Origin of the sequence: Chryseobacterium sp. POL2 (assembly GCF_011058315.1) — a bacterium.
In the GTDB taxonomy this organism is placed as follows: domain Bacteria; phylum Bacteroidota; class Bacteroidia; order Flavobacteriales; family Weeksellaceae; genus Soonwooa.
In genome coordinates, this window is record NZ_CP049298.1 from 2,998,732 (window position 1) to 3,114,074 (window position 115,343).

Genomic DNA, 115,343 nt, shown 5'->3' on the forward strand with positions numbered 1-115,343 from the left:
CTAAACGTGAAACTCGAAAAAAATTTGAAAATTTTGAAAGATTTATTAGTCGTAATTTTTTTGAGGGAAAAACCATTGATATAATTGCTGAGTTTGATAAAGATGAAAGTAGAAATGGGAATAATACGAAAGAAATTATTAGTATTCACATTGAGGGGGAAAAGGATTCTCGTGATTTATTTGATTTAGGAGATGGTATTCAAGCATTAATAATATTAATGTACAAGATATTTATGGCGGAGGATAATTCTTATGTTTTCATTGATGAGCCTGAAATAAACCTACACCCAGGGATGCAAAGAATGTTCTTAGAGCAAATAAATTCTAATCCTGACTTGGTCAAGAAAAACCTTACTTATTTTATTTCTACCCACTCTAATCATTTTCTTGATTTAACACTCGAAAAAAATAATGTCTCGATTTATTCTTTCTATTCAAAAGTCGAAACTGATGGAGAAAAAAAACTAATAATTAAAAATGTAAATACTGGTGATAATGAAATTTTAAAAAATATTGGTGTAAATAATTCATCTGTATTTATGGCTAATTGTAGTATTTGGGTGGAAGGTATTTCAGATAGAATTTATATTAAGGCATTTTTGCAATCTTATTGTAAAAGTCTTGGAAAGAAATTTCCCAAAGAGGATATTGATTTTGCTTTTTTCGAATATGCTGGAACTAATTTAGAGCATTATTTCTTTGATGAAAATATTAATTCTGAAACTCAAAAAGAAATAATTTCTGATATAAAAGCAATGGCATTATCTAATCGGATTTTTTTAATCGCTGATAGTGATAATGCTGAAAATGATATTTCAATGTCAAAAAAGAAAATTAGACTGAAAAATCTAAAGGAAGCTAAATCAAATAATTTTACTCCCCTTGTGATTGAGGATTACAGAGAGATTGAAAACTTACTACCTCTTGATGTTTGGAAAACAATATTAATAAAATTCTGTAATAAAAACCTTGTTTCAGAACATCGGGAAGAAATTGAGAATAAGATTGAAGAAGTATTAAAAAAGTTTGAGCGTAAGAATTACAAGAAAAAATATATAGGAGAATTTTTAAATGATGTTAGGAATGAATTAGGAAAGATTTCTAATAAATTTATTCTCAATGAATCGGAATATAAAAAGCTACCCAATGATAAATTTGGAACTCTTACGAATAAAAGATGGCTTAGTGAAATTGTTGCAGGAAAAGATTTTTCTTGGGATGTATTAAAGAAAAGTAAGGGAATTGAAAAATTAACGATTGAAATTTATAGTTTCATTACAAAAAAATAAAATTCCTTTTCTGAGGAATATATTATTAGGTGGTTTTTTTAACTGCCTTTTTTTATTGTAAATTTTTAATATTGATTATTAATCATTTACGATTTTTGGATAAATTTTAATTTCTTGGAAACTTGATTTCAGGCATTTGATAGTGTTTATTGGGTAAAGTAATTTAAAATTTATTGTAAATGAACAAGACTGAAAAAAGATTGGTTGAATTCGTAATTAAGAATAATCAAAAGTTAAAAAAAAGAGTGAGTGAGTTAGAAAGAATTATTGCTGAAATGAATAATTTTAAAGAAAATCTAACGGTAAAAGAAATATGCGAGCAATATTCTCTTAGCCGAAAGACTTTTGACAGATACCGAGAAGCTGGAATGAAGGTTTTACAACCCAAAATGAATGGGAAAATTATTGTAAATAGAAAAGAATTTGAAAAATATTTAAACCAATAACCAATGATAGATAAAATAAAATTTTATATAGAAAATGTTAGATTAAAGGATGATGTTCTCAAAGATAAATTTAAAAGAAAGCCAAATTCCAGAAATGGAAATGAAGTTTATCTCTTTGACCATTTTAATTCTGTTTTTGTAAAGAAGAATATAGATGAGGTGGATAATAGTCCTGAAGACGAAGAAGAGGCTTATATTGAAAATGTTAAACACCAAAACCTTTACATTCTTTATATAAGAAAAATAGATACTAAAGTTGGAAAATTGATATTTCACCAAAATCTTAGAAGAAATTGGATAAATTATATCAAACTACAATTTTTAAGAGGTTTTGAGGGAGATTTTCTATCTCCAACCTATGATTTAAAGTTTAATGATTTTGTAAAAATTATAGATTTATACGCTAATGAATTAAATATCCCAAAGAATATTTTTTGGAATGCTACGATTACGCAATTAGAATTAGGAGTCAATTTAAAGTTTGATACCAGATTAAAGAAAGATAAAAAGTTGGTAGGTACTATAAGCATGGGGAAAATGCTTTCTTGCTTTGGTAGATTAAAAAATGTTGAGGATAAGCATAGTTATGGTAATCATGGGATTTGTTTTAAAGCAAAGAACTTTGAACTGAGTATTTATGATAAATTAAAAAGAATTATTAAAACAAAAGAAATATTCAAAAAATCTGGAGAAAGAGCGAAGAAAAATAATCAACGGAAATTAAGCCGAGTAACTTTTTTTCTTCGATATGAATTGAGAATATTAAGTATGAGCCATTTTAATCAAAGTGCTTTTAAAAACAGAATTGGGACTCTAAAGCAAATCAAAGATAATTGGAATGAAATATTAACGGTACTTTATGAAACTACTGATGATATTGAATTTTACGATTTCCTATCTCCAGAGATTGAAACTAAATTGATGAAAATTGGATTAGAAAGCAAAGGTCTGGAAAAGTTTAAAGATTTAATGATATATAATGGACTGAAAAAAATAGGATATGAAGATTTTAAAAACTTTATAGTACCATTAGTAAATTCTAAAGTGAGGACTAAATTTGAGTCCGAAATATTACAAGTAAATTCGGAGTTTCGGGATATGTCTAAATATGGAAATTCTTATGAGAGAAAATTCCTAAGAGCATTGGAAACTAAGTTAAACTCTCTTAGAATCTCTTAATATATAAGTAATATATACCTCTAAATCGGAAAGTATTATATGTAAATAAATACAAGTAAACTGTATATATAGTATAATAGATGTATTAGTAAATAAAGATGATTAAGCAAGTAACTAAATAAGTAAATCTTCTTAAAACAAGAAGAGTAAATATATCTTTCAGAAGATTTGCCCGAGAATTAAATTTGAGCTGTGAAATCTGCTTGTATTTTGCTTTTTATTAAATTTATAGATTCTTTATCATCTACCGAAAAAGAATTGATTTTTTGCTTATTAATAACCGTGTATGGAATTTAAACTACCCTATGAAATAAAGAAAAGACTTGTTGAAGAGATTCTGAGCCTAAATAATCCATTTAATCTTTCCGACGATTATGGTTTGCCTGATTTTCTCTTAGGATTATTGCCTTTGAAAGATATGCCTTCAGAGGATAGTCGTTTTAAGAATGCTTATGAAGATGCTATACAGCATACTGTTAATAACGATGATTGGGAGTTCGATTATATTTTTGATAAAAGATTTGGAATCTATAACGATGATAAACTTTTTAAAAATTTTCTTGAAAAAACGATAAATCTTGCTTCTGAAAATAATAAAAACCTTCTTATTTCTTTAATACAAAGGTTTCTTAAAAATTATAATTATCGTATAGTCCAAAGATTTGATGTAAATTCTAATATTATTTATAGTATTGAAGAATATGATGGAAATTTTAATAAAACTGATCTTCCTATAAATGATCTTCCTTTTTTTGTTGTGCCTTGGAGAAAAAATGTAGAAGCTGAATATCCTTATTTCCAATTAAATTCTGATAGCTGGAATGATTTCGGATATAGAACTTATTTCACATTGACTTATTTTGAGTCGGCAGAAAGTAATTACTTGATAGGTGGAATAAGAATAATGAAAGTTGGAGAAAAAACTACGGTTTTGCCAGAGAAATTTTATAGCCTAAATTCTGATTATTGTAGTTTATTCACAGAGGAAAAGAATTATTTCAACTTGAGAGATTTATTTCCTGAAAGATTTAAGTCAATTCTTTCTGGTTTAAATGATAGCGGTTATTTTCCTGTAATTTGTGAAAAATATGAAAACGATGTAGTTTTTAAAACTTCTCTTTGTAGAGATTCTAATGAGTCGGAAAAATTAATTAGAACAATAAGATATAAATTGGATTACGGAGACGTATCCGATTTTTTTAATTTTCGATTTTTATTTAAACCTATTTATTCAGAATATGGTGTAGATTTTAATTTCGATTTTAATATTAAAAAATCTATTCCCAAAAGATTATATTGTATAATTGGTAAAAATGGAGTTGGGAAAACGTTAATGTTAAAGGATTTATTATTAAAAATATCCGAAAAAAATTCTGAAAAAATTCTGCCGAGAGTTCCTCTTTTTGGTAAAACAATAGTTGTTTCTTATAGTTATTTTGATACTTTCAATGATATTAGAAATAGGCTTGATTTTAATTTTTTATTCTGTGGGCTAGTTGATACAGAAACTAATAAACCTTTGTCTAATGATGATATTATAATCAAAATTCTTACTTCTATAAAGAGAATTGAAGAAAAAGAAATTAAAATAAAATATTATTGGATATGTAAAACTTTTCTTGATACTGATATGTTGAGCGAAATCTTCGATTCTAAACTTGAAGAGGTAAAAGAAGTATATAATTATAGAGATATTAACTATTTAGAGATTAGAAAAGAAAATATTGCTGAGACTGTATCGAAAATGAGCTCTGGGCAAAAGTCTCTTTTTTTCATTACTACCGAAATAGTAGCAAATATTCGTTATAATTCTTTGATAATTTTTGATGAACCTGAAACTCATTTACATCCGAATGCTATTACTGAGTTTATGAATGTTATTATGGAATTACTCCAAGAGTTTGATTCTTATGGCATAGTAGCGACTCATTCTCCATTAATTGTTAGAGAAATTTTTTCTGATAGCATTTATGTTTTTGAAAAAGATAAGGTAGTTCCGAGAGTGAGAAAATTAGAGTTTGAAACTTTTGGAGAAAATTTATCTACTATTAATAATGAAATTTTTGGGAATCGGGATGTATCTAAATATTATATAAAAATGATTGAAAGTCTTGTAGATTTAGGAAAATCTTACGAGGAAATTGAAAACGAAATTCAAGGAGAAGTTCCCTTAAATTTGAACGTGAAAATATTAATAAAAAGCTTGGTTAAAAATAGAGATGAAGAACCTAAAGAGTTTTGATGAAGATTGTTTTGAAGTTTATAAAACTGCTGTAAGAAGAAAAAAAGACGAAGCAAAAAAAAATCTTTTAATTGGGTTGGAAAATAGAATTGAATCTCAATTTATTTTATATGCTGAAAAATTTAGTAATAAAAAAATTTATGAAGTAACTACATTAGGTTTTAATAATAATGAAAAGAATGTCTTAATTGATTTGTATCAATATAAATCGGCTGTGATTAGAAATATTAAGAATAAAATATTAGATAGTCAAATTAGAACTATAAATGCTACTTGTCAATATTGTACTTTAAATTCTGTAGAAACTTTAGACCACTTTATTCCGAAAGAAGAATTTCCTGAATTTTCTGTAAACCCTTTAAATTTATTCCCTTGTTGTCCAACATGTAATAGTAAAAAAAGTTATTTGTGTTTTGATGGAGAGGAAAGCTTATTTCTAAATTTGTATCTTGATGAACTTCCAAATAAAAAGTACTTAAAAGCTGAGTTTGATTTTGACGAAAATATCCCTTTGGTAACATTTTCTCTTTATAATCCTGAAAATATAGATGTAATTGATTTTAGAACTATCCAGAATCACTATGAAAGATTAAATCTTTTAGAAAGAATGAGAGTAAAATCCGACGAGATTATAACGGAAATCATTAATAGTCTAAAAACTTATTATAAAGTTAATTCTGACATAGAATCTTTGAAAAGTTTTATCGAAGATGAAGAAATAGAGAATAAAGAAGCTTATGGATATAATTACTGGAAATCCGTATTGAGATTATCTCTAATTCAGTATAATGAATTTTGGGAAAAATACATTATTAATGTCTGAAATTTCCCCTATAATTTCCCCCGAAAAAATCTAACACTTGAAAAAGCCTTTGAATAAAGGAAAAATTTGAAAAAGTTCGAGCCCAGGTGGGACCACAATAAAACTCCTTAATACACTGATATTAAGGAGTTTGTTTTTTATAGGGGAGTGAATAGGATTTAGCTCATATTCACTCTATTATTTAAAATTTTTATATTTTCTTGCTTTACAAGAGATTCTATTGTCGAGTTGATGATGTTGTCAATCTGTGCGCCAACTTTCATAAAACCAAATGCTTTAGATGTCTGGCGAATAAGATCGTCTGTGCTTAAACTCAAATTAGCTTCGATGATTTCTAAGATAACAATCTGGATTTCTTCTTGGGAAATATCTTCAATATTCCTTTTTTCAAATGAATTTTCACGATAAAATTGAATGTTGTCTGGTGTAATTTTGTCGTTCCAATAAAACTCTTGATGTGTTTTATTTTTAGAAATAGTAGGAATACTTTCAGTAATTTCGGTTAGGTAGTTATTCAGTTTGGCACCTGCTCTAGTGGTATTCCAAAGTTTTAATATTTTTCTAAATAAATAATTTTTACTAATAGGAGCCTCTGTTGATACGATTTCTCGTATTTGATTTAGGATTATAGGTCTGTTTTCTAGAAAATAGATGCTTTCAGAATTTGCAGTTGGATTTGCTTCAAAAACGGCGCAGACGTAAGGCATCATTGCTTTATTGAAGCTGGTTTTTTCAACCTTTATTAAAGTATGTTGTGGTGTTCCAGGATCGTCTTCCGAAATAGTTTCTTCGATTTTTTCTTCGTTTGCTTGGTGTTTTAGAAACTCAACTTTCTCGATAATGTCATGGACAATCTTGTGTTTGTTTTTTAACCAATCTAAAGTCCAAATTCTATAAATATTCCAGTTTAATGCAGATAGAACATTGGGTGCAAGTAACTCACGATCATTGGTGGTGTGTATGTTAAAGTAGTTTTCTCCATCCACAAGAATTCCCAAAATATATTCTTTCTCCTTTTCGGGATGTACAATTCCTAAGTCGACTTTATAATCCGAGGTCCCGATATTTTTACGAATTACCAATCCTGTTTTTTCTAAATGTTGGACGATAGAATCTATTAATGAGATTTTCGATTCATTTTCCGAAGTCACTTTTAGTGCATAATTTCCTTTTTCGGCAAAATTTAAAAAATCTTTTAATCCTTTGACGCCTTCGGATTTTGTGCGGTTAAGGTCGATTTGGTCAGGCTTTAATGTGGAAAATACTTTCATTTCGTAACGCGCTCTCGTCACCGCAACATTCAGCCTTCTCCATCCTCCATCGCGATTTAAAGGTCCAAAATTCATAGAGATTTTATTTTCTTCATCTGGACCATAGCCAATAGAGAATAGAATGATGTCGCGTTCGTCACCTTGTACATTTTCAAGATTTTTAATGAATATGGGTTCATTTGTTTTCAATGCAAATTCCTCCAATTTTGGATATTCGATAAATAATTTCTGCAGTAGGTCTTCAATTAAAGTTTGTTGCGTTTGGCTAAATGTAACGACGCCAATCGACTTGGTGTTTTCAGATGCTAGATGCTTTTTGATATAATTGATGATGGCAAGTGCTTCATTCTTATTGGTTCTTGTTTTCCCTTTATCGTAAAAGCCTTCAACAAACTCAAAGGTAACTTTTTGATTCAAATCATCTGGCGATGGGAAAGTTAATAATTTGCTATCATAAAAATTTTTGTTGCTGAAGGATATCAAGCTTTCGTGTTTGCTGCGATAATGTCTTAACAAATAGTTCGACGGTATAGATAACGCCAGACAATCTTCCAAAATACTTTCTAAATCCTCCATTTCGATATTATCTTCGTCAACTTTGGATGACGCAAAGAAACTGGTGGGAGGCATTTGTTTGGGATCGCCTACAATAATGGCTTGTTTTGCGCGTGCCAAAGCACTTATCGCTTCGGATGTCGGCAATTGTGACGCCTCATCGAAAATAACCAAATCGAAATGATCTGTATTGACATCAAAATATTGTGCTACCGAAATAGGACTCATCAACATACAAGGTTTTAGCCTCGGAATTAATGTCGGAATTTGATCAAACAATCTCCTAATTGATAATCCCCTGCCTTTGCTCCGAATCGCTTTTTGCAAAAATCCAATTTCTGAACTTTGCGCAGCTTCTTGATTGATATTGGGAATGTTTGAACTCAGTTTTACAATCAATTTATTTTTAGAAAGATCGATAAATTCTTTGTGCAGATCTTTGTATTGTTGGATTTTTGATTCGTAAATATTGGCATCAAAACTATTCAAAACCTCAGCCTCGTAGGTCGTCTGTATAAAATGATTGAAATGCAATGTTTTATTAAATTCGAACGGAATCTCATGTGGGTTTAGCTTGCCTTCTTCTAGTAAATTGATGCACCATTTTAAATCAATTTCTTGCGCTTTTTCTTTATAAATGTTGTAATTAATCCAGCTTTCTAATTGACTAAGATGAGCGTGTACTTCTGTAAGTTTTTCGAGATTTGGGATTTCAGAAAGATAATTTCCGAGTGTTGTTTTGGCTTCTTTCAATTCATAAACAATGGAAAGGATTTGCTCTATTTCTTGAGAAATATCTTGATTTGCAAAATTGGATTTTAACCATTCTTCAGGATTTTCAACGGCAGATTGACGCAGAAGTTGTTCCAGATTTTCTATATTTTGTAAATCTTTTTTTATAAAATCGGTTTCTAAAATTTCGGTTTTGAAGTAGGTTTTATTAAGACTTTCAAAAACATCATATTGCCTTGCAGAAAGCTTGTTTTTAACATCTTTGTAGTTTTCTAATTGGCTGAAAAGCTGATCTATAATTTGCTCAGAATCAATTTTAAAATGAGCAAAGCCTTGGATAAGGTTTTTTACTTTTCTTTGCTTCAGCCATTTTGGGAAAAACCAAGTGTGTTTTGCTTGATTCCAAAGGATTTGCATCGTGTCAAGATTATTCTCAAAAATGCTTTTGTTGAACTTTTGTGTAATAGAAGTTTCCGTATTTTGTTTTTTAGAAGTAAGGTCTAGCCATTGTTTTAATAACTGATTTTGTTCTGGATCGAAATAAAAGTCAAAAAGTTGCGCTTGGATTTTTTGGCCTTTAATGAAGTTTAAAATCCTTTCGAACTCACCAATTTTCTTGATGTTGATTTGATATTTGTTGAATAAATTTTGTCCCTTTTCGTAATTTGAACGGTAATTTTCAATCGCATCAGAAAGATTATTTTGATGATCAAATCGATGCGCGCTTAGCGTAACAAGATGCAAAGGATGGCTTGTGGGCTGCCCAATTTTTGCCGCAATAGAGCTGAAGGGCAATAGCCAATCATTCCATAAGTTCCATTTTGATGAACTTAGATTTTTAAAATCAATATCGATTTTCGGGACATCTTGAAAAGCGATCGCGTTGTTTTCTAAAAACGAAATAGAATCATACAAAGTCCAGCCAATCTGGTTTTTGTGGTGGAGCTGTGTGATGTATTTATTAATCTCTTTTTTGCGATCGTCTAGGCGTTTCGCTTCTTCTAAAAAGTCTTTATTGAGCTGATATTTTGGGGTTTCTAATGCTTGTTCAAACTGTTTTAAAACATCTGATTTTTTTGATTTATTAGAATGTAATTCTAAACAAAAAGGCGCCAGGCCAATGCTTTCTAAACGTCTATGCACTACATCTAAAGCAGCTTTCTTTGCAGCTACGAATAAAACTTTTTTATGATTTGCTAAAGCATCTGCAATAATGTTAGTGATGGTTTGCGATTTTCCAGTTCCTGGAGGGCCGTGCAGAATAAAAGTTTTGTTTTGATTCGCATTGTTTACCGCGTTCAGTTGAGAGTTGTCTGTAGGAATAGGCAAAGTTAAGGATGCGGAAGATAAGTCCTCCAACTCAAGATGATTGCCTTCGACACTTTCTAGAGTTTCTGTTAGTTTTCCATCAATCAAACTTTTTACGATAGAACTTTTCTGTATTTCTTCTGAGTATTTTGAAAGGTCTTGCCATAAAATTAGCTTATTGAATGAGAAAGTTCCTAACACGATTTGGTCTAAAACATCCCAACCTTCCAAATTAAGCACAGCATTTCGGATAATTGCCAAAACTCTCGGAACATCTACGCCGAATTCGTCCATTGGGAGGTTTTCCAGAGCGTTCAGATTTAGATTGTATTCCTGCTTCAGATATTCGATTAAAGTTATATTAATCATGGTTTCTTCTTCTCGACTTCGCAAGGTGTATTTTGTATTAACCGATTTTCTAGATAATTCGACAGGGATTAATAATATTGGAGCAAAACGTGGTGTCGTCTTATTTTTGGGATCAAACCATTTTAAAAGTCCCAAACCAAGATATAATGTGCTTTTTCCGTTTTCTTCCTCGGCGAGCTTTGATGTTCTGTACAGATTGGTTAGGATAGAATCTAAATCGTCATTATGATAGGTTGTAAGCAGTCGGTTGTATTTGAATTCGTCATCAGCAAGCTTGAACAAATCTGAAGATGTATGCAGTGGCGGAATATAATTGTTGTATTTTCGGGTTATGGCTTGGTTATTATTAGGATGTATCGTATAAGATTTTCCTTCTGCTAAAGTGTCTTCTAAAAGGTTGATTTTAAGATCAATAATCTGAAGCATGCTTTTGGTAAATCTCAAATTAAGAAGATTGTTTCTTAAGGATAAATCCAATAGTTTTCTTTCCCATATTTTTTGTTTACTTAGATTACTAAAATCCGTCAATTCGAGATTGTCATAAGTCTCGCCAATATCATAGTTATCATCAAGCTCCGTATCAGGATTTTCTTCTTTGGTTTGTATTTCTTTTTTGAATTCTGAATCCTGTTTCAGCATTGGTAAAGGTAAAACTCCGTTTGATCTTGTGTTTTTGATATCTATAGATAATAAGAAATCAGACTCGCTCATTAGCTGTTTCTCGGCTGATGCCATGGCTTTACTGAATGAAATGCTGCTGCCTTTGCAAAGCGTTGTGGTTTCTATAATGGCAATTTCTTTGATGCCTGAAGCTATCCTTTTCGAAATGGCGGCTTGGTCAAAATTAATTATCGCATCAAATCGTAAATCTTCCAACCAAACGCCGACAAAAGCATGTCCTTTTGTGAAAATTATAATTGGATTAAGGTCTATTGCTTCCAAACAAGACGCAAACAAAAGGGTGATGTCAATACAATTCCCGAATTTAGTTTCCATAATTTGCTCCACCAGACGGATTCTTTGACCTTGGTTTTCAAAACTTGGAGGCAAAGCACTATAGATGAGTTCTTGATTTTGGATGGCTTTGTACAATGCGGAAGTCATCTGCAGAACACGCTCTTTACTTTGGTTTTGATAACCTTCAAATGCTGGCGGATATCCATTTTGTTCCAAGATATTGATAGCGTCTGATTTTATTTGATAAATAGTGGGATGATTGGGTGTTACGTAAGATCCCAATAGTTGTGGCAAAATCTGTAGCCCTCCAAAATAGTCCATTGGCAAAACATCCATATTGAATTGCGTGGAAATAATTTCGGTATCGTTTGCTAATAATACAATTTTTATAGTGTCTATATCTTTTTCTATAAGACTTTTGAGAAATTGAAACTGGTAGTTAAATTCAAAGTTTGATAGGCTAAAAGTATTTTCAGAAATTCGATCAATAAAAATCCTGTACTTTTCGAAAATGCCTAAGCTTGATGTTATTTCAATTTTTATATTTTCAAGATTAGAGGGGGTGTTTTGAAATATAATCTCAAAAATAAAATTATACTTGTTTAAACAAAAGGTGTAGTTAAAATAGGGCGCATTCTTAATGTGTATTTCTGGATTTAAGTTTTCAGACATGTTTTTCGGATATTAGGTTATAATTTTTTTCTTAAAATTCTCGGGTCGTTCTAATGTGTTTTTGTTAAATGAGCATCAATTTTATTTAAAATGAATTGATTGTCTAAGATTTGTTTTTCTTTAAAGATAAATTTATTAAAAATTCTTAACAATTGTTTTGTTTTTCGCATATTAATACATAGAATAATTATAGAGTTTATTAATAAAAAATTAACAAACGATTATTTGTGTCTATAATAATTATAATTTATTTTTGCCGTCCATAAGTGAAACAACAGTTTTTGTAAGATGAGTAAAACACTAAAATTTTTCTTTTCTTTATGTTTACTAATAGCATTCAGTGTTTTTGGAAACGAAAAAGTTTCTGTCACGCCTGATGTTGTCAGTTATACTGTTGATACAATTCTCCCCGAATTTTGCGAACGTCACGATGCCGAGCAAGATATTCTTAGCATGGGAAGAACGATTCCCAAAGTGCTAAAAAAAATAGTGTACCTCGATAATTTTTATTTTTATTTCGTTGAGGTTGCTATTACCAAAAACCATTCGTTCTCGAGCCATACTTTTCCTAGATTACGTTGTGGCGTTAAATCTTTTCTACATTTATTACAGTTGTACTAGGTTTATTTTTAAATCAATACCCTTATTATTTTAAAAATATTTTAACCTAATTAAAATTTCCATGCAAATTAAATATTGGATTGTAGGGCTTGTTGCGCTATGTTCCGTCGTGTCTTGTAATAAAGAAAACACCACCAAAAAAGACGATGTTAAAACTGTGCCCGTCTTGCTTGTTAAAGAAAAAGATACTTTGGTGAGCAATCAGTTCGTCACAGATATCCAAGCGAAAAAAAATATCGAAATCCACTCGCGTATGTCGGGACTTATGCAACAAATCTACGCGCACGAAGGTCAGTTTGTTAAGCAAGGACAATTGTTGTTTAAGATTAATGATTCCGAGCTTCAGATCGATTTATTAAAAGCAGATGCAAGCTTGAAGCAAGCTCAAGCCGATGTCAGAATTGCCGAAGTGGAGGTAAGCCAATTACAGTCGTTATTCAATAAAAATTTCGTTGCTAAAAATGAGTTGGATATGATGAAAGCCAAACTTACTGCAGCGCAAGCCAAACGTGCTTATGCAGATGCCGAACGCAAATCTGTTTTGCAAAAGCTGAGTTTTACCAATATCCGCGCACCTTTTGATGGTGTTATCGATGTAATTCCTTTTAAAGAAGGAAGCTTGGTAGAGAATGGGTCTTTGCTAACGACTTTATCATACCTGGATCAGATTTATGCTTATTTTTCGATTCCCGAAAACCTTTATTTTGAATTTCAAAAAACAGATAAACTTAACAACGCCAACAAAATTGAACTGGTTCTTCCAAATGGCGCTAAATATGATTTTAATGGTGTTCTTAAAACTGCCGAAGGCGAGATCGACCAAGCTACAGGATCTATCCGTTACAAAGTGGATTTCCCCAACCCAGATCATTTGATAAAACACGGGACTTCGGGTAAACTTGTACTGTCTGATTTCCAACCAAACGCCATTATTATTCCCCAAAAAGCAACATTTTCTATTCAGGATAAAGTCTATGTTTTTGTAGTGGATCAACAGAATAAAGTCAAGATGAAAAACATCACCATTGGCAATACATTCCGGGATTCTTACATGATTGATGGTGGCCTGAAGTCTGGCGACAGAATTGTTCTGGAAGGGACACAGTCTTTGCGTGATGGTCAGACAATCCGTATTAAATCTTAATAAACATTCTAAAAAAATAAGATTATGGTAGAAATGTTTATTAGACGAAAGGTTCTTTCGTTGGTAATTTCGATAGTTATTGTGTTGATGGGACTTTTGGCATTACTACAATTACCGATTACACAATTTCCGGATATTGTTCCGCCTTCCGTTACGGTAACGGCAAAATATACAGGGGCTAATGCCGAAGTATCTGCCAATGCGGTGGCTTTACCTTTGGAACGTGCGATCAACGGTGTGCCGGGCATGACGTATATGTCCACAGTAACTTCTAATGATGGTTTAACATTAATTCAGGTTTTCTTTGAAGTTGGTGTCGATCCCGATGTAGCGGCAGTTAACGTACAAAACCGTGTGACGACCATTTTGGACGAACTTCCCGAAGAAGTTATTCGTGCCGGCGTTACCACAGAAAAAGAAGTTAACAGTATGTTGATGTATCTTAACATCACTTCTACAGACGATAGTCAGGACGAGCAATTTATTTACAACTTTACGGATATTAATGTTTTACAGGAATTAAAACGTATTGATGGCGTTGGGCGTGCCGAAATTATGGGGCAGAAAGAATACTCGATGAGAATTTGGCTAGATCCTCAAAAGATGACGGCGTACAAAGTTTCTGCAGAAGATGTTGTTAAAGCTTTGCAAAAACAAAACATCTCTGCGGCGCCAGGTAAAGTTGGTGAAACTTCTGGTAAAACCACGAGTCAATTGCAATATGTTATCAAATACACAGGGAAATTTTTTGAGCCTGAACAGTATCAACAAATTCCGATTCGCTCGGATGCTAACGGTACGATTTTAAAACTAAAAGATATTGCTGAAGTAGAATTTGGCGCGATGAACTACGGAATGGTTTCCAAAACAGATGGTCGACCTTCGGCTTCTATTATGATGAAACAACGTCCAGGTTCTAATGCTTCCGAAGTTATTAAAAATGTGAAAGACAAAATGGCGGAACTCAAAGAGACCTCTTTTCCGCCAGGTATGGAGTTTAATATGGCTTATGATGTGTCGAGATTTTTGGATGCGTCGATTAGTGCGGTTTTAATTACATTAATAGAAGCCTTTATCCTTGTAGGAATTGTGGTTTTCATTTTCTTACAAGATTGGCGTTCCACTTTAATTCCTGTGCTTGCCGTACCTGTTGCCCTTATCGGGACTTTCGCTTTTATGCAAATGTTAGATTTCTCGATTAATCTTTTGACTTTATTTGCTTTAGTATTAGCCATCGGAATTGTCGTTGATAATGCGATTGTTGTGGTAGAGGCGGTTCACGTAAAAATGGAGGAAGGCATGGCGCCACTTCATGCGACAATAGAAGCGACAAAGGAAATTGCTGGAGCAGTTATTGCGATAACCATTGTAATGTCCGCGGTGTTTATTCCAGTTGCCTTTTTGGATGGTCCCGTGGGAGTATTTTATCGACAATTCTCTTTGACCTTAGCGATTAGTATTGTGATTTCAGGCGTTAATGCGTTAACACTAACGCCAGCCTTGTGTGCCATTATTCTTAAACCGCATAAGCATGATAAAAAGAAAAATGCAGTTGACAGATTCTTTACCAAATTCAATATAGCTTTTGAAAAATTAACCAATGGCTACACCAATCTTTTATCCAAATTTGCGACAAGAACAACAGTTACGTTCGGAATGCTGTTTTTATTTATTGGATTAATGGTCATTACCGCACGTTTTTTACCATCTGGATTTATTCCAATGGAAGATCAAGGGATGGCTTATGTCAATGTTACGACACCACAAGGTGCCACTGTTGAGCGTACCGAAAAAGTTTTGGACGAAATTACAACGATTGCTAAAAAAATTGATGGTGTCGAAAACGTGACGACTTTGGCTGGTTATAGTATTGTTACTGAAATTGCTGGCTCTAGCTACGGTATGGCAATGATTAACCTTAAGGATTGGAAAGAACGAAACATTTCTGTTGACGAGCTTATCGCTGAATTATCAGCAAAAACGAAAGATATCTCAGACGCGCAAATTGAAGTTTTCGCGCCGCCAACAGTTCCTGGATTTGGTAACACGAGTGGTTTCGAACTTCGTCTTTTGGATAAGTCGGGTGGAAGTATCAGCAATACTGATAAAATCACCAAAGACTTTGTTAAAAAACTGAATGAAGCGCCTGAGCTACAGAATAACTTTACAAGTTTTGATGCTACTTTTCCGCAGTATTTAATTACAATGGATTATGATATGGCCGCGAAAAAAGGTGTTTCGGTTGATAATGCTATGTCAACTTTGCAGACTTTATTGGGCTCTTATTACGCGACCAATTTTATTCGATTTAGTCAAATGTATAAAGTGATGGTACAGGCGAGTCCAGATCAAAGAGATACGCCAGAAAGTATTTTGCAACTTTTCGTTAAAAATGATGCTGGCGAAATGGTGCCATTTTCAACATTTATTAACATCGAAAAAGTATATGGTCCAGAGGTTTTGACGCGATATAATATGTATATGTCTGCTATGATTAATGGAGAACCAGCACCTGGTTATAGTTCTGGCGATGCCATCGCTGCAGTGGAGAGAATTGCGAAAGAAAGCTTGCCGAGAGGTTTTGATATCGAATGGTCGGGGATGACTAGAGAAGAAATTTTATCAGGAAATCAAACCTTTTATATTTTCATCATTTGTTTAATATTCGTGTACTTGCTTTTAGCGGCACAATACGAAAGCTTCTTATTGCCTTTGCCAGTTCTGTTAAGTTTGCCAACAGGGATTTTTGGCTCTTATATCGCTTTGATGTTGGTTGGTTTAGAAAATAATATTTATGCTCAAGTAGCACTTGTCATGCTTATCGGTCTCCTTGCGAAAAATGCCATTTTGATTGTTGAGTTTGCGATACAGCGTAACAAAGAAGGTTATGACATTATTCCAGCAGCTATCGAAGGAGCGCGTCAACGTCTCCGTCCAATTTTGATGACCTCATTTGCGTTTATTGCGGGACTTATTCCGTTGGTGATAGCTTCTGGGGCAGGCGCCATTGGTAACCGCTCGATTGGTACGGCCGCAGCGGGAGGCATGTTGATTGGGACCATTTTCGGATTGGTAATTATTCCTGGTCTTTACATCTTCTTTGCAACACTTGAACAAAAGAAAGAACGAAAAAAGAAACAACATGTACAATAAACAATTAAAATATATAACATTAGGAATTGCAACTTTTTTTTTGGTGTCTTGTGCTACACCGCAAGTTACAGAGCTGAAAAAGGCCAAAGAGATACCTGCGCAGATTAGTGAAAATTCGATTCCACTTAATGTTAATGAACAAGTTGGGCTGCGATCTTATTTTAAAGATCCCGAATTGTTAAATCTTTTTGATGAGGTAGCGAAAGCTAATCCGGATTTCCAAATGGCGCAACAGCGTGTGGAAATTGCTAATAGTTTTTTACAAAGATCCAAGATGTCCTTGTTGCCTTCTTTGGAAATTGGCGCAATAGTAAGTGGCGATCATTACGGAAAATATACGATGGAAGGAGTCGGAAATTACGACACCAACTTGTCGCCAAATGTTGCTGATAATCAAAAAATCAATCGTGATATAACACCCAATTATTGGTTGGGTGCGCGCTCTTCGTGGGAAATCGATGCTTGGGGAAAACTTAAAAATCAAAAACTAGCGGCACAAAAAAGATATTTAGCGTCATCCGAAGGACTCAAACTAATTCAGGTAGAGTTGTTTACGGATATTGCCAATCTTTATTATCAATTGGTTTCTTTGGATGTCAAATTGAAAATTTATCAGGAAAATTATAGACTTCAACAGCGTGCTTACGAAATAGTTTCTGCACAACGCGAAGTCGGAAAAGCTACAGAATTGGCAGTGCAACAATTCCGAGCGCAAAATAACAATTGGCTTGCAGAGATTGAACATATAAAAGCCGAAATAGTTGCAGTAGAACAGGCGATTACTACATTGACAGGACGTTATGGTGGCGAAGTGAAACGCGGTGTAAAACTGCTTTCAACCAATATGGAACTTCTTAATCGTGCTATTGATGTTAATACGGTTATCCATTCCAGACCCGATGTTATCGCTACCTATTATGTTTTGGAAGCGTCACAAGCGGATGCCAAAGCAGCACGAGCGGCTTTTTATCCAAAACTGGATTTGAGTGCGGGCCTAGGATTTAATTCTTTTTCGGCGGAAACTTTTTTTAAACCAAGTTCTCTTGCTGGGCAATTGTTGGGTGGTTTTATGGTGCCTATTTTCAATAAAGGTCAATTAAAACACGATTTTAATGTGGCAAATAAAGAACAGGAAATCGCTTTTATCAGCTATCAAAAAAGTGTGACAACAGCTTATAATGAGCTGCAAGCTATTTTGAAACAAACGGAAATTTTCCAAAAAGTTTTGAAATTAAAAGCCGATGAGGTTAAGCATCTTGATAATGCGATAGAAGTGTCGAATGACTTGTATCTTACAGGTTATGCTAATTATATGGAATTAATTAGTTCTCAAAAAAGTAAACTCAATGCGGAATTGGACTTGTTGGAGTTTCATTTCCAGAATACCAAGAATAATGTTCTTCTTTTCAAAGCCTTAGGCGGAAAGTTAGAATATTAATATGTGATTTGGGGAGCCTAGTCGAGAGACTAGGCTTTTTTATTTTTAGACATTTAATTTTTTTAGCATACATCAATATTTTAATGCAATAACTCGCGTATTTTTGAAGTGTTAAATAATTTTTAAACCGAATTTAAGTCGTTATTTAATCATTAAAATTTTAGAACTTTAAAACATTAAAATCGAAGTTTTATTTTTCAATGAATTTATAAATACTTCCTGATGGAGTTGTATTTTTGTTTAATTCAAATCAAAATAGATTATGTCAAATATTGGAATTATTGTCCCAGAAAGAGCTGCAGATATTGGAAACTTCATGGTTGGTAGGCTTCTGCCTTTTATCGAAAAACGATCTGTTGGACCTTTTGTTTTCATCGATCACATGGGGCCAGCCGAGCTGAAAGATTATCAAAATCTTGATGTTCCACCACATCCACATATCGGATTGTCCACGCTAACTTACCTTTTCGAAGGTTCTATTTTTCATCGTGACAGCATCGGTTCGGCAGTGGAAATACAGCCTGGCGCAGTCAATTGGATGACGGCTGGCAAAGGCGTTGTACATTCGGAAAGAACTCCAGAATATCTCCGCCATACCGATAAAAAACTTCATGGATTGCAAATTTGGGTTGCCTTGCCAAAAGATTTGGAACAGTCAGAGCCTAGTTTTCACCACATCGAAGCAAAGGACATCCCAACTTGGGAAGAAGATGGTCTAAAAATAAAACTGATTGCTGGCAAAGCTTTTCATAAAGAATCTCCAGTGCCTGTCCACAGTCCTTTGTATTTTATTGAAATCATTAATGATTCTAACGAAACTAAAGAGTTAAAAATTGGAGAACATCTTTATGGTGAAAGTGCACTTTATATTTTGGAGGGACAAATTAAGAATGACGGAAATGTTTACGATCCAAAGCAAATTTTGATAGCAAAAGATATGAAACTCTGTGCATTTGAGATGGCACCACATACGACGGTTTATATTTTTGGAGGCGAGGCTTTTCCTGAAGAACGTTATATACATTGGAATTTTGTGAGCTCTAGCAAAGATATTATTGAACAGGCTAAACATGACTGGAAAGATCAAAAGTTCCCGAAAGTTCCTGGAGAAACGAAGTTTGTGCCGTTGCCAGCATCGTCTTTGAAATAGATGTATCATCGCAAATATAAAAAGCTGCCTTTTTTGAGCAGCTTTTTATTTTAAAATTTAACTTCAGAGTTTAATCCATCACTTGAGTGGTGGTGCCTAATTTCTGGGCTAGAACGAATTTCTGATTTTGCGATAATTTCGATTTCTTTTTTTAAAACATCAAACGATTTGGCCTCTTCGATGTTTATATTTTGAAAGAAATATGATTTTATGGCATTGTATTGTTTTAAAATTTCTTCTCCTTTAGATTTTTGCGTATCATTATCAGCTGCAAAGCTTGCCCAAAAGTTGTCCCTTCCTTCATTACTTTTGTAAATAATGTAATCCGAATCTCCAAATCCAGATTGTTCTAATGTATTTTTAAGATTTTGAAAATCATTCTGTTGGGACATAAGTCCTACGATAATATTTCCCATAGCAGTTGTTTTTGATAATTAAAATTAGTATTTTTTTTAATACAAATTCAAAATCTTTTTATAATTTGTGTAAGAATACATTTATGATGAAAAATTACGCATTATTACTAGCTTTTGTCATTGTTGCGTGTAACTCTTGTACGACGCAAAAGACTAAAAATATTAACGCCAATATCATTACCCTTCGCGATAGTTATTGTAAGGCGCCAACCAATTATGACTACGAGAAGGTTAATCTTCATGTTAATGCAGATTCGTTACTTAATGAAAAACAATACCTTAGGTCTATTTTTAACCAACAAAGTATTTTGATTCTTAATGCCTTAAACTCACTTGAGGATGTTGAAAATATTTTAGAATTGAAAAAAGATACAAGCATCGAGTCACAACTTAAAATCATGAAAATTAAGGATAAAATAGATGGCAGAATTACTTTAGCGCTAAGTGAAGTAGATGCTGTCGCTGCCGAATTTGACTGCGAAGGCGAACGTGTTTCGCAAATGGCAAACTATGTGAGTAGCCTTAATAGCAAGAAAAATAATAAGATGATTGTGTATTCCATCGCTGTGGGAGCACTGGGTTCTATCGCTGGCGGATTTATAAAAAGTGATGGCTGGGACAAAGCCGTGGATATTGGTGGAGGTCTTATTGGTGCGGGTTTTGGTCTTGCTTTACTCAATCCGAAAGGTAAGAAAGTCGAGTTTATCCATGCTCGAAACATCCTTCGTGATATTTGGCAGGAGAAACTAAAGTCGCGGAATTTTCCGCCATTTATTTGGTATATGTATACAGAGAAAAAATTTTCGAATATTAATGAACATTCAATTATACAGAATATGAAGCAACGCTGGATTACGTACCAATTCGATGGAGATGTTGATGCGGCCAACAATTCTCCGATCTTTAACGACGGCGGAAAGTACGACAGCGAGGCGCTTAACAATCGTGCGGCGATGCTTAACCAGATGCAATCGGCAACAAGAACTATTAACCAAAATATCAATTATCTTCTTATCGACCTTAACAAGTTGACGCGATAGTTTTTTTGTTTTTTAATTTTATATAAATAAAACTATTTCTCAAAAACCAAGTAATCATAAGTTTTTAGCGTAAATCTGCTATCATCCATTAAGGCTTGTGGTGATTGTGTAAAGACATTTTTGTACTGACCTTCAACGTCTTTTGAGTGGATGTTAAAGTCAACATCATTATCAGACATATTTAAAAATACTACAACTTCTCTATCGCCATTTTTTCGAAGATAAGCCATGACTTTGTCGTCTGCAGAAGTTTCTATCCAATGGGTGGTAGCGTTAGAATCTCCACCGCGTAGTGCAGGGTTTTCGGATTTTAAATTTAATAAAGTTTTATAAAAATCCTTCAACGCGTTTTGCTCAGTCCAAGGGATTGTATCTTTTTCGAAAAATGCAAGACGTTTGGTTTTCAAGGGAAGTTCTTGCCCATTATATAATAAAGGAACGCCATTCCAAGTGACAGAAAAAACAGCTAGCGCAGGAGCGAGATTGCCATATTTTTCATATTCGGTGCCGTTCCAAGTATTTTCATCGTGATTGGTCGTGAACCAAGCTCTCATCGATTGATCTCCGATGTTAGAATAATGTTGAAGAAGATTTTTAAGATCCTGAAGGGATGCCTTTTTTTGATAAAAATCTTTGGTTAGATGCATCCATTTCCAGGAATAGCTGGCGTCAAAAACTTTTCCGTATTCTGGCGTGCCCAGTTCGTCAAACTCGCCCAACCAAAATAATGGTTTTAATTTTTCAACCTCTGGACGTGCTTGTTGCCAAAAGTCAACTTCTACCCAACTAGCAAGGTCGCAACGGAAGCCGTCGATATTTGTTTCTCTAACCCAATATTTCATCGCGTCGATCATCGCTTGACGCATGTTTGGATTTTTAAAATCGAGTTCGATGATATCGTCCATGCCTTCGGCAATATGGAATTTTCCATCGCGATCTTTTAGGTAAAATTCTGGATTGGTCTTGGTCCAATTGTGGTCCCAACCTGTATGATTGGCAACCCAATCTATGATAACATTTAATCCTAAAGAATGCGCTTTGTTTACAATGTCTTTGAAATCCTGTAAGTTCCCGAATTCTGGATTGATGCTGGTGTAATCTTGTGCCGCATAAGGACTTCCAAGACTTCCTTTTTTGTTTTGTTGCGCAATCGGCGTAATGGGCATCAACCAAATTGTTGTAATGCCCATAGCTTTGAGACGCGGAAGATCTTTTTCCACCGCTTTTAAAGTTCCTTCTTTAGAATATTGCCGTATATTGATTTCGTAGATATTGGTAATATGTTTCCAGTCTGGTGGTTGCGCCATGGGTTTTCTAGTTTGGGTTGTACACGAGATAGCAAGGAGGCTAATGGTGTTAGTAATAAAATCTTCTAATATCAAAAATAAACAAAATTAAAAAAGCCTGATGTCGTATCAGGCTTTTTTAACAGTATCGTTTTACTAATTTTTAATCTTCATCATCATCGAAGACATCATCATTGTAGCCTTCTTCTTCCTCTTCGTCGTCAAAATCGTCATCATCAAAATCAACAGATTTGAAATCATCTTCGAATCCAAAATCATCATCCATAAGTGGCATTGTCGATTTTTTTGAACTGCCTCCAGAAGCCGCATTTTTGCTCGGCGCTTTCAATGGGACATTTCCGAAACGATAAGCGGTAATAGGATAATTAACAGCTGGTTTTTCGTCAATAACATCGACCAATTCGCAGAAAAACTCCCAAAGATCTAAGAATCCGTACTGGAATCTCATCTTGTCACCTTTTTGCGAAAAGCCTTCGTTAACATATACGTCAGACATAATTTCTCCATCGCCGTCATCGCTCATATCTTCTAGCGGTACAGCACGCCCTTCTGACCAATCTTCATCAGAAAAATAAAAACTAGAAAGTTCATCTCCAGGAAGACTAAAGGCACTTTTGATGCCCAAATGCAAATTCCATAAAGTTTGTTTGTCTTTGATTTCGATGTCTCTAAAGATGCTTTCTTTGGCGTCTAGAATAACTCTAATTTTGTAAACCATTTTCTTCTTCTCTAAAACTACTTTTACATTAATTTTGCTGCAAATATAAAACAATTGAGAAAGGATAAAAACCCAAAAAAAGAATTTTTTGAAAAAATATTTTATTACCTTTTAGCCCCAATTCAGTGTTTTTATTTGTACTTTTTTGTTGCGATAAAACTAATATTTTTTTCTAAATTACAAAGCAATTTTTTCTAATCTGAACTTAAATTTTGTACCACTTAGATAAGCGCTTTCTACAGTAATGTTTTGGTGATGCGCTTCCAGAATGTGTTTCACAATGGCAAGTCCTAGTCCGGATCCGCCGTCTTTGCGATTTCTACTAGATTCTACGCGATAAAAACGTTCAAAAATTCTGGCAAGATTTTCAGGTCTTATTCCCATTCCGTTGTCTTCAACGATAATAACGACATGCATGGCTTCTTCCTTGGTGGTTACGTTGATGTGGGCGCCTTCGCGGTTGGCATATTTTATAGCATTGGAAATAAGGTTGGTAAAGACTTGCGATATTTTGTTTTTGTCGGCGTGGACCATTAGTTTCTTCTGCGTCGTTTGCAATTCCAACTTCATTTGGTGACGGTCGGCTTCCAAATCGAGAAGGTCAAAAACTTCTTCTATTAATGCATTGATGTCAAAAGAGGTTAAATTTAATTCAATTTGTCCCGCTTCAAAGCGGTTAATCATATCCAAATCCTGGACAATGTTGAGCAACCTTTCGACTGAGTTTTCGATGCGTTGGAGGTATTTGTCGCGCACGTTAAGGTCCTCCACACCGCCGTCCAACAAGGTCGCTACATAACCTTGTATGGAGAATAAGGGTGTTTTCAGTTCATGAGAAACATTGCCGACATATTCTTTTCGGAAATGTTCCATTTCCTTCATCATATCCATTTCTACATCGTTTTTGGAACTCATCAAAGAGACACGTTCTCCTAGCTCTCGTAAGCTCAAATCGGGTTCGTGATCCAAAACAATATTGTCAGGAAGTATTTTTTTTATCCGTCTAATTTGTTTTTTACTATTATAATTAAATAAAAATTCAAGGATATAATAATTGAGTACCAATATTAAAGTCAGCGTGAAAATAATGAAGATGTTAAAATCTCGTGTTTTGAAATATTGGTCGTGGGTTTTGGTTTGGAAAATAATAACAACAATGCCAATAACCGCTACCAAAACGAAGGAAGCTAAGGCGGATACCCAATTTATTTTCAAGTTTTTTTTCGGCGTAGAATACATAAGATAAATTTATAAAAAAAAGATTTTCGTTTGAAAATCTTAAACAACCAATTTGTATCCTATACCTTTTAGGGTTTGTATGCTGTTGATACCTAGCTTTTCGCGAAGTCGTCGGATGTGAACATCGATGGTGCGCTCGCCGACAATAACATCGTTACCCCAGACTTTTTCCAAAATTTCTTCTCTTTTGAAAACTTTGTCCGTATTTGATGCCAATAAAAATAAAAGATCGAACTCTTTTTTTGGGAGTAAAAACTCTTCCTGACCTTTGCTAACTTTAAAATTATCTTTATCAATAATGAGATCGCCTAATGCAATATAATTGGTGTTTTCATTAGCTTTTGCGCCTAGTTGTAGAAGGGCAGCGACTTTCGATACCAAAACTTTAGGTTTTATAACTTTAACGATATAATCGTTAGCACCAGCTTGGTAACCAGCGAGTTGCGAAAACTCTTCGCTTCTAGCAGATAAGAAAACAATTAAAGTCTTTTGTAATTCTTTTATTTGGCGCATTTCCTGACAGGTTTCGATACCGTCTTTCTCAGGCATCATCACATCGAGAAGAATAAGATCCGGAACAATTTCTTTAGCTTTGCTAATGCCTTCTTGCCCATTGGATGCGGTGTGGACTAGGTAACCTTCTTTTTCTAAGTTATAGGATAACATTTCTAGAATGTCCTGTTCATCGTCAACCAAAAGGATTTTTTTACGATTCATTTTTAGATTTTATGTTTCTCAAAATTAATAAAAATTGAATGGAATTTTAAGTAGTTTACATAAAATTAATATCAATGCAGGTTTGTTACGTCAAGTGTTAAATTCTTATTAACTCAAACTTAAATAATATTTTTAAATTTAAAATAATACAAATTTTAGTTACAAACAAAGTCTTGTTGTTAATATTACTTAAATATTTTGAAAGCTCTGCATTTTTAAGATTGGAATAATAGGACAAAGGCCTTTGCAAAACCCAATTTTACCAAAAGACAAATTGTAGAATTTAACTCTAAAGTCGTAAATTTGTCGACTCATTATACAATTTTATGGAAGAAGAAAAAAAATCACTTAACTTTTTAGAACAAATTATTGAAGATGATTTGGCTAATGGTTTGGGAAAGGACAAATTGCGATTCCGTTTTCCACCAGAGCCTAACGGTTATCTTCATATTGGTCATACGAAAGCTATTTGTATCAATTTTGGTCTTGGAGAGCGTTACGGCGCACCAGTTAATTTGAGGTTTGATGATACCAATCCAGAAAAAGAAGAACAAGAATTCGTAGATTCTATCAGAGAAGATGTGAAATGGCTTGGCTTCAACTGGGCGGAAGAGCGTTATGCGTCCGACTACTTCCAGCAATTGTATGATTGGGCTGTTACTTTGATTAAAGAAGGAAAAGCTTATGTTGATGAGCAATCCTCAGAAGATATTACGGCACAAAGAAAAAATCCTTTCGAAGATGGTATCGATTCGCCTTTCAGAAATCGTCCAATTGAAGAAAGTTTGGATCTTTTTGAGCGTATGAAAAACGGGGAGTTCGAGGAAGGTACCATGAGTCTTCGTGCAAAAATCGACATGAAATCACCTAATATGAACATGCGTGATCCTGTTATGTACCGTATTCTGAAACGCCCACATCACCGCACTGGCGATACTTGGAAAATCTATCCAATGTACGATTGGGCGCATGGTGAGAGCGACTATTTAGAACAAGTTTCGCATTCTTTATGTTCATTAGAATTCGAAAATCACCGACCGCTTTACGAATGGTATTTGGAGCAAGTTTATGACCCAGGAAAAGTAGCGCCAAAACAACGCGAATTCGCTCGTATGAATGTGTCTTACATGATTACTTCAAAACGTAAATTACAACGATTGGTTGCTGAAGGGGTTACCACAGGTTGGGACGATCCAAGAATGCCAACCATCTCGGGACTTCGTAGAAAAGGTTATACCGCGAAAGCGATTCGTAACTTTATCGATAGAGTAGGTGTTGCAAAACGTGAAAATCTAATCGAGATCCAATTGCTAGAATTTTTCGTAAGAGAAGATCTTAACAAAGTAGCAACTCGTGTGATGGCTGTTGTCGATCCCGTTAAACTAATCATCGAAAATTATCCTGAAGATAAAGAAGAATTCCTAGAAACCGAAAATAATCCAGAAGATGAAAATGCAGGTTCTAGACAAATTCCGTTTTCTAGAGAGTTGTATATCGAAAGAGAAGACTTTATGGAAGAAGCGCCAAAGAAATTCTTTAGATTAAGCCTAGGTAACGAAGTTCGTCTGAAAGCGGCTTACATCATCAAAGCAACACGCGTTGAAAAAGATGCTGACGGAAATATCACAACCATATTTGCAACTTATGACGAAGACAGTCGTTCTGGAAGCGGTACAGAAGCTAGCCAAAGAAAAGTGAAAGGTACACTGCACTGGGTTTCTGCAAAGCATGCGTTGCCGATTGATGTTAATATCTACGACAAGTTGTTCACTACAGAGCAGCCAGACGCCGAAAAAGACGTGGATTTCTTAGATTTTGTAAATCCAGAATCTTTGGTTGTTAAAAAAGGATTTGCTGAGCCAAGCCTTAAAAACGCAAGTTTGGAAGATCATTTTCAGTTTCAAAGAATTGGATATTTTATTAAAGACAAATTATCGACAGATGACAATTTGATATTCAACAGAACGGTTACACTTAAAGATAGTTTCAAACCACAATAACAAGAAAAGGTTCTCAATATGGAGAACCTTTTTTATTTTTTTTAAAATCGAATTTAATGTTTAAAACTATTTCTTAGCACCAACTTTTTGCCAAGTACTCATAATATAAATTACGATAATACCGATAATAGAAGCAGCAATAGAAAACATAAACTTAGAATTTTCGTCCTCCAACATGCCCACATTCCAATTGATTCCATAGATGTTAATCCCGATAAACACTACGAATAAGACTAAGAATATTTTATAAAAAATCTGCATAATATTTTATTTTAAAATTGTACGTAATTCTGAACTAATTGTGCAAAGTTAGCAGTAAATAATTTAATAGAGATTGCTAAAAGGATAATTCCGAAAACTTTTTGTAAAATCTGTAAAGAACCTTCACCCATTTTTTTCTCAATCCATGGGGCAATTCTCAAGACGATATACACCAAAATTGTATTAAGAATAATTCCTAAAATAATATTGATTTCATGGAATTCTGCTTTTAAAGATAGCGTTGTTGTCAAGGTACCAGCGCCGGCAACCAGAGGAAAAGCAATTGGCACAATCGATGCGGCATTGGCTTGTGAGGATTTTTGGATTTCGATACCCAAAATCATTTCTATTGCGATGATAAAGATGACAAATGCCCCAGCAATCGCAAATGAGTTGAGGTCAACACCAATAAATTTCAAAATCTCTTTTCCAATAAAAAGGAAAGCTATCATTAGCAAGCCAGCAACGATGGCAGCCTTTTCAGATTCAATACGGCCAAACTTTTGACGAAGCGATACGATAATTGGTACAGAACCGATAATATCGATTACAGCAAACAAAACCATGAAACAAGTGAATGTTTCTTTCCAAGAGATATGTTCGAAAAATTCCACAGATATATTATTTAATTTTTCGTAAAAATATGAATTATTTTTAATTAATCCTCAATCGAGGAATAAACGATTTTAATTTGTTTTAAAATGGATTCTAAAATTATCTCGTTCACCATTGGCGAATATTTCTCGATATTAATTTTTTCCAGCAAAGATTTGTAATCCAGAGCTAACTTAGGATTCGTTTTCTCAAGATATTCTTTATAATCAATATGATGAAGTCGAGAGGATTTGGCATTAACCTCGTTGTCTAGATTTATGAATTCTTTAAAAAATTCCGAATACTTTTTTTGAATTAATAGATTTTCGATATAGTTGAAGTGGCTGCTAAGATTTAATGAAGATTTTTGTCTTAGTAAAGCTTCAGTTTCTTCTATGGTTGTTATTTTTGGCTGTGCTTTAAGTTGCTCTTCTTTGATGATGTTTGCTAGTTTTCTTTTTTGATAACGGCTTCTCACGAAATAAAACACCATACACATCGCACCAATTAGCGCCATATTTGCAAAAATAATCGACCAATTCATGCCTTTTGTTTTTTCTAGTTTCAAGGTTTCGGTTTGCAAAACAGGCGTGTTAACTTTATCCAAAACAGTGTTGGTATATTCGTTAACCTTTTGCATGGTTGATTTAGAATTTTCTATTTCGCCAGGTGTCATAGCACGAACAACAATTGATTTTTCACCAAGATCTTTGTATAATTTTTTTTCAGGATTGAAGAAGGCCATTTTTTCAGTTTTGATGGCTATATTGCCAGCCTTTTTCGGAATAACAACATAGTGTGCTTCAATATCGCCCACAATACCTTGTTTTTCGACTTTTAGATTTTTAACCAATTTTGGAGGGAAAACATCGTAATCTTCGGTAGCGATAATTTTCGGCATATGTTTAGCCGAAAGGTTTCCTCGGCCGATAAGTTTGACAACGATATCAATGGGTTTATTGATTTCTATAGGTTGTGGAAGACTTTCCACATTTGTCATATCCACACTGAAGTTTCCTACAAAATCGTTGAAATCCTCTGGAGCTCCCAGCGGAAGATGCATCACCGAAAGTTTAGTGCGATTGGATGTTAGCTTTGTTGTGCCATGATCAATAATCTCAGCTGTGAAGGATGGAATCTCTAACATGCCTTCTTCTTTTGGAAAAATAATAAACAGGCCAATAACTTGCGATAATAGTCCAGATTTAGCATCTTGCTCTATATCCGACCTATGCATACTAATAGGTTGCACAATGATATTTCCGTTTTTTGGAGGGCGGATGTTTTTTACTTTTCTAAAATTATCCACATCTTTGCTGATGACCGATAAGGTTGCGACAACAGCTTGGTTTTTGTAAACTTCGCGGTCATCTAGTTTGACGTTAAGATAAGTTTGGTTGTTATGACTGGCTAAACTTTTTGTGTTGTCTGGAATTCTTTTGGATACATCACGAACAGTAATGTCAAAAGGTTCGGATTTGTACATTTTGCCGCTCACTTTAACAAGTGCAGAACCTATTTTGATGGTGCCGGCTTGTTTTGGTTGTAGTAAAAACTGATACACCATTTGGTTGACTCTTACTTTTCGGATAGGATCAATAATGGTGTTTTGTTCTGAACCGTAATCTAAAACTTCAAATTTTTGAAAGTCGGGAAGTTTAACTGGAGATTCCTGGATCATATCTTCACCGCTGATTTCCAGAGCGATGGTTAGGCTGATGATATCATTGTTGGTGGCTTCTTTTACATTGGTTTCGGACGTAATGTACACTTGACCATAAATGCTCATGGCCGAAAAAAATATTAAAATGTACGAAAGCCAAATGTTCTTCATTACCAATCTTTCTCGTTGGACTGTGGAATAGAGTTTGCGTTTTTGTTGAGGATACGTCGTGCAGTTTCTTTTTCTTTGTCCTGTACTTTATTTAAAATGGCGTTTTCTATATCTTTTGGAATTTTATTTCCATTTTCTTTTGGTTGTTGTTGCGATTTTCTATCATTTGCACCTTCACCTTTTTGTTGTTGATCATTGGATGCGCCATTGGGCTGGTTAGCTTTTTGGTCTCCTTTGTTATCTTGTCCGCCTTCGTTATTTTTATTTTGTTGCTCGCCTTGTTCGCCTTGTTGTTTGTTTTCTTTTTCCTTATTTTTCAACTTAGCGATTTCATAGTTTTTTCTGATGCTTTCGTTGTAAGGGTCGTTCTTCAATGCTTTTTTGTACATATCCGCAGCTTGGTCGGTTTTTTCTGTTTGCATCAAACTGTTGCCGAGATTGTATTGTGCGGCAGCTTTGTCGTTTTTATTTTTAGCAAGATTTTCAGCTTTTTGAAATTCAGTTTTTGCCTCTTCATACATTTTCTTTTTGTACAAGCTGTTACCAAGATTGTAATGCGCTGTGAAATCTTTATCGTTAGATTGTGCAGCTTCCAAGAATTTGGAAGAAGATGCCTCGTAATTTTTTTTGTCGAATTCTTTGTTACCTTCGTATACCAAAGTCTTGTAACTTCCCTGAGCTGACAAAATATGGCTTACACCTAAAAATAACAATAGACTGAAAATCAACTTAAAATTCATATCTGCAAAATTATTTCTTTAATTGTTAAAATACCATTCCTAAAAAGTTAAAATGGGTTAAATATCCCTAAAAATAAGTCTTTTCGGAAAAATTTCAGCATCGTTATTTAGAGTGATTCTACTTAATTAAAGACTTTGCTTTTAAAGATTTAAATCGCGTTTGGGATTAAAGAAATAAATAAGTAAAAATAAAGCTATAGAAATTCCTAAAAAATATTGATAGTAATGTTCTGCAAATTGCGCACTGATGTATGAAGTATTGCTGTTGGTTGACTTTTTCAAAACATCAGAAAGTTCATTTATCGCTTGATCCAAATTATTACCATCGATAAAAGTTCCACTTGTGCTGGACGCCATATTTTTTAAGGCTTTGGTTTCCAGTTTCGTCATCACCGTTTCGCCTGTCATATCGGTTTTGTAGCCCATAAGCTGTCCGTAATAATAATCCGGAATCGGCGCGCCTTGCTCCGTACCAATGCCGATAGAAGATATACTAATGCCTTCTTTTTGGGCTAATTTTATTGCAGCAGATTCATTGTCTTCATTGTTTTCGCCATCGCTAATTATGATAACTTTTCGGGCGCCTTTTGGAATGGATTTAAATTTTCGAACAGCCATTTCCATAGCTTTCAAAAAGTCAGTTCCCTGTGTTTGTACAACGCTGGTTTCTATGCCAGAAAGATAAGATTGTGCGGCATTATAATCTGTTGTTAAAGGCATGATCGAGTTGGCTTCGCCCGCGAAAACAATGATGCCTACACGGTCGTTGTTCGTCTTTTGAAAGCTGTTGATGATGATGTCTTTAGCTTGTTCTAGACGACTTGGTTGGATGTCTTGTGCGTTCATCGAGTTGGAAACGTCCAAAAGATAAATGATATTGTTGGTTTTTTGCTGGGTTTTTATTTCTTGTTTTCCGCCCAATACATCAATAATGGAAAAAATTAAAAATAAAACTGCTAAGAAAAATAAACTTGGAAAAATTTTAGAAAAACGACTTGTGTTTGCAAACAATTGTGGCTGGAATTGCAAATCTGCAAATAGAGCGCGTTTTTTTTTCTTCCATTTAATAAAGCTAAACAGACATAATCCAATTGCAGGTAGTAAAAGGAATAGAAAAATGTACCAATTATTTTCGATGTAAAAATCCATGTTGTTAGCTCAATATTTTGTATAAAAACCATCTCAAAAAGATGTCAAAAAGTAAAATGCCCAAAGCAACCCAAAGGAAAATTCGGAAATATTCTTGGTATTGGTATAGTTTTGAAGTTTTAATATCTGATTTTTCTAAGCCATTTATTTCATTATAAATATCTTCTAGACTGCCGTTACTTGTCGCTCGGAAATATTTTCCTCCAGTTGTGGATGCAATATCTTTCAAAAGATTTTCATCCAAATCGGTTTCTTTTTCTGTGAAAACAATATCGCCAAAAATATCTGTTGCTGTTGGGAACAGTGCATAACCACGACTTCCAATGCCGATGGTATAAACTTTTATACCGTTGTTTTTGGCCAGTTCTGCGGCAACTGCTGGAGGCATGGCATTTGTCACATTGTTTTCCCCATCGGTCATCAAAATAATGATTTTGCTTTTCGCTCTCGAATCTTTTAGATGGCTGACAGCAACAACTAGACCTTCGCCGATTGCTGTTCCTGGCTGCAATTCGGTGGGACTAAGTTCAGTAATTTCGTCTTTGATAACCTCGTGGTCAGTCGTCATTGGGACTTTGGTGTAAGCTTCACCTGAGTATGCCACCAATCCAATCCTGTCATTGGGGCGTTGATTGACAAAGTTTTTTGCAATTTTTTTAAGCGCTTCCAGACGGTCCGGATCGAGATCTTTTGCTAACATACTGAGCGAAACGTCAACTGTTAGCATGATGTCCAGGCCTTTTGTTTCGTCGCGATCATCGGATATTGTAAAAGTTCTGGGACGCGCAATCGCAATGATTAAAGCAGATAATATTAAATATTTTGACAATCTCAGAAAGGTCATAACAATTCCCAGGCTGCCAGCTGGACGCATGGCTTCCGTTGTAGGTACTTTGATGCCTTTCGGTTTTTTGCGCCCTAAATCTAAAATAATTAATGGGACAAAAACCAAAAATAAAAGCAAGAGCCACGGGCTATAAAATTCAAAATTGAAATTCATTATTCTGGAGTCAATCTAGCAATTAATTCATACTTCTTAACTGTTCGGCTTCGACATCTTTCGGAGAGCGGATCACCATGTTTTTAATACCGCTAAAATCATTTTCCATCATCTCGCTATTGGGAATTGTTTTTGCAAATTTTACCAGATCGCCACGCTGGAAGATTTCTTCAACGGTTTTTTCATTTTCTTCCGAAATAATATTACTCGTTTTCATGTAATCAATAAGGTCATCCGTTAATAATACATTGGCCGGAATTTTATATTGCTTGGTCAAAAAATCTCTTGTAATGTCTATTAACTCTACATAATAAAGACGGTAATTTCCACTTTGGATGTAGTTTTTTTTACGAAGGCGCTCAAGATCTTTCAATGTTTGGTTGGTCAAAATTTTAGGATTGTCTTTTGATTTTCGACCATATTTAACAAAATAAACAATTAAGAATATAATTCCTAAAGCTATTAAAGCTGCTAAAATATAAAATTTATACAGCTCCCAATAATCTTTTACATCAAGATTAACTTGTTTATTTTTCATGATATCGTTGATAACATCATCTTTTTTTGCTGTGTTGATGACTTCAACTTCGTACGGAATGGTCTTTTGAAATTGGTCTCCGATTTTAATTTCTAAAGCTGGAATTTTAAATTCTCCTTCTTCAAAAACCTGAAACTTTATTAATCGATAGTATCGATTGGCTTCTTTGGAAATGCTGTCGCTAACGATTTCAAAATGGAAAGGCAACAATTCGTTTTTGGGTGCAGCCACAACATTTTTGCCTTGTAGATTGTCGATTTTTAGTTTGTATTCGCCCACTTCGCCTAGTGCCAAAGTTGTATTGCTAAGGTTGGAGGAAAGCGTTTGTCCAAAAAGAATTTGGCTTAAAAAAATTAAAATTACGGTGTATAAAAACTTGAAATATATCAAGGCTAAAAACGGATTTGGTTAAACTATTTTTTCTGAAAATATTGATACAAATACTTGCTGTAATCTTCGTTGGTCGTCATGCTAATCAGGCTAGCAGAGTTGTTTTCAAAAGACTCTTGCAAATGTCTAAATTTTTTTTTCTGATGTTCTGCAAACTCATAACGCCAGCGCGAATTCGACGTGTTGACCCAGACTTCTTTTCCGGTTTCGGCATCTTGAAGTAAGGCGTAGCCGACATTCGGGATATCTTGATCTTTTTGGTCATAAATTCTCAATCCCAAAAGTTGGTGTTTTCGCGAAGTAACACCAAGAATTTTGGGTTCAAATTCATCTTGAAAATCTGAAAATAAAAATAAAAATGACTTTCTTTTAAAAACACCCATCATGTAATTAAGCGCAGCGTCAAGATCGGATTTTCCTGGAATATAGTCTGCTGTTAAAATATTGCTGATGATTGATAAAACATGTTTGCGACCTTTTTTAGGTGGAACTACTTTATAGACTTTATCCGCGAACAAAATAAGCCCCACTTTGTCATTATTACCAACGGCAGAAAAAGCTAAGGATGCAGCGACTTCCGCGACAAATTCCCTTTTTAATCCATGTTGCGTGCCATAATCCATGGATGCGGAAATGTCCACCATGAGAATCATCGTCAACTCGCGTTCTTCTTCCATGACTTTTACAAAAGGCTCACGAAAACGTGCCGTTTTGTTCCAGTCAATTCTACGAATGTCGTCCCCAAATTGGTATGGACGCACCTCGGAAAATGTCATGCCTTGACCTTTGAAGCTGCTGTGATATTGTCCCATAAGGCTCGCTTCCGTCTTCTTGCGTGTTCGGATTTCGATTTGTTTTACTTTTTTGACAATATCTTTTATTTGCATTTTATTTTGTCGGTTGATGGTTGACAGTCTTTAAAGTAGAGCGTTTACCCTAAACTAAAAACCATCAACTGTCAACCATTTTTTTTAAGGTGCTTGTATTTTAGCTAGAATTCTGTCAACGATTTCGTCTTGGGAAACTTCCTCAGCCTCGGCTTCGAAACTTAAACCAATACGATGTCTTAAAACGTCCTTTGCGATGGATTTAACATCTTCTGGAATGACGAAAGCGCGTCCTTTTATAAAGGCATTAGCGCGCGATGCAATTGCTAAATTGATACTTGCTCTAGGCGATGCACCGAAACTGATAAGGCTTTTCAAATCTTCTAAGCCGTATTTTTCTGGATAACGCGTTGCAAAAACCATATCTAAAATGTATTTTTCAATTTTTTCGTCAAGATAGATTTGATTAATCAATTTCTTCGCCTCGACAATATGCTCAAGCGAAATTACGGGTCGTATCGTCGGGATATCTTGTGTAGAAACCATACGCATAACTTTTCTTTCGTCCTCAAATTCTGGATAATCGATTTTGCATTTTAGCATAAAACGGTCTGTTTGTGCTTCTGGCAAAAGGTAAGTTCCTTCTTGATCAATTGGGTTTTGTGTGGCAAGGACTAAAAAAGGTTTGGGTAGTGCCATGGTCTCATCGCCGATGGTGACTTGTCTTTCCTGCATGACTTCCAAAAGTGCAGATTGTACTTTTGCTGGTGCACGGTTGATCTCATCCGCCAAAACGAAATTTGCAAATACAGGTCCTTTTTTTATTGAGAAATCATTTTCTTTAACATTATAAATCATTGTGCCTACAACATCGGCTGGTAAAAGATCTGGTGTGAACTGTATTCTCGAGAATTGTCCATGTACTGCCTCTGCCAATGTCTTAATAGCCAATGTTTTGGCGAGTCCCGGCACACCTTCCAGTAGGACGTGGCCATTGCCGAGCAGACCGATTAATAAGCGGTCTACCATGTACTCTTGTCCGATGATGGCGCGGTTGATTTCTTGTTTTAGTAGGTTGAAAAAGTAATTTTGTTCTTTTACTTTTTCCATTAAATTTTTAATATCTTCAGATTGGTTCAGTTCTGACATAATTCGTTTAAATTATTCGGTAAAGGTCACACAAATCCGTGCATTAGTCAACATAAGAAATGCCAATTATGAGTTAAATATTTGTTAAAAATAAGAATAAACTCAAACTGAAAAAAACGTGTAAAGTTTTATGTTATAAAAGAATATTGTAATCTGTTGATGCTAAATGTTAAAGTCCTTGTTTAAAAGCTTTAGGTTTAGGAGATTCCTATTTGTCATATTCGTATAATTGGAGTAATTTTGGATTTTAAAAAATTGACTTAAAATGAATTATCATTTTTCGGCACATCGACAAGTTCGAAAAAACTTGTTACAGATTTTGCAAAACACGCCAAAGGAAGATCTTTTGTTGATTCCAGATGGTTTTAATAACAATATATATTGGAATATTGCGCATTGTGTAGCGACCCAACAACTCTTACATTATTACTTGAGTGGCAATGCTTTCCGTATCGATAAATATTGGGTAGAACAATATAAAAAAGGCACTTTTGCTAAAATGGATGTTGATAATACCGAAATGGAAGATTTGTCTTTTCTTTTAATTGAAACATCAAAAGTTTTGATGAAAGATTATGATAACGAATTTTTCACCGACTATACACCTTATTCTACCAGTTTTGGTATTGATCTTAAAAATATTCAAGACGCCATTATTTTTAACAATATGCACGAAACTTTGCATTACGGATATATTTTGGCACAAAAAAGAGCCATACTTGGAGAAAGGCTAAGCTAGAGTTATGAAAAACTTCCTTTATGTCATCGTTATTGGATTTTTATGGATTGCAAGTCAGTCTGGGACAAGATCGATGCATGTAAAGAAAGATCCAGAACGTTTTAAGCATTATCAAGCTTTAAGCAAAAAAATTGAAAGTTTGGAAGTTATCTACCTAACATGGCCTGATAAAAACTTACCCAATTTTGTAAAGCTTAACGATTATAAAAAATATGCTTCTACCAACGAGTTGATTGAGTATTGCTTCTATATCGATTCTAAGAAAGAGCAAGGACCAGAGTTTTCTGATAAAATGCGAGATCAATTTATTAAGAAAATCCCTGTTAAATTAAAAGGGAAATTTTTCGTTACAAAACAATTTGATGATAACTTCCCAACAAAAGATTTTGAAGAATTACGCCGAATGAAAGAGCTCGGTTTTAAACTAGAAAATGACGATTACAAAGTTTTTGTCATTGATTAATATTATATTTTACTAAATGAAAGACGATTTTATATTTGGGCTGAGGCCAGTAATAGAAGCCATTGAGGCAGGCAAAACAATAGATAAAGTATTTGTACAAAATGCCTTGCAAGGTCCTATTTATGCAGAATTGAAAGGGCTTTTGTCAAAGCATAAAATTCGTCCTAACTATGTTCCTATTGAAAAACTAAATCGCTTCACAAGAAAAAATCACCAAGGTGTGGTAGCTTTCATTTCGGATGTGCCATTTCATAGTATTGAAGATGTTTTACCTCAGATTTTTGAAGAAGGTCGCGTGCCGTTCATTCTTATTTTGGACCGTTTAACAGATGTCAGAAACTTCGGAGCTATATGCCGCACTGCGGAATGTGTTGGCGTAGACGCTGTCGTTATTCCAGAAAAAGGAGCTGCACCAATTAATTCGGATGCGATAAAGACATCAGCTGGTGCCATTTACAATATTAAAATTTGTAAAGAAAAAAACTTAGCGCATACTGTTGATTATCTGCAACAAAGTGGCGTATCGGTATTTGCTTCAACAGAAAAGGCGCAGAAATTGATATACGAGGTTGACTTTACAGAGCCTTGTGCGATTGTTATGGGGAACGAAGAAACAGGAATTTCCAAAGAAGTTTTACATCATAGCGATGAAAAAATAAAACTTCCTATCGAAGGAAAAACCCAATCTCTCAATGTTTCTGTAGCTTGCGGTGCAGTGCTCTATGAAGCAATGAGACAAAAAATAACAAAAAACATTTAACATGAGTTAGAGCTTAACTCAAAAATTATTATTGATGAAAAAAATCATAGGTATAGCTTTATTTGCAGTTGCTTTAGTAGCTTGTAAAAAAGAAAATACAAAAACAGTTACCAAAGTTAATCCAGAAACAGGAAAGACCGAAACCTTAACTGTGGAAGTGCCAGAAGAAGAGAAAATAAAAGCTGCAATTGTAGATAGCGCAGGGATTTTTAAACAGAAATTTTATTTAGAAAAAGGCGTAACTTATCCATTGATAGCTTACCAAAGAGATATTCAGAATGTGTCAACACCTGATGGTAAATCTGTTTCTGGAACTTCTGAATCAACAGACGAAATGTCCGTAACGGTTAACGATTTTAAAGATAACGTTTATGACTTATCAGTTAATTTGATTGCAAAACGGAACAGTACAAGTGCCAATGGCAAAACGGTAGTATCTGACACAAAAGCAGCTGCCCCAAAAGAAGAGCAACTGAAAGGTATGTACACCATCAATAAAGCCATTACAGGTAACAAACTGACGATGAAAATGAATGTTGATGGAAAGATATTGTCCGTAACAGGTTTTGATCCAATCTATACTAAAATCGGTTCAGCTTTGGGAACTTTGGTTAAGGATGCTAAACAACGTGGTGAGATTGTTTCTAATTTTAAAAGAGGTTTTAATGAAGCAACAATCAAAGAACAGTTTGAGAAAAACCTTAAAATTTTTCCAGCAAAAGGTGTGAAAATAGGTGAGAAATGGACCGTGACAGAAGATGTTATCCCAGGTGCTGATCTTAAGCTAACTTCGAATTATGTTTTAACAAAAGTTGAAAACGGTAAAGCAGAGATTAGTGTTAATGGTAGTATCCCAACAAAGTCTGATAAGCAGTCGAAAGATGGTATCACCCATAGCATGTCATTAGGCGGTTCGCAAAATGGGAAAATCATTTTGGACAGCAATACTGGTTGGATCTTGCATGAAAATATTAGCATTAAAACCAACCAGAAGGAAACAATATCCGATGGAACAAAAAGTCAGAGTATGACACAGAATTCTACATCGTCGATTATTATGAATCCTTCTTACAAATAAGTTTTTGGCCAGGCTTGTGCTTGGTCTTTTTTTAGTAAAGTGTAATTATTTTTTTAAATTATGAAGTTTGTTATAGAATTGGTTCTGGGTACCATTATCATTTTCTTTGTTTGGAATATTTTGAAACGTTTATTTTTTAATTCGTTTTATAAAAATTTTCCACAACTCAATCCTCGCAATTATCAAAAGCAACAAGAGCAGCAATCTGCAAAAAGTGATAAAAAGCTTAAAGAAAAAGTCAAATGGGATGCAGAAACCGTTGATTTTGAAGAAGTAAAAGAAGAAAAGAAATAAAAAACGACCAATCTCAAATTAATATATGAAGAATAAGAATTTGATTTTTGCGGCGATTAGTCTCGTTATATTTGTGCTAATTGCTGTCTTGTACGCCAACCCTATAATATCAGGCAAAGAAATGATTCAGCCTGATATTGTGCATTATAAAGGTGGTGCCAAAGAACTTTTGGACTACAGAGCCGAGCATGGCAAAGAAACCTACTGGAGCGATGCGATGTTTGGCGGCATGCCAACATACCAAACTGGTGTGCAGTTTCGAGGTGATATCATCAAAAAACTGGATGATGTTTTCATGTTTTTGCCCAAGCCTGCCAATTATATTTTCTTATTGTTTGCAGGATTTTTCTTTCTAGGAATTGTAGCAACACGCAATTGGAAATATGCTTTACTCGGCGCAACTTTCTTCGGATTATCTACTTATTTTTACATTATCATAGCAGCTGGGCACAATGGCAAAGTCCATACGATAGCTTATTTTGCACCATTGTTGGCAGGGATTTTATTAGTCTATGTCAGAAAAAAATACATTCTTGGCTTTATAGTAACAACCATTTTTATGGCGTTGCAGGTTAGTTCAAACCATCCACAGATGACTTATTATCTGTTTTTAGCTTTAGGATTTTTATTCTTGTCAGAATTGGTTCGTGCTTACAAAAAGAAAATCACTTGGAAGCATTTCGGGATCTCATCGGGTATTTTGGCTTTAGCTTTTGCGCTAGGAGTTGGGATGAATGCACAACGTATTATGGCAAATGCCGAATATGTGAAAGAAACGGTAAGAGGAAAGCAAATCCTCGATTCGGATAGACATACTTCTGGCAAATCTGGGATGGATCGCGCGAGTATCACGGCGTGGAGTTACGGAAAATTAGAAACGCTCAACCTCTTCATCCCAAGATTAATGGGCGGTGCTAGTCAGGAGCCAGGCTCAGACAAGATGATGGCTTACATCCAAGAATGGGCACAGTCCAACATTACTAGCCAAACGCAGTATGACCAGTTTATGAAAGGTTTTGTAAGTCCATCTTATTGGGGAGAACAGCCAGGAACATCTGGGCCAGCTTACCAAGGCGCCGTAGTGTGCTTTTTAGCTTTGTTAGGATTCTTTTTCGCTTGGAAGAAATATCGCTATTGGATTTTGGGAGCCACCATCTTAACGATTCTTTTGGCGTGGGGAAGCAATTTTGCATTCTTAACGGATTTGTTTATTGATTTTGTACCAATGTATAATAAGTTCCGTGCGCCATCTTCTATTTTGGTGGTTGTGGAATTATTATTCCCTTTCATAGCAATTATTGGATTGTATCGTTTTTTCACAGACGAAAAACAGGAGAACGATTACAAACAAAAAGTCTTATTATATACCACGGGGAGTGTTGTTGGGATTACATTACTGCTGATGTTGGCAGGGAAAGCTATTTTAGGCTTCCATACCGATAACGAAAAGATCTATTTGCAACCAGATTTGTTAAACTATCTAGTCGATGAACGTTTCAAAATGTTCCAGACGGATGCCTTCAAAGCCATTATTTTTGTATTGATAACGGCAGGAGCAATGTTTTTAAGTTTCAAGAAAAAATTATCAGTAAATATTGCGTTAGTAATTATTGGTTTGGTTAGCTTCTTCGACCTTTGGACGGTTAACAAACGTTACCTTAATGATGACAATTTTGTAGATAAAACATTTGCTCAAAATCCTTATCAAACCGAAAATTCGGAATACCTAATGGATAAAGCAGGCGATAACCAATACATCCAAGGCCTTTTGCAACAAGATAAAGTGAACAAAGTTTTGGAAACCATTGCTGAGAAAGACCAATCGCACTACCGAATTTTCAATTCTACTTTAGGAACATTTAGCGAAACCAATACATCTTATTTCAAATCTTCTGTAGGTGGTTATCATGCGGTGAAACTAAGACGCTATGATGACTTAATTAATGCTTATTTTTACCAAACAGATAGCATCAGAACGCCTCGTATTCTCAATATGCTGAATGCAAAATACTTTGTCGGCGGGGATATGCAGCAACCCATTAGCTATCCAAATCCAGAGGCCAACGGCAACGCATGGTTTGTATCTCAAGTGAAAGTTGCTAACTCGCCTAACGAAGAACTAAAATCTATCGGCGAATTGGATACCAAAAAGATTGCAATTGTAGGCAAAGAAGATCAAGATTATCTTAATGGAAAAACATTGCAAGCGGATTCTACAGCTTTTATTCAGTTGAAAAGTTACCAAGCCAATGCTATAGAATTTGAAGCCGAAACCCAAACACCACAGTTGGCAGTCTTTTCAGAAATCTATTATCCGCACGGTTGGAAAGTGTCTATCGACGGTACAGAAGTGCCTTACATCAAAGCCAACTATCTTTTGCGCGCGGTGCATGTACCAGCTGGGAAACACAACATCAGTATGAAGTTCGAGCCCGAAGTTATCGAGACTGGTAAAATATATTCTTACGCCAGTGTTGGCATATTTGCTATCCTCAGTTTGTTGTCGTTAGCGTGGTATTACAAAAACAAAAAATCGAAAGCCGTCGATGCTTAATCGATTCTGAAATATAATTAAAGCTGTTTCCTCGGAGGCAGCTTTTTTATTTGGGCGCCATTTCCGGCTGTCACTAGTCGCTGCGCCGCGCCTAGGCTATTGCCTGCGCCTGCGGCGCGAGCTCCAACAGGCCGTTCCATCCGGGGCGCACCAGCTTTGCACTTAGAAAACCAGTCAACAATTTTATACCTCAAAAAAATACCAAGCTTGCTTTTTTTAAAGCCTACGTATGGGCAAGTTTGCTTTTGGATAAAGTAGATGACAGAATTCATTTAATGCAAGCTTTTAAGATGGTTAATTTTAGCAGCATCAGATTTAGCAAATCCTTAGTTTAGAAAAGTATTTTAAACGAGAATATGTTTTGATTTAAGAACAAAAAAAAGGTTTAGCCAAATGACTAAACCTTTCTTATTTTATGTTCAAGCTATAATTATCTCGCGATATTAACAGCTCTGGTTTCTCTGATAACAGTTACTCTTACTTGTCCTGGATACGTCAGTTCATTTTGGATTTTTTCTGAGATATCGTAAGACAATTGGTGTGCAACTTCGTCATTCACTTTTGCACTTTCTACCATAACACGTAGTTCTCTACCAGCTTGGATAGCATACGCACTAGATACACCATCAAAACTTAAAGCTGCTGCTTCTAGATCTTTCAATCTTTGGATGTATGATTCCAACACTTGACGTCTAGCCCCTGGACGCGCTCCAGAAATAGCATCGGCAACTTGGATAATTGGTGATAATAGCGAGGTCATTTCAATCTCATCGTGGTGTGCCCCGATAGCGTTGATAACTTCTGCATTCTCGCCATACTTCTCCGCCCATTGCATACCTAAAAGTGCATGTGGAAGTTCTGACTCTTGCTCTGGCACTTTTCCGATATCGTGCAATAAACCAGCTCTTTTCGCAAGTTTAACATTAAGACCAAGCTCTGCCGCCATAGTTGCTGCGATGTTGGCGACCTCACGAGAGTGTTGTAACAAATTTTGTCCATAAGAAGAACGGAACTTCATACGTCCAACGATTTTTACCAATTCTGGGTGAAGACCGTGGATACCTAGATCGATGATGGTTCTTTTACCAACTTCGATAATTTCTTCTTCGATTTGTTTTTGCGTTTTTTGTACCACTTCTTCGATACGGGCAGGATGGATTCTACCATCGGTAACCAGCCTGTGTAGTGATAATCTTGCAACTTCTCTCCTTACTGGGTCGAAGCAAGATAATAGAATGGCTTCTGGAGTGTCGTCTACAATAATCTCTACACCTGTAGCGGCTTCTAAAGCGCGGATGTTACGACCTTCGCGACCGATGATTCTACCTTTTATCTCATCCGATTCAATATTAAATACAGACACTGAATTTTCAATGGCTTGCTCTGTCCCGATTCTTTGAATGGTTTGGATGACAATTTTTTTGGCTTCTGTTTTGGCATTAAGCTGTGCTTCTTCCATAATGTTTTGGACGTAGGCTTGTGCTCTTGTTTTTGCCTCAGCGCGCATAGATTCTACCAACTCTTCTTTTGCTTCTTCTGCGGAATAGTTAGATATTTTTTCTAACATTTCTACTTTTTGAGCAGTGGCAGCATCTAGTTCTTGTTGTTTTCTGTCAACTAATTCTTGTTTTTTTGCGTAGTCGTTAAGTTGCTTTTCCAAGTCTTTCTCTTGGCGTGCCACTTTGCTAAGTTCTTCGTTTAGTTTGTGCTCTTTATCCTTGGTTCTTTTCTCGGTCTCTTGCATTTTTTTCTCACGAGATTGAATGTTAGAGTCGTGTTCAGCTTTTAGTTCCAAGAACTTTTCTTTGGCTTGAAGTTGTTTTTCTTTTTTAATAGTTTCAGCTTGTGTGGTAGCCTTTTCTATGATAGTTTCGGCACTTTTTTTGGCGTCTTCAAGGATGAATTTTCCTTTAGAATTTAGTGAGCTTTTAGAATACATAATTCCAATAACTGCACCGATCACCAAAGCAACTATACCGATAATAAGCGTGATTGCGGTCATAATATATATAGAGTTTATTTAAAAATTTTAAAACAAAAAAACCTACAACAATCCAAGTATTAAGAGTAAACTCCTAATCAACACGATTTGAACTGTTTTTCATTGTCTGTAATCTGCGACGAGGCAGCGCGCCATCTAATGAACTTTCGTTCGGCAATTGTTTAGCGTTGAGTTTACCTGCTGTGTTAGAATTATTGTAGGCAGCTTGTATATTTGGAAGTTTTCTAGTCTTCCAATTCTTCTAATAACTTATTAATTTTTGTTAATCGGTCATTAGTATTTGTTAAATTCTTTTCATTATTGGTTAAGTGAACTTCGGCATTTGTCCCCAACTTTAGCGCACACATTGCAAGGGCGTCTTGCTTGTCGCGTATGTCGAAGTTAGCCTCGAATTCCTTAATCATCGTTTCAATTTGTTTCCCAACCTTACGTAGGGTTTCTTCTTCGGCAGCGGGTACATTAAGAGGATACACTCTTCCAGCAATATTTATCGTAATTCTTCTGATATCCATGCTTATAATCCGCTATTTCTTAATTCGGCGATACAGAAATCGACCTCTTTTATCAATTTGTTGAGGTGGGTTTTCATCAATTTGTTATGTTCTGCATTGCCGCTTATGGCTGAATAAAGTTTTAAATCTTTTTGTTGTTCTGCTAAAACTCGATTTTTTTTCTTCTCTTCATCAAATTCATTCTGCAAGTGCTCATAATCTTTAGAAAGCTCTGCATATTTGTCCATAAGACTTATATGGGTCTTGTGCAATTTAAGAATCTTTTTTTCTAATTGCACGAAATTATTTTCTAATTCTGATAGCATCGAGTTTGATAAATTCTAACTATTACAAAAATATAAAAAAAGCTTAATAAAAAGAAAGAATTTTAGTATTTATTTAATGTTTTAAATAAAGTCGTTCAAATGGTTGTAAACGAATTGTTTAGGATTTGAATTAGGGGTGTAAAATAACAACTTCCGTCAATTGACGGAAGTTTTGTATTAAAATGGATATCCAAAAGCAAAGTTAAGCGTTGGTCGCAAAAGCTTGTTTTTATGGATTACCCAACGATCGCCTTCTGGCTGGTTAGGATCATAAACTTTGTAAGCCAAATCCAAACGGAATTTGATATATGCCACATTTAATCTAAGACCAAATCCGCTACCAACACCCATTTGTTTAATAAATTTACTGAACTTGAATTGATCGCCGTAACCATTGTCTTTTAGCCCCCAAATGTTACCTGCATCGGTAAAAATAGCAGCTTCAAACATATTATCAATAGGAAGTCGGTATTCGATACTCGTCGTTAATTTTACATTGTCCATCGCGTAAGATCTAACACGCTCATCAAGCTGAGAATCGGCAGGGCCCAATCCTCCAAATGCTACCCAAGCGCGAATATCGTTCGATCCTCCATTAAAATACGAGCGGATAAAAGGCATGTTGCTGGAGTTGCCGTAAGGAATTCCAATTCCAACGAATTGACGAATAGCCAAAGTATGTGGTCGAGCTTTTTCTTGGAAAAATGTAAAATATTTTCTAAAATCAAAATCAAACTTCACAAATTGAGAATAAGGAATTTTGAAAATCGTTTTTGTATTGTCTTGGATAATGCCGTCTTCTTTTGAGTTTTTTGAAACCAATCCTAAGAAATTCCCAGCAATCTCAAATTTGCCACTGAAATAGAAAGGGTTTTTATATTCTTTTTGCCCGATTTCGTTATACGTAAAATTATAAATCAAAGACGAAATAACAACGTCCTGCGTCTGGCGGTCTTTGTTGGTTAAGGATTGTCTAAAAGAGTTGAACGTGCCTGTCTGTTGTTGATCCAATCCAGCTTGGAAAGCGTTATCGCGTACAATAATTCGAGAAACATTATCCATTGTAAGCTGCCCATTGCTGAACTGTGCTTGCACTTCGGGATGTTGTAAAAAATACAAATCAAATATTTGTTTACGAATCTCGTCATCAGCCAAGAATAATTGATAATAATTGTCTTTATTCTGTGTAAAACTGAATTGTGTATTAAACAATGTCAACTTGTGCGACACAATATCATTGACATTGGCCAAATAACTAAGGCCGGTGTTGAAACTAATACGTCCCAAACCAATATTGTTTTGCACGGCTGCACCTAAAAATAAACTTGACGTTGGAGAATAACGTTTTGGAATGACCTTCCAATAACGTTTGAAAGGAACCCAAAGTCTTGGAATTTGTAAAGCGGCTTGCGCTGACAATTCGTAAGCGTTAAAAAATGCATTTTCCTTTTCGGGGTCTTTTGTTGTTCCTACAATTCCCGAAAAACTAAGGTTTAGGTTTTCTGCACCTTTAAAAATGTTTCGGGAAGTGAGTTCCAACGATGGTGAAAATCCAAAGTTTAGAATTTCTGAATAATGTAAGTCCATCCCGACTTTGAAGTCATATTTAGGCAGTGGTTTTAGAATATATTTAACATCGATAAGACTATCAACTTCATTAGCTTGACCTTCATTACGAAGTTGATCTACAGCTTGCAAAACTGTGAAGTTGTTCATAGCCATAAGGTTACGTTTTGTAACATCAAAGTTGCGCTGTTCGTAGGCGTCACCGGGTTTGTAAATAATTGGTAACCAGAGCGATTGTAATTTGTATTGCGCAGTGTCTTTTCTGTAAATATGAATGCCTCTGAGACTGTCTTTTTTTATAGTTTTTTCTTCATATTCTTTAATATTATCTACAACGGCAATGTCAATATTTCCGATTTTTGGTTTGATAAAAGGACCGTCCAAAGAATCTCGATGAATATCCATGGTTACAGGAACTTGTTTTCGACTGTTTAGGGTGTCGGCGGTAAAGTATATTTGTTCACCAGATCCATTGAATTTGTAATAACCATTGTCACGCATCAATTGTGTAATACGTCTAACTTCGTCTTCCAGAACAGTTTGGTCAAGGATATTGTCTTTTTTTATTAAACTTTTTTTGATGTCGCGCTCATAGATTTGTCTTACGCCAGCATCAGAAATACTGTAATAATAATCTTTGATAAAAGTGGGGTCACGATGAAGGATGTTGTATTTGACTTGTGCTTTTTTAGCTGCAGAATCTCTTTTGGCTTCATAGGTTACTTCGGAATCCCAATAGCCTTTATAGACTAAGAAATTATTAATTTTTTCTATGCTGGTTTTGGTTTTCGCATCGCTGTAGATAACAGGCTTTTCTCCCACGGTGTGCCAAAAACGATTCCAAAAGAGATTGCGTCCTTTGTATTCTGGATGCCCATATTTAACAAAAAGAGAATCACGAAGGTTTTGGTTTCTCATTTCGTTAGGGTAGGTCATGTATTCTGTTAAGATACTATCGTATTTTGGGTTTGCATTATTGTATGCGAGAAGTCCAAATGGGAGTAAGAAGAATGTTTTTTTATTCGGTTTCTGGGCAGCGTAACTTGGGATTTTATCACTCAGGATTTTACCATCCAGATAACTGAACTCGTTCTTTGTCAAAAGATATTCGCCATCCGGAACTTTCTTTGTTGTACTACATGCATACAGTAATAACAACATCAGACTTGCTGATAAATAAAATATATAATACTTTTGGGAATATTTTCGAAAATGCTTACCTCTCATAAAATAAAAATAATACAATCTCTTGACAAAAAGAAATTTAGACAAAAATACAATTTGTTTTTGGTTGAGAGTAACAAGATTATTAAAGAACTTGCGAATTCTCGTGTTAAAGTTTTAGAAATTTACTCTACAAATCCTGAAGAACTGAAAAATGTTTTTGAAAATCTAAGTATTTTTGAAATTAATGAAAATGAACTTCGGAAGATTAGTTTTCTTCAAAATCCAAAAGATTCGGTGGCGCTTTGTCAGTTAGAACCCTGCCAAATTGATGATTCTAAAAGCATCCAGATTGTATTAGATGGTATTCAGGATCCAGGAAATTTGGGAACTATTATTCGGTTAGCAGATTGGTTTGGTATCGAGCAAATTGTTTGTAGTCAAGATACAGTGGACTTTTTTAATCCGAAAGTGTTGATGTCAACAATGGGTTCTTTTGTTAGGGTTAATGTTTGTTACACCGATTTGGAAAGTTATCTTAAAACCTATAATTATCCAATTATTGGGACAGATATGGACGGCGAAAATATTTATAAAAAAGACTTTCCTTCGAAGTTTAGTCTGGTAATGGGTAACGAAGGAAACGGTATGCGCCCGAAGGTTGAAAGACTTTTAACCGATATTGTGAGTATCCCGAGATTCGGAAAGCAACAATCGACGGAAAGCCTCAATGTATCGATGGCGACGGGAATTATTTTAGGCGAAATATTTTCGAATCGTTCTTAATTGTTGATTCAAATTTTAAATTAAATTAGTTTTTCCAAACTCGAAGCAGTTTTGCTACGTTGGTAATCTTCTAGTTTTTCTCGGACAAATTTTAAAGCAATTGGTGCGACATAGACCAATGCAAGACCAATTATTTTTTTGTTCCAATTAGAATTATTAAGATTTTTTCGGGCGTAGTTACCTACCAAAGTTACTGCGCCCAGACGAACGGCAGTTTCTAGAAGTCCAGAATCTACAGTGTTGTTGGCAAGTCCCACAAGATTTTTTGGAGAGGTTGTCTCGCGAATACCTTGCGACACTTCGCGCAAAATATTTTTGGTGTTAAGGCTTAATGTTTGATGTCCTTCTTCGTCTTGGGTTTCTTTAAGATATTTGTCTGTTATGCCGTTGGTTAATACACTCAAACTTTCTTTTTTGTTTTTAAAAGTGAGTAGATTTTCCATGTTTTGAATATCATCTCTTAGAAGTTGTTTTTTTCTTCTTAATTCATCCAGATTATTGTATTGATGTGACATAATTAACGATTTAAAAAGTTAAGAACATTGTTAGCTACAGATTTTATAATTTTTTTTCGCATACTTATTACGATAATCATAATCAATAGATAAAATCCTGCAACCAGTAAAAAACCATAAGAGTAATTATCTAGTGCTTGACCTATTAAAAATGCAATTCCAAAATTAAATAAGATGATGAAAAATGCAAAGACAATAACCATAGCTGCGATAAAAGCAATAATCCCCGAAGATAAAGACGATTTTTCTATTAATTCTAAACGAGCGAGGTCGATTCTTTTGTTGATGTATTCTTTTAAAAGGTCTATCATAGCTGATATTTTAGTAAAGTTACAAAAAATTACAAAAAAAAGGAACTTAGTGGACTAAGTTCCTTGGTAATTCAGTCTAGATTGGGATTATTTCAATCCGTCTAGTTCTGTTTCTACGTCTTTAACAACATCTGTAGCTTTAGAAACCATTTGATCCTTATATTTATCATAACCTTCTTTAACAGAAGTAGCTACATTGTTAGCTGTGTCTTTCACTTGAGAGGATATGGTGTTGTATTTATCCTTCACTTGATCAGAAACTTGGTGATATTGTTCTTTAACTTTTTCTGATGTTTTGTGATATTGTTCGTTAGCTTGATCTTTAATATCTCCAGCTTTTTTCTTAATTTTTTTTCTGGTTTCTTTTCCTTCTTCAGGAGCATATAGCAATCCTAAAACTACGCCAACTGCTGCACCGGCTAATAAGCCTGCTAAAATTCCTGCTGAATTATTTTTTTTAGACATAATGTGTGATTTTTGATTAATGTTTAACTTGATTTATTATGGTTTTGATATTTGCAACAAATGTACCAAAGAAATTTAAGAATTTATAAACTTTGTTAAATTAGGTTTATTTAATATAGGAAATAATTAATTCGATGGTTTGTTCTTTTGTTAAGTCAGAATTGTCTATAAGAATAGCATCTTCCGCTTGTTTCAAAGGAGCTACATCTCTTTCGGAATCAATTTTATCACGATCGATGAGATTTTTTTTGACTTCTTCTATAGAGATATTTTCTCCAAAGCCTAATAATTCCAGGTGTCTCCTTTTGGCACGTTCATCTGGCGAAGCTGTCAAAAAGAATTTGTAATCGGCGTTGGGTAAGACAATAGTTCCGATATCTCGACCATCCATAATAACCCCACCTGTTTTTGCGATATTGCGTTGGGTGTCCAACAAAAAAGCGCGTACTTCTGGAAGTTTTGCCACTTGACTGACATTTTCCGAAACAATAGGTTGACGGATTTCTTTATCAATATTATTGCCGTTCAAAATTAATTGAAGCTCATCGTCTTTTTTTTCAAAAACCAAATTTATTCTTGGAAGGCTAAGGATAAGCTGTTGTAGGTCCAAATTGTCATTGTTGTCCAAACAATGCATCAATCCATAATATGTAATTCCACGATAAAGTGCGCCTGTATCCATGTGGATAAGACCAAGTCGTTTGGCAATGACTTTAGAAATAGAACTTTTTCCCGTCGAAGAATAGCCATCTATGGCAATTACCCAATTTTTTGTCATTTCAGAAATTCTGATGACAAATTTAAAAATTTAAAAACCGAAACTACTATTGCAGAATAAAGAATTTTTAAATAATCTTTTTTAACGACGGTTGCCACTCATCTCAATAAGGTCGAGGCTTAGTCCGAACATGTTGACATTGGAAGCGTTATGATAGCGTGCATGAGAATAATCGAATTTGAAATAAGAAATCTTTATCCCAAATCCTGCAGAAATCCCCGAAAAGTTACGCTGGTCAAGAATAGCCATTTCGTTGCCGCGTTTTACATTGTAACCAAATCTAAGATTGAAAGCTTGTTGCGGAAATAGCTCGACACCAAATGATACGTGGTCCAGAACTTTTCTTCCAAAGTTAATAGGTTGACCATTGATATTTGTGTCTTGAGAAATATTGAATTTTTGTAAATCGTGTAACGTTAAGGTAATGGCTGCTGGAAATTGTTCCAAAATTTTGGTGTAGCCCAAGTCAATTCGGAAGGGTAGATTTTCGCGAACACCATTGAAGGGTTTGAACTGATAACCAAAATTACGAGCGACTAATGACAACGTTTCGTTTGTTCTTTCGTTATGGAAAGTCACACCGATATTTGCAGAAATTGCGCTGGAAGAATAAGTGTCAATTTTGGAAGTTACAAAATTAACATTGGCACCTATTGTCCAATCTTCTTCGAACTGATAAGCATAACCTGCTCCGATAGAGGCATCCATGGCAGAAAATTCTCCAAGAATATTGGCACTTTCGTCAGTACGAGGCATTTTTCCATAATCCATATATCGTGCATTAATGGAAATTAAATGTCCAAATTCCAAATCTTTGACATAATTAATTGTTCCTATCTTGGAATCCGCAAGGTAAGATGCATAGTTGACAGAAAGCATATTGTCCATTTCCAAATTCATGAGTGATGGATTAATGGCTGACATGGAAACATCGTAATCTCTTATAGAAATCGCATCGCCACCCAAAGCAGATTGCCGCGCAGAAATCGGAATGTTAAGGAAAGGATAAACATTGGTCCCGTCTTGTGAAAAAACCAAAGCGCTACAAACCGCGAAAAATAAAATAGAAATTTTCTTCAAAGTCACTTCTCTTATTTGCAAAAATAGACGTTTTTAAAATTTAACAAAATATTTCGGTGTTAAACTTATTTCTTCATAACGTAATTCTTCTGCTTTCCTTATATTTGCAGCAGCTAAATTTTTTACTAAAATGAAATATAAGAGAATCCTCTTGAAATTAAGCGGTGAAGCTTTAATGGGAAATCTACAATACGGAATCGATAATGATAGATTGAAGGAATATGCACACGAAATTAAAAAAGTTGTTGATAAAGGTTGTGAAGTTGCCATCGTTATTGGAGGAGGAAATATCTTTAGAGGTTTAGCAGGTGCTGCAAAAGGTATGGATCGCGTACAAGGTGATTATATGGGAATGTTAGCAACGGTGATCAACGGGATGGCATTGCAAGGCGCTTTGGAAGATGTTGGGGTTATGACAAGATTACAATCTGCAATTGAGATGGACAAAGTAGCAGAACCATTTATCAAAAGAAGAGCAGTTCGCCATTTGGAAAAAGGAAGAGTGGTTATTTTTGGCGCAGGCACAGGTAATCCGTATTTCACAACAGATACTGCAGCCACACTTCGCGCTATTGAAATTGATGCCGATGTTATTCTTAAAGGAACTCGCGTTGATGGTATCTATGACAGCGACCCAGAGAAAAATGTAGATGCTGTTAAATTTAATAGCTTGTCATTTGAAGATGTTTTTGAGAAAAACTTAAAAGTAATGGATATGACAGCTTTCACGTTGAGCCACGAAAACAAATTGCCGATTATCGTTTTTGATATGAATAAAGAAGGTAATCTAGAACGCCTTATCGACGGAGAATCTATCGGAACGTTGGTGAATGTGTAATTTCTTAATGATAACGGATTGACAAACATCATCTGTTATCTGTATCAATTATTGAAAATGTGTTAATTATCAAATTTTAAATATACAATGGAAGAATTAGAACTCATCGTAGCATCGGTAAAGCAAGAGATGGATGCTGCAATCAAGCATTTGGATCATGCTTTTCAGAAAATTAGAGCAGGTAGAGCTTCAACATCTATGGTGCAAGACGTTATGGTAGAGTATTATGGCTCTATGACGCCTATCAATCAGGTTGCTAATGTTTCAGTTCCAGATGCCATGACTATTTCTATTCAACCTTGGGATAGATCAGCAATCAACGCTATCGAAAAGGCAATTATCAATTCTAATTTAGGCTTTGCACCATCTAATAATGGGGATGTTATCATTCTTAATGTTCCACCATTAACAGAAGAACGCCGTAAGGAATTGGCTAAACAAGCAAAGGGAGAAACAGAACAAAGTAAAGTGGTTGTTAGAAACGCCCGTCAAGAAGGCATGAAAGATCTTAAAAAATTGGATGGCGTGTCAGAAGACCTTGTGAAAGCTGTGGAAAAAGATATTCAAGATCTTACGGATCAGTATGTTAAGAAGGCGGATGATGCTCTTAAAATAAAAGAAGCAGAGATTTTAAAAGTATAATAAAAAAAGATTTAGAAATTTTCTAAATCTTTTTTTTTATAACAAATGTCATGTTTTTTTAGGATTTTTTCAAGAAGAATATAAAGTTTTACATATATCATATATTCTTAATTTTATTTATGAATTTAAGATAAATTCATAAATTCTAATTTCATAGTCGTACTACGAAATTTTTATTGTTTTTTAAATATAAATATTATATTTGCTAGAATTTAATTTCCTTTTAGTAATGAGAGATAAATTCCTTACCTGGGGACTTGTTTTAGTCCTTTTCACGACTGTTGTCGCTGTGCTTATTAAAGCCCATTATTGGATTCCAATAACCTTAGCAGTTTTGTATGCAATAGGAATACATAATGTAATGCAAACCAAACATGCTATTTTAAGAAATTTTCCTGTATTAGGAGGTTTTCGTTATTTATTGGAAAGTATATCTCCCGAAATTCAGCAATACTTTATTGAGAGAGAGACGGATGGTAAGCCTTTTCCAAGACATCAACGTTCGGCTGCGTATCGTCGTGCAAAAAACATTAGCGATACTGTGGCCTTCGGGACTCAGTTAGAAATTAATAATAGAAAATACGAAGGAATCAAGCATTCAATATATGCTAAAACGCCTTCGCATGAATTACCCAGAACTACAATTGGAGGTCCAGATTGTTTACAACCTTACAGCTCATCTTTATTTAATATTTCCGCCATGTCTTTTGGAGCCTTGTCAGATAGAGCACATATCTCATTAAACAGAGGAGCTAAGAAAGGTCAATTTTATCACAATACGGGTGAAGGTGGTATTTCTCCTTATCATATGGAAGGTGGCGATCTATGTTGGCAAATTGGTACAGGTTATTTTGGATGCCGTGATGATGAAGGCAATTTTAATCCAGAATTGTTTAAAAAATATGCGACACTACCAAATGTGAAGATGATTGAGATTAAATTATCTCAAGGGGCAAAACCAGGACATGGTGGCGTACTTCCAGGTGTTAAGAATACACCTGAAATTGCAGCAATTCGTCATGTAAAGCCAGGGATTACAGTATTGTCGCCTCCAGGGCATAGTTCTTTCTCTACTGCAGCAGGTCTGTTACAGTTTGTAAAACAGCTTAGAGATTTATCTGGAGGAAAGCCAGTTGGTTTCAAACTTTGTGTAGGGGATACTAAAGAATTTGAAGAAATCTGTGCACAGATGAATGTTTTGAAAATTTATCCAGATTTTATCACAGTTGATGGAGCAGAGGGGGGAACAGGTGCAGCACCGCCAGAATTTTCGGACGGTGTAGGTATGCCTTTAGAACCTGCGTTGATCTTTATTAATTCAACACTTAAAAATTTTAATGTTCGTGACAAAGTAAAAATTATTGCTTCAGGAAAAGTCTTAACAGCACTGGATATTCTAAGAGCTGTTGCTATGGGAGCGGATGTGTGTAATAATGCCAGAGGATTTATGTTTGCATTAGGATGTATCCAAGCATTGCAATGTAATTCTAACACATGTCCAACTGGGGTTGCGACACAAAATAAAATGCTAATCAAAGGATTGGATGTTACAGATAAAGCGGAACGTGTTTATCATTTCCATAAAAACACCTTACATACTTGTAATGAATTAATTGCGGCGGCAGGTAGAAGCTCTTATGAGCAGGTTGACGCATCAATGTTTATGCGAGGTGACGAGTTTGAACATTTAGCAGATACTTATTTTCCAGATATTTTAGGAAATGTAAGAAAAAGTTAATTATTTAATAATCATATAGATTTGAAGACCTGAATTTTTTTAAATTCAGGTTTTTTTTGTTTATTTTTGTACATCTAAAAAAAGTAAAAAGAAAGAATGAATTCCTACAAAAATCCTCTTGAAGAACGCTATTCAAGTGAAGAAATGCTCTATAATTTTTCTCCAAATAATAAATTCAGAACGTGGAGACAGCTTTGGATTGCTCTAGCGGAGATTGAAAAAGATTTAGGTCTTGAAATTACCGATGAGCAAATCAACCAACTAAAAGAGCACGCAGAAAACATCGATTTTGATTTGGCTGCAGCTTACGAGAAAAAATTCCGTCATGATGTGATGGCCCACGTTCATACTTACGGTGATGTGGCTCCTCTTGCAAAAGGAATTATCCATTTAGGAGCAACCTCTGCTTTTGTGGGCGATAATACAGATCTTATTCAGATTCGTGATGGTTTGTTGATTATCAGAAAACAATTGGTGAATGTTATCAAAAAATTATCTGATTTTGCCATCAAATACAAAGATATGCCAACACTTGGTTTCACGCATTTTCAGCCAGCTCAGTTAACAACAGTTGGGAAAAGAGCAACTTTGTGGCTTCAATCTTTAATTTTGGATTTTGAAGAATTAGAATTTTTCTTAGAAACCTTGAGATTCCGTGGTGTGAAAGGAACTACAGGTACTGCAGCGAGTTTCTTGGAGCTTTTCAATGGCGATTATTCCAAAGTAAAACATTTAGATAAAGAATTGTCGAGAAGATTTGGTTTCGAAAAAGTTTTCGGCGTTTCTGGACAAACTTATGATAGAAAAATTGATGCAAAAGTAACGGCTTTATTGTCGAATATCGCTCAGTCTGCACATAAATTTACCAACGATTTGCGTTTGCTTCAAAACTTAAAAGAAATTGAAGAACCATTCGAGAAAAACCAAATTGGTTCATCAGCAATGGCGTACAAAAGAAATCCGATGCGTTCAGAAAGAATCGGAGCTTTGGCGAAATACGTAATGTCATTGTCTTCAAGTTCTGCAATGGTGGCTTCAACACAATGGTTTGAAAGAACTTTGGACGATTCTGCCAACAAACGTTTAACAATTCCTCAATCTTTCCTAGCGATTGACGCTATTTTATTGATTTGGAATAACATTATGGATGGTTTAGTGGTGTACGAAAACCGCATCCACAAGCATATTATGGAGGAACTTCCTTTCATGGCGACAGAATATATCATCATGGAAGAAGTAAAAGCTGGTGGCGACCGTCAGGAAATTCACGAAATTATCCGCGTTCACTCTATGGAAGCTTCCAAAAAAGTAAAAATGGAAGGTAAAGAAAATGATTTGATCGAAAGATTAATGAACGACACTTCCCTGAAAATGGACAAATCCAAGATTGCTGAAGTTATGGATCCGAAAAACTTTATTGGTTTTGCACCGATACAAACCGAGGAATTCATCCAAAACGAAGCGAAACCGATTACCGATAAGTATTCGCAGCTAATTGGACTAGAAGCAGATTTAAAAGTATAAATGTGATGCAGTCTTGTCGGCTGCATTTTTGTTTTAATTTGAAATTTTATTATTTGAAATTTGAAATTGATTTTTCACATTTTTGAAATCTCAAATCTCAAATTTCAAATCTCAAATCTTTATAATGAATAAAAGAATTTTTGTAGAAAAGAAAGGCTTGTTTGATGTGGAAAGTCCCAAGATTTTTTCGGAAATCCTGAATGTAACTTCCCAAGTTGAAGAAGTAAAAGTGTATAATATTTACGATATCTTCGGATTGGAAGATGCCGATTTTCAAAAGGTTGCCAATTCTACTTTTGTGGATCCCGTAACCGATATTTTGCATGAGGAAAATCCAGCGAAAAATACTTTTTTTGCCACTGAATTTCTTCCTGGTCAGTACGACCAAAGAGCAGATTCTGCGGAGCAATGTATCGCACTTTTAACGCAAAACGGAAACGCAACCGTTAGAAGTGGAAAACTTATTGAAATTAAGGGAGTTTCTGATGCTGATTTGGTGAAAATCAAGGATTTATTGATTAATAAAGTAGAATCTAAAGAAAAAGATCTTTCCAAATTGGAAATTCCATCCGAGAATAATCCTCAACCAGTTGTAGTTTACGAAGGTTTTAAAGATTTTTCAAAAGACGAACTGAAAGCTTTCTACGAAAATCATGGTTTTGCCTTTGGTTTAGACGATTTGGAGTTTATTCAATCTCATTTTAAATCTGAAAACAGAAATCCAACCGAAACGGAACTTAAAGTTTTAGATACCTATTGGAGCGACCATTGTCGTCACACGACTTTCGAAACAGAATTGACGGAAATTGAATTCAAAGGTCAGTTTAAACAAACTTTGGAAACTATTTTCAATGATTATTTAGAAAAAAGAAAATTTTTAGGTCGTGAAGCAAAGCCAATTTCCATGATGGATTTGGGAACGATTGCGGCTAAATATTTCAGAAAAACAGGAAACCTAGAAAACCTAGTCGTTTCTGATGAAATCAACGCTTGTACGATAGAAATCGAAGTGGAATATGATGGTAAAAAAGAACCTTGGTATTTGCTTTTCAAGAATGAGACTCACAATCACCCAACAGAAATTGAGCCTTTTGGTGGAGCTTCAACCTGTCTTGGTGGTGCCATTCGCGATCCTTTGTCGGGAAGAGCGTTTGTGTATCAAGCGATGCGATTAACGGGAGCGGGAAATGTTTTAGAGCCTATTTCTGATACTATTTCTGGGAAACTTCCTCAAAGAACCATTACGAAACAAGCAGCCAACGGTTATTCTTCTTATGGAAATCAAATCGGTTTGGCGACCACTTTGGTGAACGAAATTTACCATGAAGGCTACAAAGCAAAACGTATGGAAGTTGGTTTTGTGGTGGGAGCGGTTCCAAAAACTTGGGTTAGACGTGAGAAGCCAGAAAATGGAGACATCGTGATTCTTTTGGGTGGAGCAACGGGTCGTGATGGTGTTGGTGGGGCAACAGGAAGTTCTAAAGAGCAAGATGAAACCTCTATTCATACACTTTCTACGGAAGTTCAGAAAGGAAATGCTGTTGAGGAAAGAAAAATTCAGCGTTTATTCAGAAATCCTGAAGTAACAACTTTAATTAAAAAATCCAACGATTTTGGTGCGGGTGGCGTTTCTGTTGCGATTGGTGAAATTGCTGATTCTTTGGAAATTAACCTTGATGTTTTGCCTTTGAAATATGAAGGTTTGAACGGAACTGAATTGGCTATTTCTGAATCTCAGGAAAGAATGGCGGTGGTTATTGAAGCTAAAGATGAAGCGAAATTCATTGAGTTCTGCGAGAAAGAAAACATCAAAGCTGTTGTGGTTGCAAAAGTGACTGATTCTGGAAGAATGCAAATGTTCTGGAAAGGTGACAAAATTGTGGATTTAAGCCGTGATTTCTTGGACACCAATGGTTGTGCGAAAATCCAAACGGTAGAAATTTCTCATTTAGAAGAAGTTAGAAACGAAAAAATAGAATTTACAGAAGAAAATTTTGTAAAAATTTTAAAAGATAAAAACAACGCCTCCCAAAAAGGTTTGCTGGAAATGTTCGATGCTTCTGTGGGTGGAACAACCGTTGCAATGCCTCTTGGCGGAAAATATCAATTGACAGAAATGGAAGGAAGTGTACAAACGCTTCCAATTCTTCACGCCGAAAATATCGAAACGGTTTCTTTGGCGAGTTGGGGATTCGATGCGGATATATCTTCTCAAAACTCCATGATTGGCGCTGCAAATGCCGTGGTGGAAAGTGTTTCCAAAATTGTGGCGATGGGTGGCGATTACAAGAAAATCCGTTTGAGCTTCCAAGAATATTTCGAAAAACTGGGAAATCAGCCTGAAAAATGGGGTAAACCAATGGCTTCGTTGTTAGGAGCTTATAATGCTCAAATGAATCTTGGTTTGGCAGCAATTGGTGGAAAAGACTCTATGAGTGGGACTTTCCAAAATATTAATGTCCCTCCAACCTTAATTTCTTTTGCTTGTGCAAATGGGGTGAAACGTCACATTATTTCTCCAGAATTCAAACTTTCGGGAAATCATTTGTATCATTTTTACAATCAAGCTAACGAAGATGGACTTCCGAATTATGATGTATTGAAAGACGTTTACGAATTTATCCATGATGGAATTGTAAAAGGAAACATCATTTCTGCAAAAACCATCAAAGAAGGTGGAGTAGCGGTTGCTTTGGCAAAAATGTCTTTTGGAAACGGTCTTGGTGCGAATGTAAATCTTGACGAAATTCAAATTTTAGAGAAAAATATCGGAGGATTAATCATTGAATCGGTTAACGAATTATCTCATCCATCACTTACAAAAATCGGAAATGTAACTGATAACGGAAATTTAACCATCAACAATCTCGAATCTAGAATCTCGACTCTCGAATCTGTATTTACAGGAACTTTTGAAGGACTTTTCCCAACTTCCGAAAAGGAAAAAATTGTAGTGAATATTGATGAAAGCTTGAATTCAATACATCCAAGAAACATCATCATCAAAAAACATGGCATTGCAAAACCGAAAGTTTTTGCTCCCGTTTTTCCAGGAACGAACTGCGAATACGAAACGCAAAATGCTTTCAGAAAAGAAGGTGCCGAAGTTTCGAGCTTGCCATTAATCAATCTTGATTTCAATAAATTGAATGAAAGTATCGATGCTTGGGTGAAAGAAATTGAACAATCTCAAATTTTAGTGTTCTCAGGAGGCTTCTCAGCAGGTGACGAGCCGGATGGTTCCGCAAAATTCATCGTCAACGTTCTTAAAAACGAAAAAATGAAAGACGCTGTTCATGCGTTGTTGCAACGTGACGGAATGATTTTAGGGATCTGCAACGGTTTCCAAGCTTTGGTAAAATCTGGATTATTGCCTTATGGTGAAATCCGTGATTTGGATGCCAATTCTCCAACATTAGCGCACAACGCCATCGGAAGACATATTTCGCAAATGGTGAATGTGAGAGTAACGAATGAAGATTCGCCTTGGTTAAAAGGAATGAAAGATTTGACCTATACAATTCCAATTTCGCATGGTGAAGGTCGTTTTATGGCTTCGGAAGAGGTGTTGACAGAACTTTATAAAAACGGACAAATCGCAACTCAGTATGTAGATTTCGACGGAAATATCGCGCACGGAATGCCGTTTAATCCTAATAACTCATTATTTGGAATTGAGGGTGTGACGAGTTTAGATGGTAAAATTTTTGGTAGAATGGGACATCCAGAGCGTTTTGCTGAAGGTTTGATGAAAAATATTCCATCTGCGAATTATCACAACATTTTCAAAAATGGTGTGGCGTATTTTAAATAAATTGTCTTAATAGAAGAAACTAATAAATATAGGAATTGTAGGCCGTCTACAATTCCTATATTTGCATTTGCAATCACTCTAAACTATGCGTGGGATAAAATTTGGTGTTTTAATTTTAATAATTCTTTTTGGGATTTATGCCGTTTCTATGACTTTTGTTGATGAAAGAAAAGAGTACAGCATTCATTCTAACATTACTTATCCGATAGATAAAGTTTTCCCACAATTTAATAATCTACAAAATTTTTCGCATTGGAATGATTTTTTCACCCAAGATAAAAATCTGGGATTTAGCTTTTTCACACCTTATTCAGGCAAAGATTCTTCGATGAAATTTTATAATAAAAAGCATCAAGATCAATTTGGGGAGATGTTTATTCGCTATGAAAATCCTATGAAGAGCCTTCGTTATCAATTGTTTTTGGAAGATGAATCTTACCCGTATTTGATAGATGTAAAATTTATTGGAAAAGGAGAATCTACCGAGATTAATTGGAAAATACAAACACCGAAACAGCCATTGCTTAGACGTTCGCTTAATTTGCTTTCCGAAACCTTATTTGTTGAAAATATTGAGAAAAGTATTAAGAATTTGACAGCAATTTTAGGTAACAAAGTAGATAAAGAAAATTTGATTGCTTCTATTAAATACGATAGTATAATGGTGGAAAATCAAGAAAGCGCTTTGCTGTTGGGCGTTAACGTGAGTACATCGAATAAAAAAGATGCCTTATTAAAGAATATTGTTATTAATCATAATAAAGTTGTAAATTATGTAAAACAAGATTTGGGTAAAAAAGATGATGAATTTGGAAGCCCAATTTTAATTACCAATCCTAATAATTTTAAAGATAAAGAAGTGTCCTATTTTTATGGTGTGGCACTTCCCAAGAGAATAAGCACTTCGGATAACAATTATACTTTCCGAACGCTCAACGGCGGCCAAACTTACTTTATGTATTACAAAGGTAGTTATGCAGGTCGTATAAAAAGTATACAACAATTAATACAAAAAGTTAAAAAAGATACCCTGCGACATGGAGATTTGCAAGAACAATTTTTGGAAGAGCCAGACGCTACTTCTGATGTCAAATTAAAACTGCAACTTCCTGTCTATCGATAAGTCGGACTTCGAAAAAATGATATTTAACATATTGTTAAAATGCATATTCGTTTGCCCGATTATAGATAAAAATTTAGTAAATTTGTTGGCAATATTTGATAATTTTTATAAACAGATAATCTGTAATAATGGATAAATTTTCGTTTCTAAATGCCGCACATGCTCAGTTGATTGATGACATGTACGAGCAGTACCTGAAATACCCAGATTCTTTAGAACCTTCATGGAAAGCTTTTTTCCAAGGTTTTGACTTTGCGAGAGAATATTATGGTGATGATGACAGCAATGACATGTCACCAGTTGTACAATATGCACAACAAAGTGTTAACAATGGCCAAGCTTCTGAAGATATTAGCAAAGAATTCAAAGTTCTTAATTTGATTGAAGCTTACAGAACGCGTGGACACCTTTTTACAAAAACCAATCCTGTAAGAGAAAGAAGACATTTTGCGCCGACTTTAGCGATTGAAAATTTTGATTTGACAGTAGCAGATCTTAATAAAAAATTCAACTCTGCCACAACAACAGGAATGCCTGGACCAGCGACTCTAGCAGATATTATTAAACATCTTGATGAGATCTATTGCGACTCTATTGGAGTTGAATATATGCACATTAACAATATCGAGGAGAAGCAATTCATAAGAGAATGGGTTAGTGTTAACGAAAATCATCCAAAATTGTCTGCGGATGAAAAAACAGAAATTCTTTTCAAACTTAACCAAGCGGTAGCATTTGAAAATTATTTGCATACAAAATTCGTTGGACAAAAACGTTTCTCACTAGAAGGTGGAGAATCTTTGATTCCTGCGCTTGACCAATTGATCACCAAGTCATCACAATTGGGTGTTGATGAGGTCGTTCTTGGGATGGCTCACCGTGGACGTCTTAACGTCTTAACGAATATTTTCCAAAAATCATACAAACAGATTTTCTCAGAATTTGAAGGGAAAGAATTTGAAGAAGATGTATTTTCGGGAGATGTTAAATACCATTTAGGTTCTTCTAAAACGATTACAACAGCTAATGGAGAAGAGGTCGTTATCAATTTGACACCAAACCCATCTCACTTAGAAACTGTTGCTGCTTTGGTTGAAGGTATTTGTCGTGCAAAAGTTGACCACAAGTATAAAGATTACAAAAAAGTTTTACCAATTGTTATCCATGGTGACGGTGCAATTGCTGGCCAAGGTATCGTGTACGAAATTGCACAGATGATGACCTTGGACGGTTACAAAACTGGCGGAACAGTACATATTGTCGTTAACAACCAAGTGTCGTTTACAACCAACTATTTAGATGCAAGATCATCTATCTATTCTACAGATATTGCAAAAGTAACACAATCTCCAGTGATGCATGTTAATGCTGATGATGTTGAAGCAGTTGTACATGCTATTAGATTTGCTGCAGATTTCAGAGCTAGATTTGGGAAAGATGTTTATATCGATCTTTTAGGCTATAGAAAATATGGACACAACGAAGGTGACGAACCAAGATTTACACAACCTAATCTTTATAAAACCATTTCTAAACATCAAAATCCACGCGAAATTTATAAAGCAAAATTAATTCAGGAAGGTATTGTTTCTGATGAGGTTTTGAAAAGCATGGAGCAAGATTTTAAAAAGTTATTGGATGAAAACTTTGATGCTTCCAAAGGTATCGAGCGTAATACCATGACACCTTTTATGGAAAATGATTGGGTAGATTTTCCAATGGCGCCGAAAGGTTCAATTCTTAAGTCTGTAGATACGACTTATGACCTAGCTAAACTTAAAGAATTAGCCATTAAAATCTCTACTTTGCCTGGGGATAAAAAATTCCTGAACAAAATCACAAGATTGTTCGAAAACCGTATCAAAATGGTTGAAAACAATTCTTTGGATTGGTCAATGGGAGAATTATTAGCATACGCAACATTGTTGACAGAGCAATTCGGTATTAGAATTTCTGGGGAAGATGTTGAGAGAGGGACTTTCTCTCACCGTCATGCGGTTATTAAAACGGAAGATACAGAAGAAGAATATGTTCCATTAAAACATGTTTCTGATTCTCAGTTTGATATTTATAATTCACACTTGTCAGAATATGCCGTTTTAGGATTTGATTATGGTTATGCAATGGCATCGCCAAAAACGTTGACGATCTGGGAAGCACAGTTCGGAGATTTCATGAATGGTGCACAAATCATCATCGATCAATATCTTGTAGCAGCTGAAGAAAAATGGAAAATCCAGGACGGTCTTGTGATGTTATTGCCTCACGGATCAGAAGGGCAAGGTGCCGAGCACTCCTCAGCAAGAATGGAGAGATTCTTGACGCTTTGTGCAAATGATAATATTATCGTTGCGGATATTACTTCGCCAGCCAACTATTTCCACTTATTGAGAAGACAAATGAAATTTGGATTCAGAAAACCTTTGGTTGTTTTCACACCAAAATCTTTATTAAGACATCCAAAAGTGGTATCAAGCTTAGAAGATATGGCACAAGGAGAATTCCAACCAATATTGGATGATCCAACAGCTGATCCTAACAAAGTAGAACGTCTTGTTCTTTGTACTGGTAAGTTGTATTTCGATTTATTAGCTAAAAAAGAGGAAAGTGGTGACGAGAAAGTTGCTTTGGTGAGATTAGAACAATTGTATCCACTTAATATGGATAAAATCAATGCAATATTCGAAAAATATAACAAAAGAACTGATCTTGTTTGGGCACAAGAAGAACCAGAAAATATGGGAGCATGGAGCTATATTCTAAGAAACTTTAGAGATACAGGTATCCAAGTAATTTCTCCAGTAGCTTCAGGTACACCAGCGCCAGGTAGCCACAAAATGTTTGAAAGAAATCAAACAGCCATCATCAATAGAATTTTTAATTGTGATGATGCGCCAACCAATAGACCAGTTACAGCATAATTAAAAACTAACGATATTATATTAGAGTTTATAAACTCTGTTTAAAACAAAAAAATTACTCCTATGTCAATATTAGAAATGAAAGTCCCTTCACCGGGAGAATCTATCACAGAAGTTGAAATTGCAACTTGGTTAGTTAAAGATGGCGATTATGTTGAAAAAGATCAACCTATCGCAGAAGTAGATTCGGACAAAGCAACACTTGAGCTTCCTGCAGAAGAAAGCGGAATAATTACTCTAAAAGCTGAAGAAGGTGATGTGGTACAAGTAGGACAAGTGGTTTGTCTTATCGACATGAGTGGGGCAAAACCCGAAGGTGCAGCGACACCAGTTGAAGCTCCAAAAGTTGAAGCTCCAAAAGTTGAAACGAAAAAAGAAGCACCAGCGGCTGCAACTTATGCAAGCAATACACCTTCTCCTGCAGCTAAAAAAATTCTTGACGAAAAGGGAATGGAGCCAGCGCAAGTACAAGGAACTGGTCGTGACGGAAGAATCACAAAAGATGACGCTGTAAAAGCTGTTCCAGCAATGGGTGCTACACCATCAGGTTCTGGAAGTCGCGCACAATCTACAACAAAACTTTCTGTACTTAGAAGAAAAATTGCAGCAAGATTGGTTTCAGTTAAAAACGAAACCGCAATGTTGACAACTTTCAACGAAGTGGATATGTCAGAAATCTTCAGAATCAGAAAACAATATAAAGAAGAATTCGCAGCTAAACATGGTGTAGGACTAGGCTTTATGTCGTTCTTTACCAAAGCGGTTACAAGAGCTTTAGAATTATATCCAGATGTTAATGCATCTATCGACGGTGATTTTAAAATTAACTATGATTTCTGTGATATTTCTATCGCGGTTTCAGGACCAAAAGGTCTTATGGTACCCGTTCTTAGAAATGCGGAAAATATGACGTTACGTAATGTTGAAGCTAACATCAAAGATCTTGCAACTAAAGTAAGAGATGGTAAAATTACAGTTGACGAAATGACGGGTGGTACATTTACAATTACCAATGGTGGTACTTTTGGTTCTATGATGTCTACACCAATTATCAATCCACCACAATCTGCAATTTTGGGAATGCACAACATTATCCAGAGACCAGTTGCAGTGGATGGGCAAGTGGTGATTCGCCCAATGATGTATGTTGCGATGTCTTATGACCACCGTATTATCGATGGTAAAGAATCTGTAGGTTTCTTGGTAGCTGTTAAAGAAGCAATCGATAATCCAGTAGAATTCTTGATGGGTGGCGACGAAAGAAAAGCCCTAGAACTTTAAGATTAAAATTCTCGATATATTATAAAATCCCGCTAATTTCGGCGGGATTTTTGTATTAGCTAAAATATAAACTTTAGCCATGGTCTCTAAAACTACTTCTCAGATACAAGTAACAGTTCATACAGAATATGACGCAAAAAACAGTTTTCCACTCGATTTTCGTCATACCTTTCGTTATTACATTATCATCGAAAATAAAGGTCAAGAAAAGGTGAAGTTGCTCCGTCGCAGATGGCAAATTTTTGATGTCGGTTTTGGACAGTCATTTGTCGAAGGAGAAGGAGTTATAGGACTACAACCTATCATAGAACCTGGACAAGTTTTCAAGTATTTTTCGAATGTTGTTCTGCAATCCGGAATAGGAAATATGACAGGTCAGTATCTTTTTGTAAATATTAATAGCAACGAAACTTTTGAAGTTGAAATTCCGAAATTTAGTTTGTTTTCTGAAATTTTAAATAACTAAAGTTGCTTAATGTTTTTATTGAAATAATCATTGATCTCGTCATTTCGTGTGAGCATCAAACGTTCAAATCCCAATAATGAAATTTTAGCACAAACTTCGGCATCATCTCCTGCTCTGTGATGCTTGAAACTAATCTGATGTTGATCGGCCAAATTCCTCAAACCATAAGTTTTAAGGTTTTTCCAAGATTTTTTAGCCAAAGAAATACTACACAAATAATTGATTTTCGGTTTGAAAAATCCATAATAATCCAAACAACTGCGAAGGACTCCTGCATCAAAAGACGCATTGTGCGCGATCATAAGATTACCATACATTAATTCCTCAGCTTCATGCCAAATGTCTTCAAAACTAGGGGCGTCAGCAACATCTTCTGGCGATATGCCATGTACTTCGATATTTCTCGGATGGAAATAAGGGAAACTAGGCGGTTTTATCAGCCAAGTTTTGGTAGTCACAATTTCTCCGTTTTCAACGATGCAAATGCCCATTTCACAAGCTGAGTTTCGCTCGTGAGTAGCAGTTTCAAAATCTATTGCAACAAAATCCATTTTCTTGAGATATCATTTTTTATAAACAAAAATTTATTTTAAGAAATGTTTAAAAATAAGCCATTTCGTTTGATAATAGTCTTTTATTTGATGCTTTTGACGACGTTTTAGTGTTCCTACAAATTCTGCATAAAATCCAACATGTGATCGTACAATGGCCCAAGTGTGAGAAAATCCATCTTTGAACATCATGTAGATTCCCGCAATACCATCTAAGCTAAGTCTGAAAAATATGAGATAAAGCTTATTAGAAGGTAAATTTTTTAGCATCATGCTGAGGTTATTTCGAAAGTTGAGGTAAGTTTTTTGTGGATTTTGCTTGTTCAAAGTTCCACCTCCAACATGATAAATTGTGGATTGTCCGCAATAATATATCTTACGATTATTATTTTTTAAACGCCAGCAAAGATCAATTTCTTCCTGATGGGCGAAGAAACGTTCATCAAATCCTTTCTCATTCCAGAAATCTTTAGCTCGGATAAATAAAGCACAACCCGAAGCCCAAAATATTTCCGTAATATCATTGTATTGTCCTTTGTCTTCCTCAATTGTTTCAAATTCGCGACCACGACAATACGGATAGCCAAGATTGTCGATTAAACCACCGCCGGCACCAGCAAATTCAAATTTTTTTTTATTATTAAAATCTAAAATTTTTGGTTGGATGGCTGCTATTTCACTATTTTCTGAAAACAAAGTCATGATGGGCTTTGTCCAATTTGGTGTCACTTCAACATCCGAGTTTAAAAGGCAGTAGATGTCCGCACAAATTTCTTTTAAACCTTCGTTATAGCCTTGTGCAAAGCCGAGATTGGTTTTATTAAAAACTTGTTTTATTTGTGGGTAATTTTTGTTTAACCAAATTACAGAATCATCGCTCGATGCGTTATCAATAACATATACTTCGGCATTACCAGAATATTGAATGATATTTGGTAGGAATTTTTCTAGCCAAGATTTTCCGTTCCAGTTAAGGATGACAATTGCTAATCTCATGGTGTTGCTTCGTATTGTTTGATAGAGCCTTGATATTTCCAACGTCTGTGTGACCAAAGCCAATTGGACGGGCGTTTTTCAATAGTATTTTCTAGAAGTTTATGAAATTTTCGAACCACTTCATATTGTTCAAATTTTTCAGCTTCAGGACATATTCTGTAATAATTAACTTGATAAAATCCACGTTTTACCTTTTTCATATCACAATAGATAAAGGCTAAATCTAATTTTTGTGAAAGTCTGTCGTAACCAATAAAAGCGGGTGTTGCTTGGTTTAAAAATTTAAGGCCATAGGTAATATGTGAAAAATGTGGCGTCTGGTCGGCCACAAACATATATATAGAATTTCCGTCATTAGGAGCTCGCAAGATTTGTTTGATAACTTCGTTAGCTTCAAGCGATTTGTTATTAAAACGGTTTCTAACAAATTTAATTTTTTCTTCCCAGAACTTGCTGTTCATTTTTCGATAAACGGGATGACAGTTTTCTTGTTCCACCAAAGTTGCCAATGCGTTGAACCATTCCCAGTTAAACACATGGCCAGAAAGCAAAATAATATTTTTTCCTTCTTCTTTTATTTCATGAAAAAGATCGCGGTTAAGATGTTGTACACGAACTTTAAGCTCGGTTTCGGAAATTGTAAATGCCTTTAGCATTTCAACAATATAATCACAAAAATTGATGAAAAATTGCTTTTGAATTTCTACCAATTCCTCATGTGACTTATCTGGAAAAGAATTTTTAAGATTGTCGTACACAACTTGTTTTCTATAACCTACAACATAATAGTTAAGAAAAGACATGATGTCCGAAAAGATATACAATACCTTAAGTGGAAGGTGAGAAAGTAGTAATAAGAGACTAAATAATATTTGGTTCAAAATTTGTAAAAAGATTATCTGCAAAGTTAAGGAAAAGCTACTAATATATTCTTTAGTTTTGTAGTGGTAAAGTTATTTAAATATTATAATTATGCGAAAAGTAAAAAGCTTAATCTTAGGGCTTGGTGTGTTGGTGCTAGGAAATACGGTTCTCAAAGCACAATCTGCTGAAAAAACAGTCCAAACACAGGCGCAGTTGGAGGCAATTGCCAAAAAGAAAATTGCAGATGAGGAAAAAGCAAAATTAAAAAAGCCTTATGATGCCAAAGCGGATGCAGAGAAAGATATTGAAGCTTTGGTTGCACAAGCGAAAAAAGAAAACAAAAATATCATTTTACAAGCAGGAGGCAATTGGTGTATTTGGTGTTTACGTTTTAACGATTTTGTGGAGAAAACACCAGAATTGCAATCTATTGTAGATGAGAATTATTTGTATTACCATCTCAATTATTCTCCCGATAACAAAAACGAAAAAGTATTTTCAAAATACGGAAATCCAGGCGACAAATTTGGTTATCCGGTTTTCATAGTTTTGGATCAAACAGGAAAGATGATTCATGTGCAAGATAGCGCCGTGCTGGAACAAGACAAAGGCTATGGTGTAGAAAAAGTTAAAGAATTTTTTAACCAATGGAAACCAAAAGCTTAAATAAAGAGTCAAGATTTTTTCTTGACTTTTTATTTTCAAAAACTTAGATTAATTTCTTAATCCAATTCAATTTTTCATCAGAATAAGGCGGATATTTGATATTGGCTTCGCCCCAAGTTGCGCGTTTCAAAATCGATTTTTGATGAGTAAATGCTTCAAAACCGAACTTACCATGATAATTTCCGATACCAGAGTTACCAACGCCTCCAAAAGCCAAATTATCATTAGCTAAATGCATAACAACATCGTTGATACAACCGCCTCCAAATGAAATTTGATTAATAAATTTTTTAATTTCTGAGTCCTTGTTTGTGAAAAGATAGGCTGACAACGGCTTTTCGTGATTTTGAATTTGATGTAAAGCTTCATCAAAATTCTCATATACCAAAATCGGAAGAATAGGGCCGAAAATCTCATCTTCCATTATCTTGTCATTCCAATTGACAGGGAAAAGTAGGGTAGGCGCTATAAAAAGTTTTTCTTCATTGTATTTTCCTCCCAGAATTGTTTTTGTTTCATCAATTAATTCTGTTAAACGGTTGAAATTTTTCTTGTTGATAATCTTTGTATAATGAAGACTTTCAGCTTGGTAATTGTTAAATTTAATTTGATTTTTCAAAAGCTCTACAAAGTCAGCAGCTACTTTTTTATCCACCAAAACATAATCTGGAGCCACACAAGTCTGTCCACCGTTTAAAAATTTTCCCCATGTGACGCGTTTGGCAGCGATTTTTAGATTCGCATGCTCTGTTACAATCGCAGGGCTTTTTCCACCCAATTCCAAGGTTACAGGCGTTAAATGTTTTGCAGCAGCTTCGTACACAATTTTTCCAACCCGTGGACTTCCTGTAAAAAATATCTTATCAAATCTCAGTTTTAGAAGTTCTGTTGTTTCGTCGATACCGCCTGTTTCGATATGTAAAAATGAAGAGTCAAAGTTCTTATTAAACAATTCTGCCATGATGTTCATGGAATGTTCTGCCACTTCGCTTGGTTTCAAAATGCAAGTGTTTCCAGCAGCAATGGCGGAAATCATTGGGCAAATGGAAAGTTGAAAAGGATAGTTCCAAGCGCCAATTACTAAACTGCAACCCAAAGCTTCTTGATAGATTTTGGAGCTTCCCGGAAGATTGGCCAAATTGGTACGCACCGATTTTGGCTTCATCAACTTTTTTAAATTTCTAAAATAAAAGTCAATTTCGTTGTAAATAATTGCCAGTTCAGTTGTGTAGGTGTCAAATTTTGATTTTCCGAAATCTTTTGCAATAGCTTCGTAGAACAAATTTTCATTATTAGAAATGACTTGTTTTAATTTTCGTAATTGAGAAAGCCTGAAATCCAAAGACTTTGTTTTCTGATGATTAAAAAACTGGCGTTGAGATTCTAAAATTTGTTGAATAGACATATTGACAAAATTATATTTAACTAATATAAAAATAATCAATTATGAATTCTTTCTTATTAGTTTTAATTATATTTATTAAATAAAGATTTATTGGTTTATGGATTTTAAAGGAAAGACGGTTTTGATAACTGGCGGCGCATCGGGAATTGGAAAAATAATGGGACGAAAAGTTCTCGAAAGAGGCGCTCGTCATCTTATCATTTGGGATATTAATGAAGCTGGAATGAACGATGTTAAAGCTGAATTTTCAAATTTTAAAGCTAATGTTTTCGGTTACAAAGTTGACATTTCAAAACTCGGAGACATTCAGGAAAACGCCCAAAAAGTAAAATCCGAAATTGGCGACGTCGATGTGTTAATCAATAATGCAGGGATTGTTGTTGGGAAATATTTTCATGAACATTCGCATACGGATATTTCTCGCACTATGGCGATAAATACTGATGCCATTATGCACATTACTCTAGAATTTTTGCCAGAAATGATACAGCGTAATTCTGGAGCTGTTTGTAATATTTGCTCGTCTGCAGGATTGATTTCTAATCCGAAAATGTCAATTTATGCTGCGTCAAAATGGGCGGCGGTGGGCTGGAGCGATAGTCTTCGTCTCGAAATGGAGCAACTCCAAAAAAGTATTTCGGTTACCACGATTATGCCTTTTTTTATTAATACAGGAATGTTCGATGGTGTAAAGTCGAAACTTTTGCCAATTTTGGAACCCGAACCTACTTCAGAAAGAATTATTAAAGCGATAGAAAAGAATACAAAATTGCTTGCAATGCCGCTTCCGTATTGGTTTATACGATTGAGCCAAGGGGTTTTGCCTTTAACAGTTTTTGATTGGGTGATGAGAAATATTTTCGGGATTTATGACACGATGAAAGATTTTAAAGGACGTTGAATTTTATGTTCAAATTTATGTCCCGTCCTGAAATAGCGATACAAAAAAAATAATCGTTATTATGGAAGAAAGAAGCAATTATGTAAAACGTACTCAGCGCGATTACAGTATGTCTTTTAAGTTGAACGTTGTAAAAGAAATCGAGTCTGGAGAACTCTCTACCACTGTTGCTTGCCGAAAATATGGCATCCAAGCCCGAAGCACAGTTGTGAGTTGGCTCAGAAAATTTGGTACCTTTGACTGGGAGAACCAATCCCCATCGAATATGCCAAAGTCACCAGAACAAAAGATCATGGAGCTTGAAGCCCAAGTAAAGCTTTTGCAAAAGCAGAAGACCTTTCTTGAGAAACAGGCTTATGTGGCTGATAAAAAAGCCATTATTTTCGATATGATGATTAACCTTGCCGAAGAGGAATATCAAATTGATATACGAAAAAACTCACCACCCGAACTATCGACTCTTTCCGAAAGGAACAAAAAGAAACCATAAGTTTCTCCTGTGAATTGTTCGGGGTTGACCGACAGGTTTATTATCGTCATTTGAAACGAAAAGCAAAGCGGCAACAAAATGCACAGCAGGTTGTGGATTGGGTAGCAGAGCTGCGAATGATTCATCCAAAAATGGGTGGAAAGAAGTTGTATTTTCTTTTGAAAGAGAAACTTGAAAATTTAAGAATTGGCAGAGACAAATTCTTTGACTTCTTAAGGGCTAACCATTTGTTAATCATTCCCAAAAGAAGTTATCACAAAACTACCAATTCGTATCATCGTTTTAAAAAACATAAAAATTTGATTAAAGATTATCAATACAAAAAGCCTAATAATGTTTGGGTGTCGGATATCACCTACTTGGGGAACAGAGAAAACCCAGCCTATTTAAGCTTGATAACCGATGCTTATTCTAAGAAAATCGTAGGCTTTGATGTGTCGGATTCTTTGGCTACAGCATCTTGTTTAAATGCTCTAAAAATGGCATTGAAAAAAGAAAACCCGAAGAGTCTTATTCATCACTCAGACAAAGGTTTACAATATTGTTCCGATGATTATCAAAAGCTATTGAAAAAGCATAAAATCCGTTGTAGTATGACACAAGAATCAGATCCTTATGAGAATGCCATAGCCGAAAGAATCAATGGAATTTTAAAACAGGAATATGATATTGATAAATTTAATGTAGATTTGAATACAAGAAAGATTTTGGTCAAACAAACCGTAAAGGTCTATAATGAGTTAAGACCGCATTTGTCAAACTATTATTTAACACCGATGCAAATGCACCAACAACAAGAATTAATACCAAAATCTTACAAAAAGAAAAACAGTACAAATACGAATATATGTACTGTTTAAAATAAAATTTTATTGGTCTAATCCTGTATCATTTTTTCAGGACGTTACAAAATCTAAGCATTAAGCTTCTTCTGATTTAGTTTCTTCAACTTTAGCAGGAGCTGCTTTTGGCGCTTCAACTACTGGCGCGTCAGATACAACATCGAATGCGAAATTGTACTCAACATTTCTGTGAAGTCTGATAAGCGCTTCAAATTTACCTGTTCTCTTGATAGTATTACCAGGAATTTTGATGTATTTTTTATCTACGATAACACCTGTTTTAGCCAATTCTTCAGAAAGGTTAATATTATTGATAGAACCGAAAAGTTTGTCACCAGAACCTACTTTAGCAGCGATAGTAACAGTAGTTTTCTTTAATTTTTCAACGATAGTATTAGCAGCAGCGATTAATTTAGCTTCTTCCTCTTTTCTAGCTTCTAAAGTAGCTTCTAAAGCAGCTTTGTTTTTTGGAGTTGCTAAAAGTGCTAAACCTTGAGGTAACAAGAAGTTTCTTGCATAACCTGGTTTTACGTTTACTGTATCGAACTCAAGTCCTAAGTTTTCTATGTCTTTTTTAAGGATAATTTCCATTTTGTTGATGTCCTTTTGTTGAGAAGTTAGATTTTAGAAATTAGAAGTTAGAAAACCAACAACCAAAAACTATAAACCAACAACCAATGTTAATATTATTTTAATAAATCTGCTACGTAAGGCATTAAAGCTAAATGTCTAGCTCTTTTGATAGCTGCAGATACTTTTCTTTGGTATTTAAGAGAAGTTCCTGTGTAACGTCTTGGCAAAATTTTACCTTGCTCGTTCACGAATTGTAATAAGAAATCAGCATCTTTATAATCTACATGCTTAATTCCGAATTTTTTGAATCTACAATATTTCTTTTCAGATTTTGTATTGATATCAAGTGGTGTTAAGAATTTTACTTCAGATTCTCCACCAGCTGAGGCTTGTTTTGCCATATCATCTATTGCCATGTCTTTTTAATTTTAAGGGTTAATAAATTAAGCTTTAGCTGCTTTTACTTTTGCTCTTCTAGTTACAGCATATTCTACAGCGTGCTTATCCAATTTTGTAGTTAAGTAACGGATAATTCTTTCGTCACGTTTGAAAGCTAATTCTAAGTCAGCTACAACGTCTCCTTCACCTTTGAACTCAATCAAAGTATAGAATCCATTCTTTTTCAATTGGATTGGGTAAGCTAATTTCTTAAGACCCCATTTTTCTTTAGCAACGATTTCGCAACCTTTTTCTTTTAAAAGGTCTTCAAATTTTTTCACTGCTTCCTCCACCTGTGCATCAGATAGAACGGGAGTTAAAATGAAAACAGTTTCGTAATTGTTCATAATGATTAATTAATTGGTTAATTATTTCGAGTTGCAAAGATATAACTTTTTTTTAATGAACGAATATGTAAATAAAAAAATCCCGCAAATAATTGCGGGATTCATATTAATATAAGTTTTCAAATGTTATTTTTTGATTACTTTAATAGTGTCTGCTCCATTTTCTGTTTCAACTACTACTACGTAAGTTCCTGGTGTCATTCTTGACATATTAACTTCGTTAGCTGTAGCTTTTGCAGCTTGGTTAGCAACTATTTTACCATTCATGTCATATACTTTGATAGACTTAGCATTAGAAACGCTGTTTACTTTTAATACATCAACTACTGGGTTAGGATAGACTTGTACTTTAGCTTTGTTAATATCATTAACTGCCATTGTACCTACTGCTACTGTATAGTCTTCATATTCTCCAAAGATTACTTCTGGATCTTCGAATAAACAAGGGTTGTCTGTTGCAGTGTTATCACTACCAGCTGCAGTAACTACTAATCTCATTCTGTAATTACCAGCTACTGTGTTTGCTGGGATGGTTACTGTTCCAGATGTAGTAACTCCTGTTCCACCATCTCCAATTTCGCCTAGATATTCTGAGCTCTCGAATACGCCATTGTTGTTATAGTCAATCCATCCAGCTACTCTTTCGTACCAACCGTCGCCTACTGTTACAGAGATTGGGTAAGTTTGACCTGCAATAACTGAAGCAGGAGCCACAGAAGAAGAGTAATCAGAATATCCATTTGTTCCACAAGCTGAATCGTTGTTGATTCCAGCAAAAGTTACATTAGTAATTAAGTCTCCATCATTACATTCAAGACTAACTTCACAATAAGTTACAGGAGGTGTTGTTCCAGCAATTTTAAGCGTGTAGTCCTCTGCCTGACCAAAACTTGTTCCTGTTACACATGGGTCAACGTAAGGGTTAGCTCCGTAAGTTTTCTTAATTCTCAAACGGGTGTTACCTGTTACAGCGTCTGCTGGTACTGGGATGTCGATACTTACGCTTTTGCCGTCTGCACCTGTTGAGTTATCTAATACTCCTTGTACAACATACGTTTCTGTTGTTGGATCAAAAGTGTTGTCGTTATTCCAGTCAGCATAAACTACAAATCTTGCTTTATAATTCCCGTTGGTATTACCTTCAAGAGTCATTGTATAGGTTTCACCTTTTGTAACATTAGCAATTTTGTCTAAGAATGCTTCGTGTGCTGGTGATGTTGTCGCTGCAGGTGAAGAATTTGTAAGATCAGCAAAAGTTACTTTAGTGATTGGTTCAGAATAAGTAAATGCTAATGGACCGCAATAAGGTGCAACTGGACTTGGTGCAGTTGTTAACGAGTATGCAGGACAATCTGTTGCGCTGCCATCAGCATTGATGGCTACTACTTTCCAATAATATGTTGTGCTGAATTGCGTACCTGTGATGTTAACTGTAAGATTTGCTGTTGAGCCTAGTTTTGTCATTGTAGACTCTGTAGCTCCCCAATAGATATCATAAGATGTAGGTGTGCCTCCTGTTGTAGGAGCTGTCCAAGAAATAGGAGTTGTAGGAGCTGCTACACCAGTTGCACCATTAGCAGGTGTAACATTTGTAACGCAACCTGGAGGATTAGCATCAGCGGTTTTGAAACTGAATTCTGAACATCCTGTTGCAGAACCAATATTGTTTTTAGAAACGACTTTCCAATAATAAGTTGTTAAAGGCGCTAATGCTGATGTTGGAATGCTTGTTGATGTGACGTTTCCTAATAATGTTGTTGGGTTAGGGGTTGTACCGAAATAAACGTCATAGCTACTTGCTACACCACCCGTTGATGCTGCTGTCCATGATAATGTTGCAGGTGGGTTAACTGGTACAGCTTGGTTACCATTAGCTGGTGCTGTAAGCGTAGGGCAGTTTGGAGCTTCTGTTTGTGCCGCCATGCTAACTACTTTGAAATCATCTACAGCAAAACCAAATTGATCTTGAGATGTACATTGGATAGCAATGTGGATTGTTTGTCCAGCGTATTGACTAAGGTCGTAAGTGTATTGATGCCACTGAGAGTCGGAAGGCGAAGAAACTACGGCACCAAGTGCTGTAAAATCGGCTACTTGCGTCCCTGTTGTGGAAACATATACACGGAACTTTTCGTCACCATATTCGGAGTCACATGATTTTCCCCAGAAGCTAACTTCTGCACCAGATCCTGCTGGAATGGCTACTGAAGGCGAAATCATCCAGTCGTTATTCCATGGAGTAGCGGTTGCGGCAAAGCTTACCATCATTTTGTTCCCCGTTCTACCAGTCCAATCAGAGCTATCTGATGCTGTCATGGGAGGTGTTGTGGTGGTTGAGTTGAAAACCTGGAAAGATTTTGCCACTCCACTGTTTGCGAACTGAATTCCTGAGAAGCCATAAGTGGTTTTCCCATCAACGTCTCTTAAGGTCCAGTTGCCTACATTTGCAATTGCAAAATCCGTGTAATTTTCGAAGCTGTCTTCGAATAGCACCGTTTGGGCGGAAGTGGTGACTCCTAGTGCTACAAAACACGATAGTAAAACTTTTTTCATAATAATTTAATTTTTTTGGTTTTGTGATTTTCAAATATATTAAAAAAAAATTAAAATACAAATTGAGTCATAAAAAAATGAAAAAAATTAATGATTGTTTATTTTATCGGTCTTTTTTGTTATTTGTATGTAATTAAACACTGTATTTTATGATTAATGTTTATTTTTAATTAAATATGTTATTTTTATGGATTGTAATGTTTTATTAACTTGTATTTGGTTTTGATTGGTATTTGTTTTTGAAAGTCTTAATTTAAAATTTTCTTAAACTACCAATATTAATGCAGCTTTTAATAAATTGATTATGTCTGATGTCTTATACATCGGTTGATAACGTCATCGTTTTTAAAATTTAGATTTTTATTTTTTGTATTAGCAAATAGCCACAAGGACTTTCTTACATAGGTATTAAGAAAGAGTTTTATTAAACGGTATCGATATTTATGTAATATCTAAGTCTTACTAGTTTTGGCTTTTTGTACGTAGATCCTTTAAGAAACTAATTTTTAGTTCTTCATACAACGAATGACGACTTACCAAAATAGAAGCGATTGATGACATCATGCCAGCTAACATGAGATAAAATATTAAAGAATGTCGGTCTGTCATTTCCAGAACAATAATGGCCGCTGTAAACGGAGCGCGTGTAATACCTGTTAAAAAAGCAACCATTCCTGCAAGGATTACCACATTGGTTTCGTGTGGGCTAAGATGGATAATTCCAGAAATTACGGATCCTAAGCTGGCTCCAGCAGATAGTGCAGGAGCGAATATCCCGCCTGCGCCACCAGAAGTAAAGGCTAAAGCGGGGCCAATCATTCTGAGAAAAGGAACGTACCAATCTTCATGTTTGTTATGGGTGAAAAGTACGCGTTCCATAATTTCTTTTCCCGAACCTAAAACTTCCCGATTTATAAAATAAGCGATACAAGCAATAATTAATGCTGTAACAACAAGAAAAATAATATTAGATCTGTCGGTTTTTAATCGTTTTTTCCAAGTATTTATTTTAAGCATGATGACCGAAAGTTGACTTGCAAATATTCCTGATATACAAGCAACTAAAATAACGGGGAATATAACGCTTAACGAAATGTCGTTTGTTTTTGGATAGCCTAAATAAAGATAAGACCCCGCCAAGGTCTGCGCAGTAAGTCCAGCGATAATAACAGCGGTAAACAAAGCGGTTTTGAAATAATTAATGTGGGTTTTGGTGAGTTCTTCAACTGCGAAAACAATGCCCCCTAAAGGCGTGTTGAAGGCAGCGGCTAGACCTGCGGCGGCGCCCGTCATAATCATATTTTTTTTGGAGATTTTAGGATACCATGCGGGTAGGTATTCATTGACTTTTCTGAAAATGGAACCCGCGATTTGGATTGTAGGACCTTCGCGGCCGATAGCGCCACCACCGATAACCAATACCACCGAAGAAATAATTTTTAAGATTAAAATTTTAATACTTAAAAGGTGTTTTATTTTGTTGTGCTCTTTGGGATTTGCCATTTCGATAGCTGCCATAACTTGCGGAATTCCAGAGCCTTTGGAGTAAGGCGCAAATTCTTTAACCAACCACCAAGATAATACAAATCCAACAGGTGCTAAGATGAAAATCATCCAGTCATTCCAGTTGACTATGTAGGTCATGAGCTCTTCTCCCCAAGAGAAAATTTTGGCATACATCACCGCAAAAAAACCTGTAATCACAGAGCCTATCCAAAAAGGAATAGCTTGTAGAAGATTGTATTTTAGCTGCTCATTTCGGATGTTGTCGAAAGAGCGTTTTAATACAAGTCGTATGCGGTTGAAGATTTTTTTCATATCTAAAATCTTAGCAAAGCAGGTTCGTGAACGCGAAAGATTTTTGCACCTTTTTGATAAAGCTTTTGATGAAGTTCCGCCATTTCGTTATTCACTTCCAAAGGTGTTTTTCCTAAAGGTTTGTAGATGAAAGATTTTCTTGAAATCCCAATCAAAATAGGATAATCGCCAAAACCAATATATTCCAACTCATCAATAATCTGCAATTGATTTTCTTGTGTTTTTGAAAATCCAAAACCAGGATCCAGAATAATATCTTTAATTCCGAGATTTTTTAATTCTGAAATTTTAGAAAAGAAAAAACGATTTAATTCTAAAATAATATCATCATAATGTGGTTTTTCGTGCATCTTTTCATAACTTGAGTTAATGTGCATGAGGATGTAGGGTAATTCAGTTTTTGCAACCTGAGTTAACATATTGTCATCAAACTGTCCCGCCGAAATATCATTGACGATGTCGATGCCTTCATTGTAGCCATATTCGATAACTTTTCCGTAGAATGTGTCTAACGAAATCAGGATGTCAGGAAATTCTTTTTTAATACTCGAAATTATATTTCCCAAACGTTTGATTTCTTCCTCGGCTGTAAGAAATGTAGAATTAGGTCGCGTAGATTGTGCGCCAATATCAATAATTTCTGCGCCGTCTTTTATAAGCTGTTCGGCGTGTTGTAAAGCGAGATTGTCGTTATTAAATTTTCCACCGTCCGAAAAAGAATCTGGCGTCAAATTAAGAATACCCATAATTTTGGGCTTGGTCAAATCAACAAGACGACCATTGCAATTGATACTGAATGTTTTAGGTTGAGGGAAGGTAGGTGCTGAAAACTTCATGTCACAAATTTATAAAACGAGTTTTGTAATGCCAACCAATTCGTGAACTTCCTTTTAAAATTAAGGATAATTGTCATCTTTAGCGATTGACGAAAATTTGTATCTTTGGAAAATAACTCAATTTTATGGCAAATACATCGATGCAGTTTGAGGAAGTTATCAAAAACTGCCGAGATCTTTTTGAAAAAAAACTTACAGATTACGGATCGGCTTGGCGCGTTTTGAGACCAAGTTCTATCACGGATCAAATCTTTATAAAAGTTAATCGTATTCGGACTTTACAGATGACAGATGTTAAAATGGTTGACGAGGACGAAAAAGATGAGTTGGTTGCCATTGTTAATTATTCCATAATTGCATTGATACAATTGGAGAAAGGTTTTTCTGATGAGTTAAATGCTAATCCTATCGAGATTATGGAACTTTACGATAAATATGCGAATGAAGCTAAAGAACTTATGGAACGCAAAAATCACGATTATGGTGAAGCCTGGCGCGACATGAGAATCAGCTCTATCACCGATTTAATTTATCAAAAAGTATTAAGAACAAAACAAATAGAAGATAATCAAGGAAAAACGTTGGTGTCAGAAGGTTTGGATGCTAATTATTTTGATATGCTAAATTATGCCGTTTTCTGTTTGATAAAATATTCATCTTAAAAAAAACTAAACTATGTTGAAAAGACTATTACGCTACATAATTGCGCTTATTTTTATTGCATCAGGTTTTGTAAAAGCCGTGGATCTTAAAGGCTTTTCCTTTAAGTTGGAAGAATATTTTTCACCTTCGGTTTTCAACTTAGCTTTTTTTGAGCAATACGCTTTGCATTTGGCAACTTTGGTTGTCGTTTTAGAATTGGCATTAGGATTTATGCTACTTATGAAAATCCGCTTGAAAGCCACACTTTATGCCTTGATTGCCCTGTGTGTTTTCTTTGGTTTTTTAACTTTTTATTCAGCTTATTATAATGTCGTTACCGATTGTGGATGTTTTGGCGATGCGATGAAAATGACGCCTTGGCAGTCCTTTTGGAAAGATATTGCGCTGCTTGTTGGCTTAATTATTTTAGTTTTTTTATATAAAAATTATCAAGAAAAAAATGATATTGGTTGTGTAAAAATGCCAATTTTAGGAATTTTTATTTTAATAATGATTTATGTGATGTATCGCGGCATTGCGCATGAACCATTAATTGATTTTCGAGCTTACAAAATTGGTACGGATCTCAATGCAGAACGTCAAAAGATAGACAGCGATCCATCGATTTATAAAACCTTTTATTCAATTAAAAACTCTAAAACAGGAGAAGTTAAAAAAGTAGATCAAGACGAATATATCAACAAAAAATATTGGCAAGATACAAGCTGGCAAATCGAAGAAGGAAAAACAACCTCCGAAATTGTTAAGCAAGGTTATGATTCTGAAATTAAAAAATTAAGACTCGAAACCCCAAATGGCGAAGACATCACAGCGCAAATTTTGGCTGAGCCAAAAGCGATTTTGGTATTTGTTTACAAACCAAAAGAAGCATCGACGCAGTTGGTAGCGGAAGTGCAAAATCTTGTCATGCACGATCGCTTTGCAAAAGTATATGGCGTATCCACGCAACAAGATTTCTTTAATAAAATCCCAAATCTTATGATGGATGAGGTGGCTATAAAAACCATTGCCAGAAGCAATCCTTTTGTTTTAGTTTTAAAAAAAGGAAAAATCGTTGAAAAGCTTGGCGCCAAAGATTATCTAGAAGAATATCAAAAATAAAATATGCATAAATCAAATAAATCCATAGCGGGTTATCACATGCTGATGTTATTATCGGCGGTAGATTATAAATTCAGTCCCGAAGAAGAGAAAGTCATTTTAGAATATTTGTCAGAAGAGTTTCCGTTCCGTTTAAATTTGGATAACGAGTTAGACGTTATTGCAAGCTTGCAACCGAGTGATTGGAAAGATCATTTCGAGTTTCACGCAAGATGTTTTTACGATGACTCTACACCTGCAGAACGTGAGGAATTCCGTGCTTTTGCTAAGAAATTAATCAAAGCCGATCAAGACGTTTCTAGAGTAGAACATCAATATTATACCATGATGAAAACCATCTGGAAAATGGATCAATAATAAATTTAATTAAAAGATAAAATGAGAAAAAACATTGTTGCAGGTAACTGGAAAATGAACAAAAATTTTGCAGATGCAGAAGCTTTAATGCTTCAACTTTTAGAATACAAAAAAAGCAATTCGACTAACTGTGACGTGTACATCGCACCGCCTGCTTTGTATTTGACTACCGCGAAACAAGTTTTCAAAAATGCTGAAATTGGTGTCTTTGCACAAGATGTGTCAGAATACCAAAGTGGCGCTTATACAGGAGAAATTTCTGTAGATATGATTGATTCTATCGGTATCGATGGTAGTTTGGTGTCACACTCGGAGCGTCGCCAATACCATGGCGAAACAGACAGCCACGCTAACAGAAAAGTAAAAGCGCTTTTGGATGCGGGTTTAACACCGATTTATTGCAATGGTGAAACGCTAGAACAACGCAAAGCAGGACAACATTTCGAAGTGGTGAAAAATCAAATCGAAGTCGCACTTTTCACCTTGTCAGCTGACGAAATCAAAAAAGTGGTTATCGCTTACGAGCCTGTTTGGGCGATTGGGACTGGTGAAACCGCAACACCAGAACAAGCGCAGGAAATCCACGCACACATCAGAAGCCTTATCGCTTCCAAATATGGACAAGACGTCGCGGACGAAATTTCAATTTTATATGGCGGGTCGGTTAAGCCAGATAACGCGAAAGAAATTTTCTCGCAGCCAGATATCGACGGCGGACTTATCGGCGGAGCAGCGCTTAAAATAGAAGATTTTTCAAAAATTATCGAAGGTTTTAATCCTTAAAATAAATAAACTTTGGGCGTGTCCCTTTGTTTTTCCAAGCTTAGCCTTCTCAGTTTTGAAAAAACTGAGAAGGCTTTTTCCATTTCAAAACAAGCGGGTCGGTCTTCGCGCAGTCGCTGTTTTTTTTGTTCGGGGCTTCGGCTCCGCTCAGCCACCTCCACAAAAAAAAACGAGCTCCGACAATGCGCTTCGCCCTCACGCAAGATTTGTCTTCTACTTACAAATTAGAAGCTAAAATTAGCAATTAAATTTTTTTTATTCTTTTATGAATTTTTGTTTGTATATATTTTTATTAGTATTTAATATGATATTATAAACGCCTTTGGTAAGTTGGGATACATTGAATTTGCTAGCTTCGGGATTTTTATAAGAAAGTAGCAATTTGCCTGATATATCATAGATACTTAGATTTTCAATCTTTTCGTTCGATAAATTGTTAATGTTTATTTCTGATTTTACAGGATTCGGATATATTGAAATTGTTTTTGATTGATTGTTTTCTACAGATAATTTTTCACCATAATTAAATTTATGTACAACGGTTTTACCTTGATAAGTTACTTCTAACTTCCATTCGCCGTTCGTATTAAACAAATTTGAAGGAAATGACCACCAGAAGTAAGACGCGGTATAGAAGATGTTGATATTCCCGAGTCTATTAGCTGCGATTGAGTTGTCTGGGCGTATAAGATTTAATGTGAAATTGGTGCCAGGTAACTGATCAGCAAGATAAACTATTCCATAAACCATTTCACCATTTCCAAAATTATTCTTAATAAAAGGTTCTTCAATATCAGGACATGCTGTGTTGAAGTTTGGAATATTACTATGTGTTAATACGGCATTAATTTTAGGGTCTTGATAGGGTTTTTGATTTTCCCACCAAGAATTGTTTCCGGAAGCAAAATTATTGCAACTGCCTTGGTAAGTTTCTATTAGTTGATTGTTCACATTGTAAACTTCAAAATGTAAATGTGGTCCCGTGGAGTTACCAGAGCTACCAACAATACCAAGATACTCTCCTGCAGTAACAGTGGATCCTATAGGTTTGTTAGTAAGCGAATTTTTTTTCATATGTCCATACCAAGCAACACTTCCGTCAGAATGTTGAATATAGACAGCATTCCAGTCGCCACCAGAAAGACTACAATTACGATCATAATTGCCATCGCTTTTATAAATAATCGTGCCTTCAGCTGCTGCAACTATTTCAGCTTGATTATGTTCTTGTTGGTATTGTGGAAATGGCCATAAAAAAATATCAATCCCTTGGTGATTATAGCCATCCGCAGTGTCATAAGTTCTGCTACCACAATTCCAGTCTAAAAGCTGGTTTGGATATAATGGATTATGATCGACATGCGCACTAATGCTCCATGCATTTTCGTATGGCGCACTTGAAGATTTTTGAACAGGCCAAATAAATTTTGGAGGTAATTTTGAAAGTGGTAGTAGATTTAATTTCCCTTCAGCTTTCAGCTTTTTTTGACTGGTCTTGATGTCTCCCCAAATTTGACTATACTGGTTTTCAGTTAAACAAGCTTTTTTTTCTGAATTGAAAATATATTCGCCATGACCGCTTTTAATGGTTTGGGCATGGGAGTAGATTAGTTGAAAAGTAATGAAGCTAATCATTAATTGTTTTTTCATGGATGTTTTTTTGTTTAAAAGTTTTAAAATATATTTATAATAGCTGTTATAGATTGTAAATATGTGATTTTTATTGCTGACATGTTTATCCTACTTAGAAACCAATTGATTTAATTGAAAAGCCAGTTCTTTCGTTAAATTTTTTCGGGAGAACTTTTCTATATTCGATTGGCTTTCGTTAGTTTGACTAGACTGCCATTGCGCGTATCGGTTGAGAACAAAATCTTTTATTTCTTCAACACTTTGATAATCGAAATGTTGCCCAGATTGTGTTTCATTAAGTATGTGTTCTACATCGGCAGCTTTAGGCCCAATCGATAAAATAGAATTTCCTGTGGCCAGATATTCGAACAATTTTCCAGGAATTATACCGCGTGATTTTTCATCCGGGAAATTGGTGATTAGCAGAAGATCAGAATTTTGCATTTCCTCAAATGACTTTTGATGAGGCAAATAACCCAAATTCTGAATATTCTTATTTAATTTGCTTTTTTCAAAATCAACAGCGATTTTATCGTCTAATCGGCCAACGAATTTTAATTCAAAATCATTTTTAAAATCAGGATTTGTTGCGACCAAATTTTCTAAAGCTTTCCATACATTTTCGGGGTTTCGAAGCTGTTCCAAAACGCCAATATAACTTAGCGTGAATTTTTTAGTTTTCGATTTCAAATCATTGCTCAACATATTATCAAAACCATTGGTAATACAAACCGCGTTGGCTCCTGATTTTTTAAAATTTTCGGCATCGGTATAGCTTGTCGCAAGCGTCAAATCTGCCGTTTGGAAAACCGATTGTTCTAATTTCCGATGTTTTTCATCCGAAGATTTTGTAAGCTTCAGATGTTTATAATAGGAAATTTCCGTCCAAGGATCACGGAAATCTGCAATCCATTTGAGCTTTGGGATTTCTTTTTTCAGACCAAGTCCAATAAGGTGCAACGAGTGGGGTGGACCAGTTGTTACAATACAGTCAATATGATGTTCTTCAAGGTATTTTTTCAAAAACGAAATGGAAGGTTTTACCCAAAATTTTCTCGCATCTGGAATGAAAAAATTTCCTCGTACAAAAATCGAAAGTTTCGACATCAAAGATTGATTTTTGCCCACATCGAACTGCCCAGCTTTAAATTTTTTATTGCCTTTGCTGAATTTTTCTGCCAATTGGTAAGGCTCCCAAATTTTGGTTCGTACAATTTCTATATTCTCAGGAATGTCTTTTAATAAAGTTTCGTCAACAATCGGGTAACTAGGGTTTTCCGGCGTGTAGATAATGGGTTGCCATCCAAAGTGAGGAAGGTATTTCGAGAATTTTAGCCAACGCTGTACGCCTGGGCCGCCCGCAGGAGGCCAATAATAAGTGATAATTAATACTTTTTTTGAGATTTTCATTCCAAGATTGAGGCTTCGTAATATCAATTTGGTAAATTTACCTGTTTTTTGATATTGTCCCTAATTTAAACTTAAATATTAAAAATTTTTGGACTTTAAAATTATAAATAAGTTATTAAATGCAGATGAATTATTTTTCCGATGAAAATTTTACAAAAAATAATTTTTTAGAAATTGTAAAAGCCGATTATGAGCAATGTGACTTCGTGGGTTGCGATTTTTCAGATTTTAATTTTTCGGGCTTCAAATTTTCACAATGTCGTTTTGTCGATTGTAATTTGAGTCTTGCTAAATTGGGTGATACGGCTTTGCGCGAGGTTGAATTTCAGAATTGTAAAATGTTGGGTTTGCGATTTGAAGATTGCAATCAGTTTGGGTTTTCCATTGATGTGAAAATGTCACTGTTGACACATGCTTCTTTTTACCAAATGGATTTGAGAAAATGCCGTTTTGAGGAAACTGATTTTGAAGGCGTCGATTTTACGGAAGCTAATTTGGTTAAATTAAAATTTAATGACTGTAATTTCAAGGCTGCTATTTTTTTAAATTCAAATTTAGAGTCTGTAGATTTTGGGGAAGCCTTTAATTTTGTAATTAATCCAGAAGAAAATAATGTTAAAAAAGCGAAGTTTTCGCGAGAGAATGTTTTGGGATTATTGCAACATTTGGATATTGTAATAAAATAAAAGCCGACAGACTTGCCGGCTCTTTTTAATATTAATGTTTAATTTTTGATGAGTTTGGTTACTTTAATGTTTTTACCGTCGTTTATTTTTATCATATAAATACCATTTTTTAGATCGGATATTTTATATTCTTTTTCTAGTCCAAAAGATTTTACTAATCTTCCAGCTGTGTCATATAATTCTACTTTTGTATTTTTTGTTAAAGATTCCTCTGGCAGATTAAGTTTGAAATACTCTGTCGAAGGATTTGGATATATGCTGATGCGGCTGTCATACTGACGGATTTCTGAAGTACCTAGATCTGTTACAGTATAAGTGATAACAAATGGGAAATCTATATTTGCTCCGCTACCTCCATCAGCTAATTGTGCCCAAGATCCAGCATTACTTTGCATCGCATTCCAAGACGATTGGTCCAATACACCAGGAATTGTCACGGCTGGGAAAAATATACTGCCATCATTAGTTGCGTGTACTTGGTATTCTAGCCAATATGTGCCTGGTTGCAGCTCTCCAGAAAGATTAGCTCGTGTTTTCCAGATTTTCCGTGTAGTGCCAGAATTGTTATTGCCTATTCTGTACATTTTTGCGTCTTGGCTTGCAGAGGCGTTATATACATTAGTTGTCATATTGCCTATAACCACTGTTCCAGTATCTGGAGCATTGTTTAAAATTTGCATTCTCATATTATCAATAGGAGGCGTGCTAGCATTATAACCAGTTTGATAAAGAAAAACGTCAACAGAACTTATGGTCCATTTTTCTCCTGCTGGAACTGTGAAATCGTCTGCAAGTTTAAAATCGGCACCTGTGCTGCTGTAAATTCCACCAGTTCCTAGTGTGGTGTTTGTAAGACCACCAACACTTTGTAGCTCGCTCCATGTGTAACCTGTTGGCGCAGTCGAGCCACCGTTAGATGTAGTGTTTCCTGTGCTAATGTCTCCATTAGAGAAGCTTTGTGCGCCCAATGATAAGCTTAATAAAGCAATTGTAGAGAGTAAAGTTTTTTTCATGTGATTTTGATTTTAGAATTGTATATCAAATGTAAATATTTGTTACATATGTTGTATTTATTATTTAAAATAATTATTAAATGCGTTATTGTTATAGATAATTATTATAATATTGTTATTTTTAAATTTGTTTTAAATAATGAATAAAATGAAATTTAAATTAATTATAGCAGTTACACTTCTTTGTTTTGAAGGAGCTTCTGGACAGTTTACCGATATTAACATTATAAAAGAAGTTAAAGTCAAACAGAAAGGTGTTGTTGTTTCGGCGCATCCTTTGGCAAGCGAAATGGGCGCCAAAATTCTGAAGCAAGGCGGTAATGCTTTTGATGCGGTTATTGCAACCCAATTGGCTTTGGCTGTGGTTTATCCTCAAGCTGGAAATATTGGCGGTGGTGGTTTTTTGGTGGCAACAACCAAAGATGGAAAAAAAATCGCCCTAGACTTTCGGGAAACCGCGCCTGCAAAAGCATCTTTCGATATGTATTGGGACAAAAATGGAAATGCTGATACAGATCTTTCTCAAAATGGGAGATTAGCGGTTGGGGTGCCAGGAAGTATCTCCGGAATGTTTGCAAGCATGCCTTATGCCAAATTGAGTTTTGATAAATTAATTCAACCAGCTATTGATTTGGCTGAGCAGGGTTTTGCAATTACAGAGCAAGAAGCCGACTTGCTTAATATGTATAAAGAAGAGTTTTTAAAACATAATAAAAATCAAACCGTTTTTGTTAAAAATGAATCTTGGAAAGCTGGCGATATTCTTATTCAAAAAGAATTAGCTGAAACGTTGAAACGTATTCAGAACAATGGTGAGAAGGAGTTTTATGAAGGCCAAACAGCCCAAATGATTGTTAACGAAATGAAACTGGGAAACGGAATTGTTTCTTTGACTGATCTTAAAAATTATAAAACCAAAGAACGAAAACCTCTTGTTTTTGATTATAAAGGTCACAAGGTTGTCGCCATGCCTTTGCCTTCCAGTGGCGGAATTTTACTAGCGCAAATGCTGAAAATGTACAGCTATGCCAATATCAAAAATCCACAGCAAAACGCCATAGAAGCAGTGCAGCCTATGATAGAAGCAGAGCGTCGCGCTTATGCCGACCGCGCAGAATACATGGGCGATCCAGATTTTATTAATGACCAAACGGCCATGCTAATTAGTGATGCTTATCTCAAAAATCGTTGGAAATCCTATCATCCTAATAAAGCGACGCCAAGCAAAAATGTTGGCGAAATTATGGAACAACAACAAGAAAGTACCGAGACAACACATATCTCTATTTTGGATAAAGAAGGCAATGCTGTTTCGGTAACGACAACGCTAAATGGACTTTATGGAAGTAGAACTGTTGTTTCTGGAGCTGGTTTTTTCTTGAATAACGAAATGGATGATTTTTCTATAAAACCGGGCGTTCCCAATATGTATGGCGCAGTAGGAGGAGAAGCTAATGCTATTAAAGCAGGTAAAAGAATGTTGTCATCTATGGCGCCAACTATTTTGCTTAAAAATAATAAAGTCAAAATGGTGGTAGGTACACCCGGTGGAACGACTATTCCGACTTCTGTATTCCAGGCGATTGTTGCAGTTGTGGATTTTGGACTAAATGCCAACTTTGCAGTCAATGCTCCAAAACTCCATCACCAATGGTTGCCAGAGACGGTTGCTGTTGAAAAGAATTTTCCTGAAACCACTGTGAAATCTCTTGAGAAAATGGGTTACAAAATAGAACGTCGCAGCCAGATTGGTAGAACAGAGATGATTTTGGTAGATGATAATAATAACATCCACGCTGTTGCAGATGGTCGTGGCGACGATTCTGTCGGGCTAGAATAATTTTTTTAAAGTTTTAAAAAATTGGTTCGTAGGAAAATTCGGGTTGTTTTTTATTAAGCATAAATTTATTTTCAAAGCATTATCCGTATTTTTGTATTTTAAAATCAAAATATGACATCGTACTTAGAATTTACTTTCAAAATAAAACCTGCTCAACCTTGGAGTGAGATATTAATGGCAGAACTTATCGGCATTGGCTTCGATAGTTTTACGGAAGAGCACGACGGGATTTTGGCTTATATCCAAGAAGATTTATATAACGAAGAAGAATTAAAAACTTTAAACCTTCTTAATTCTCCTGACGTTGAAATTTCTTATGAATATAAGACAATGCCAAATATCAACTGGAACGAAGAGTGGGAAAAGAATTTTACGCCCATCAATATTGATGATAAAGTTTTGATTCGCGCGGAGTTTCATGAAAGTCAAAATTTGCCTTACGAAATTATCATTCAGCCCAAAATGTCTTTTGGTACGGGACATCATGCGACAACGCATTTGATGATTCAGCAGATGTATGATATGGACTTCGAGGATAAAAAAGTGCTTGATATGGGTTGCGGAACATCGGTATTAGCGATTTTTGCAAAACAAAGAGGCGCTGGCGATACTTTGGCTATCGATATTGATGAATGGTCGGTAGAAAATTCACACGAAAATGCAGAGCGCAATAATGTTGAGCTAAGAATAGAGTTGGGGACAGCTGATAATCTTGGAAAAGAGAAATTCGATATTATTTTAGCGAATATCAACCGTAATATTTTGATTTCGGATATTCCAACTTATGTAGCAGATCTTAACGAGGGTGGCGAATTGTTGTTATCAGGGCTTTGTTTCTTTGATGTTGACGATATTTTGGAGGTTTGTAAAGAGCAAAATTTAACTTTGGAAAAACAAATACAACGAGAAGAATGGGTAAGTCTTCTTTTGAAAAAATAAAATAGCAACTTTCCCAAATTTGCGTGAGGGCGAAGCGCATTGTTGGAGCTCGTCTATAAGGCACGGCGGCGAGCGAAGCCGATGCCGTGCCTTATTGACAGCGACTGCGCGTAGACCGACCTCTAAAATCCAAAAATCGCGGACGACTTTGTCGTCCGCGATTTTTGGATTTTAGAGGGCACGCCCCAATTTATTTCGTTCTAATCCATTTCCAAAGTTCCTTTGCGGTGGCTTTGTTTCCGTACATTAAGATTCCGATTCTATAGATTTTGGCAGCTACAAAAACCATGAAAAGTGTTGAAGCAATTAGTAATGAAATTGATAAAACAATCTGCCAAACAGGAACACCAAAAGGAATTCTTGCTACCATGGCGACCGGTGAAGTGAAGGGAATAATCGATAGCCAAAATCCAAGTGGGCCATCTGGATTATTGAAAATCGTGAAACTTCCGTACATGCCTAACATGAGTGGCATAATGGCAAATAGCGTGAATTGTTGTGTTTCGGTTTCGTTGTCAACAGCTGAGCCAATTGCCGCGTACATGGAACTGTAAAAGATATATCCAAATAAGAAAAACAATATAAATACGACGATGATAAGCCCAAAATTCATATCCAGCAAGGTGTGTGAAACTTGCGCGATAATCTGCTGAACATCCATGTTGTTCATCGTGTCTTCGGCTTGAGCTGGTAAATTGCCTTGCATTGCCGAAAATCCTGTGTTAAGGAACAATGCTGAGGTTACGAACATTGCAATCCAAATGATAAACTGCGTTAAAGCAACCAATGTAACGCCAATGATTTTTCCCATCATCAATTCAAAAGGTTTTACCGATGAGATGATAATCTCGACAACGCGGTTGTTTTTTTCTTCCAAAACACTGCGCATCACCCGAACGCCATAAATAATAATGAACATAAATGTTGCATAGACCAAAACCATGCTTAGCCCTGTTTTGATGCCGAAAGCTAAGTCGTTGTCGGGTTTGTTATTTTCGGCGATGTTTTGCGTGGTAATTTTGAAACCAGCGTTGAGGTTTACGATTTGATTTTCTGAAAGGCCCAGTTGTTTAATTTTTTCTTTTTTCAGAATATCACTTAGATCATTGTTAATGGCGTTTTTGGCGTCCATTCCGATTTTTTTGTTGGTTAACAATTTAGTGGTACTTTCCAGCGAATTGTAATTGTTGTCTTTAACTTCTGGGATGATTAAAAGACCGTCGATGCCTTCCATCTCTTTCAAAGCGTTTGTTAAAGCTGTTTCCGTGGAAGTCGGAACAAAGGTATAGGTGATGTCTTTAGAAGATTTTAGTTGTTTGTTAAAAATGCCACTTTTGTCAATAACGTTGAAGTGGTATTCGGATTCGTTGGCTTTAAACATAAAAGCAATCAAAGCACCAAATCCAATCATTAAAAGTGGTGCTAAAATTGTTAAAATAATAAAAGATTTTTTCTTAACCTGCGTAAGAAATTCTCTTTTGGTGATGAGTATAATGTTTTTCATTGTATCAGATTTGATGAGGGAATTAGTTGGACTTCACGGCATTGATAAAGACTTCGTTCATGCTTGGGATTTTTTCATTAAAACTGCGAATGTTCCCAATGCTCATCAATTCTTGAAGCAGATTATTTCTATTGTCCAATTGTTTTAAATCAAAAGATAACAACGAATTTTCTTCTTTAAAATTTTCTAAATTATGCTGAATGCGGAAGTTTTCAAATTGTTCGCTGTTAACATCAGAAAGTGTCACAGCGAAAATGTTTTCTTTAAACTGCTCGCGCACATCAAAGACTTTCCCGTCCAATACTTTTTTAGAATTGTTGATTAATGCAACATAGTCGCACATTTCTTCCACACTTTCCATACGGTGCGTTGATAGGATTATGGTGGTGCCGTTTTCTTTAAGTTTCAGGATTTGGTCTTTTATCAAATTGGCATTTACGGGATCAAAACCAGAAAAAGGCTCATCCAGAATTAACAATTTGGGACGGTGCAAAACCGTTACTACAAACTGTATTTTTTGCGCCATACCTTTCGATAATTCGCTTAATTTCTTTTTCCACCATTGGTCGATTTCTAATTGTTGAAACCAATATTTCGCTTGCTCCAATGCATCTTGGCGCGACATGCCTTTTAGTTCTCCAAAATACAAAAGTTGATCACCAACCGTCATATTTTTATAAAGCCCGCGCTCTTCTGGCATGTAGCCAATCGCTTTAATATGTTCGGGGTTTAACAATTGATCGTTGATCCAGACCTGGCCTTCGTCGGGCTGTGTGATCTGATTGATGATACGGATAAAAGAAGTTTTTCCTGCACCATTGGGACCCAGAAGTCCGTAGATACTCGCAGTTGGCACGTTGATGCTGAAATCTTGAAGTGCGATTTTTTTTCCTGCGTTGTAAGTTTTTCGGATATGTTCTGCTTTTAGCATATTTATTTTTTTTAGGAGCTTTATCACGCTGTCCGCTCTATCTTTGGTTTGTCGCTCGGACGACTCCGCTACGCTCCGTCGCCTCACTCCAATCCCAAAGGATGCCGCTTCCATCGTGGCTAGAGATTGTTTATAACTAGAAATTTTCCTTTTTTTTTGATTGAAAAATTTCCAAGTTTATAGTATTAGTATAAAACTTTGTGAATTGTTACAGCTTGTGACGAATTAATTGAAACTCACATTTGAAAAATAACACTTTCCCCAATTAACAATTAACGACTTTTACAATTAACCTAGCGTACAGTGCTTAAAAAACTTTAGTCTCGTAAAAAGCTTTCGTTTCCTCGATTAATACTTCCACTTCTTGTAAAGTAACTGCTTGTAAAAACTGGGTTTTAAACTCTTTAAAATGTGGAATACCACGGAAATAATTGCTATAATGTTGACGCATTTCCATAAGGCCAGGACGTTCACCCTTCCATTCTACAGACCATTCGGCATGGTTTTTAACGGCTTCCAGACGTTGTGTAATTGTCGGCTCAGGCAATATTTCTCCCGTTTCGAAATAATGTTTTATTTCATTGAAAATCCAAGGATAACCAATCGCGCCACGACCTATCATAATGCCATCACAATCGAATTTGTTTCGGTATTCTAAGGCTTTTTTTGGAGAGTCAATATCACCGTTTCCAAAGATAGGAATTTCGATATTGGGATTGTTTTTGATTCTAGAAATGTGATGCCAATCCGCTTCGCCTTTGTACATCTGCGCGCGTGTTCTAGCATGGATGGTCAAGGCTTTTATACCTGTTTCTTGTAATCGTTCTGCAACCTCGTCGATGTTAATACTTTCTGTATCCCAACCCAATCTCGTCTTTACAGTCACTGGAAGATGCGTGGAGTTTACAACCGCTTTCGTCAGCCGAACCATCAGACCGATGTCTTTAAGGACGCCAGCGCCAGCGCCTTTACAAACAACTTTCTTCACAGGACAGCCAAAATTGATGTCTACCAAATCCGGTTCTACGGTTTCCACAATTCGCGCTGACATTGCCATAGCTTCTCCGTCGCCCCCAAAAATTTGGATACCAACAGGTCTTTCGTAATCGAAAATGTCTAGTTTTTTTCGGCTTTTTATAGCATCTCGAATGAGACCTTCTGAAGAAATAAATTCAGAATACATAAGATCTGCACCATGCATTTTGCATAATCTTCTGAAAGGAGGGTCCGAAACATCTTCCATTGGCGCTAGTAAAAGCGGAAAATCAGGAAGTTCTATATTGCCAATTTTTACCATGTTGCAAAAATACGCATTTTTAGAATTTGTTGTAAATGACTTTAGACTATAGTTATTGACGCTTTTACAAAATTTGAGAACATTCCAATATACCCCAAAATGGGTATATGATTTAACAAATACTTTTAAGACTTTTGCATCTCTAAAAACATAAATCCAAATATCATTTATTAACTTAAAGTTGGAATAAAAACTAATAACCTAATTTTATCTACAGTTAATCGAATGTCCAGAGGCTGCCTTACGCAGTCTCTTTTTTATATTGATTAATTCAGACTTTAAGGGTTTTTTGTTTGGTTTAGTTTTTCTAAATTTGTTAAAAAGTATTCTATGAAAGTATTACCATCAAATTTCCAAAAAGTCGTGCTGATTTCTTTAAGCATATTCGCTATTTCTTGCGGCAAAAAAGAAGAAAAAGCAGAAACCACAACTTTGATTGAAGAACCACAGGCACCAGTTGAAAAATTAACACCTTTAGAAGAAGGAAAATCTTTGGTGGAAGGTGCGGATTGTCTTGCTTGCCACAAAATCAATGAAAAATTAATTGGGCCTTCTTATGAAGAAGTCGCGGCAAAGTATGAAAATACACCAGAAAATATTGAATTGTTGGCTGATAGAATTATTAAAGGAAGTTCAGGCGTTTGGGGAAATATTCCAATGGCAGCGCACAGTGGACTGAGTCAAGAAAATGCAAAATTGATGGCAGCTTATGTTCTTAGTTTAAAGAAATAAGCATCAATGTCCGAAGAAAAATCCAGTCTACATCCTCGTAATCTACATCGTAATTCTTATGATTTCGATGTCTTAATTCGTGAAATTCCAGAACTGAAACACTTTGTTTTTAGAAATAAATATGACAACCTAAGTATTAATTTTAGTTTACCCAAAGCGGTTAAATTGCTTAATAAAGCGTTGTTGAAACATTATTACAGGATAGAAAATTGGAATATTCCAGAGGCTAATCTTTGTCCTCCAATTCCTGGGCGTGCCGACTATGTCCATTATATTGCCGATCTTTTAGCTGAAAGTTTTGGTGACATTCCCAAAGGAAATTCGGTTGTAGGATTAGACATTGGTGTAGGTGCTAATCTTGTCTATCCTTTGCTCGCAAATCGCTCTTATGGATGGCAGATGTTGGGTTCGGATATTAGTGAAAAATCTTTGAAAAATGCTGAACAGATTTTAGAGTTTAATCCAGATTTAAAAAATTTTATTAAACTAAAACATCAACCCAATTCAGATTTTATTTTTAAAAATATTATTGAACCCAATGACAAAATTGTCTTTACGATGTGCAATCCACCTTTCCACGATTCGCAGGAAGCGGCTGTAAAAGGCAATATCAGAAAAAATAAAAATCTCCGACATGCCAAAATTAAAACTGCTCACTTTAACTTTGGAGGACAAGATTCCGAGCTTTGGTGCGAAGGTGGCGAAATCGAATTTGTTTCAAAAATGATTCATGAAAGTCAAGAATTTTCGAAGCAAGTGTTGTGGTTTACATGTTTGGTTTCCAAAAAAGATAATTTGTCTCAACTTTTAAAATTAATTTCGGAGAAAAAAGCTTTAGAAGTTAAAATTATTGATATGGCACAAGGTCAAAAAATAAGTCGAATTCTGGCTTGGAGTTTTGTACCGTTAGCTGAACATAAAAATTATCAGGTTTAATTTAACTAAATTCTGAAATAATTGGTTGACCATCTGTTTAAAAATCACTAATTTTGCACGTTATTTTTAATAAACAATCATGCAATTATCTGAACAGGAAATTATCCGTCGCCAGAAGTTAGAAGAACTTGGCAAAATGGGGATTAATGCATTCCCAGCAAACGAATACACAATTACTGATACTACAGAATCTATAAAACAGGATTTTGCAGAAGGTAAACAGGTGAAGATTGCAGGTCGATTAATGTCCAGAAGAATCCAAGGGAAAGCTTCTTTTGCAGAATTGCAGGATTCTACAGGCCGTATTCAGGTGTATTTTAACCGCGACGAAATTTGTCCTGGTGATGATAAAGATTTGTACAACGAAGTTTACAAAAAACTTTTAGACATCGGTGATATTATCGGTATCGAAGGCTATTTGTTTAAAACTCAAGTGGGCGAAATGACAGTGAATGTGAAGAATTTTACACTGTTAGCAAAATCACTTCGTCCGCTTCCGTTACCAAAAGTTGATGCTGATGGAAATGTGCACGATGGTTTTACAGATCCAGAAATGCGTTACAGACAACGTTATGCCGATTTGGTTGTGAATCCTCATGTGAAGGAAATTTTTGTAAAAAGAACAAAATTGTTCAACGCGATGCGAACTTTCTTCAATGACGCTGGATATTTCGAGGTAGAAACGCCAATCTTACAATCAATTCCTGGTGGAGCGGCAGCAAGACCGTTTATCACGCATCATAACGCTTTGGATATTCCCTTATATATGAGAATTGCCAATGAATTGTATCTGAAAAGATTAATTGTTGGTGGTTTTGACGGCGTTTATGAATTTTCTAAAAACTTCAGAAATGAAGGAATGGACAGAACACATAATCCCGAGTTTACCGTAATGGAGATTTATGTAGCTTACAAAGACTACAACTGGATGATGGATTTCACCGAGAAATTATTGGAATTCTGTGCAATTCAGGTAAATGGAACATCAAATGCAAAATTTGGAGACCAGGAAATAAGTTTCAAAGCTCCTTTTGCAAGAGTTTCAATGACGGAAGCGATTCAGAAATTCACAGGATTTGATATAACCGGAAAAACGGAAGAAGAATTGTTCAATTTCGCAAAATCTATTGGTATTGAAGTGAATGAAACCATGGGTAAAGGAAAATTAATTGATGAAATTTTCGGTGAAAAATGCGAAGGAAACTTCATTCAGCCGACTTTCATTACAGATTATCCTGTAGAAATGTCGCCGCTTACAAAAAAACACAGAAGCCAAGAAGGTCTTACAGAGCGTTTCGAATTAATGATTTGTGGAAAAGAAATCGCCAACGCCTATTCGGAATTGAACGATCCAATCGACCAAAGAGAGCGTTTTGAAGAGCAAATGAAATTATCTGAAAAAGGTGATGATGAAGCGATGTTCATCGATCAAGACTTCCTAAGAGCTTTGGAATATGGTATGCCGCCAACTTCAGGTTTAGGAATCGGAATGGATCGATTAATTATGTTTTTAACCAACAATCCTTCTATTCAAGAAGTTCTTTTCTTCCCTCAAATGAAACCAGAAAAAGCTGTTCCAACTGTAGAATTGGGAGATGATGAAAAATTAATCATGGAAATCTTAAAGTCCGGTGAAACAATGCCTTTGAATGAGGTGAAAGAGCAAACCAAATTCTCTGGAAAAAAATGGGACAAAGCTTCTAAAACTTTAACCAAAAATAATCTGGTAAAAGTGGAAAAAATAGATGAGGTTTTATTAATGAAACTGGCTTAAAATTCCATTCAAAATATAATGTAAAAACGAACTTCGGTTCGTTTTTTTTTGTATAACACGAAACAATGTTTCTCAAAATTACGATTATAAATACATCAACTTTTATTTTACTTCAAAAATCTAAAATAGCTTAGCGAAAAAAAGTATGAAAACTCGTGTTTAAAAATTTTCGGTTTCTTCAAAAAATCTTAACTTTCCGTTTTAATTTGATCGTATGACAGACTATAGAATAGAAAGTGATTTATTAGGAGAATTACAAGTCCCAGCCAAGGCTTATTATGGTGTGCAAACCCAAAGAGCTATTGAGAATTTTAAAATTTCTGGACAGACTTTATCACAATTTCCTGAGTTTATCAAAGCTTTAGGTTATGTGAAAAAAGGCGCAGCTAGAACCAATTATGAGCTAGGATTGTTAGAGGAAGAATTGTATCAACACATCGTAAAAGCTTGTGACGAAATTATAGCTGGAAAATTCGATGATCAATTTCCAATCGATATGATACAAGGTGGCGCAGGAACTTCTGTTAATATGAACATTAATGAAGTTATTGCCAATCGTGTTTTGGAGATGATGGGGAAAGAGCGTGGCGATTATCAGTTCTGTTCGCCGAACGATCATATTAACTTGTCACAATCTACGAATGATGCCTATCCAACTGCGATTAAAATTGCATTGTATAACATGAATGCTGTTTTGGTAAAAAAATTAATCAAAACCATTGAAGCATTCAGAGCAAAAGGTCACGAGTTCCACGATGTTATCAAAATGGGAAGAACCCAATTGCAGGATGCCGTGCCAATGACTTTAGGACAAGAGTTCGAAGCTTATGCCGCAAATCTTGAAGAAGATATTTCTAAACTAAATAACAATGCACTTCTTTTTGTTGAAATTAATATGGGCGCAACTGCGATTGGCACAGGACTTAATGCGCCACCAATGTATGCGAAACGTTGTGCGCTTAACCTAGCGGAGCTTACAGGAATGCCAATTGTAACGGCGCCTAACTTGGTGGAAGCAACACCCGATACAGGTTCTTACGTGATTTATTCTTCTGCCATGAAACGTTTGGCGGTTAAATTGTCCAAGATTTGTAATGATTTACGTTTATTAGCCTCAGGCCCAAGAGCTGGCTTTTTTGAGATAAATTTACCACCTATGCAACCAGGTTCGTCTATTATGCCAGGAAAGGTAAATCCCGTAATTCCAGAAGTGGTTAACCAAGTTTGTTATAAAGTCATCGGAAACGATTTGACAGTGACTTTCGCAGCAGAAGCAGGACAGTTACAGCTTAACGTGATGGAGCCTGTACTTTGCCACGCCATTATGGAAAGCAACAATTTTATGAGCAATGCTTTAGATACACTTCGCGAAAAATGTATCATTGGTATTACAGCTAATAAAGAAGTTTGTCTTAATATGGTAAAAAATAGCATCGGAATTGTAACAGCGCTTAACCCTTATATTGGTTACAAAAACTCAACTAAAATAGCTAAAGAAGCTTTAGAAACTGGAAAAAGCGTTTACGATTTGGTATTAGAACATCAGATTTTAACACAAGAAAAATTAGACGCCATTCTTGATCCTGCCGCTATGCTAAAACCTCATAATCTGATATAATGTCGAAACTGAAAAAGCTATTAAAAGCTTCTCAAAATATTATTAAAGAACCAAGTTTACTCAATCATGTTTTAAACGAAAACCTTGTGCGAGAACAAGATCATGGTCAAAAATATCCAAACCTAAAAACACTTCCACAATTGTCCTTTCATGAATTGTTGGGGCAAAATTTAGATTTGGAGGTTGATTTATTTGTCTTAGATGGTGGTTCTTTACCAACGGATATCGCCTTGCTAAAAGCTTTATCACAAAATAAAAAATCTTATTTCGAGATCGGAACTTGGCGTGGCGAAAGCGTTTGGAATGTTGCAAAACATATCGATGATTGCTATACTCTTAATTTATCAAAACAGGAAATGCTGGATTTCAGATGGAATCCTAGATATGCAGAATTGCACGGAATTTTGTCCAAGAAAAATCCTAGCATCAAACATCTTGAATCCAATACCAAAACTTTTGATTTTAAAGCTTTAAATAAAAAATTTGATCTGGTTTTTATCGATGGCGATCATTCTTATGAAATGGTAAAACACGATACAGAAAAGGTTTTTCAGAATTTGTTGCATGACGAATCTGTGGTGGTTTGGCACGACTATGCTTTCAATCCAGAGAAAGTTCGTTACGAAGTTTTCAAGGCTATTTTGGATGCTGTTCCTTCCGAGCTTCACAAGCATCTCTACCATGTCGAAAATACGATGTGCGCTATTTTTGTGAAAGGCGATTTCAAAACCAAAGTTTTCGAAAGTCCAAAAACGCCAGATAACTTGTTTCAGATTTCAATTAAGCAAAACTCATTTTAAATCAATAGAATTTGAAATTCTTAATCATTATTCCCGCGCACAACGAAGAAGCTTGTGTTTTACAATGTTTGGAGTCTTTGGCTCAGCAAAGTTTTCAAGATTTTCGTTGTGTTGTGGTTAATGATGGCTCTACCGATACTACCCAAAAAATAGTTGAAAACTTCGTTGAAGTCCATTCTAATTTTACGTTAAAAAATCTTGAAAAATCAACGCATCAACCTGGCGCAAAAGTCGTCAGAACTTTTGAAAAAGGCTTATCAGACGAAGTTCTTTATGATATAGATGTGATTTGTAAATACGACGCCGATATTATTTTTCCACCCGATTATCTTCTCCGAATTAACCAAGGTTTTGAAGCAAATCCTAAACTCGGGATGTTAAGTGGATTGGTCTATATTCAGGATGAAAAAGGAGATTGGATATTCGAGAATTTGTCATCCAAAGATCATGTGCGTGGTCCGATAAAAGCTTATCGCAAGCAATGTTTCCGTGATATGGACGGACTTCGTGCCGTTTTGGGATGGGACAATATCGATGTGATGTTGGCGCAAAAAGAAGGTTGGGAAGTTGCGACGATTAAAGATCTTTGGGTCAAACATTTGCGCCCCACAGCTTATAAATATAAAAAACAAAAAGCCGAAAAGTTGGGAGAATATTTTTATAATATTGGTCTGGATATTCCTTTGGCAATGATTTCTTCGGCAAAATCCGCGATGAAATCCAAAAGTTTCTCAGAGTTTTTTATTACGATGCGCGCTTATTTTAGACAAAATTCTGAACATATTTTGACGCGTGACGAAATGCAATATATTCAAAAATTACGTTGGCAAATGATGTTTAAGAAGTATTTAAAATCCTAAAATCATGCGAAAAATAGCTTACGTCGAGTTGGATACCCACGCAGAAATTGCACATAATTTTTATAAACTTTTTAAAGATTCCAAGCTTTTTGAAGTTGATTTTTTTTTGTCAGAAAAAGTTTACAAGATTATCGATATCAAATCAGAGAATGTCAAAATTTCAGAATCCAGTATTATCCATAATCAACTTGCCAAAGCGAGTTATGATCTGGTCATTGTTGGAACGGCGCATCGCTATTTCAATACTTTTTTGGCAATAGCTTCTAAATTTCCCATGGCGATTATTTGTCACAATCTTAATTTTTCTAAAGCGAATAAAACGCAGTTGTTACAATCTGTCTTTAAAAAAGATTGGAAGTTTCGCATAAAACTTTTGTTGAAGGAAAGCTTGTTGTCATCACCCTATTTATACAAAAAAAATAAACTTTTGGTACTTGATGAACATTTTAAAAATGAAAAATTTGAATTTCTAAATCTCTTTTATAATCAGTTTAAAACGGAAAAAAATAACACTGATCAATTGTGCATTGTAGTTCCTGGCGCGGCTTCGCAGGAAAGGAGAGATTATCAACATATTTTTTCAAACCTAAAAAATCTTAATGAACATTCGGCTGCAATTAATTTGGTTCTGCTCGGAAAAGCGAATAAAACTATCAAAAATGAAATTGAAGTTTTAAAACATAATATTCCGAGTCACATTAATATTGTGTATTTCCAGGAAAAAGTTTCGCAAAGCGATTTCGATTTCTGGATGCAAAAAGCCGATGTTTTGTGGTGTCCAATTCAAAAAGAAACCGAATTTTTGGGCATTCAAGAATTCTATGGAATTAGCAAAATGACTGGAAATATCGGTGATGCGATTAAGTATGGAAAATTTGCGGTTTTTCCGAAATCCTATGTTTCGAATTTAGAATTTATTGTTAACGAAGAAGACAATGTTTGGATACAATTTCAAAAACTTAAACAACAAGATTCAGAGGCATTTTCTGTGTTTTCAAAAGAACATATTTTAGAAAAAGCAGAACAAACATTATTAAATTTAATACCATGAAAAATCTATATATTTTTTTACTTTTATTATTTTATGTTTCGATAAATGCACAAGTTTTTAAGAAAATTTCCAATTCGAAAATCGATGCAGAACGTTTAGAATTGGCTAAAGAATTTAGTGCTTTATTTTTTGCAAAATGTGAGAAACAGGATTATACTGAGTTTAAAGATTATAAAATGTCAGTAACGCTTGCAAAAAAATTGACAGAAGATAATATTAAAAAAACGTGTGAAAGTACAAGTAGAAGTTCTGGCAAAATTACAATATCTGATTTGAAAACGGTGTACGATTTTAAATATACAAGAATCTACGATCCGATAGATTATTTTGTTTTTAATATTTTGACAGAGAATCCGAATTCTAATTACAAATATGCAATTGTGTCTATTTATCATGATCAGAACATCATTGACGGTGTATATCTTAGCGATAGATTGCCAAGCGAAAAGAAAAAGAAATAGCTTTCGCCAAGACTTAGGAAAGCCATAAAAAAATCCCTAATTTTGTTGTCCGAAATTTGGATACGACATGGATTATTTGAAAGGATTGAATGAGTCACAATACGAGGCAGTTACAACATTACAAGGGCCACTCATGGTTTTAGCGGGCGCAGGTTCTGGTAAAACAAGAGTTCTTACGATGCGTATCGCCCATTTGATAACTAATAATGTCGATCCGTTCAATATTTTAGCATTAACATTTACCAACAAAGCGGCACGCGAAATGAAAGAGCGTATCGCAAAAGTCGTTGGTGAAAGCGATGCAAAATCTCTTTGGATGGGAACTTTTCACTCGGTGTTTGCACGTTTGTTGAGAAGCGAAGCACATTATTTGGGTTTTCCTTCCAACTTTACAATTTACGACACGCAAGACAGCCTTAATGTTCTGAAAAAAGTTCTTAAAGAAATGAACATCGATTCTGATGTTTATAAACCAAAGAAAGTGCAAGGACGTATTTCTCAGTACAAAAATAATTTGATAACAGTTAATGCTTATTTTAATAATCCAGAACTAATCGAAGCTGACGAACGAGCGAACATGAAAGCTATGGGCGAAATCTACCGAAAATATGTAGACACTTGTTTCCGTTCTGGCGCCATGGATTTTGATGATTTGCTATTGAGAACTAACGAATTGTTGACGCGTTTTCCAGAAGTTTTAGCAAAATATCAAGATCGTTTTCGATACATTTTGGTGGATGAGTACCAAGATACCAACCATTCTCAATATTTGATTGTTAAAGCTTTGGCTTCAAAATTTGAAAATATTTGCGTTGTTGGTGACGATGCCCAATCGATTTACTCTTTTCGTGGCGCCAATATTTATAATATCCTTAATTTTAAAAAAGATTATCCGGACGCACACACTGTATCTTTGGAGCAGAATTACCGTTCGACACAAAATATTGTAAACGCGGCTAATGTTGTTATTTCTAAAAACTTACAACAGTTCAAAAAAAATGTATTCAGCGAAAATGAAGAAGGCGAAAAAATAAAAATCTACCGAAGTCTTTCGGATGCGGACGAAGCCAACTTTGTGGCAGCCAATATCTGGGAAATTAGAAATCGTGAGCAAAGAAAATTTGAGGATTTCGCAATTCTATATCGTACCAATTCCCAAACTAGAGCCTTTGAAGATGCGCTGAGAAAGAAAAATATCCCATACCGTGTGTATGGCGGTTTGTCGTTTTATCAAAGGAAAGAGGTTAAAGATTTTATTGCATATCTACGCCTTTTGGTTAACGAAAATGATGCAGAAGCACTTCTTAGAATTATAAATTTTCCAGCGAGAGGCATAGGTGATACGACACAAAATAAATTAATTGTTTTTGCGGATCAAAATAATATTTCATTAGCAGAAGTTCTTAATAATATTGGATTTTATTCCCCAAGATTAGGTTTAAATAATGGAGTTCTTAATAAATTAGGAGAGTTTTGGGCGATGATAAAAGCTTTCCAAGTGATGTTGAAACAAGATAACGTTTATAATGTCGCGATGGAGGTTTCCAAACGAAGCGGTCTTATCAAACTTCTTAAAGACGACCAAACGCCAGAAGGTATTTCTCGTGTGGAAAACGTTCAGGAATTACTAAACTCCATGCAAGGATTTTTAGAAGAACAACAACAATTGGAAGATGGAGATCCAAGCTTATCAAATTTCTTAGAAAATATCGCGCTTTCTTCGGATACACAACAGAATAATGACGACGAAGATATGGTGTCGCTGATGACGATTCACCTTTCCAAAGGTTTGGAATTTCCAGTCGTGCATTTGGTAGGTTTAGAAGAAAATCTTTTCCCGAGCTTTATGAGCAGTTCTTCTCGCGAAGAATTGGAAGAGGAGCGGCGTTTGTTTTACGTGGCTTTAACGAGAGCGGAGAAACAAGCTTTCTTTACCTACGCTGTGTCGCGTTTCCAATGGGGAAAAATTACAGATGCCGAGCCGTCGCGTTTTCTTAGCGAAATCGATTCAGAATATTTAGAATTTATTAATCCAGCTTTGGAACGTCGCACGATCAATCATTCTGGGCTCAATTCTTCCATATTCGATGATGCGCCGCCAGTAGATGGACCTTTCTTCAAAAAGAAAGAAGCAAAAAAAACAATAAGTACGGCACCACAAGAAAAATTGGTTCCTAAAAATCTTAAACCTGTGGCCAGTGCCAAAATTATAAATCCTTCGGGACAATCTTCGCAAGATATAGAAGTTGGAGACCGCGTACGACATGACCGTTTTGGAATTGGAGAAGTTATGTTTTTGGACGGGACAGATCCGCAAAATATCAAAGCCAAAGTCCATTTTGCTAACGAAGGAGAGAAAAATTTAATATTAAAATTCGCAAAACTAACGAAGATTTAATTCTTATATTGCAATATGATTAAAGCTAAAAATATTCATAAATCTTATGGAAATCTAGAAGTGCTTCGTGGTGTTGATATCCATATCAAACCAGGCGAAGTAGTCTCCATTGTTGGAGAATCTGGCGCTGGAAAATCTACACTTCTTCAGATCTTAGGAACATTGGACACGCCAACAACACCTACTAAATTTGGAACATTGTTGGAGCTAAATGGCAATTCGTTTTTGAATATAAAAGATAGAGAATTATCAAAATTTCGAAATCAAAATATAGGATTTGTATTTCAGTTTCACCAATTGCTTCCAGAATTTACAGCTTTAGAAAATGTGTTAATTCCTGCAAGAATAGCTAATGCAAATTTGAAAGAAGCTACGGAAAAAGCTTTTTCAATTTTTGAAGATCTCAATATCGAAGGACGTATGCACCACAAGCCAAGTCAACTGTCTGGTGGAGAAGCGCAGCGTGTTGCCGTGGCGCGAGCATTGATTAATTCGCCGAAAATCATCTATGCAGATGAGCCAACGGGGAATTTGGATTCCAAAAATGCAGACGACTTACACCAGTTATTTTTTGATTTGAGAGATAAGTACAAACAAACTTTTGTCATTGTAACGCACAATACAATTTTGGCAGAAAGTACCGATAGAAAATTGGTGATGAAGGATGGGTTGATTGTTTAACTAAAACTAAAATCGTGAGTATAAAATTCTTGGCTGAAGATGACCGTCCACGCGAAAAATTTTTACTGAAAGGTAGAAATGCATTGTCGGATTCGGAGTTGCTTGCTATTATTATGGGAAGTGGCAACCGTGAGGAATCAGCAGTAGAATTGGCACGACGAATTTTAGAATCTGTTAGTAACAATTGGCATCAGCTAAGTCTTTTGAGCATTCAGGATTTAATGAAGTTCAAAGGGATAGGCGAAGCCAAAGCCATTTCTATTGCGACGGCTTTGGAAATCGGAAATCGAAAAGCTTTGCAAGAAGTTCCCGAGAAAATTCAGATTGGTTCTAGCAAAGATGCTTACAAAGTTTTAAAAGTTTTTTTGTCCGAACTTCGTCATGAGGAATTTTGGGTCTTATTTCTTAATCAGAGTAATAAAATTGTTCATAAAACCTGTTTGTCACAAGGCGGAATTGCCCAAGCCGTCGTGGATGTTAGGATTCTGTTTCGCATGGCATTGGACCATTTTGCCACAGGAATTATCGTGGCACACAACCATCCATCGGGAAGTTTAAAACCAAGTGCTGAGGATATTCGCATTACCAAAGACATCAAAGAAGCAGGTAAATTGCTTAAAATAGAATTATTAGATCATTTGATAGTTTCGCAACAAAGCTATTTTAGTTTTGCGGACGAAAATATGTTGTAAACATGATTAGAAAAGTAAAATATCAAGATATTGATTTTGATAAATATATAAATTGTTTGGATAATTCGGCTCAATGTAAAAGCTATGCATATCCGCATTATCTCGATATTGTTGCTGGCAAAGGTAATTGGGAACTTCTTGTAAAAGACGATTACGAAGCCGTTTTGCCAGTGCCATTACAGAAAAAATTCGGGCTTAAATATGTCATTCTGCCAAAGCTCTGTCAGCAATTAGGCGTTTTTTCTAAAGTAGATGATGACAAACTGAATCAACATTTTTTTGAAGTTCTGAATGCCAAATACGCTGTTTGGTATTATGCTTTTAATGATGCTAACCAAATTAATTTAGATTTAAAAAATCGAAATAATTTTCTTATTCCTGTTGGAAATTATGAGGAAATTCGACAAAAATATTCTCCAAAAAGAAAACGTAAACTGCGATTAGACCAAGAAGTTTTAGATAATTCTGAACGGATTTTGGTGAATAATTTTTCGGAGGTTAAAAGTTTTATCCGTAACAATAGTGCTGGAGTAGAAGGTCAAGATTTGGAAGATTTTATCAATGTTTTTGAAGCATTTTTTAACCAAAACTACCTTAAAGTTTTTGGCTTCAAATACCATCATAAATGGATTAACATGATTGCAATGTATGAAGATGATGTCAACGCAATTTTGTTAGGAACCTTTAATGACAAAGCTTTTGTAAAACTCAGTGGAGCTTGCGTCTTGATAGATGATGCGATTAAAAATTATGTTGGAAGCCGTGTTTTTGATTTTGAAGGTAGCGACCTTCCGAATGTTGAAGAGTTTTTCCGCGGATATCGCCCAGAATTGCGACCTTACAAAAGTTTTGAAAACCCCAAGTCCAAAGTTATTTTAAAAGCGACAACAAAAATATTTTCCTAAAGAAGTGTTAAGCTTTTGTAACAACAATTACTTTTATTAAATATTTTAGTAAAAAGAAGCATAATTATTATTAATTTTGCAACCTCATTTAAAATAGAAATGTTCGACTCAGATTATTTACCTTATGCCTTTGCAATCCTTATTGCTGTACCGTTTTTGTTTTTTGCAAGACAGTTTGTATATGGTTTTTTAAATCTTAAAAAGAAGGAGTTACTGCTACTTTCGGGGAAATCGAACAACACTATCAAGCTACAAGCTAACGAAAGAATGACTTTGTTTTTGGAACGCCTCAAGCCTTCTAACTTTGTCATGAAATTCGATAAAGACTTGGCAGTTCATGAATTTTTATTTTTGGTGCAAAAGACGATTAATGAGGAATTTGAGTACAACTCGTCCCAACAATTGTATATTACCAAAACCTCTTGGAACAACATTGTAACTTCAAAAAATAATGTTATTCAGCTTTTGCATACAACTTATGAAAAGCTAAGTGAAAATTCTTCTTTGGAGGATTTCAAAACCGTATTGCTGATGAACTATGTAAATGCTGAGGATTATATCAGCGATAGTATCGAAGGCTTACGAAACGATGTTAATAAATTAGTTTAAAGATAAATAGTTTTATAAAATTATGATTCCAAATTTTAAATCGCATCCATGGCACGGGATTTCTGCAGGACCGGATGCGCCAAATGTAGTAACGGTTTTTGTAGAAATCGTACCTTCTGATACAATCAAATACGAAGTAGATAAAGTAACAGGTTTTCTTAAAGTTGACCGTCCTCAAAAATTTTCCAACATTATTCCAGCGGTTTATGGTTTTGTACCAAGAACTTATTGCGACGAAGAAGTTAAAAAATTGGCAATCGAAAGAGGTTCTACCGATGTAGCAGAAGGCGACCACGATCCATTGGATATTTTGGTTCTTAGCTCGCACAATATTCACTCAGGTGGTCTTTTGATGGATGCTATCCCAATCGGAGGATTCAAAATGATTGACAAAGGTGAGGCGGACGACAAAATTATTTCGGTATTGGTTGATGATCAAGTCTATGGACATATTCGTGATATTTCTGAACTTCCAAAAGCTGAAGTTTCAAGACTACAACACTATTTTTTAACTTACAAAAACTTACCTTTCGAACCTGCAAATTGTAGAATCGATGAGATCTACGGAGCGGATCACGCGAAAGAAGTTATTGTAGCTTCTCAAAAAGATTATGCTAAAAACTACGGCGGGTAATAGCTAAGTAGATTTTAAAGATGATATAAAACAGGCGATTTCGTCTGTTTTTTTTGTTTTAATGAAATTGTTATTTTTATTTTATTATTTAATATTTTTTATATATTTATCAAACCAATCACAATTTTAATATTAAAACAATAAACTATGGATTTATTTTATTTGGTTCCTCTATTTGGAGTAGTCGCCTTATTGTATACTTTTATCCAAAGCAATTGGGTTAGTCGGCAACCTACAGGAAATGACAGAATGAAAGAAATTAGCGGCTATATCGCTGATGGCGCAATGGCATTTCTTTTTGCTGAATACAAAGTCTTAACTTATTTTGTTATCATCGTCGCATTATTACTTGGTTTCATGGGCTTTTCTAATGCCAGTTCGCATTGGTCAATCGGTTTGTCATTTGTTATCGGAGCCGTGTTGAGTGCTTTGGCAGGATTTATCGGAATGAAAATCGCTACCAAAGCCAATGTCAGAACAGCCGAAGCGGCAAAGACAAGTTTGTCAAAAGCTCTGAAGGTTTCGTTTACAGGAGGCTCTGTTATGGGAATGGGGGTAGCAGGTTTGGCAGTTTTAGGTTTGGGATCTTTGTATCTTATTATTAAACAACTTATTGCGCCTAATGCTTCCGTTGATTCTCAAGAGATGGAACGCGCGATTGAAGTGCTAACAGGTTTTTCTCTCGGTGCCGAATCTATAGCTTTGTTCGCGCGTGTTGGTGGAGGTATCTATACAAAAGCGGCGGATGTTGGAGCTGATCTTGTTGGAAAAGTGGAAGCAGGTATTCCCGAAGATGATCCGCGTAATCCAGCAACTATTGCGGATAATGTGGGTGATAATGTTGGTGACGTTGCTGGTATGGGTGCTGACCTTTTTGGTTCTTATGTTGCAACCGTTTTGGCGACAATGGTTTTGGGAAGAGAAACAATATCTGTTGATCAGTTCGGTGGTTTTGCACCAATTCTTTTACCAATGCTTATTGCTGGGCTAGGGATTATTTTTTCAATTATAGGCACTTTCTTTGTTAAAGTTAGTGATACTGTTGCACTAAGTACAGCAAAAGTGCAAAATGCGCTCAACTTAGGAAACTGGGGAAGTATTGTTATTACGGCGATTGCTTGTTATTTTTTAGTTCAATATATTTTACCAGAAAAAATGCTTCTTCGCGGATTTGAATTTACACGAAATGGCGTTTATGGTGCAATTATCGTTGGCTTAGTAGTCGGTACTTTGATGAGTATCATAACCGAATATTATACAGCGATGGGCAAGCGTCCTGTTAAAAGTATTGTAAGACAATCGAGTACTGGGCATGCAACCAATATTATTGGTGGTATCTCTGTTGGTATGGAATCTACGATGCTTCCAATTATTGTATTGGCAGGAGGAATTTATGGTTCTTATTTGTGTGCTGGTCTTTACGGTGTTGCGATTGCTGCAGCTGGGATGATGGCAACAACGGCGATGCAACTTGCGATTGATGCCTTTGGTCCCATTGCAGATAACGCAGGCGGAATTGCAGAAATGAGCGAACTTCCTAGTGAAGTTCGTGAGAAAACAGATATTTTGGATGCTGTTGGTAATACGACTGCAGCAACGGGCAAGGGATTTGCAATTGCTTCAGCAGCTTTAACGGCTTTGGCTTTGTTTGCTGCTTTTGTTGGTATTGCAGGAATCGATGGGATTGATATTTATCGAGCAGATGTTTTAGCAGGTTTGTTTATTGGTGCCATGATTCCGTTTATATTTTCATCTTTGGCCATCACGGCTGTGGGAAAAGCAGCAATGGCAATGGTAGAGGAAGTACGAAGACAATTTCGAGAGATTCCAGGTATTTTGGAAGGTAAAGCAAAACCAGAATATGAAAAATGTGTAGCCATTTCTACAGATGCTTCGATTCGTAAAATGATGCCGCCTGGCGCTATTGCTATTTTGTCGCCATTAATTATTGGTTTTAGCTTTGGTCCTGAAGTTTTAGGTGGTTTTCTAGCTGGCGCTACGGTGAGTGGCGTACTTTTGGGAATGTTCCAAAATAATGCTGGAGGCGCTTGGGATAATGCAAAAAAGTCCTTTGAAAAAGGTGTGGAAGTTAATGGAGAAATACATTATAAAGGTTCAGATTTGCATAAAGCTTCGGTGACGGGCGATACAGTTGGCGATCCTTTCAAAGACACATCTGGTCCATCTATGAATATTTTAATTAAACTCATGTCGATTGTTTCTCTTGTTATAGCACCTTCTTTGGCAACGATGTACCACGATCAAATTATTGAAGAACGTTTAGAAAAAATAGAACATCTTAATGCAAAAATAATGTTAGGATCTAATCATTCAACTATAGCGGAAGAGTCTATAATTGTTGGAAATCTTACTCCTGATGGTGATTTTGTTTATGAACTTGGTGATCTTGAAAAAGTAAAATTAAATTCGGGAGAAGAAATTAACTTAGGAAACAAAAGTCAACTTTGGAACATGTATCAAGGTGTAAAAAAGAAGGAGGAAAGTTTACTTGATGATAAGCGTTGGTTTACGATTGAAAATTTATATTTCGAATCTGGGAAAAGTAATTTAAAATCTGGTTCGGAACTTCAATTGAATAATCTAATTGCAATTATGAAAGATGTTCCAAGTATTAAAGTTAAACTTGGTGGTTACACAGATAACACAGGGAATCCAGAATCCAATAAAACATTGTCTTTGGAACGTGCGAACGCCGCAAAACAAAAAATGCTAGATGCAGGAATTGCAACAGATAGAGTAGAAACGGAAGGTTACGGCTCCGAATTTCCAATTTGTCCAACCAATGACACTGCAGAATGTAAAGCCAAGAATAGAAGAATTGATGTCCGAGTGACAACATTATAGTAAGTAGTTTTGGAATGAGAAAGTCGGCCACTGCTGGCTTTCTTTATTTCTACTAAAACTCGGATAAAGATTTTAAAATTCAAATTTATTCCTTATTTTTGAGCAATGGAAAATTTCGTTGTTTCTGCTAGAAAATACCGTCCACAAGAGTTTGACACAGTTGTTGGTCAATCGCATATCACAGATACGCTAGAGCACGCTATTGAAGAAAATCAATTGGCGCAAGCATTGTTGTTTTGTGGACCGCGTGGTGTTGGTAAAACGACCTGCGCTAGAATTCTGGCAAGAAAAATTAACGAAAAATCTGGCGCTAACGATGATGATGGCTTTGCACTTAATATTTATGAGTTAGATGCTGCTTCCAATAACTCGGTTGATGATATTCGAGATTTAACCGATCAAGTAAGGTTTGCACCACAAGTTGGGAAATATAAGGTTTACATCATCGATGAGGTTCACATGTTGTCAACTGCGGCTTTCAATGCTTTTCTTAAAACTTTGGAAGAACCGCCTGCTCATGCGATTTTCATTTTAGCAACAACAGAGAAACATAAGATTATCCCGACCATTTTGTCGCGTTGTCAGATTTATGATTTCAAAAGAATTACGATAGAGGATATCCAAGATCATCTTAGGAAAATTGCTGACAAAGAAGGCATTGCTTACGAAGATGATGCGCTGTATATGGTTGCCCAAAAAGCCGATGGCGCCTTGCGTGATGCCTTATCGATTTTTGATAGATTGTCAACTTTTTCTCAGAAAAATATCACTTTAGAGAAAGCTGCTGAAGTTCTTAATATTTTAGATTACGATCAATATCTTAATATCGTAGATTTTGCGAAAGACAATAAAATTCCAGAAGTATTAACCGCTTTTGATACCATTGTTAAAAAAGGTTTTGATCCACATGTTTTCATTGCTGGATTAGGAAGTCATTTTCGGGATTTGATGATGTCACAAAATCCTCAAACTTTAGCATTAATTGAAGTTGGAGAAAAGACGAAACAAAAATTCTTCGATCAAAGTCAAAAATGGTCAGCCCAACAGTTAATAGATGCAATTGAGATTTGTAATTTCGCAGATATCAATTACAAAAATTCCAAAAATCCACGTTTGACAGTTGAGATTGCATTGATGCAACTTTCTAGTCTTACAGCAGGATTAGAAGCTAAAAAAAAAAGTTCTTAATATTAGCACCTCTTCTACAAGCTAATTTAAAAACATCTCCCAATTCCAATGCGTCAGTTCCTCAAAATAAAAGCGAGGTTGAGGTAAAAAAATCGGTACCAAATTTTCCAGAAGCACCACCAAAAGTTGAGAAATCAGCAAAGCCTTTGGCGCAACAAGCGCGATCGTCAGAATTTAGTATCAATGCTTTTCTAAATAAAAAAGAAGAATCGACTGAACTTTTTGCCCCTATTGAAGAGGATTTACCAAATGAGCATTTTTCACAAGCTGATTTAGAACGCGAATGGAAAGGTTTTTTGTTGAAATTGTCAAAGTTGGATTCAGTGGCTTATAATGCAATAAACAATTTTAAACTTACCAAAATCAACGAATCACAAATCGAAGTTTTGTATTCTTCTTCGACAGCAAAAGCTGAATTTGACAAAGTTGCGGGAGAATTTGTTAATCATTTCAAACACAAAATTAAAAACTTCTCGATTCGCTTGAGTTTTAAAGAAGACAAAAGCATCGTTCAAGAAGTGATGACCAAGAAAAAACTTTTCGAAAAATTCTCTGAGATTAATCCTGTACTTAAAGATCTTAATGATTTGATGCGGTTTGATTTGTCTTAATCCTAAGATTTTTAATTTTTTGCCTTTGAAAAAAATAATAATATTTTGTTGTAATTTGTCATAAAGTCATATATTTGTTCTGTATTTCTACCGAATTGTAGAAAAATTATTAATCAAACTAGCTGAAAAGCCTTTGTCAAAAGGACTTATTAATGGAAGCGACAAAATTTCCATATTTCTTTACTTTAGAATCTGCCTTTATTTTTGGTGGATTGTTTAGCTATTTTGAAACTTATTATAGAAATTTTAAAAGTTATTACCGATATTATTGGTATAGCTAACTAAATTTCTTTTTCAAAAAATAAACGGAATATTCATGTTCCGTGTCACATTTAAGATTTTTTTAAACAACATTTTTTGCTAAAGAATTATAAATTTTGATTTATAACAGATAGACTATTGTATTATTACTCATAAAAAGGAACGATATAAAATGAACTTAAACGACTTAGAAAATAATTGGATAACAGGTTTTGAAAAACCAATGATTATTGCAGGGCCATGTTCTGCAGAAAGCGAAAGTCAAATGCTAGAAACAGCGAAAAGACTTAAAGAAAGCGATGCTGACGTTTCAGTTTTCCGTGCGGGAATTTGGAAACCTCGCACAAAACCGAATGGCTTTGAAGGTGTCGGCGTTATTGGACTGAACTGGTTGAAAAAGGTTAAGCAAGAATATGGTTTCAAAACCGCTACGGAAGTTGCTAATGCACACCATGTTTTTGCCGCGCTAGAAGCAGATGTTGATGTTTTGTGGATTGGTGCGCGCTCAACGGTTAATCCATTCACAGTTCAGGAAATCGCGCAAGCACTTCGTGGAACAGACAAACCTGTTTTGGTGAAAAACCCAGTTAATCCAGATTTGGCATTATGGATTGGTGCGCTAGAACGACTTTTGGGTCAAGATGTTAAAAATTTGGGTGTTATTCATCGGGGTTTTTCGACTTATCAAAAAACAAAATACCGCAACATTCCGAATTGGCAAATAGCTTTAGATTTTAAACATCAATTCCCAAATATCCCAATGTTTATCGACCCTTCGCATATTTGTGGAAATAGAACTGGGCTTGCCAGCGTAACGCAGGAAGCTTTTAATGTAGGTTACGAAGGTGCAATTATTGAAAGCCATTGTAATCCTGATGAAGCTTGGAGTGATGCTGCGCAACAGATTACGCCAGAAGTTCTAGCACAAATGATTAATGATATTCAGATTCGTAGGTCGGACATTTCTGGTTACGAAGACGAAATGGGGAAATACAGAACTCTAATCAGTGATTTGGATTTTCAACTCATTGAATTGTTGTCGCAACGTATGAAAATTTCTGAAAAAATCGGAACATTAAAAAAAGAGAATAATATCGCTATTTTCCAGCCAGAGCGGTGGAAGATTATTGCTGAATATGCTGCGCAAAAAGCCAATGAATCTAGTATGAGCCAGGATTTTATTGAAAAAATATTCAAAGCCATTCACGAAGAATCAATCGAGGTTCAAAACAATATAATGATCAACAGATAGTTTTTGATAGCTCAAAATCACAAAACTTCACTTCTACAAATTGAGCTTTGCGAGAGCAATTATAAATTGTTAGCTTTGTCTCCATTGTAACAGTGAAGTTTTTTATTAAAAATTAATGCAAGGAATCGTTATCAAATCTACCGGAAGTTGGTATCAGGTTTTAGAAGAATCTGAAAAAAAAATCTATGAAGCACGTATCAGAGGAAAATTCAAACTGATCAAAACCAGATTGACAAATCCTTTGGCAGTGGGCGATTCGGTGGAGTTTACTTTGGAGCAAGATGATATTGCATGGATAACCAAAATTTTTCCACGAAAGAATTATATCATTCGAAAATCGGTTAACCTTTCCAAAGAAGCACACATAATCGCTTCGAATATGGATTTGGCTTGCATTATTTTCACATTGAAACATCCAGAGACTTCTTTGGGTTTTCTAGACCGATTTTTGGTGTGTTGTGAAGCTTATGATATAAAACCATTAATTTTATTTAATAAAGTCGATGTTCTCTCAGATGATGATTTTGAATTATTAAACACCATTAAATTCATTTATGATGACATTGGCTACGACAGCCTTGAGATTTCATCGTACACAAAACACAATTTAGAAACTTTACAAGATATAATCAAAGACAAAATTTCTTTATTTTTTGGGCATTCGGGAAGTGGAAAGTCAACTTTGGTAAATGCCTTGCAGCCCAATCTTAATCTCAAAACGGGAGAAATTTCTGATGTGCATCTCAAAGGAAAACATACCACAACTTTTGCACAAATGCATTTTTGGGAATTTGGTGGCGCAGTGATTGATACGCCAGGCGTCCGTGAGTTTGCTTTGATTGATGTTGAGAAAGAGGAAATACAACATTATTTTCCTGAAATTTTTAAAACAGGACAACATTGTAAATTTCACAACTGTCTTCATCTCAATGAGCCAAAATGCGCCGTTCTGGAAGCAATAGAAGAAGGAAAGATTGAACAGAATCGTTATTTTAACTATGTTAAATTAATGGATGAGGCGGAAGAGCAACAATTAAAATAATGTAATGTTCATCTAAGTATATAAAGGTTTCAAGAGTTTTTTGAAACCTTTTTTATGTTTATATATTAAATAATCGAATTTTTAAAAATAAAAAAACCCAGCCGAGGCTGGGTAAAAACTAATAACCATGAAAACTCAAATTAAACATGAGAATCGTAATAATTACTAGCAAACTGTGTGCCAAAAATTATCATCATCTCTTATTGAGAAATTCAGTAGCAAATATATATAAAAAATTGTAAATTTGCATAGAATTAATTTAAAAAATCAATGTCAGGAAAAATTACTTTCACCATGATAAAACCAGATGCGGTTGCAGATGGACATATTGGTGCTATTTTAGGGAAAATCGCAGAAGCTGGATTCAAGTTTAAAGCGCTAAAACTTACACAACTTACCGTAGCAGATGCTAAAAAGTTTTATGAAGTTCACGCAGAAAGACCTTTCTATGGAGAGTTAGTAGAATTTATGTCTTCGGGACCAATCGTTGCGGCGGTTTTGGAAAAAGATAATGCTGTTGAAGATTTCCGCACATTAATTGGTGCTACTAATCCTGCAGATGCTGCAGAAGGTACTATTAGAAAAATGTTTGCAAGAAGTGTTGGCGAAAATGCTGTACACGGTTCAGATTCTGATGAGAATGCGCTTATCGAAGCTCAGTTCCATTTTTCTGGAAGAGAAATTTTCTAAGTAATAGATTGAAAAATTAAAGCGACATCTTTTGGATGTCGCTTTTTTATTGGTTGAATTTTAATAAACTTTAAAGTTTTAAAAGTTCAATTGTTTTAGCAGGATTTTCGGATGCAAAAACTGCATTTCCAGCCACCAAGACATCCGCGCCAGCTTCGAATAATTTTGAGGCATTATCAAGATTAACGCCACCATCCACTTGTATCAAAGCTGTAGAATTGTTGTCCAGGATTAAGTTTTTGGTTTCTTTAACTTTCTTGTAGGTGTTTTCAATAAATTTTTGTCCGCCAAATCCAGGATTTACACTCATTAATAAAACCAAATCAACCTCTTTAATAATATCTTCCAATAACATAACTGGCGTTGCCGGATTAAGGACAACACCTGCTTTTGCACCCCGATCTTGGATTTGATTAATAACGCGGTGAAGATGGGTGCAGGCTTCGAAATGTACTGAAACCAAATCGGCGCCCATATTGATAAATTCGTCAACATATTTTTCTGGCTCGACGATCATTAAATGGACATCTACGAATTTTTTTGCGTGTTCCTGAATGGTTTTCATCACTGGAAATCCGAAGGAAATATTGGGGACAAATCTTCCGTCCATCACATCAACATGCAACCAATCGGCTTGACTTTCGTTGAGCATAGTAATGTCGCGTTGTAGATTTCCAAAATCTGCAGATAATAGGGAAGGTGCGATTAATTTATTTTTCATTTTTACTAATTGTTTTACTTTTATTTTCGATTTTCTGTAGAGGATTAATGATATTTTAATTTCATATTTGGTTTAATTTTCAAAAGGCATTCGTAAATCAATTGAATAACATTGTAAACATCTTCTTTAGAAACCATCT

The 115,343-nt window shown here is 35.3% G+C and carries 101 protein-coding genes (2 of these 101 only partly in view); 59 read left to right on the forward strand and 42 right to left on the reverse strand.

Annotated features, from left to right (window positions below; genetic code table 11):
• From G6R40_RS13925 to G6R40_RS13945, 5 genes are all read left to right on the forward strand, one after another.
• Positions 1-1,289: the 3' portion of an ATP-dependent nuclease gene (locus tag G6R40_RS13925; protein WP_165136832.1), read on the forward strand. Its footprint begins 571 nt before the window's first position; 1,289 of the gene's 1,860 nt are visible here — the last part of the coding sequence; its start codon lies off the left edge, out of view; its stop codon occupies positions 1,287-1,289.
• A 179-nt stretch (positions 1,290-1,468) separates the two neighbouring features.
• Complete coding sequence (locus tag G6R40_RS13930; RefSeq protein ID WP_165136835.1) at positions 1,469-1,735, forward strand: hypothetical protein; 267 nt, start codon at positions 1,469-1,471, stop codon at positions 1,733-1,735.
• Between the two features lie 3 nt (positions 1,736-1,738).
• Positions 1,739-2,914: a hypothetical protein gene (locus tag G6R40_RS13935; RefSeq protein WP_165136838.1), complete on the forward strand. Its 1,176-nt coding sequence runs from the start codon at positions 1,739-1,741 to the stop codon at positions 2,912-2,914.
• 286 nt (positions 2,915-3,200) lie between these two features.
• Positions 3,201-5,156 carry an AAA family ATPase gene (locus G6R40_RS13940; RefSeq protein WP_165136841.1) on the forward strand — a complete coding sequence of 652 codons (1,956 nt, stop codon included), beginning with the start codon at positions 3,201-3,203 and terminating at the stop codon, positions 5,154-5,156.
• On the forward strand, positions 5,134-5,979 hold the full coding sequence (locus G6R40_RS13945) for an HNH endonuclease signature motif containing protein (RefSeq protein WP_165136844.1): 846 nt from the start codon (positions 5,134-5,136) through the stop codon (positions 5,977-5,979). Before G6R40_RS13940 ends, G6R40_RS13945 begins: the two co-directional genes overlap by 23 nt.
• A 158-nt stretch (positions 5,980-6,137) precedes the next feature.
• Here G6R40_RS13945 and G6R40_RS13950 read toward each other — a convergent pair whose 3' ends face one another.
• A complete protein-coding gene (locus G6R40_RS13950; RefSeq protein WP_165136847.1) occupies positions 6,138-11,843 on the reverse strand; it encodes a DUF3320 domain-containing protein in 5,706 nt (1,901 codons plus the stop codon).
• Between the two features lie 288 nt (positions 11,844-12,131).
• Between G6R40_RS13950 and G6R40_RS13955 the strand changes: the two genes are divergently transcribed.
• The 5 genes from G6R40_RS13955 to G6R40_RS13975 all read left to right on the forward strand — a co-directional run bounded on the left by G6R40_RS13955 (position 12,132) and on the right by G6R40_RS13975 (position 19,349).
• Positions 12,132-12,464 (forward strand): hypothetical protein, encoded by a 333-nt coding sequence (locus G6R40_RS13955; protein ID WP_165136850.1) that lies wholly within the window; start codon positions 12,132-12,134, stop codon positions 12,462-12,464.
• Between the two features lie 61 nt (positions 12,465-12,525).
• Entirely contained in the window at positions 12,526-13,608 is a 1,083-nt protein-coding gene (locus G6R40_RS13960) for an efflux RND transporter periplasmic adaptor subunit (RefSeq protein ID WP_165136853.1), read from the forward strand.
• A 24-nt stretch (positions 13,609-13,632) separates the two neighbouring features.
• Complete coding sequence (locus G6R40_RS13965; protein WP_165136856.1) at positions 13,633-16,761, forward strand: efflux RND transporter permease subunit; 3,129 nt, start codon at positions 13,633-13,635, stop codon at positions 16,759-16,761.
• The gene (locus G6R40_RS13970) at positions 16,751-18,199 is read left to right on the forward strand and encodes a TolC family protein (protein WP_165136859.1); all 1,449 of its coding nucleotides are present in this window, start codon (positions 16,751-16,753) and stop codon (positions 18,197-18,199) included. The genes G6R40_RS13965 and G6R40_RS13970 overlap by 11 nt, the downstream gene beginning before the upstream one ends.
• A gap of 262 nt (positions 18,200-18,461) precedes the next feature.
• A complete protein-coding gene (locus G6R40_RS13975) occupies positions 18,462-19,349 on the forward strand; it encodes a pirin family protein (protein WP_165136862.1) in 888 nt (295 codons plus the stop codon).
• Between the two features lie 50 nt (positions 19,350-19,399).
• Here G6R40_RS13975 and G6R40_RS13980 read toward each other — a convergent pair whose 3' ends face one another.
• Complete coding sequence (locus G6R40_RS13980) at positions 19,400-19,765, reverse strand: hypothetical protein (RefSeq protein WP_165136865.1); 366 nt, start codon at positions 19,763-19,765, stop codon at positions 19,400-19,402.
• 83 nt (positions 19,766-19,848) lie between these two features.
• Here G6R40_RS13980 and G6R40_RS13985 point away from each other — a divergent pair, with 83 nt between their 5' ends.
• Positions 19,849-20,805: a hypothetical protein gene (locus G6R40_RS13985; protein WP_165136868.1), complete on the forward strand. Its 957-nt coding sequence runs from the start codon at positions 19,849-19,851 to the stop codon at positions 20,803-20,805.
• Between the two features lie 32 nt (positions 20,806-20,837).
• Here the strand turns inward: G6R40_RS13985 and G6R40_RS13990 are convergent, their stop codons facing one another.
• The 4 genes from G6R40_RS13990 to G6R40_RS14005 form a co-directional block, all read right to left on the reverse strand.
• The gene (locus G6R40_RS13990; protein ID WP_165136871.1) at positions 20,838-22,112 is read right to left on the reverse strand and encodes an alpha-amylase family glycosyl hydrolase; all 1,275 of its coding nucleotides are present in this window, start codon (positions 22,110-22,112) and stop codon (positions 20,838-20,840) included.
• Between the two features lie 142 nt (positions 22,113-22,254).
• A complete protein-coding gene (locus G6R40_RS13995) occupies positions 22,255-22,830 on the reverse strand; it encodes a plasmid pRiA4b ORF-3 family protein (protein WP_165136874.1) in 576 nt (191 codons plus the stop codon).
• Between the two features lie 177 nt (positions 22,831-23,007).
• Positions 23,008-24,045 carry a sensor histidine kinase gene (locus G6R40_RS14000; RefSeq protein WP_165136877.1) on the reverse strand — a complete coding sequence of 346 codons (1,038 nt, stop codon included), beginning with the start codon at positions 24,043-24,045 and terminating at the stop codon, positions 23,008-23,010.
• 63 nt (positions 24,046-24,108) lie between these two features.
• Positions 24,109-24,786, reverse strand: a complete 678-nt coding sequence (locus tag G6R40_RS14005; RefSeq protein ID WP_165136880.1) for a response regulator transcription factor — start codon at positions 24,784-24,786, stop codon at positions 24,109-24,111.
• A 326-nt stretch (positions 24,787-25,112) separates the two neighbouring features.
• Here G6R40_RS14005 and G6R40_RS14010 point away from each other — a divergent pair, with 326 nt between their 5' ends.
• Positions 25,113-26,786: a glutamine--tRNA ligase/YqeY domain fusion protein gene (locus G6R40_RS14010; RefSeq protein ID WP_165136883.1), complete on the forward strand. Its 1,674-nt coding sequence runs from the start codon at positions 25,113-25,115 to the stop codon at positions 26,784-26,786.
• A 66-nt stretch (positions 26,787-26,852) separates the two neighbouring features.
• On the opposite strand, the gene G6R40_RS14015 is transcribed toward G6R40_RS14010, so the two are convergent.
• The 9 genes from G6R40_RS14015 to G6R40_RS14055 all read right to left on the reverse strand — a co-directional run bounded on the left by G6R40_RS14015 (position 26,853) and on the right by G6R40_RS14055 (position 35,268).
• On the reverse strand, positions 26,853-27,047 hold the full coding sequence (locus G6R40_RS14015; protein WP_165136886.1) for a hypothetical protein: 195 nt from the start codon (positions 27,045-27,047) through the stop codon (positions 26,853-26,855).
• Between the two features lie 11 nt (positions 27,048-27,058).
• Positions 27,059-27,661: a MarC family protein gene (locus G6R40_RS14020; protein ID WP_165136889.1), complete on the reverse strand. Its 603-nt coding sequence runs from the start codon at positions 27,659-27,661 to the stop codon at positions 27,059-27,061.
• 44 nt (positions 27,662-27,705) lie between these two features.
• The gene (locus G6R40_RS14025; protein WP_165136892.1) at positions 27,706-29,475 is read right to left on the reverse strand and encodes a BatD family protein; all 1,770 of its coding nucleotides are present in this window, start codon (positions 29,473-29,475) and stop codon (positions 27,706-27,708) included.
• On the reverse strand, positions 29,475-30,215 hold the full coding sequence (locus G6R40_RS14030) for a tetratricopeptide repeat protein (protein ID WP_185670492.1): 741 nt from the start codon (positions 30,213-30,215) through the stop codon (positions 29,475-29,477). Before G6R40_RS14030 ends, G6R40_RS14025 begins: the two co-directional genes overlap by 1 nt.
• 141 nt (positions 30,216-30,356) lie before the next feature.
• Positions 30,357-31,364 (reverse strand): VWA domain-containing protein, encoded by a 1,008-nt coding sequence (locus G6R40_RS14035; RefSeq protein ID WP_165136895.1) that lies wholly within the window; start codon positions 31,362-31,364, stop codon positions 30,357-30,359.
• A 4-nt stretch (positions 31,365-31,368) separates the two neighbouring features.
• The gene (locus G6R40_RS14040; RefSeq protein ID WP_165136898.1) at positions 31,369-32,364 is read right to left on the reverse strand and encodes a VWA domain-containing protein; all 996 of its coding nucleotides are present in this window, start codon (positions 32,362-32,364) and stop codon (positions 31,369-31,371) included.
• A 22-nt stretch (positions 32,365-32,386) separates the two neighbouring features.
• On the reverse strand, positions 32,387-33,289 hold the full coding sequence (locus tag G6R40_RS14045; RefSeq protein ID WP_165137751.1) for a BatD family protein: 903 nt from the start codon (positions 33,287-33,289) through the stop codon (positions 32,387-32,389).
• Between the two features lie 26 nt (positions 33,290-33,315).
• The gene (locus tag G6R40_RS14050; protein WP_165136901.1) at positions 33,316-34,179 is read right to left on the reverse strand and encodes a DUF58 domain-containing protein; all 864 of its coding nucleotides are present in this window, start codon (positions 34,177-34,179) and stop codon (positions 33,316-33,318) included.
• An 84-nt stretch (positions 34,180-34,263) separates the two neighbouring features.
• Positions 34,264-35,268, reverse strand: a complete 1,005-nt coding sequence (locus G6R40_RS14055) for an AAA family ATPase (protein ID WP_165136904.1) — start codon at positions 35,266-35,268, stop codon at positions 34,264-34,266.
• Between the two features lie 265 nt (positions 35,269-35,533).
• On the opposite strand from G6R40_RS14055, the gene G6R40_RS14060 reads away from it, so the two are divergent.
• Genes G6R40_RS14060 through G6R40_RS14085 form a run of 6 tightly spaced genes read left to right on the forward strand, consistent with a single transcriptional unit; the run spans position 35,534 to position 41,156 of the window.
• The gene (locus G6R40_RS14060; RefSeq protein ID WP_165136907.1) at positions 35,534-36,007 is read left to right on the forward strand and encodes a DinB family protein; all 474 of its coding nucleotides are present in this window, start codon (positions 35,534-35,536) and stop codon (positions 36,005-36,007) included.
• A 4-nt stretch (positions 36,008-36,011) separates the two neighbouring features.
• Complete coding sequence (locus G6R40_RS14065; RefSeq protein ID WP_165136910.1) at positions 36,012-36,470, forward strand: hypothetical protein; 459 nt, start codon at positions 36,012-36,014, stop codon at positions 36,468-36,470.
• 16 nt (positions 36,471-36,486) lie between these two features.
• On the forward strand, positions 36,487-37,230 hold the full coding sequence (gene rlmB, locus G6R40_RS14070; RefSeq protein ID WP_165136914.1) for a 23S rRNA (guanosine(2251)-2'-O)-methyltransferase RlmB: 744 nt from the start codon (positions 36,487-36,489) through the stop codon (positions 37,228-37,230).
• 34 nt (positions 37,231-37,264) lie between these two features.
• Positions 37,265-38,308 carry a DUF6263 family protein gene (locus tag G6R40_RS14075; RefSeq protein ID WP_228455869.1) on the forward strand — a complete coding sequence of 348 codons (1,044 nt, stop codon included), beginning with the start codon at positions 37,265-37,267 and terminating at the stop codon, positions 38,306-38,308.
• Between the two features lie 60 nt (positions 38,309-38,368).
• Positions 38,369-38,602, forward strand: coding sequence for a hypothetical protein (locus G6R40_RS14080; RefSeq protein ID WP_165136919.1), 234 nt, complete (start codon positions 38,369-38,371; stop codon positions 38,600-38,602).
• A 25-nt stretch (positions 38,603-38,627) separates the two neighbouring features.
• The gene (locus tag G6R40_RS14085) at positions 38,628-41,156 is read left to right on the forward strand and encodes a YfhO family protein (protein ID WP_165136922.1); all 2,529 of its coding nucleotides are present in this window, start codon (positions 38,628-38,630) and stop codon (positions 41,154-41,156) included.
• 430 nt (positions 41,157-41,586) lie between these two features.
• Here the strand turns inward: G6R40_RS14085 and rny are convergent, their stop codons facing one another.
• The 4 genes from rny to G6R40_RS14105 all read right to left on the reverse strand — a co-directional run bounded on the left by rny (position 41,587) and on the right by G6R40_RS14105 (position 46,768).
• The gene (gene rny / locus G6R40_RS14090) at positions 41,587-43,158 is read right to left on the reverse strand and encodes a ribonuclease Y (protein WP_165136925.1); all 1,572 of its coding nucleotides are present in this window, start codon (positions 43,156-43,158) and stop codon (positions 41,587-41,589) included.
• A 224-nt stretch (positions 43,159-43,382) separates the two neighbouring features.
• Complete coding sequence (locus tag G6R40_RS14095) at positions 43,383-43,670, reverse strand: cell division protein ZapA (RefSeq protein ID WP_165136928.1); 288 nt, start codon at positions 43,668-43,670, stop codon at positions 43,383-43,385.
• A gap of 2 nt (positions 43,671-43,672) precedes the next feature.
• Complete coding sequence (locus G6R40_RS14100) at positions 43,673-43,921, reverse strand: hypothetical protein (RefSeq protein ID WP_228455870.1); 249 nt, start codon at positions 43,919-43,921, stop codon at positions 43,673-43,675.
• 231 nt (positions 43,922-44,152) lie between these two features.
• Positions 44,153-46,768 (reverse strand): BamA/TamA family outer membrane protein, encoded by a 2,616-nt coding sequence (locus tag G6R40_RS14105; RefSeq protein ID WP_165136934.1) that lies wholly within the window; start codon positions 46,766-46,768, stop codon positions 44,153-44,155.
• On the opposite strand from G6R40_RS14105, the gene G6R40_RS14110 reads away from it, so the two are divergent.
• Entirely contained in the window at positions 46,754-47,491 is a 738-nt protein-coding gene (locus G6R40_RS14110) for an RNA methyltransferase (protein WP_165136937.1), read from the forward strand. The two genes, G6R40_RS14105 and G6R40_RS14110, sit on opposite strands and share 15 nt — an antisense overlap.
• Positions 47,492-47,511: 20 nt before the next feature.
• Here the strand turns inward: G6R40_RS14110 and G6R40_RS14115 are convergent, their stop codons facing one another.
• The 5 genes from G6R40_RS14115 to porQ all read right to left on the reverse strand — a co-directional run bounded on the left by G6R40_RS14115 (position 47,512) and on the right by porQ (position 50,661).
• The gene (locus G6R40_RS14115) at positions 47,512-48,006 is read right to left on the reverse strand and encodes a phosphoribosyl-ATP pyrophosphatase (protein WP_165136940.1); all 495 of its coding nucleotides are present in this window, start codon (positions 48,004-48,006) and stop codon (positions 47,512-47,514) included.
• Between the two features lie 2 nt (positions 48,007-48,008).
• A complete protein-coding gene (locus G6R40_RS14120) occupies positions 48,009-48,317 on the reverse strand; it encodes a phage holin family protein (RefSeq protein WP_165136943.1) in 309 nt (102 codons plus the stop codon).
• An 87-nt stretch (positions 48,318-48,404) separates the two neighbouring features.
• Entirely contained in the window at positions 48,405-48,782 is a 378-nt protein-coding gene (locus G6R40_RS14125; protein ID WP_165136946.1) for a YtxH domain-containing protein, read from the reverse strand.
• Positions 48,783-48,888: 106 nt separating this feature from the next.
• On the reverse strand, positions 48,889-49,560 hold the full coding sequence (gene cmk, locus G6R40_RS14130) for a (d)CMP kinase (protein WP_165136949.1): 672 nt from the start codon (positions 49,558-49,560) through the stop codon (positions 48,889-48,891).
• Positions 49,561-49,641: 81 nt separating this feature from the next.
• Complete coding sequence (gene porQ, locus G6R40_RS14135; RefSeq protein ID WP_228455871.1) at positions 49,642-50,661, reverse strand: type IX secretion system protein PorQ; 1,020 nt, start codon at positions 50,659-50,661, stop codon at positions 49,642-49,644.
• A 109-nt stretch (positions 50,662-50,770) separates the two neighbouring features.
• Between porQ and pyrH the strand changes: the two genes are divergently transcribed.
• The 9 genes from pyrH (at position 50,771) to apaG (ending at position 64,987) form a co-directional block, all read left to right on the forward strand.
• The gene (gene pyrH / locus G6R40_RS14140; protein ID WP_165136952.1) at positions 50,771-51,478 is read left to right on the forward strand and encodes a UMP kinase; all 708 of its coding nucleotides are present in this window, start codon (positions 50,771-50,773) and stop codon (positions 51,476-51,478) included.
• Between the two features lie 87 nt (positions 51,479-51,565).
• Positions 51,566-52,120 (forward strand): ribosome recycling factor, encoded by a 555-nt coding sequence (gene frr / locus G6R40_RS14145; RefSeq protein ID WP_165136955.1) that lies wholly within the window; start codon positions 51,566-51,568, stop codon positions 52,118-52,120.
• A gap of 229 nt (positions 52,121-52,349) precedes the next feature.
• Positions 52,350-53,858 carry an FMN-binding glutamate synthase family protein gene (locus G6R40_RS14150; RefSeq protein ID WP_165136958.1) on the forward strand — a complete coding sequence of 503 codons (1,509 nt, stop codon included), beginning with the start codon at positions 52,350-52,352 and terminating at the stop codon, positions 53,856-53,858.
• A gap of 96 nt (positions 53,859-53,954) precedes the next feature.
• The gene (gene purB / locus G6R40_RS14155) at positions 53,955-55,382 is read left to right on the forward strand and encodes an adenylosuccinate lyase (protein WP_165136961.1); all 1,428 of its coding nucleotides are present in this window, start codon (positions 53,955-53,957) and stop codon (positions 55,380-55,382) included.
• A 124-nt stretch (positions 55,383-55,506) separates the two neighbouring features.
• The gene (locus tag G6R40_RS14160) at positions 55,507-59,196 is read left to right on the forward strand and encodes a phosphoribosylformylglycinamidine synthase (RefSeq protein WP_165136964.1); all 3,690 of its coding nucleotides are present in this window, start codon (positions 55,507-55,509) and stop codon (positions 59,194-59,196) included.
• Between the two features lie 85 nt (positions 59,197-59,281).
• A complete protein-coding gene (locus G6R40_RS14165) occupies positions 59,282-60,319 on the forward strand; it encodes a polyketide cyclase (RefSeq protein ID WP_165136967.1) in 1,038 nt (345 codons plus the stop codon).
• 128 nt (positions 60,320-60,447) lie between these two features.
• Positions 60,448-63,240, forward strand: coding sequence for a 2-oxoglutarate dehydrogenase E1 component (locus G6R40_RS14170; RefSeq protein ID WP_165136970.1), 2,793 nt, complete (start codon positions 60,448-60,450; stop codon positions 63,238-63,240).
• A 63-nt stretch (positions 63,241-63,303) separates the two neighbouring features.
• Positions 63,304-64,521 carry a 2-oxoglutarate dehydrogenase complex dihydrolipoyllysine-residue succinyltransferase gene (gene odhB / locus G6R40_RS14175; RefSeq protein ID WP_165136973.1) on the forward strand — a complete coding sequence of 406 codons (1,218 nt, stop codon included), beginning with the start codon at positions 63,304-63,306 and terminating at the stop codon, positions 64,519-64,521.
• Positions 64,522-64,600: 79 nt separating this feature from the next.
• Positions 64,601-64,987 (forward strand): Co2+/Mg2+ efflux protein ApaG, encoded by a 387-nt coding sequence (apaG, locus tag G6R40_RS14180; RefSeq protein WP_165136976.1) that lies wholly within the window; start codon positions 64,601-64,603, stop codon positions 64,985-64,987.
• Here apaG and G6R40_RS14185 read toward each other — a convergent pair.
• From G6R40_RS14185 to G6R40_RS14195, 3 genes are read right to left on the reverse strand one after another with little or no spacing between them, the layout of a single operon-like run.
• Complete coding sequence (locus G6R40_RS14185; RefSeq protein ID WP_165136979.1) at positions 64,984-65,538, reverse strand: 3'-5' exonuclease; 555 nt, start codon at positions 65,536-65,538, stop codon at positions 64,984-64,986. The two genes, apaG and G6R40_RS14185, sit on opposite strands and share 4 nt — an antisense overlap.
• Positions 65,539-65,571: 33 nt before the next feature.
• On the reverse strand, positions 65,572-66,534 hold the full coding sequence (locus tag G6R40_RS14190) for a glycosyltransferase family 2 protein (RefSeq protein WP_165136982.1): 963 nt from the start codon (positions 66,532-66,534) through the stop codon (positions 65,572-65,574).
• Positions 66,531-67,418, reverse strand: coding sequence for a lysophospholipid acyltransferase family protein (locus tag G6R40_RS14195; RefSeq protein ID WP_165137757.1), 888 nt, complete (start codon positions 67,416-67,418; stop codon positions 66,531-66,533). The genes G6R40_RS14190 and G6R40_RS14195 overlap by 4 nt, the downstream gene beginning before the upstream one ends.
• Positions 67,419-67,506: 88 nt before the next feature.
• On the opposite strand from G6R40_RS14195, the gene G6R40_RS14200 reads away from it, so the two are divergent.
• Positions 67,507-68,064 (forward strand): thioredoxin family protein, encoded by a 558-nt coding sequence (locus G6R40_RS14200; protein ID WP_165136985.1) that lies wholly within the window; start codon positions 67,507-67,509, stop codon positions 68,062-68,064.
• 43 nt (positions 68,065-68,107) lie between these two features.
• On the opposite strand, the gene G6R40_RS14205 is transcribed toward G6R40_RS14200, so the two are convergent.
• Positions 68,108-69,469, reverse strand: a complete 1,362-nt coding sequence (locus G6R40_RS14205) for an aldehyde dehydrogenase (RefSeq protein WP_165136988.1) — start codon at positions 69,467-69,469, stop codon at positions 68,108-68,110.
• 97 nt (positions 69,470-69,566) lie between these two features.
• Here G6R40_RS14205 and G6R40_RS14210 point away from each other — a divergent pair, with 97 nt between their 5' ends.
• The 3 genes from G6R40_RS14210 (at position 69,567) to G6R40_RS14215 (ending at position 71,720) form a co-directional block, all read left to right on the forward strand.
• Complete coding sequence (locus tag G6R40_RS14210) at positions 69,567-70,370, forward strand: SDR family oxidoreductase (protein WP_165136991.1); 804 nt, start codon at positions 69,567-69,569, stop codon at positions 70,368-70,370.
• Between the two features lie 61 nt (positions 70,371-70,431).
• Positions 70,432-70,860, forward strand: coding sequence for a helix-turn-helix domain-containing protein (locus G6R40_RS15220; RefSeq protein WP_228455825.1), 429 nt, complete (start codon positions 70,432-70,434; stop codon positions 70,858-70,860).
• 14 nt (positions 70,861-70,874) lie between these two features.
• Positions 70,875-71,720 (forward strand): IS3 family transposase, encoded by an 846-nt coding sequence (locus G6R40_RS14215; RefSeq protein ID WP_262887641.1) that lies wholly within the window; start codon positions 70,875-70,877, stop codon positions 71,718-71,720.
• 60 nt (positions 71,721-71,780) lie between these two features.
• On the opposite strand, the gene rplI is transcribed toward G6R40_RS14215, so the two are convergent.
• From rplI to folP, 6 genes are all read right to left on the reverse strand, one after another.
• A complete protein-coding gene (rplI, locus tag G6R40_RS14220) occupies positions 71,781-72,293 on the reverse strand; it encodes a 50S ribosomal protein L9 (protein ID WP_165136994.1) in 513 nt (170 codons plus the stop codon).
• A 95-nt stretch (positions 72,294-72,388) separates the two neighbouring features.
• Positions 72,389-72,691: a 30S ribosomal protein S18 gene (gene rpsR, locus G6R40_RS14225; RefSeq protein ID WP_027382072.1), complete on the reverse strand. Its 303-nt coding sequence runs from the start codon at positions 72,689-72,691 to the stop codon at positions 72,389-72,391.
• Between the two features lie 27 nt (positions 72,692-72,718).
• Positions 72,719-73,060 carry a 30S ribosomal protein S6 gene (gene rpsF, locus G6R40_RS14230; protein WP_165136997.1) on the reverse strand — a complete coding sequence of 114 codons (342 nt, stop codon included), beginning with the start codon at positions 73,058-73,060 and terminating at the stop codon, positions 72,719-72,721.
• Between the two features lie 126 nt (positions 73,061-73,186).
• Entirely contained in the window at positions 73,187-75,613 is a 2,427-nt protein-coding gene (locus tag G6R40_RS14235) for a GEVED domain-containing protein (protein WP_165137000.1), read from the reverse strand.
• A 462-nt stretch (positions 75,614-76,075) separates the two neighbouring features.
• Positions 76,076-77,431, reverse strand: a complete 1,356-nt coding sequence (locus tag G6R40_RS14240; protein ID WP_165137003.1) for a chloride channel protein — start codon at positions 77,429-77,431, stop codon at positions 76,076-76,078.
• Between the two features lie 2 nt (positions 77,432-77,433).
• A complete protein-coding gene (gene folP, locus G6R40_RS14245; RefSeq protein WP_228455872.1) occupies positions 77,434-78,267 on the reverse strand; it encodes a dihydropteroate synthase in 834 nt (277 codons plus the stop codon).
• 125 nt (positions 78,268-78,392) lie between these two features.
• On the opposite strand from folP, the gene G6R40_RS14250 reads away from it, so the two are divergent.
• Genes G6R40_RS14250 through tpiA form a run of 4 tightly spaced genes read left to right on the forward strand, consistent with a single transcriptional unit; the run spans position 78,393 to position 81,171 of the window.
• Positions 78,393-78,929, forward strand: coding sequence for a DUF1599 domain-containing protein (locus G6R40_RS14250; RefSeq protein ID WP_165137006.1), 537 nt, complete (start codon positions 78,393-78,395; stop codon positions 78,927-78,929).
• A gap of 13 nt (positions 78,930-78,942) precedes the next feature.
• The gene (locus G6R40_RS14255; RefSeq protein WP_165137009.1) at positions 78,943-80,031 is read left to right on the forward strand and encodes a BT_3928 family protein; all 1,089 of its coding nucleotides are present in this window, start codon (positions 78,943-78,945) and stop codon (positions 80,029-80,031) included.
• A 3-nt stretch (positions 80,032-80,034) separates the two neighbouring features.
• Positions 80,035-80,388 carry a TerB family tellurite resistance protein gene (locus tag G6R40_RS14260; protein WP_165137012.1) on the forward strand — a complete coding sequence of 118 codons (354 nt, stop codon included), beginning with the start codon at positions 80,035-80,037 and terminating at the stop codon, positions 80,386-80,388.
• Positions 80,389-80,409: 21 nt separating this feature from the next.
• Positions 80,410-81,171 (forward strand): triose-phosphate isomerase, encoded by a 762-nt coding sequence (gene tpiA, locus G6R40_RS14265; protein WP_165137015.1) that lies wholly within the window; start codon positions 80,410-80,412, stop codon positions 81,169-81,171.
• 255 nt (positions 81,172-81,426) lie between these two features.
• Here tpiA and G6R40_RS14270 read toward each other — a convergent pair whose 3' ends face one another.
• Both G6R40_RS14270 and G6R40_RS14275 read right to left on the reverse strand, forming a co-directional pair.
• Positions 81,427-82,821 (reverse strand): peptidoglycan DD-metalloendopeptidase family protein, encoded by a 1,395-nt coding sequence (locus tag G6R40_RS14270; RefSeq protein WP_165137018.1) that lies wholly within the window; start codon positions 82,819-82,821, stop codon positions 81,427-81,429.
• A 90-nt stretch (positions 82,822-82,911) separates the two neighbouring features.
• Positions 82,912-84,213: a glycosyltransferase family 4 protein gene (locus G6R40_RS14275; protein ID WP_165137021.1), complete on the reverse strand. Its 1,302-nt coding sequence runs from the start codon at positions 84,211-84,213 to the stop codon at positions 82,912-82,914.
• 125 nt (positions 84,214-84,338) lie between these two features.
• On the opposite strand from G6R40_RS14275, the gene G6R40_RS14280 reads away from it, so the two are divergent.
• Complete coding sequence (locus G6R40_RS14280; RefSeq protein WP_165137024.1) at positions 84,339-84,899, forward strand: pentapeptide repeat-containing protein; 561 nt, start codon at positions 84,339-84,341, stop codon at positions 84,897-84,899.
• Positions 84,900-84,937: 38 nt separating this feature from the next.
• Here G6R40_RS14280 and G6R40_RS14285 read toward each other — a convergent pair whose 3' ends face one another.
• Positions 84,938-85,912: a T9SS type A sorting domain-containing protein gene (locus G6R40_RS14285; protein WP_165137027.1), complete on the reverse strand. Its 975-nt coding sequence runs from the start codon at positions 85,910-85,912 to the stop codon at positions 84,938-84,940.
• 139 nt (positions 85,913-86,051) lie between these two features.
• On the opposite strand from G6R40_RS14285, the gene ggt reads away from it, so the two are divergent.
• Positions 86,052-87,752, forward strand: coding sequence for a gamma-glutamyltransferase (gene ggt / locus G6R40_RS14290; protein ID WP_165137030.1), 1,701 nt, complete (start codon positions 86,052-86,054; stop codon positions 87,750-87,752).
• A 111-nt stretch (positions 87,753-87,863) separates the two neighbouring features.
• Complete coding sequence (gene prmA / locus G6R40_RS14295) at positions 87,864-88,691, forward strand: 50S ribosomal protein L11 methyltransferase (protein WP_165137033.1); 828 nt, start codon at positions 87,864-87,866, stop codon at positions 88,689-88,691.
• Positions 88,692-88,881: 190 nt separating this feature from the next.
• On the opposite strand, the gene G6R40_RS14300 is transcribed toward prmA, so the two are convergent.
• From G6R40_RS14300 to dusB, 3 genes are all read right to left on the reverse strand, one after another.
• The gene (locus G6R40_RS14300) at positions 88,882-90,195 is read right to left on the reverse strand and encodes an ABC transporter permease (protein ID WP_165137036.1); all 1,314 of its coding nucleotides are present in this window, start codon (positions 90,193-90,195) and stop codon (positions 88,882-88,884) included.
• 22 nt (positions 90,196-90,217) lie between these two features.
• A complete protein-coding gene (locus G6R40_RS14305) occupies positions 90,218-91,126 on the reverse strand; it encodes an ABC transporter ATP-binding protein (RefSeq protein ID WP_165137039.1) in 909 nt (302 codons plus the stop codon).
• A 307-nt stretch (positions 91,127-91,433) separates the two neighbouring features.
• Positions 91,434-92,423, reverse strand: coding sequence for a tRNA dihydrouridine synthase DusB (gene dusB / locus G6R40_RS14310; RefSeq protein ID WP_165137042.1), 990 nt, complete (start codon positions 92,421-92,423; stop codon positions 91,434-91,436).
• A gap of 330 nt (positions 92,424-92,753) precedes the next feature.
• On the opposite strand from dusB, the gene G6R40_RS14315 reads away from it, so the two are divergent.
• From G6R40_RS14315 to G6R40_RS14410, 20 genes are all read left to right on the forward strand, one after another.
• Positions 92,754-93,155, forward strand: coding sequence for a c-type cytochrome (locus tag G6R40_RS14315; protein ID WP_165137045.1), 402 nt, complete (start codon positions 92,754-92,756; stop codon positions 93,153-93,155).
• Between the two features lie 6 nt (positions 93,156-93,161).
• Positions 93,162-94,091, forward strand: coding sequence for a 23S rRNA (adenine(1618)-N(6))-methyltransferase RlmF (rlmF, locus tag G6R40_RS14320; RefSeq protein WP_165137048.1), 930 nt, complete (start codon positions 93,162-93,164; stop codon positions 94,089-94,091).
• A gap of 79 nt (positions 94,092-94,170) precedes the next feature.
• Positions 94,171-95,865 carry a lysine--tRNA ligase gene (lysS, locus tag G6R40_RS14325; RefSeq protein ID WP_165137051.1) on the forward strand — a complete coding sequence of 565 codons (1,695 nt, stop codon included), beginning with the start codon at positions 94,171-94,173 and terminating at the stop codon, positions 95,863-95,865.
• A gap of 214 nt (positions 95,866-96,079) precedes the next feature.
• Positions 96,080-97,483: an aspartate ammonia-lyase gene (gene aspA, locus G6R40_RS14330; RefSeq protein WP_165137054.1), complete on the forward strand. Its 1,404-nt coding sequence runs from the start codon at positions 96,080-96,082 to the stop codon at positions 97,481-97,483.
• Positions 97,483-98,283 (forward strand): class I SAM-dependent methyltransferase, encoded by an 801-nt coding sequence (locus tag G6R40_RS14335; RefSeq protein ID WP_165137057.1) that lies wholly within the window; start codon positions 97,483-97,485, stop codon positions 98,281-98,283. The genes aspA and G6R40_RS14335 overlap by 1 nt, the downstream gene beginning before the upstream one ends.
• 11 nt (positions 98,284-98,294) lie before the next feature.
• Positions 98,295-99,143: a glycosyltransferase gene (locus G6R40_RS14340; RefSeq protein WP_165137060.1), complete on the forward strand. Its 849-nt coding sequence runs from the start codon at positions 98,295-98,297 to the stop codon at positions 99,141-99,143.
• Between the two features lie 4 nt (positions 99,144-99,147).
• On the forward strand, positions 99,148-100,194 hold the full coding sequence (locus tag G6R40_RS14345; RefSeq protein ID WP_165137063.1) for a hypothetical protein: 1,047 nt from the start codon (positions 99,148-99,150) through the stop codon (positions 100,192-100,194).
• Complete coding sequence (locus G6R40_RS14350; RefSeq protein ID WP_165137066.1) at positions 100,191-100,655, forward strand: hypothetical protein; 465 nt, start codon at positions 100,191-100,193, stop codon at positions 100,653-100,655. Before G6R40_RS14345 ends, G6R40_RS14350 begins: the two co-directional genes overlap by 4 nt.
• Before the next feature lie 67 nt (positions 100,656-100,722).
• Positions 100,723-103,053 (forward strand): ATP-dependent helicase, encoded by a 2,331-nt coding sequence (locus G6R40_RS14355; protein WP_165137069.1) that lies wholly within the window; start codon positions 100,723-100,725, stop codon positions 103,051-103,053.
• Positions 103,054-103,068: 15 nt separating this feature from the next.
• Positions 103,069-103,734, forward strand: a complete 666-nt coding sequence (locus G6R40_RS14360; RefSeq protein WP_165137072.1) for an ABC transporter ATP-binding protein — start codon at positions 103,069-103,071, stop codon at positions 103,732-103,734.
• 14 nt (positions 103,735-103,748) lie between these two features.
• On the forward strand, positions 103,749-104,426 hold the full coding sequence (gene radC / locus G6R40_RS14365) for a RadC family protein (RefSeq protein WP_165137075.1): 678 nt from the start codon (positions 103,749-103,751) through the stop codon (positions 104,424-104,426).
• A gap of 2 nt (positions 104,427-104,428) precedes the next feature.
• Positions 104,429-105,331 carry a hypothetical protein gene (locus G6R40_RS14370; protein ID WP_165137078.1) on the forward strand — a complete coding sequence of 301 codons (903 nt, stop codon included), beginning with the start codon at positions 104,429-104,431 and terminating at the stop codon, positions 105,329-105,331.
• Between the two features lie 99 nt (positions 105,332-105,430).
• The gene (locus G6R40_RS14375) at positions 105,431-105,940 is read left to right on the forward strand and encodes a hypothetical protein (RefSeq protein WP_165137096.1); all 510 of its coding nucleotides are present in this window, start codon (positions 105,431-105,433) and stop codon (positions 105,938-105,940) included.
• 22 nt (positions 105,941-105,962) lie between these two features.
• Positions 105,963-106,574, forward strand: a complete 612-nt coding sequence (locus tag G6R40_RS14380; protein WP_165137099.1) for an inorganic pyrophosphatase — start codon at positions 105,963-105,965, stop codon at positions 106,572-106,574.
• 147 nt (positions 106,575-106,721) lie between these two features.
• A complete protein-coding gene (locus G6R40_RS14385; protein ID WP_165137102.1) occupies positions 106,722-109,439 on the forward strand; it encodes a sodium-translocating pyrophosphatase in 2,718 nt (905 codons plus the stop codon).
• A gap of 105 nt (positions 109,440-109,544) precedes the next feature.
• On the forward strand, positions 109,545-110,627 hold the full coding sequence (gene dnaX / locus G6R40_RS14390; protein ID WP_165137105.1) for a DNA polymerase III subunit gamma/tau: 1,083 nt from the start codon (positions 109,545-109,547) through the stop codon (positions 110,625-110,627).
• 146 nt (positions 110,628-110,773) lie between these two features.
• The gene (locus G6R40_RS14395; RefSeq protein ID WP_165137108.1) at positions 110,774-111,238 is read left to right on the forward strand and encodes a hypothetical protein; all 465 of its coding nucleotides are present in this window, start codon (positions 110,774-110,776) and stop codon (positions 111,236-111,238) included.
• A 433-nt stretch (positions 111,239-111,671) separates the two neighbouring features.
• Complete coding sequence (locus G6R40_RS14400; protein WP_165137111.1) at positions 111,672-112,751, forward strand: chorismate mutase; 1,080 nt, start codon at positions 111,672-111,674, stop codon at positions 112,749-112,751.
• A 115-nt stretch (positions 112,752-112,866) separates the two neighbouring features.
• Positions 112,867-113,793 (forward strand): ribosome small subunit-dependent GTPase A, encoded by a 927-nt coding sequence (rsgA, locus tag G6R40_RS14405; RefSeq protein ID WP_165137114.1) that lies wholly within the window; start codon positions 112,867-112,869, stop codon positions 113,791-113,793.
• 270 nt (positions 113,794-114,063) lie between these two features.
• A complete protein-coding gene (locus G6R40_RS14410) occupies positions 114,064-114,483 on the forward strand; it encodes a nucleoside-diphosphate kinase (RefSeq protein WP_165137117.1) in 420 nt (139 codons plus the stop codon).
• Positions 114,484-114,553: 70 nt separating this feature from the next.
• Here G6R40_RS14410 and rpe read toward each other — a convergent pair whose 3' ends face one another.
• Together rpe and G6R40_RS14420 are read right to left on the reverse strand one after the other, a co-directional pair.
• Positions 114,554-115,204 carry a ribulose-phosphate 3-epimerase gene (gene rpe, locus G6R40_RS14415; protein ID WP_165137120.1) on the reverse strand — a complete coding sequence of 217 codons (651 nt, stop codon included), beginning with the start codon at positions 115,202-115,204 and terminating at the stop codon, positions 114,554-114,556.
• A gap of 44 nt (positions 115,205-115,248) precedes the next feature.
• Positions 115,249-115,343, reverse strand: partial view of a M42 family metallopeptidase gene (locus G6R40_RS14420; protein ID WP_165137123.1) — the 3' end only. It continues 979 nt past the right edge of the window; only the last 95 of its 1,074 coding nucleotides appear in the window; the start codon falls outside the window, past its right edge; the stop codon is at positions 115,249-115,251.

Coding starts and splice junctions, on each gene's coding strand:
- purB (WP_165136961.1), top strand. CDS start 53,955: ATGAATTCCTACAAAAATCCTCTTGAAGAACGCTATTCAAGTGAAGAA.
- G6R40_RS14360 (WP_165137072.1), top strand. CDS start 103,069: ATGATTAAAGCTAAAAATATTCATAAATCTTATGGAAATCTAGAAGTG.
- G6R40_RS14210 (WP_165136991.1), top strand. CDS start 69,567: ATGGATTTTAAAGGAAAGACGGTTTTGATAACTGGCGGCGCATCGGGA.
- G6R40_RS13955 (WP_165136850.1), top strand. CDS start 12,132: ATGAGTAAAACACTAAAATTTTTCTTTTCTTTATGTTTACTAATAGCA.
- G6R40_RS14300 (WP_165137036.1), bottom strand. CDS start 90,195: ATGAAAAACATTATACTCATCACCAAAAGAGAATTTCTTACGCAGGTT.
- G6R40_RS14035 (WP_165136895.1), bottom strand. CDS start 31,364: ATGGATTTTTACATCGAAAATAATTGGTACATTTTTCTATTCCTTTTA.
- G6R40_RS14030 (WP_185670492.1), bottom strand. CDS start 30,215: ATGAATTTTAAGTTGATTTTCAGTCTATTGTTATTTTTAGGTGTAAGC.
- prmA (WP_165137033.1), top strand. CDS start 87,864: ATGACATCGTACTTAGAATTTACTTTCAAAATAAAACCTGCTCAACCT.
- G6R40_RS14345 (WP_165137063.1), top strand. CDS start 99,148: ATGCGAAAAATAGCTTACGTCGAGTTGGATACCCACGCAGAAATTGCA.
- G6R40_RS14270 (WP_165137018.1), bottom strand. CDS start 82,821: ATGAAAAAACAATTAATGATTAGCTTCATTACTTTTCAACTAATCTAC.
- rsgA (WP_165137114.1), top strand. CDS start 112,867: ATGCAAGGAATCGTTATCAAATCTACCGGAAGTTGGTATCAGGTTTTA.
- G6R40_RS13975 (WP_165136862.1), top strand. CDS start 18,462: ATGTCAAATATTGGAATTATTGTCCCAGAAAGAGCTGCAGATATTGGA.
- G6R40_RS14185 (WP_165136979.1), bottom strand. CDS start 65,538: ATGGATTTTGTTGCAATAGATTTTGAAACTGCTACTCACGAGCGAAAC.
- G6R40_RS13950 (WP_165136847.1), bottom strand. CDS start 11,843: ATGTCTGAAAACTTAAATCCAGAAATACACATTAAGAATGCGCCCTAT.
- rpe (WP_165137120.1), bottom strand. CDS start 115,204: ATGAAAAATAAATTAATCGCACCTTCCCTATTATCTGCAGATTTTGGA.
- G6R40_RS13970 (WP_165136859.1), top strand. CDS start 16,751: ATGTACAATAAACAATTAAAATATATAACATTAGGAATTGCAACTTTT.
- folP (WP_228455872.1), bottom strand. CDS start 78,267: ATGAAGTTTTCAGCACCTACCTTCCCTCAACCTAAAACATTCAGTATC.
- G6R40_RS14255 (WP_165137009.1), top strand. CDS start 78,943: ATGTTGAAAAGACTATTACGCTACATAATTGCGCTTATTTTTATTGCA.
- G6R40_RS14260 (WP_165137012.1), top strand. CDS start 80,035: ATGCATAAATCAAATAAATCCATAGCGGGTTATCACATGCTGATGTTA.
- G6R40_RS14015 (WP_165136886.1), bottom strand. CDS start 27,047: ATGCAGATTTTTTATAAAATATTCTTAGTCTTATTCGTAGTGTTTATC.
- dusB (WP_165137042.1), bottom strand. CDS start 92,423: ATGGTAAAAATTGGCAATATAGAACTTCCTGATTTTCCGCTTTTACTA.
- tpiA (WP_165137015.1), top strand. CDS start 80,410: ATGAGAAAAAACATTGTTGCAGGTAACTGGAAAATGAACAAAAATTTT.
- G6R40_RS14285 (WP_165137027.1), bottom strand. CDS start 85,912: ATGAAAAAAACTTTACTCTCTACAATTGCTTTATTAAGCTTATCATTG.
- G6R40_RS14315 (WP_165137045.1), top strand. CDS start 92,754: ATGAAAGTATTACCATCAAATTTCCAAAAAGTCGTGCTGATTTCTTTA.
- rlmB (WP_165136914.1), top strand. CDS start 36,487: ATGAAAGACGATTTTATATTTGGGCTGAGGCCAGTAATAGAAGCCATT.
- G6R40_RS14400 (WP_165137111.1), top strand. CDS start 111,672: ATGAACTTAAACGACTTAGAAAATAATTGGATAACAGGTTTTGAAAAA.
- G6R40_RS13990 (WP_165136871.1), bottom strand. CDS start 22,112: ATGGCGCAACCACCAGACTGGAAACATATTACCAATATCTACGAAATC.
- G6R40_RS13985 (WP_165136868.1), top strand. CDS start 19,849: ATGATGAAAAATTACGCATTATTACTAGCTTTTGTCATTGTTGCGTGT.
- G6R40_RS14010 (WP_165136883.1), top strand. CDS start 25,113: ATGGAAGAAGAAAAAAAATCACTTAACTTTTTAGAACAAATTATTGAA.
- dnaX (WP_165137105.1), top strand. CDS start 109,545: ATGGAAAATTTCGTTGTTTCTGCTAGAAAATACCGTCCACAAGAGTTT.
- G6R40_RS14055 (WP_165136904.1), bottom strand. CDS start 35,268: ATGTCAGAACTGAACCAATCTGAAGATATTAAAAATTTAATGGAAAAA.
- G6R40_RS14280 (WP_165137024.1), top strand. CDS start 84,339: ATGAATTATTTTTCCGATGAAAATTTTACAAAAAATAATTTTTTAGAA.
- G6R40_RS13940 (WP_165136841.1), top strand. CDS start 3,201: ATGGAATTTAAACTACCCTATGAAATAAAGAAAAGACTTGTTGAAGAG.
- cmk (WP_165136949.1), bottom strand. CDS start 49,560: ATGACAAAAAATTGGGTAATTGCCATAGATGGCTATTCTTCGACGGGA.
- G6R40_RS14005 (WP_165136880.1), bottom strand. CDS start 24,786: ATGAATCGTAAAAAAATCCTTTTGGTTGACGATGAACAGGACATTCTA.
- ggt (WP_165137030.1), top strand. CDS start 86,052: ATGAATAAAATGAAATTTAAATTAATTATAGCAGTTACACTTCTTTGT.
- G6R40_RS14190 (WP_165136982.1), bottom strand. CDS start 66,534: ATGAGATTAGCAATTGTCATCCTTAACTGGAACGGAAAATCTTGGCTA.
- G6R40_RS14095 (WP_165136928.1), bottom strand. CDS start 43,670: ATGGATATCAGAAGAATTACGATAAATATTGCTGGAAGAGTGTATCCT.
- G6R40_RS14335 (WP_165137057.1), top strand. CDS start 97,483: ATGTCGAAACTGAAAAAGCTATTAAAAGCTTCTCAAAATATTATTAAA.
- G6R40_RS14105 (WP_165136934.1), bottom strand. CDS start 46,768: ATGAGAGGTAAGCATTTTCGAAAATATTCCCAAAAGTATTATATATTT.
- G6R40_RS13935 (WP_165136838.1), top strand. CDS start 1,739: ATGATAGATAAAATAAAATTTTATATAGAAAATGTTAGATTAAAGGAT.
- G6R40_RS13930 (WP_165136835.1), top strand. CDS start 1,469: ATGAACAAGACTGAAAAAAGATTGGTTGAATTCGTAATTAAGAATAAT.
- G6R40_RS13995 (WP_165136874.1), bottom strand. CDS start 22,830: ATGGTTTACAAAATTAGAGTTATTCTAGACGCCAAAGAAAGCATCTTT.
- rny (WP_165136925.1), bottom strand. CDS start 43,158: ATGACCGCAATCACGCTTATTATCGGTATAGTTGCTTTGGTGATCGGT.
- pyrH (WP_165136952.1), top strand. CDS start 50,771: ATGAAATATAAGAGAATCCTCTTGAAATTAAGCGGTGAAGCTTTAATG.
- G6R40_RS14160 (WP_165136964.1), top strand. CDS start 55,507: ATGAATAAAAGAATTTTTGTAGAAAAGAAAGGCTTGTTTGATGTGGAA.
- rplI (WP_165136994.1), bottom strand. CDS start 72,293: ATGGAAATTATCCTTAAAAAAGACATAGAAAACTTAGGACTTGAGTTC.
- rlmF (WP_165137048.1), top strand. CDS start 93,162: ATGTCCGAAGAAAAATCCAGTCTACATCCTCGTAATCTACATCGTAAT.
- G6R40_RS14150 (WP_165136958.1), top strand. CDS start 52,350: ATGAGAGATAAATTCCTTACCTGGGGACTTGTTTTAGTCCTTTTCACG.
- G6R40_RS14110 (WP_165136937.1), top strand. CDS start 46,754: ATGCTTACCTCTCATAAAATAAAAATAATACAATCTCTTGACAAAAAG.
- G6R40_RS14305 (WP_165137039.1), bottom strand. CDS start 91,126: ATGCTAAAAGCAGAACATATCCGAAAAACTTACAACGCAGGAAAAAAA.
- rpsF (WP_165136997.1), bottom strand. CDS start 73,060: ATGAACAATTACGAAACTGTTTTCATTTTAACTCCCGTTCTATCTGAT.
- G6R40_RS14060 (WP_165136907.1), top strand. CDS start 35,534: ATGAATTATCATTTTTCGGCACATCGACAAGTTCGAAAAAACTTGTTA.
- G6R40_RS14385 (WP_165137102.1), top strand. CDS start 106,722: ATGGATTTATTTTATTTGGTTCCTCTATTTGGAGTAGTCGCCTTATTG.
- G6R40_RS14115 (WP_165136940.1), bottom strand. CDS start 48,006: ATGTCACATCAATACAATAATCTGGATGAATTAAGAAGAAAAAAACAA.
- lysS (WP_165137051.1), top strand. CDS start 94,171: ATGCAATTATCTGAACAGGAAATTATCCGTCGCCAGAAGTTAGAAGAA.
- G6R40_RS15220 (WP_228455825.1), top strand. CDS start 70,432: ATGGAAGAAAGAAGCAATTATGTAAAACGTACTCAGCGCGATTACAGT.
- frr (WP_165136955.1), top strand. CDS start 51,566: ATGGAAGAATTAGAACTCATCGTAGCATCGGTAAAGCAAGAGATGGAT.
- G6R40_RS13960 (WP_165136853.1), top strand. CDS start 12,526: ATGCAAATTAAATATTGGATTGTAGGGCTTGTTGCGCTATGTTCCGTC.
- G6R40_RS14240 (WP_165137003.1), bottom strand. CDS start 77,431: ATGAAAAAAATCTTCAACCGCATACGACTTGTATTAAAACGCTCTTTC.
- G6R40_RS14040 (WP_165136898.1), bottom strand. CDS start 32,364: ATGAATTTCAATTTTGAATTTTATAGCCCGTGGCTCTTGCTTTTATTT.
- G6R40_RS13980 (WP_165136865.1), bottom strand. CDS start 19,765: ATGGGAAATATTATCGTAGGACTTATGTCCCAACAGAATGATTTTCAA.
- apaG (WP_165136976.1), top strand. CDS start 64,601: ATGGTCTCTAAAACTACTTCTCAGATACAAGTAACAGTTCATACAGAA.
- G6R40_RS14205 (WP_165136988.1), bottom strand. CDS start 69,469: ATGTCTATTCAACAAATTTTAGAATCTCAACGCCAGTTTTTTAATCAT.
- G6R40_RS14120 (WP_165136943.1), bottom strand. CDS start 48,317: ATGATAGACCTTTTAAAAGAATACATCAACAAAAGAATCGACCTCGCT.
- G6R40_RS13945 (WP_165136844.1), top strand. CDS start 5,134: ATGAAGAACCTAAAGAGTTTTGATGAAGATTGTTTTGAAGTTTATAAA.
- G6R40_RS14370 (WP_165137078.1), top strand. CDS start 104,429: ATGATTAGAAAAGTAAAATATCAAGATATTGATTTTGATAAATATATA.
- G6R40_RS14125 (WP_165136946.1), bottom strand. CDS start 48,782: ATGTCTAAAAAAAATAATTCAGCAGGAATTTTAGCAGGCTTATTAGCC.
- G6R40_RS14170 (WP_165136970.1), top strand. CDS start 60,448: ATGGATAAATTTTCGTTTCTAAATGCCGCACATGCTCAGTTGATTGAT.
- G6R40_RS14165 (WP_165136967.1), top strand. CDS start 59,282: ATGCGTGGGATAAAATTTGGTGTTTTAATTTTAATAATTCTTTTTGGG.
- G6R40_RS14355 (WP_165137069.1), top strand. CDS start 100,723: ATGGATTATTTGAAAGGATTGAATGAGTCACAATACGAGGCAGTTACA.
- G6R40_RS13965 (WP_165136856.1), top strand. CDS start 13,633: ATGGTAGAAATGTTTATTAGACGAAAGGTTCTTTCGTTGGTAATTTCG.
- G6R40_RS14025 (WP_165136892.1), bottom strand. CDS start 29,475: ATGAAGAACATTTGGCTTTCGTACATTTTAATATTTTTTTCGGCCATG.
- G6R40_RS14075 (WP_228455869.1), top strand. CDS start 37,265: ATGAAAAAAATCATAGGTATAGCTTTATTTGCAGTTGCTTTAGTAGCT.
- rpsR (WP_027382072.1), bottom strand. CDS start 72,691: ATGGCAATAGATGATATGGCAAAACAAGCCTCAGCTGGTGGAGAATCT.
- G6R40_RS14350 (WP_165137066.1), top strand. CDS start 100,191: ATGAAAAATCTATATATTTTTTTACTTTTATTATTTTATGTTTCGATA.
- G6R40_RS14080 (WP_165136919.1), top strand. CDS start 38,369: ATGAAGTTTGTTATAGAATTGGTTCTGGGTACCATTATCATTTTCTTT.
- G6R40_RS14410 (WP_165137117.1), top strand. CDS start 114,064: ATGTCAGGAAAAATTACTTTCACCATGATAAAACCAGATGCGGTTGCA.
- G6R40_RS14275 (WP_165137021.1), bottom strand. CDS start 84,213: ATGAAAATCTCAAAAAAAGTATTAATTATCACTTATTATTGGCCTCCT.
- odhB (WP_165136973.1), top strand. CDS start 63,304: ATGTCAATATTAGAAATGAAAGTCCCTTCACCGGGAGAATCTATCACA.
- G6R40_RS14200 (WP_165136985.1), top strand. CDS start 67,507: ATGCGAAAAGTAAAAAGCTTAATCTTAGGGCTTGGTGTGTTGGTGCTA.
- G6R40_RS14085 (WP_165136922.1), top strand. CDS start 38,628: ATGAAGAATAAGAATTTGATTTTTGCGGCGATTAGTCTCGTTATATTT.
- G6R40_RS14235 (WP_165137000.1), bottom strand. CDS start 75,613: ATGAAAAAAGTTTTACTATCGTGTTTTGTAGCACTAGGAGTCACCACT.
- G6R40_RS14050 (WP_165136901.1), bottom strand. CDS start 34,179: ATGCAAATAAAAGATATTGTCAAAAAAGTAAAACAAATCGAAATCCGA.
- G6R40_RS14065 (WP_165136910.1), top strand. CDS start 36,012: ATGAAAAACTTCCTTTATGTCATCGTTATTGGATTTTTATGGATTGCA.
- G6R40_RS14250 (WP_165137006.1), top strand. CDS start 78,393: ATGGCAAATACATCGATGCAGTTTGAGGAAGTTATCAAAAACTGCCGA.
- aspA (WP_165137054.1), top strand. CDS start 96,080: ATGACAGACTATAGAATAGAAAGTGATTTATTAGGAGAATTACAAGTC.
- G6R40_RS14375 (WP_165137096.1), top strand. CDS start 105,431: ATGTTCGACTCAGATTATTTACCTTATGCCTTTGCAATCCTTATTGCT.
- G6R40_RS14380 (WP_165137099.1), top strand. CDS start 105,963: ATGATTCCAAATTTTAAATCGCATCCATGGCACGGGATTTCTGCAGGA.